Below are 113,021 nucleotides of genomic sequence, written 5' to 3'. Positions count from 1 at the left end.
CACCCCGACCGCGCCTCCCCCGACTTCCATTTATACTTCGCCGTGGCGGAGCCGTAGTGCTGCGCGGTGCTCGCCGCCTCCGAGCCCGCCCGGGCGGGGGGGGGGGGCCGGCCCCCCCCCCCCCCCGCTACCGGAGCACGGTCAGCTCGCCTGGCTGACCGTCGACATGTTGAAGTCCGGCACCCTGACGGCGGGCATCACGGTACGGCTGAAGTAGTCGTTCCACTCGCGCGGCAGCGTCTGCTCGCTGGAACCCACCTCGGACAGCCGCCCCAGCAGGTCGACCGGGCTCTCGTTGAACCGGAAGTTGTTCACCTCGCCCACGACCTCACCGTGCTCGACCAGGTAGACCCCGTCACGGGTGAGCCCGGTCACCAGCAGCGTCTGCGGATCGACCTCGCGGATGTACCACAGGCAGGTGACCAGCAGGCCGCGCTCGGTGCCGGCGATCATCTCGGCCGGCGAACGCCCGTCGCCGGGCGCCCGCATGATCAGGTTGTCGATCGCGGGCGTGACGGGCAGCCCACTGAGCTCGGCCGAGTAGCGGGTCTGCTGCAGTGCGCCGAGCCGCCCGTCCTTCACCCAGTCGGTCGCCGACAGCGGCAGGCCGTTGTCGAACACCGAGCTCTCGCGGCTGGAGGCGTGGGCGATCACGAACGGCGCGCACTCGATGCCGGGGGCGGCCGGATCGCTGGCGAGCGACACCGGCAGCGTGGCCAGCTGCTCGCCCACGCGGGTGCCGCCGCCCGGCTTGGCGAAGACCGAGCGGCCGTCCAGGGCGTCCCTGGCGCCCGCGGACCAGTACGCGTAGATCATCAGGTCGGCCACCGCGCTCGGCGGCAGCACGGTCTCGTAGCGCCCCGCGGGCAGGTCCACCCGGACCTTGGCCCACTCCAGCCGCTGCGCCAGCGACGCGTCCAGCGCCGCCACGTCCACGTCGGAGAAGTCGCGGGTGCCCACGCCCGTCCAGGCCGAGCGCTTCAGGTCGGCCGACTTGGCGTTGAGCTCCAGCCGCCCGGACGGCTGGTCGTGGCGCAGGCGCAGCCCGGTGGACGTGCCGAGGAACGTCGTGGTCAGCGAGTGCTCCGCGAAGCCGTACAGCCGCCTGCCACCGGCCTCGGCGGCGGCGAACGCGTCGCCGAGCGCGGGCGCGAACCGCTCGAACACCCCGATGTCGGTCGGAGTCACCGGCTCCGCCCACGAGGCGCTCGCCGGGACGCCCTCGACCAGCGGCCGCGCGTCCTCGGCGGGCCGCGCCTCGCGCGCCGCCCGGTCGGCCGCGGCCACCACGCCGGCGAGCTGATCCGGACGTACGGCGGCCCGGGAGACCACGCCCACGCCCTGGCCCGCGATCGAGATCACGGTCAGCCGGGCGGAGCGGGCCACGCCGTTGGTCGTCAGCGTGTTGCCCGCGAAGCGCAGGTTGGCCGTGGACCCCTCGTCCACGAGCACGACGCAGCCGTCGGTGGTGGACAGCTCCAGAGCCTTCTCCACCATGTCCTGGGGAGAGATCTGCGCGCCAGGGGATCGCTGCTCGCTCACTTTCCACCCTCCTGCACGGTGTTGAGGATCCGTACGCCCCTGAACAGCCCGGACGGACAGCCGTGGCTGACCGGCGCGACCTGGCCCGGCTGACCCTTGCCGCAGTTGAAGGCGCCGCCCAGCACGTACGTCTGCGGCCCGCCGACGGCCTCCATCGACTGCCAGAAGTCCGTCGTGGTCGCCTGGTAGGCGAAGTCGCGCACCTGCCCGGCCAGCTTGCCGTGCGAGATCCGATAGGCCCGCTGCCCGGTGAACTGGAAGTTGTAGCGCTGCATGTCGATCGACCAGCTCTTGTCACCGACGATGTAGAGCCCCCGCTCGACCCGCGAGATGAGCTCCTCGGTCGAGGGCCCGTCAGGCGCGGCGGCGAGCGAGACGTTGGCCATCCGCTGGATCGGCATGTGCCCCGGCGAGTCGGCGAACGCGCACCCGTTGGACCGCCCGAACCCCTTCATCAGCGCCATCCGCCGGTCGAGCTGGTAGCCGACCAGGATGCCGTCCCTGACGATGTCGAAGCTCTGCCCCTGCACGCCCTCGTCGTCGAAGCCGATCGTGGCCAGGCCGTGCGTGACGGTCCTGTCGCCGGTCACGTTCATCACCGGCGAGCCGTACACGAGCTCGTTGAGCTGGTCGAACGTGGCGAAGCTGGTGCCCGCGTAGGCCGCCTCGTAGCCGAGCGCCCGGTCGAGCTCGGTGGCGTGCCCGATCGACTCGTGGATGGTCAGCCACAGGTTGGACGGGTCGATCACCAGGTCGTGGTCGCCCGCCTCCACCGAGGGCGCCGCCAGCTTCTCCGCCAGCAGACCGGGGAGCCGGGCCAGCTCGTCCGCCCAGTCCCAGCCGGTGCCCGTCAGGTATTCGTAGCCGCGGCCCACCGGAGGCGCGATCGTCGACATGTCGTCGAACCCGCCACCCGCCGCCTTCATCGCGTTGAGCTTCGGATGCACCCGCACCCGCTGCTGCGTGGTCACCGTGCCCGCCGTGTCGGCGTAGAACTTCTGCTCCTTGACCTGGAGCAGCCGGGCCGAGACGTGGTCGGCGCCCTTGAGCAGCCCGGCCGACCAGTCGGCCAGCAGCGCCACCTTCTCCGCCGACGGCACCTCGAACGGGTCGACGTCATAGGCGGAGACCCACACCGTCTCGGAGTGGACCGGCTCGGGGGCCAGCTCGATGGGCTCCCGGTTGATGGGGGCGCTCACCTCGGCCACCCGCACCGCCTGCTCGGCCACCGTCGCCGCCGCCTCGGGCGTGAGCTGGATGCCGGCGGCGAAGCCCCACGTGCCGCCCTTGACAACACGGACCGCGTAGCCGAGGTCGTCGGCGTCCATGGCTCCTTCGAGCCGGGCGTCGTAGAGGCTGAGCGTCTCGGCTCTGACGCGTTCCAACCGGAAGTCGGCATGCTCGGCGCCCAGGTCACGAGCACGTTGCAGGGCGGCGTCCGCCAGCTGCCGCATCGGCAGCTCCAGGAAATCGGAATCGATCTGGCGCATGTCCACGATCCTAACCCCGTGATCTTGTACCTCCCGGACAAGGGGATACCCGCCGGTAGGAGATAGCGTCTGGTGCCATGGCACGCTCAGTACTCGTCACCGGAGGCAATCGCGGCATCGGCCTCGCGATCGCCCGTGAACTAGCCGCGGCCGGCGACGCCGTCGCGGTCACCTACCGATCGGGGGAGCCGCCGGAGGGGCTGTTCGGCGTCAAGTGCGACGTGACCAGCATGTCCGACGTCGAGGCCGCCTTCGACAAGATCGAGGCCGAGCAGGGCCCGGTCGAGGTGCTGGTCGCCAACGCCGGCGTCACCAAGGACACGCTGCTGGCGATGATGAAGGAAGAGACCTTCACCGACGTCATCGACGCCAACCTGACCGGCGCCTACCGCGTGGCCAAGCGGGCCATCCGGCCCATGATGAAGCTCAAGCGCGGCCGCGTCATCCTCATCTCCTCCGTGGTCGGCCTGTCCGGCTCGGCCGGACAGACCAACTACGCCGCCTCCAAGGCGGGCCTCATCGGCTTCGGCCGGTCCATGGCGCGCGAGTACGGCTCGCGCGGCATCACCGTCAACGTGGTCGCGCCCGGCTTCGTCGCCACCGACATGACGGCCGATCTCGACGTGGAGGCCATCATCAAGAACATCCCGCTCGGGCGCCAGGCGGCGCCGGGCGAGATCGCGCGCGTCGTCCGCTTCCTGGCGAGCGACGACGCCTCTTACATCACCGGGGCCGTGATCCCGGTCGACGGCGGACTCGGAATGGGGCACTGACGTGGGAATTCTCCAAGGCAAGCGGATCCTCGTGAGCGGCGTGCTCACCGACGCGTCGATCGCGTTCTCGGTGGCCAAGCTGGCCCAGGAGCAGGGCGCCACCGTGGTGCTCACCGGGTTCGGCCGGATGAGCCTGGTCGAGCGCATCGCCAAGCGGCTGCCCGAGACACCGCCGGTGATCGAGCTCGACGTCCAGAACACCGAGCACCTCGACACGCTGGCCGACCGGGTCGGCGAGCACGTCGACGGCCTCGACGGCGTCGTCCACTCCATCGCCTTCGCCCCGCAGAGCGCCCTCGGCGGCAACTTCCTCAACACCACCTGGGAGGACGTCGCCACGGCCGTGCACATCTCGACCTACTCCTACAAGTCGCTGGCCGTCGCCTGCCTGCCGCTGATGAAGGAGGGCGGCGCGGTCGTCGGCCTCGACTTCGACGCGAGCAAGGCGTGGCCGGTCTACGACTGGATGGGCGTCGCCAAGGCGGGCCTGGAGTCGTGCAACCGCTATCTCGCCCGTGACCTGGCCAAGCAGAACATCCGCGTTAACCTCGTCGCCGCCGGGCCGCTGCGCACGATGGCGGCCAAGTCGATCCCGGGCTTCAAGGAGTTCGAGGACAGCTGGCCGGAGCGTGCCCCGCTGGGCTGGGACCTGTCCGACACGGTCCCCGCCGCCAAGGCGTGTGTCGCGCTGATGTCCGACTGGTTCCCCGCCACCACCGGCGAGATCGTCCACGTGGACGGCGGCGCCCACGCGATCGGCGGCTGACCTGTTCTGATCCGCGGCCGTCGCCGCCGGCCTTCTAAGCCAGGCGGTGGCGGCTGTTGCCCGCTCTGGCCGGTTCGAAGGGGATCGAGTCCGGCTGCTCCATCCGCTGGCGGCGCTGCTGGACGATGCGGGTGGCCAGGATCGCCGACGTCAGCAGGGCGATCGTCAGCGAGGTGCCCAGGACGTCCGAGGCGGGTTTCGACGGGCGGATGATGGGCTGGTCGCGCATGGGATCCGTGAGATCCCTGGCGAAGGGGTTGGGCCACAGGAGGTCTATTCGAGGCTCGTCGGTGTCGGCGGTCTGGATGCTCTTGACCGGATGTTCGGTCGTGTCCAGCTCTTGCGGCTCGGTCTCCGGCGGCGTCGGGCCCCCCGTCGGGAGGGTCGTCGTCGTCGTTGAGTCCTTCCTGTCGCGCTTGTTGGGCTTCGCGGTGGGCGTGGGCTTGGCGGAGTCCGTGGGGTGGGGGTCCTTGTGGTGTGTCTGGATGTCCTGGTTCTCGCAGCCCACCACCGGGAGACAGACCTCGCTGAGGGTGTTGGGCAGCAGGTGGTCGTCCGTGGGTGTCGGCTGGGGCTGCCCCGACGCGGTGGGAATCGTCGTCGGGACCGCGTCGCCCACCGTGCCGAGGACGTCGTCCGCGGTCTTGTCGACCTTCTTCGTCACGGGATCGAGCGTGTCGCCCGTGAGGGTGTCGACCGTGCCGGTGACCGCCTCCACGACATTGCACAGGCCGTTCGTCACCCCGGAGAGCAGTCCGTCGCCGCGCGTGCAGTCGGTGGCCTCGGCCAGCGCGGGCGACGCGACGACCGGGATCGCGACCAGCGCCAATGCGAGAGCTCCAGCCGAGATCGCGGTCCTGCTCCCCATCCGTCCCCTCCTGGGTTGCTTACGGAGGAAATCTTGATGGACTTCGGCGGTGCGACGCAGGTGTTTTCCGGCTAAAGTTGCGATTCGGTATCGACGCGTGACACGCGAGCATGACTCTCGTTCGCTCTCAGTCGAGCGACGACACGTCATCCAGGGCCTCACGTATCTCTCGCGGCAACACCACGTCCTCGGCGGTCAGTGCGCCGGCGAGCTGAGCGTGCGTACGGGCACCGACGATAGCGGAGGCCACGCCCGGCTGGTCGCGTACCCATGAGAGTGCCACAGCCAACGGCGAGACCCCGAGCCCGTCGGCCGCGGTCATCACGGATTCGACCACACTACGGCTGCGCTCGTCGAGATAAGGGCGGACAAAGTCGGCGAAATGCGGCGTAGCGGCCCGTGAATCGGCCGGAATCCCCGTCCGGTACTTCCCCGTCAGCACGCCTCTGCCGAGCGGTGACCAGGCCAGCACGCCCGCGCCCACGTGCTCGGCGGCGGGCAGCAGCTCGCGCTCCGGCTCGCGGGCCAGCAGGGAGTATTCGGCCTGGGCGGAGGTGATCGGGATGCGGCCGGGGATCACCCGCTGCATGACCGCGGCGGCGGCCAGCTGCCAGCCCGCGTAGTCGCAGACGCCCGCGTAGACCGCGCGGCCCGAGGAGACGATCGCGTCGAGCGCCGCCATCGTCTCCTCCAGCGGCACCTCGGCGTCATAGGTGTGCAGCTGCCAGAGATCGATGTAATCGAGGCCCAGCCGGTTGAGGGAGTCGTCGACCGCGGCGATCAGGTGGCGCCTGGAGGCGTCCCGCGGCCGCCGGCCCGACGGCGTCACCACCGCCTTGGTGGAGATCACCAGCTCGGAACGCGGCACCGAGTCGCGCAGCATCCGGCCGAGCAGGCGCTCGGCGTCGCCGCCCGTGTAGACGTCGGCCGTGTCGACCAGGGTGCCGCCCGCGCTCATGAACGTGCGGAGCTGCGCCGCAGCCTCGTCGGCACTGGTGTCACGCCCCCAGGTCATCGTGCCGAGCCCCAGGCGGGACACCGACAGGCCGCTCCGGCCGACATAGCGCTGCTCCATGATCCCGCCAGGTTACCGCCCGGGTGCGTCAAACGCCGTGATCCACGCCTGCGACACTTGGTCGGTGACCACCCTCCTTCTCGTCCGCCATGGGCTCACCGCCCTCACCGGGCCGGTGCTGGCCGGCCGTACTCCTGGAGTGCATCTGAGCGAGGCGGGCCGGGCGCAGGCCGCGGCGCTGGCCGGGCGCATCGCGGGGGTCCGGCTCGACGCCATTGTCTCCAGCCCGCTCGAACGCTGCCAGGAGACCGCCCTGGCCGTCGCCGAAGGGCGCGGCATGGACGTACAGACCGATGAGCGGTTCGTGGAGTGCGGTTACGGAGCGTGGACCGGGCGGCCGCTGGCGGAGCTGGCGAAGGAGCCGTTGTGGCAGGTCGTGCAGGCCCATCCCAGTGCGGTGACATTTCCGGAAGGGGAGTCACTGACCGTTATGCAACACCGGGCCGTGACCGCCGTACGGGAGTGGAACCAACGCCTCGGGGGGAAAGGCGTCTACCTGGCCTGCAGTCACGGAGACGTGATCAAGGCCATCGTCGCCGACGCTCTGGGGCTTCATCTGGATCAGTTTCAACGGATAACAGCAGATCCTGCGGCTCTCACCGTCATTCGCTATGCCCCCCTGCGTCCCTTTGTGCTCAGGCTTAACGATATGGGGGAATTGCAGCTTCCCGAGGATTCGGAGGAGAAAGACGGGGGAGAAAAACTCACCGGGAGCGATGCCGCCGTCGGCGGTGGACCCGGAACCACGTAAGGTCAGGCTATGCCGGTCTTCGACTACGACCCACCAGAGAGGTTCGTGGCCGGTGCCTTGGGGCAACCGGGCGCGCGAGCCTTCTTTCTGCAGGCCAGAGCCGAGGGCAGACTGACCACGGTAGCGCTGGAAAAACTGCAGGTGGCCGCACTCGCGGGCAGGCTGGACGAGCTGCTCGACGAGGTGCTGCGCCGCAGTGGGGGCACCGCGCACGTGCCTGCCATGGCGCCCGCCGACCTGACCGACGACAAGCCCCTCGAGGTGCCTGTCACCGAGGACTTCAGGGTCGGCACCATGGCACTGGCCTGGGATCCCGACACGTCACAGGTGGTGATCGAAGCGCAGGAGATCATCGACGAGGAAGCCGTCGAGGCACCCGAGCCCGCCATGCTGCGGGTGCGGATCAGTGCCGGGGTCGCCCGTGCGTTCACTCAGCGGGCGCTCCAGCTTGTCGCTGCGGGCCGACCGGCGTGTCCCCTTTGCGGACAGCCACTCGACCCCGAGGGACACGTCTGCGTCCGTCTCAACGGCTATCGCGGGGGTGAGGCGACGTCATGAGCGCTCCGGAGAGCGAACCGGCTACCAGGCCGTCGCACCCGTCGCCCCTGGAGGACGAGGGGGCGCTAGAGCTGCTCCGCGACGGCCGCCTGGAGGTCGCGGGCCGCCTCGTCGAGGCGACCAACATGACGCTCTACTGCTCGATCACGCTCGGCGCGCGCACCGCCGCGTGCGTGTACAAGCCGGTACGCGGCGAACGCCCGCTCTGGGACTTCCCGGACGGCACACTGGCCGCCCGTGAGGTCGCGGCGTTCGAGGTCTCGCAGGCGACCGGCTGGCAGATCGTGCCGCCGACCGTCTACCGGGAGGGCCCGTTCGGCCCCGGCATGTGCCAGCTCTGGATCGACACCGAACGCGAGGTCGACCTGATGCGCCTGGTACGCAGCCGCAACCCGGTCGTGCGCCGGATGGCGGTGTTCGACGCGGTGATCAACAACGCCGACCGCAAGGGCGGCCACCTGCTGCCGCTGCCCACCGGCCACGTCTACGGGGTCGACCACGGCGTCTGCTTCTCCGCCGAGGACAAACTGCGCACCGTGCTCTGGCAGTGGCGGGGCAAGCCGCTGGCCCGCGAGGCCGTGGCCACGCTCACCAAGCTGGAGCGCGACATCGAGTCGGGCCAGCTCGGCCGCAGGCTGCGTGACCTGCTCACGCTCGCCGAGGTCGAGGCGACCTGGACCCGGATCAGACGGCTGCTCGAAACCGGTCTGCACCCCTACCCCTCCCGCGACTGGCCGGCCATTCCCTGGCCGCCGATGTAAACGGCCATCCCCTGGCGGTCGTGGTAAATCCGTTTACTACGCTTTGCCTTATGTGCACGGTGATCGTGAAGACGGGCCGGCCCCTGACGCTGATGGGCGTGCGAGACGAGTTCGCCGACCGGCCCTGGGAGGGGCCGGGGGAGCACTGGCCCGAACACCCCGGCGTGGTGGGCGGGCGCGACCTCAAGGCGGGCGGCACCTGGCTGGCCGTCGACCCCGCCAGGCGCCGCGCGGCCGCGCTCCTCAACGGGCACGGCCGGTCCGCGCCCGAGACCACCAAGATCTCCCGCGGCGACCTGCCGCTCCTCGCCGTCGGGGCCGACGACCTGCCCGACGTCGACCTGGCCCGCTACGACCCCTTCCACCTGCTGCTCGCCGACCCGGCGCGGGCGCGGCTGTTCAGCTGGGACGGGGAACGGCTCAGCGCCTCCGAGGTGCCCGACGGCACCAGCATGATCGTCAACACCGGCCTCAACCCGGAACACGAACGGGTGGCCGCCTACCGCTCGCGCTTCGAGAGCTCCGCCGACTGGCGCGAGCTCATCGCCGCAGCCCCCTCGGCCGACCCGTCGGCCCTGATCCTCCGGCACGAGCTGCCCGACGGCCGCGTGTTCGCCTCGCTGTCCGTGACCCTGGTCACGCTGGCGCCGGAGGGTGTGACGTACGAGTTCACTGACCTGACCGCTGATCGGGACGGATAGGCTCAAAGACATGCGATCGTGGTCTGCCCCCACCTTTCCCGCTCTTCCTGGTGAGAGCGTCCCACTGCGGCTCTACGACACGGCGGCCGGGCAGGTCCGGCAGACCGATCCGGGTCCGACCGCCCGCATGTACGTGTGCGGCATCACTCCCTACGACGCCACCCACCTGGGACACGCCAACACCTACCTGGCCTTCGACATGGTCGGCAGGCTCTGGCGCGACGCGGGCCACGAGGTGCACTACACCCAGAACGCCACCGACGTCGACGACCCGCTCCTGGAACGCGCCGAGCAGACCGGCGTCAGCTGGCAGCACCTGGCCGAGCGGGAGATCGAGCTGTTCCGCACCGACATGGAGGCGCTGCGCATCGTGCCGCCGCGCGAGTACGTCGGCGTGACCGAGGTCGTCGGCGGGGTGGCCGAGCTGATCGCCAAGCTGGCGGACAAGGGCGTCACGTACGAGCTCGACGGCGACGTCTACTTCAGCGTGGCCGACGCGCCCAAGTTCGGGCAGGTGTCCGGCTACAGCGAGGAGCGGATGATCGAGCTGTTCGCCGAGCGCGGCGGCGACCCGGGCAGGGCCGGCAAGCGCCACCCGCTCGACTGGCTGCTCTGGCGGGCCGAGCGGCCCGGCGAGCCAGCCTGGGACTCGACGCTCGGCCGCGGCCGGCCCGGCTGGCACATCGAGTGCACCGCGATCGCCCTCGACAACCTGGGCGCCGGCTTCGACGTCGCGGGCGGCGGCACCGACCTGATCTTCCCGCACCACGAGTGCGGCGCCTCCGAGGGGCACGCGGCCACCGGGGAGTGGCCGTTCGCCAAGTTCTACACGCACGCCGGGATGGTGGCGCTCGACGGCGAGAAGATGTCGAAGTCCAAGGGCAACCTGGTCTTCGTCTCCAAGCTGCGGGCCGTGCACGACCCGATGGCGATCCGGCTCGTGCTGCTCGCCCACCACTACCGCGAGGACTGGGAGTACGTCCCGGCCCAGCTCGCCCAGGCCGAGGCCCGGCTGGCCACCTGGCGCTCGGCCGCCGGGCTGGCCGCCGCGCCCGACGCGGGCGGGCTGCTGGCCCAGGTACGCGAACGGCTCGCCGACGACCTGGACACACCGGGCGCACTGGCCGCCGTCGACGCCTGGGCCGAGCGGGCCCTGTCGGGCGACGGCTCGGACCCGACGGCACCGGCCCTGGTCCACGACCTGACCGACGCCCTGCTGGGCGTCGCGCTCTAGCCGGACAGCCCGGCGTGGTCGTCGACCCTCGTGATCACCACCCAAGCGCGGCGAGGCGGCATACCTTGCCGTCGATCACCTGCCCGTACACGGCCTCGGTCTGCTCGGCGACGCGCGCCCAGCCGTATCTCTCCTGAGCGCGGCGTGCTCCGGCCGCGCCGATCGCCTTGCGCCGGTCCTCGTCGGCGAGCAGGTCGCGCAGGGCCCTGGCCAGCGCTCGCGGGCGGCGTGGTGGCACCAGTACGCCGCAGCCCGCGACCGTGTCGAGGTGCCCGCCGACCCCGGAGGCCACGACCGGCACGCCGCACGCCATCGCCTCGATCGCCACCATGCCGAACGGCTCGTACCAGGGCACGCAGACCACCACGTCGGCCGAGCGCATGAGCGCCGGGACGTGGGCGCGGGGGACGCTGCCGATCACGTGCACCCGGTCCCCGACGCCGCACCCGGCGGCCAGCTCGCGCAGCCGCACCGACTCCTCGCCGTCCCGGTGCCCGCCGGCGATGACCAGGTCGGCCTCGGGAAGCCGGCGCATGGCCTGGATCACCGTGTCGACGCCCTTGCGCGGTACCTGGCGGCCGATGCTGAGCACCATCGGACGCCGGACACCCGCTCCGGCGCGCGGCGCGACCGGGCCCTGGGGGCAGAACTCGGTCAGGTCGACGCCACACGGCACCACCGCGATGCGCTGCTCGGGCACGCCCATCGCGCGCAGTTCGTTCACCTCGTCGCCGCAGGTGGCGAGCACCGCGTCGGCGCGGGAGCCGATCTCCCGCTCGGTCGCCAGGCGGTGCGCGGGGCTGGTGTCCGCCTGACCCTGCCAGCGCCGCTTGACCGTGCCCAGCGCGTGGAACGTCTGCACCACCGGCACGTCCTCGGAGGCCTGCAGGGCCGCCTGGCCGCTCATCCAGAAGTGCGCGTGCGCGACGTCGGGCCGGCGCACGGCCCAGCGGTCGGCGAGACGGTCGGTGAACTCCGGCATGTACCGCGGGAGCTCGTCCTTCGGGATCGGCACCGCGGGCCCGGCCGTGACGTACTCGACCGTGACGCCGGGTGCCAGGGGCACCGACTCCGGCTGGGCCGGATCGGAGCGGCGGGTGTGGACGATGACCGTGTGCCCGCGCTCTCCCAGCGCGACGGCCAGCGCGGCGACGTAGACGTTCTGGCCGCCGGAGTCGACGCTGCCGATCGCGGCCAGGGGGTCCGCGTGTTCAGAGATCAGATCGACATTCACTGGTCAGCTCCCTCACTGCTTTGACCACCTGCTCGCTTGTCACCTGCGACGGACATGGGTGCCCGGGGACCGGCACTCGGTAGAGAGCCCATCGGGCAGTCGGGGTGAACAGGCTCACGGCAGGCGTACCGACCACGGCTGCCAGGTGCGCGGCGCCGCTGTCTCCGGCCACGAGCACGCCGGCCCGCTCGATGAGGGCTGCCAGCTGTGAGAGCGTCGTTCTACCGCCGAGGTCGACCGCAACATCGTGGGCGACATAGGCGGTGAGCTCGCGCTCCTTGCCTGTCACGACGACCCGGTGCCCGTCTTCGGCCAGCTCCCGGACCGCTTGCCGATGCCGCTCGGCAGGCGTCCTGGCGGGTGCTGACGTCCCCGGGTGGACCACTACGTACGCGCCTTCACCGGCGCCTGTGCCGGTATCTATAGGGTTCCCGATAACGTTCCCAATATCCGGAAGAGGTGGGCGGAGAGCGAGTTTTCCCTGATCATCGGGCGATAATTCGTGCCCGGACAGTCCTCGCTGATCGCGCAGATCCGCCGTACGCCCGCCGCCGGCGACGTGGCGCGCGGGCTGGGCCGCCCGGTCGCGGGGACCGCCCTGACGTACTGGGGAAACAGGCCGGAGACTCTGCGAACGGTCGCGCTGAGCAGTTGTTTGCAGGGGAGGCCGTCGGGTAGCTGGGCGGCAGCGCGACGGAGGTGAAAGGTGTTCGAACCACGGCGTCCCGGGGCGGTGCTCTTCGACCGGGACGGGTCCCTGATCAAAGACGTCCCCTACAACGGCGACCCGGCGCGGGTCGAGCCGATGCCGGGCGCGATGGAGGCGCTGATGCGCCTGCGCCGGGCCGACGTGCCGGTGGCGGTCGTCACCAACCAGTCGGGCGTGGCCAAGGGCCTGCTCACGCCGGACGAGATGGATCAGGTGAACGCCAGGGTCGAGGAGCTCCTCGGCCCGTTCGACGCGTGGGCGATCTGCGTGCACGACGACACCGACGGCTGCACCTGCCGCAAGCCCGCGCCGGGGCTGCTGATCAGGGCGGCGGCCGTCCTCGACGTCAGCCCGCGCGACTGCGTCGTGGTGGGCGACATCGGCAGGGACATGGAGGCGGCCAGGGCCGCGGGGGCCAGGGGCATCCTGGTGCCGACCGGCCAGACCCGCGCGGAGGAGATCCAGCAGGCCGCCGAGGTGGCCGAGGACCTGTCCGACGTCGTGGACCGCGTGCTGAGCGCCGTCGCCGAGGCCGGCGGAGTGACTTCCGGGAGGATGGGCTCCGCGGTCTGGTCACCGCTGGTGGGCTGGAGCCGCTGGTGAGGAGGGCCGAGCAGGGCCGAGGTCCTGGTCGACGCGCGTAAAAACTTCGTCAAGCCCCCGGAGCTCGCCGCCCGGACCGGCAAGGCCGCCCGCGCTCCCGCACCGGTCCGTTACGTGCTGACCAGGGTTCCTGGCCGATTGGGATCTACTTTTTGCAGAGGTATGACCGGAAAAAGGCGGGGTAGGGGCCTTCAACATGATGATGATGGATTGGTCGCGCAAGGCATCCTGCCTGGTCGTAGACCCGGAACTGTTCTTCCCGATCTCCCCCGAAGGGCCGGGCCACGCGCAAGTGGAGCGCGCCAAGGTCGTCTGCCGGGACTGCCCGGTACGCGAGCCCTGCCTCGACTACGCGCTCAGCACCGGACAGGACTACGGCGTCTGGGGAGGCACCGACCCGGCACAGCGGCGCGAACTCATCCTGACATCACCTCAGCGAGAAAGCGTTGGCGCTCGCCGTCCTCGAGGCGGTCGCTGAACAGCACGCCGTCGAGGTGATCGACCTCGTGCTGCAGCACCCTGGCGAGCACGCCCAGCGCCCGCACGGTGACGGGCTTGCCGAACGCGTCGCGGCCACGAGCCGTGACCATGTAAGAACGTTCCAGCGGCCACCACAGGCCCGGCGCCGACAGGCACGCCTCGTCCGCCGTGATACGCCGCTCGGACAGCTCCAGCCGCGGATTCACCAGGCACCCTGACTTGCCGTCGTAGGAGTAGACGACGACACGCAGCGACACCCCGATCTGGGGCGCGGCCAGCCCGGCGCGGCCGGCTCCGGCGCGCATCGTCGCCGTCAGGGACTTGACCAGCCCCCGGAGCTCCCGGTCGAAGTCGTGAACCGGCGCCGCCACCGAGCGGAGCACCGGATCGCTGAACACGCGGATAGGGCGGACTGTCACCGCAACTCCCCGATTGGTCGCGTCGTCTGGGGGAGAGGCTTCCCGCCCGCCTTCGGGATCAACCGTCAGGGTTCTGGGTTGTAGCACAGCGGTAACAAGGGAGACCCAGGGGCGAAACCGCCTGAAAGCACTATCTATTCTGTGATCTCACTTCCGGCTCATGGGCCTGTGATGCTTGGCCGGGTGCTCGGGGCCCGGCCAAGCCCACCACTACAGGAGGTGTTCGCGTGAGCGCGCTTCCCCTCGACGACCAGGCGCGGGCGCTGGAGACGGCGCCGGACGCGCTGTCCGGCTTCACCGTCGGCGTGACCGCCACCCGGCGGCGCGAGGAGTTCGGCGCGCTGCTCGAACGGCGCGGCGCGCGGGTGGTGAGCGCCCCCGCCATCAGGCTGGTGCCGCTTTCCGAAGACTCCGACCTGCTGGCCGCCACCCGGCTCAGCCTGGCCGGGCCGGTGGACGACGTGGTCATCACCACCGGCGTCGGCTTCCGCGGCTGGATGGCCGCGGCCGAGGGCTGGGGCCTGTCCGCCGACCTGGCCGACCACCTGACCAGGGCCCGCCTGCTCACCCGCGGCCCCAAGGCCAGGGGAGCGGTGCGCGCCGCCGGGCTGAACGACCACTGGACCCCCGCCACCGAGTCCTGCGAGGAGGTCAAGCAGTACCTCCTGGCCCAGGACCTGCACGGACGCCGCATCGCGGTGCAGCAGCACGGCGAGCCGCTGACGGAGTTCGTCGCCGTGCTGCGGGAGGCCGGGGCCGAGGTGATCGAGATCCCGGTCTACCGGTGGTTGCCGTACCGCGACCCTTCGCCGCTGCGCCGCCTCATCACCCAGACGTTGTCCGGCGCCGTGGACGCCGTGGCCTTCACCAGCGCGCCCGCCGTACACGCCATGCTCGGCGCCGCCCGGGCCGAAGGGCTGGAGGAGCAGTTGCTGGCGGCGTTCGGCGACCGCGTCGTGGCCGCCTGTGTCGGTCCGGTCACCGCCGGGCCCCTGGTCACGCGTGGCGTACGGACGCTGCAGCCCGACCGGGCGCGTCTCGGCGCGCTGGCCAGGGCGCTGGCCAGGCACCTGCCGGAACACGGCGTCACCCGGCTGGAGGCGGGCGGGCACCGGCTGGAGATCCGCGGGCACGCGGTGGTCGTCGACGGCGAGCTCAGGCCGCTGCCGCCCGCGCCGATGGCCGTGCTCAAGCGCCTGGCCGACAAGCCCGGCCATGTGGTCTCCCGCACCGACCTGCGTACCGTGCTGCCGGGCAGCCTGTCGCGCGACTCGGCGGAGCACGCGGTGGAGATGGCGATCACGCGACTGCGGCGCGCGCTCGGGCCCAGCGGGATCGTCGAGACGGTGGTCAAACGGGGCTACCGCCTCGCCTGCACCCACGAGGCGGCGTCCCTGTGACGTCGCCCTCGCCCAAGCGGGTCGCTCCCGTTTCTGTGGCGCCGATGCCGGTCGCGTCCGTACGGGCCGGAGCAACCGCGCCGACGCTGGTCCTGGCCGCGCATGGGACGCGGAGCGCGGCGGGGGAGCGATCCCTGGCCGCGCTGGCCGCGGCGGTCCGGCGGACGCGGCCCCGGCATCGCGTCGAGCTGAGCTACCTGGAGATCAGCTCACCCCTGCTGGCCGACGTGCTGTCCACGGTCCCCGGACCCGTGGTCGTGGTGCCGCTGCTGCTCGCGGGCGGCTACCACGTCCACATCGACCTGCCGAACGTCGTCGCCGAGCACCGCCCCGACGCCCTCGTCGCGCCGCCGCTCGGACCGCACCGGCTGCTCACCACCGCGCTCGCCCGCAAGCTGGCCCGCGCGGGACTCCGTCCCGCCGACACGGTCATCCTGGGCGCGGCCGGCTCCTCGGACCCGGCCGGCCTCGCCGACGTGCGCGCCGCAGCCCACCTTCTGTCGGTACGGCTGGGCCGCCCGGTCACGGCCGCGTTCACCTCGGCGGGCAGCCCGTCGCTCGGCGAGGCCGTGGAACGCGTCAGATCGAGCCCGGCGCCACGCCTGGCGGTCGCCTCGTACCTGCTGGCGCCCGGGTTCTTCCACGGCCGCCTGACGGAGGCGGGCGCGGACCTGGTCAGCGAACCCCTGGGAGCCGATCCCGCCGTGGTGGAGCTGATCTGGCACCGCTACGACGAGACGACCGCCCGGACCGCCGTACCGAACACCAGGACCGCCGTACGGACCGCCTAGAGCGTCGGTCATGTCACGCTGATGGCGTTACGACGCCGTCAAGGAGCTCGCGCCGGCGGGGACCACGAACGGAGCGCAGCCGTCCAGAGCGGTCGTTGCCCTGGTCGGCGCGTCGCCACGTGACGCGATCTTCAGGAGGCTAGCCTTCTCACCAAGGGGGATCAAGCATGACTGAAGACTTCGCCCAACTGCCGCAGGCCGCATCCGTACGGCTGATCGACTTCGAGGAGGCGCGGGTCGTCCCGGGCATCGTGCCCAAGACCTTCATCCTGATCGTCAGCGGCACCAAGCCATATCTCAACATGAAGGTCTCGCTCTCCCCGCTGGTCTACATCCAGCAGCCGGAATACTGGGGGATCGAGGTCATCGGTTCGATGAACGGCATCGGGCTCCCGGCCACCGCTCCTTACACGGTGTCGCTGCCGCTCGACGGCATTCTCGGCACCAGGGGGATCGAGGTCATCGGGGCCACCAACCGCAAGACGTTCAACGTTCCGTAGGCGGGAGCCGCGCGTGACGCGGGCTGAGGAGTCGTCAGGCGGGCACGGGTTCCAGGCGGAGCTCGCGGACGATCTCCAGAGCGCTCGCGTCGCGGGACGGTCCCGCGTCGGCGCCGACGAACATCTCGATGTAGGCGTGATGGAAGCACCCGGCCAGCAGCAGCCGGGCGGTGGCCTCCGGGTCGACCGAGGCGGCCACCCGTCCGAGGCGCTGCTCGCCCTCCAGATAGGCGGCCAGCGGGAGGATCTCTCCCATCGGACCGAGCCCGTGATCGCGTACGGCCTGCCGGAAGCGGACCGTGACCGACGGAGAGGTGAACGCGGGCATCGCCGCGCCCTGCACATCCGTGTAGTAGTCGATGCCCGCTCGCACGATGGGCAGCAGGTTGTCGCCGACGCTGCCCCGGCCGATGCGGTGGGAGAGTTCGTGCAGGATGCTGAGCCACAGCGGGAGCCGGTCCTGCAGCAGGGCGAGGAAATGGTCCACGGAGCCGCCGGGGCGGTCCTCCCTGAGGGAGAGGGCCATCTCCAGGATGCGTCGCCGGGTGTCCTGACTCCTCTGGTGCGGGTCTACGTGGGAAGTCGCCATGGTTGGCCTAACGTGCGCGGTCACATGGATAGGTGCAACGTGGCATTCGCGACCGGAGCCTCTCGACCAGCCGGTCCTGGGGTTCCAACTTGATGCAAACTTGTACGGTTACTGATTATTACTCGAAACTTCCAGAAAATTCGGCAAAAAGGCTTCGAGTCAGCTGTCAGTGTCGCGGTCCCGGCGCCGCAGGTAGCGCTCGAACTCGGCGGCGATCGCGTCCCCGCTGGCCTCGGGCAGCTCGGCGGCGTCCTTGCGCTCTTCGAGCTCCTTGACGTATTCGGCCACTTCGCTGTCCTGGGAGGCGAGCTCGTCCACGCCGTTCTCCCAGGCGCGGGCCTCCTCGTCCAGCTCGCCGAGCGGCATCGGGATCTCCAGCAGGTCCTCGAGGCGGCGCAACAGTGCCAGCGTGGCCTTGGGATTGGGCGGCTGGGCCACGTAGTGCGGCACCGACGCCCACAGCGAGACGGCGTCGAGACCGGCCTCACCGAACGACTGCTGCAGCACGCCCACGATGCCCGTGGGGCCCTCGTAGCGGCTCAGCTCCAGGTGGGTCGAGCGGGCGAGGTTTTCATCCGTGGCACTGCCCAGGATCGGCACGGGGCGGGTGTGCGGCGAGTCGTTGAGCAGCGCGCCCAGCATCACGGCCAGCTCGACGCCGAGCTCGCGGCAGACCTCGATGATGTCGGCGCAGAACGAGCGCCACCGCATGTTGGGCTCGATGCCGCGCAGCAGCACCACGTCGCGCTCGACGCCCGGCGGGCGGGCACGCAGCAGCCGCGTCGTCGGCCAGATGATCGATCGGGTCAGCCCATCGCCCATCTCCACGACGGGACGGGTGACCTGGAAGTCGTAGTAGTCGTCAGGATCCAGCTCGACCAGCGGCTCCGCCTTCCAGGCGGACTCGAGGTGGGCGATCACACCGCTGGATGCCTCGCCGGCGTCGTTCCACCCTTCGAACGCGGCTATGAGCACCGGGTCGACGAGCTCGGGGAGCCTTTCGAACTCGATCACGTGTCGCCTCCTCTCTCGCTGTCCAGCTAAGCCTATGCGGTGAGGAGGCGGTCATGTCACGGAGTAACGACGATCAGGCATCGTCACGGATCGACCGGTCAGATGCTGTCAGGCGGTGATGCGCCGAGCACTGTCAGATCGCCTGTTCAGGCCGCCATTGTCCGGCGGGCGCTCTCCTGTCAGACCCTGACGCGGAGTGAGCGCGGGCGGCCGGGTGAAGGGTCAGGCGCGGCCGCCGGAGGTGGTGTGGACGATCAGCACGTCGCAGGAGGCGCGGTGGGCGACGTGCGACGGCACGGAGCCGAGCAACCGCCCCGCCAGGCTGTTGAGCCCGCGGTTGCCGATGACCAGCAGGTCCGCCCGGTGCTTGGCGGCCAGCGTGATGAGCACGTCGACCGCGTCGCCCTCCTCGGCCGCCAGCACGACCTCGCTCGCGCCCGCGGCGACCGCGTGCTCGCGGGCGGCCCGCAGCGCGTCGTCGGCGGGGGTGGAGCCGCTCACCTTGTAGGCGAGGTCGCCGAGCCGGTCCGCGGCGACGGCCCGCTCGCTCGCCCGCATGGGTACGTACGCGCAGGCCAGAACGAGGGTGGCCCCGGTCGCGCCGGCCAGGGACGCCGCCGCGGAGACGGCGCGGAAGGAGGAGGCGGAGCCGTCGGTGCCGGCCAGAACGGTCTGATAGGCCATGGCAAACCCCTATTAGACATAGATTCAATTGTCTCCCCGGCAGGATAGCCGTCGATGAACTCGTCCTGCGGCAGCCGATAAGCTCTACGCCATGAGCAGCTCCCCGTCCTTCCGCGAAGTTTTGTCCCAGCGAGTGATCGTCGCCGACGGGGCGATGGGGACGATGTTGCAGGCCCAGGACCCCACCCTCGACGACTTCGAGGGTCACGAGGGCTGCAACGAGGTGCTGAACGTCACCCGTCCCGACATCGTGCGAGGCGTCCACGACGCCTATTTCGCCGTGGGCGTCGACTGCGTCGAGACCAACACCTTCGGCGCCAACCTGGCGGCCCTGGGCGAGTACGACATCCCCGAGCGGGTCTTCGAATACTCCGAGGCGGGCGCCAGGATCGCGCGCGAGCGGGCCGACCACTGGTCCACGCCCGAGCAGCCGCGCTTCGTGCTCGGCTCGATGGGCCCCGGCACCAAGCTGCCCACGCTGGGCCACCTGCCCTACCACAACCTGCGCGAGTCCTACCGGCAGAACGCGGCGGGTCTGATCGAGGGCGGCGCCGACGCGCTGATCATCGAGACCTGCCAGGACCTGCTCCAGGTCAAGGCCGCCGTCGTCGGCGCCAGGCGGGCCGCGGAGGAGTCGGGCCGCGACGTGCCGATCATCGCCCAGGTGACGATCGAGACCAACGGCGCCATGCTCCTCGGCTCCGAGATCGGCGCCGCGCTGACCGCGATCGAGCCGCTCGGCGTCGACCTGATCGGCCTCAACTGCGCCACCGGCCCGGCCGAGATGAGCGAGCACCTGCGCTACCTGGCCCGGCACTCCCGGCTGAAGCTCTCGTGCATGCCCAACGCGGGGCTGCCGGTGCTGACCTCCGACGGCGCCTACTATCCGCTCAGCGCCGAGGAGCTCGCCGACGCGCACGAGACCTTCACCCGCGACTACGGCCTGTCGCTGGTCGGCGGCTGCTGCGGCACCACTCCCGAGCACCTGCGCCAGGTCGTCGACCGCGTGCGCGGCAGGGAGACGGCCGCGCGCCGCCCGCACCCCGAGCCGGGCGCGTCCTCGCTCTACCAGACCGTCCCGTTCCGCCAGGACACCTCCTACCTGGCCATCGGCGAGCGGTGCAACACCAACGGCTCCAAGGCCTTCCGCGAGGCCATGCTCGAAGGCCGCTGGGACGACTGCGTGGAGATGGCGCGCGAGCAGGCTCGCGGCGGCGCTCACCTGCTCGACCTGTGCGTCGACTACGTGGGCCGCGACGGCGTGGCCGACATGAAGGAGCTGGCGTTCCGCCTGGCCACCGCCTCCACGCTGCCGATCATGCTCGACTCGACCGAGTCCGAGGTGCTGCGGGCCGGGCTGGAGATGCTCGGTGGGCGCGCGGTGGTCAACTCGGTCAACTACGAGGACGGGCGCGGTCCCGACTCACGCTTCCACAAGACGATGACGGCCGTACGCGAGCACGGCGCCGCCGTCGTGGTCATGTGCATCGACGAGAAGGGCCAGGCCCGCACCGCCGCCGAGAAGGTACGCATCGCGAGCGAGACCATCGACGACCTGGTCGCCAACTGGGGCATGCAGGTGTCCGACATCATCGTCGACTGCCTCACCTTCACCATCGCCACCGGCATGGAGGAGAGCCGCCGCGACGGCCTGGAGACCATCGAGGGCATCCGCCAGCTCAAGCGCCGCTACCCCGACGTGCAGACCACGCTGGGCCTGTCCAACATCTCCTTCGGCATCAACCCGGCCTCGCGCATGGTGCTCAACTCGGTGTTCCTCAACGAGTGCGTCAACGCCGGGCTCGACTCGGCCATCGTGCACGCCTCCAAGATCCTGCCGATGTCGCGCATCCCCGATGATCAGCGCCAGGTCGCGCTCGACATGGTCTACGACCGCCGCCGCGAGGGCTACGACCCGTTGCAGCGCTTCATCGACATGTTCGAGGGCGTCGACGCCTCGGCCATGCGCGAGGGCAGGGCCGAGGAGCTGGCCGCGCTGCCGCTGTGGGAGCGGCTCAAGCGGCGCATCATCGACGGCGAGAAGAAGGGGCTGGAGGCCGACCTCGACGCCGGTCTGGCGGAGCGGCCCGCCCTGGAGATCATCAACAACGTGCTGCTCGACGGCATGAAGACGGTCGGCGAGCTGTTCGGCTCGGGGCAGATGCAGCTGCCGTTCGTGCTGCAGTCGGCCGAGGTGATGAAGACCGCCGTCGCCTACCTCGAACCGCACATGGACCGCGTCGAGGGCGAGACCAAGGGCCGCATCGTGCTGGCCACGGTCAAGGGCGACGTGCACGACATCGGCAAGAACCTGGTCGACATCATCCTGTCCAACAACGGCTACCAGGTGGTCAACCTCGGCATCAAGCAGCCGGTCTCCGCGATCCTGGAGGCGGCCGACGAGCAGAAGGCCGACGTCATCGGCATGTCCGGACTTCTGGTGAAATCGACGGTCATCATGAAGGAGAACCTGGAGGAGATGAACTCCCGGGGCATCTCCGACCGCTACCCGGTGCTGCTCGGCGGCGCCGCCCTCACCCGCGCCTACGTCGAGCAGGACCTGGCCGAGCTGTTCGCCGGCGAGGTCCGCTACGCCCGCGACGCCTTCGAGGGGCTGCGGCTCATGGACTCCTTCATGGCCGTCAAACGCGGCGTCGCCGGCGCCACGCTGCCGCCGCTGCGCGAGCGCCGGGTCAAGACCGGCGCCGTCCTGACCCGTACGCCGGTCGAGGAGCTGCCCGCCCGCTCCGACGTGGCCGCCGACAACCGGCTGCCGGTGGCGCCCTTCCAGGGTGACCGCATCGTCAAGGGCATCTCGCTCAGCGACTACTCCGCCTTCCTCGACGAGCGGGCGCTGTTCCTCGGGCAGTGGGGCCTCAAGCCCACGCGCGGCGGCGACGGGCCCGGCTACGACGAGCTCGTCGAGACCGAGGGACGGCCGCGGCTGCGCATGTGGCTCGACCGCATCCAGACCGAGGGGCTGCTGGAGGCGGCCGTCGTCTATGGCTACTTCCCGTGCGTCAGCGACGGCGACTCGCTGATCATCCTCGACGAGGCCGGAGACGAGCGCACCCGCTTCACCTTCCCGCGCCAGCGCCGCGACCGGCACCTGTGCCTGTCCGACTTCTTCCGCTCGCGCGAGTCGGGCGAGGTGGACGTGGTCGGCTTCCAGATCGCCACGATGGGCGGCAAGATCTCCGAGGCGACGGCCGAGCTGTTCGCCAAGGACGCCTACCGCGACTACCTGGAGCTGCACGGGCTGTCGGTGCAGCTCACGGAGGCGCTGGCCGAATACTGGCACGCCCGGGTCCGCGCCGAGTGGGGGATCGGGGGCGAGGAGTCGCTCGACGACATGCTCAAGGTCAACATCCAGGGCTGCCGCTACTCCTTCGGCTACCCGGCCTGCCCCAACCTCGAGGACCAGGTGCAGCTGTTCCAGCTACTGGACCCGGAGCGGATCGGGGTCACGCTGTCGGAGGAGTTCCAGCTCCACCCGGAGCAGGCCACCTCGGCCCTGGTGGCCCATCACCCAGAGGCCAAGTACTTCAACGTCTGACCGGCCCCCGACCCGTTCCACCGGAACGGCCTCCTGGACACTTCTCCTGCTCTCTCGGCCACCTGATCGGGGCCCTGGCCATGCGTGCGCGCTCGTTGGGACGGTGTCCCGGCAAGGGGTCCGTGGGGGGCGGTGTCGCGGGGTGGCGAGGGAGCTTGTTGGGGAGAGGCCCAGCGTGGCGAGGATGCCCGTTTGCAGGCTCCCAGGCCATGTGCGGGCGGCATCGGGGCGTGGAGAGGGAGCCTTCTTGGGAGGGGTCCCGCGTGGCGAGGATGCCCGTTTGCGGGATCCCCAGGCCGTGCGGGGGCGCCCGTTGGGGTGGTGTCCCAAGCGCGGGGGAGCTCGGTGGCGAGAGGGCGCGGCGAGGGCGAGAGGCCGTTGGGGACGGTGCCCCGGGGTCGGCGATCTTCTTGTCGGTGGTGAGAATAGCCTGACGGGGTGCCGTCGCGGTGCCGCACGCGAACCGATCGGGGGAATGCATGGAAGCCGTCTTCTTCGACATGGACGGGTTGCTGGTCGACAGCGAGAAGGTGTGGCTGGAGGTCGAGACCGGGGTGATGGCGCGCCTCGGCGCCGAATGGACGCCCGAACACCAGGTGCACCTCGTCGGCGGCTCCATGGAACGCACCGTCGACTACATGCTCGCCGTCTCGGGCTCGTCCGTCACGCCGGAGGACCTGCGTGAGTGGATGATCGACGGCATGGTGGCCCGCCTGGTGGACGGTGTGCGGATGATGCCCGGCGCCTCCGAACTGCTTGACGCCGTACGCGAGGAAGGCATCCCGGTCGCGCTGGTGACCTCGTCGCTCAGGGAGATCGCCGACGCGGTCCTCAAGGCCGTCGGCCGTGACCGGTTCGACGCCATCGTGACGGCCGACGACGTCACCCGCACCAAGCCCGACCCCGAGCCGTACCTGACGGCCGCCGTGCTGCTGGACGTCGAGCCGGTGCGCTGCGTCGTCCTGGAGGACTCGCCCAACGGCGTCGCCGCCGCCACGGCGGCGGGCTGCGCGGTCGTGGCGGTCCCCAGCCTCCTGCCCATCGACCCGGCTCCCGGTCGCCTGGTGGTCCCCTCGCTGACCGAGGTCACGGTCCCCACCCTGCGCGCGTTGATTCGCTGACCGCCATGGCCGACGACCTGGAGAAACAGAAGAATCGCGCGTAACGGCGCCCGGCCATGTGCGGGTTCAGCGGCCGTATTCCTGGAAACCCTCAGCCCCGTTCGGCGGGTGGCGGGTGACCCATGCTTGCCGTACAAAAAAGTAAAGCCCTGAGCCGCACAGACAACCTGGCCGCACAAGACAACCTGGCCGCACAAGAGAACCTGGCGGCACAAGGAAAGCTCGCCGCACAAGAGAACCCCGACGAACAAGGGAACCTTGTCGCGCAAAAGACGCCTGACGCACGAAAGACCCCTGAGCTGTGCAAATGAACCTGGTCGCACGGGGGAATCCTGAGCCGCACAAGAGGGCCCCTGCCGCACAAGAGGCCCCTCGCCGCACATGAGAAACCAGCGGGACCCCTAAGGGTGGGGCGGTACTTGGGGAGGAGGGCAGGACGGGAAGCGGCGTGCCAGGATGGGAGCCGTAAGCAATGACAGAGGGGCGGCGGAATGACTTTCGATCAGATCGCGTGGTTGCCGCTGTGCGCCGGTGTGACCATCGCGGGATTGGTGCTCAGCTTCCTGACCTTCCGGCGCAGAGGCGCGGCGGCCGGCATGAGGGTGGCCGCGTGGGCGCTGCTCCCGGTGGCCGCTTACCTGACCGGTGCGCTGCAGGCCCTGTGGACCATAGGCACCACCGTCGTGGGCTTCGTCACGAGCCTGATCTTCAATCCGGTCGTCTGGTCGGGCGTCGCGGTGACAGGTCTGGCCGTGGTGCTGTTCGTGGTATCCGGGTTCATGCGCGGCCGGAAGCTGCGGCTGGCGCGGGGCGGTAAGCCGGACAAGGGCGCGGAGGCGCCGACCGCGCCCCAGCAACGTCCCGTGACGGGGCAGAAGGCCGGGCCGGCAGCGGGCCAGCCTGCAGGAAAGCCCGCCGTGACGGCGGCCAAGAAGAACAACGACGACGACTTCTCCGACATCGAGGATATTCTCAAGCGCAGGGGCATCAGTTAGTCCGAGGTGTGTCACAGTTCCGAGACTTAACCGGGACTGCCCGTAGACATTCACTGCAAGATCGATACGAATGAGTTTCGCGTCAATCACAGTTAAGCCACATCGGGCCCTGAGGGACTGGTCATAGCAGCTCAGGCCATAGATTCTGCCTCCTGAGGCCGCGACTCGCGACTTCATCAGCGCGGCGCACTAACCTGATCGGGACCGCGCCCACACGGACGACGTCGTCTGGAATCCAGGGGGCTACTGGCATGACCGCACCGCTCGATGTTCCGGGCTCGGCGATAGAAGCCGGACCGGAAACCGTTCTGGAGGGCGCGGACTCCTCAGTCATCCGAGGGCGTTCCCTTGGTCAGATCGCATGGATGCGGCTGAAGCGTGACAAGATCGCGATGATCGGCGGGATCGTCATCGTCGTGCTGATCCTCGTCGCCATCTTCGCGCCGCTGCTGGTGTCGTGGCTCGGCCACCCACCGGCGGAATGGCATCGGGAGAAGATCGACCCGGCCATCCAGGCGCCGCTCGGCACGTTCGGCGGCATCGACAAGGACTTCCTGTTCGGGGTCGAGCCCACCACGGGCCGCGACCTGTTCAGCCGGATCCTCTACGGCGCGCGCGTCTCGCTGCTCATCGCGTTCTTCGCGACGCTGCTCTGCGTGGTGCTCGGCGCCGTGTTCGGGATGATCGCCGGTTTCTTCGGCGGCTGGGTCGACACGGTCATCAGCCGGCTCATGGACATCTTCCTCGCCTTCCCGCTGCTGGTGTTCGCGCTGGCGCTCGGCGGGGTGATCCCCGACAAGGCGTTCGGGATGTCCGGTGACACGCTGAGGATCAGCCTGCTCGTGTTCATCATCGGCTTCTTCAACTGGCCCTACATAGGGCGTATTATTCGAGGTCAGACGCTGTCTCTGCGTGAGCGGGAGTTCGTCGACGCCTCCAGGAGCCTGGGCGCGCGCAACCATGTGATCTTGTTCAAGGAGATCCTGCCGAACCTGCTGGCCCCGATCCTGGTCTATTCGACGCTGCTCATCCCGTCGAACATCCTGTTCGAGGCCGCGTTGTCCTTCCTCGGCGTGGGTGTGCGGCCGCCGACCCCGACGTGGGGAGGCATGTTGGCCGAGGCGGTCCACAACTACGACGTGGCGCCCAACTTCATGCTCTTTCCCGGTCTCGCGATCTTCGTCACCGTGCTGGCGTTCAACCTGCTCGGTGACGGCCTGAGGGATGCCTTCGATCCCAAGGCTCGATGACCTCGTGAGTTATCCGCAATTTCTCTACTCCTAGATACAAGGGGTGTGTCAGGTCGATGAAGATAAGATCCACGGCGTCGGCGGTCGCGATCACCGCTGCTCTTGCCCTGGTCGTCTCCGCGTGTGGCGGTGGCGGCTCTACCAAGAAGAACGGCGGTGACACCGCCGAGGCGCCCGCCAGCCAGTACAACGCTGGAGTGACGCAGGTCGTCAACCCGTCCACCAAGACGGGTGGCACGCTGCACATGGGCATGCCGGGAGACTTCGACTCGGTTGACCCCGGCGACCAGTACTACGGCTACGCGTGGAACTTCTCCCGGCTCTACACTCGCGCGCTGACCATGTTCAAGCCGGTGCCGGGCGAGGAGGGCCTCCAGCTCGTCGGTGACCTGGCCGAGGACCTTGGCAAGGCCAGCGACGGTGGCAAGACCTGGACGTACAAGCTGCGCGCGGGCCTCAAGTTCGAGGACGGCACCCCGGTGACGTCCAAGGACGTGAAGTACGCCGTGGCCCGCTCGCTGGACAAGGAGATCCTGCCCAGCGGCCCGACCTACTTCAACGACTGGCTCGACAACGGCGACTACACCGGCCCGTACAAGATGAAGGACAAACTCGACTCCTGGAAGGGCGTCGAAACGCCCGATGACCAGACGGTCGTCTTCCATCTGAAGAAGGCCTACGGCGGCTTCGACTACTTCGCCATGCTCCCGTCGACGGCCCCGGTGCCGGCGGCCAAGGACACGGGCACGAAGTACAAGGAGCACCCGGTCTCGACCGGCCCGTACATGTTCAAGGCCCACGAGCTCGGCAAGCGCATCGAGCTGGTCAAGAACCCGAACTGGGACGCGGCGACCGACCCCAACCGCAAGCAGCTCAACGACTCGGTCGAGGTGCTGCTCGGTCAGAACGAGGACGACCTCGACCAGCGCCTGCTCTCGGGCAAGATCGACGTCAAGATCAACAGCACCGGTGTCGGGGCCAACGCCCGTAAGACCCTGCTGACCGACCCCAAGGTCAAGCAGTACGCCGACTCCGCGCCGCTCGACCGCACCTGGTTCACCAACCTCAACGCGGACGTGCCGCCGCTGGACAACATCCACTGCCGCAAGGCCGTGATGTACGCGGCGGACCGCTCCGCGATCCAGGGCGCCTACGGCGGTCCCGACGCCGGCGGTGAGATCGCTCTCAGCCTCATGCCGTCGAAGATGACCGGTTACGAGAAGAACGACCTCTACGGCGTCGAGGCCAACCCCGGCGGCGACGTGAACAAGGCGAAGGAAGAGCTGAAGGCCTGCAACAAGCCTGACGGCTTCAGCACCACCATCTCCTTCCGCGTCGAGCGCGCGGCGGAGAAGCAGACCGCCGAGTCGCTGCAGCAGTCGCTCGGCCGCGTCGGCATCAAGCTGGAGGTCAAGGGCTTCCCGCAGGGTGACTACTTCAAGCTGTACGCCGGCAAGCCCGACTTCGCCAAGAAGAACGGCCTGGGCCTCATGGTCTACGGCTGGGGCGCCGACTACCCCGAGGGCTTCGGCTTCTTCCAGCAGATCGTCGACAGCCGCGTCATCCGTGCCGCGGGCAACACCAACCTCGGCGTGAAGGACCCGGAGATCGACAAGCTGGTCGACCAGGCCGCGGCGGAGCAGGACGCCACCAAGCGCAACGCGATCTGGGCCTCGGTCGACAAGAAGGTCAGCGACGACGCGTTCATCCTGCCCTACGTCTGGGCGCACGGCCTGTTCTACCGGCCGCCGACGCTGAAGAACGCGTTCATCAGCCAGAACTTCGGGATGTACGAGTTCCTGACGCTCAGCACCCAGTAACCCGGTCCGGGAAAACCTCCGGAACGTTCGTCGAAAGCAGGTGAAGGCTTCGGCGGCCGGGCCCACAAGGCCCGGCCGCCATAGCCGAGATCAGTGGCCACATACATCATCAGACGGTTGATAGCGGCCGTCATGCTGCTCTTCGTGGTGAGCATCGCGACGTTCGCCATCTTCTTTCTCGTCCCGCGGCTCGCCGGGATGTCCGCTGACGACCTCGCCTCCCGCTATGTGGGCAAGGCCGCCAACGATCAGATGATCCACGAGGCCGCCGTCAGGCTGGGCTTCAATGACCCGCTGGTCGTGCAGTACGGGCGGTTCGTGAAGGGCATCTTCCTCGGTGTGGACCGCAACTACGGTCCCGGCGTCGAGCACTGCCCCGCTCCGTGCTTCGGCTACTCCTACGTCACCCAGAACCCGGTGCTACCCGACCTGCTCGACCGGTTGCCGATCACGCTGTCGCTCGCGCTCGGCGCGGCCGTGGTGTGGGTGGTGTTCGGTGTCTCGACGGGCGTGCTGTCGGCGCTGCGGCGCGGCAGCTTCTTCGACCGCCTCTCGATGGGCGTGGCCCTGGCGGGCGTGTCGCTGCCCATCTTCTTCACCGGCATCGTGTCGCTGGCCATCTTCCGCGACCAGCTCGGCCTGGTCGGCGACGTCGCCGACTGGGTGCCGTTCTCGGAAGACCCGCTCACCTGGGCGAACAACCTCATCCTGCCGTGGGTGACGCTGGCCTTCCTGTACGCCGCCGGCTATGCCCGGCTCACCAGAGCAGGCATGCTGGAGACCATGTCGGAGGACTACATCCGCACGGCACGGGCCAAAGGACTGCCCGAACGCATGGTGGTCGTCAAACACGGCCTGCGCGCCACGCTCACGCCGGTGATGACCATGTTCGGCCTCGACCTGGGCCTGCTGCTCGGCGGCGCCGTGCTCACCGAGAGCACGTTCTCGCTGCCCGGCATCGGCAAGTACGCGGTCGACGCCATCAACAACAACGACCTTCCCCAGGTGATGGGCGTCACGCTGACCGCGGCGAGCTTCATCATCGTGGCCAATCTGATCGTCGACCTGCTCTACGCGGTGGTTGACCCGAGAGTGAGGCTGACGTGAGCGAGAGCGCCTTTCTCGACGTCAAGGACCTGAAGATCCACTTCTCGACCGACGACGGCGTGGTCAAGTCCGTCGACGGGCTGTCCTTCAGCCTCGAACGCGGCAAGACGCTGGGCATCGTCGGCGAGTCCGGATCGGGCAAGTCGGTCACCAGCCTCGGCATCCTCGGCCTGCATCGCGGCAAGAACGCGCACGTCTCCGGCGAGATCTGGCTCGACGGCGAAGACCTCGTCACCGCCTCACAGGAGCACGTGCGCCGGCTGCGCGGCCGGAAGATGGCGATGATCTTCCAGGATCCGCTGTCGTCGATGCACCCGTTCTACACGGTGGGCGACCAGATCATCGAGGCGTACCGCATCCACCACAAGGTGTCCAAGAGCGTGGCCCGCAAGCACGCCATCGACATGCTGGGCCGGGTCGGCATCCCCGAGCCCAAGAGCCGGGTCGACTCCTACCCGCACGAGTTCTCGGGCGGCATGCGCCAGCGCGCCATGATCGCGATGGCGCTCTCGTGCGACCCCGAGCTGCTCATCGCCGACGAGCCGACCACCGCGCTCGACGTGACCGTGCAGGCGCAGATCCTCGACCTGATGCGTGACCTGCAGCGCGAGTTCAACTCCGCGCTGATCATCATCACCCACGACCTGGGCGTGGTGGCCGAGCTGTCCGACGACATCCTGGTCATGTACGCGGGCAAGTGCATCGAGTACGGCTCGGCCGACGACATCTTCTACCGGCCCGAGCACCCCTACACCTGGGGCCTGCTGGGCTCGATGCCCCGCCTCGACCGGGAGCCCACCGAACGGCTGCTGCCCGTCAAGGGCACCCCGCCGTCACTGATCAACGTGCCGTCGGGCTGCGCCTTCCACCCCCGCTGCCCCTACTCCGACCAGACCGACGGCCAGTCCAAGGCCGAGGTGCCGGCCCTGGCTCCGGCCGACCCGGGCCACCTGGTGCGCTGTCACCTGAGCAGGACGCAGCGGCGGACGCTGTGGGAGAACGAAGTCAAGCCAGTGCTGGAGACGCAGTGACCACCACGAACGAGCCGCTTCTTTCCGTCCAGGACCTGGAGAAGCACTTCCCGGTGACCAAGGGCCTGTTCAAGCGGCAGGTCGGGGCCGTCAAGGCGGTCGACGGGATCAGCTTCGACGTGTTCAAGGGTGAGACGCTCGGCCTGGTGGGGGAGTCGGGCTGCGGCAAGTCCACCACCGGCCGCCTGGTGACCAGGCTGCTGGAGCCGACCGGGGGCAAGGTCGTCTTCGAGGGCCAAGACATCACCCACATGCGCCAGGGCAAGCTCCGGCCGCTCCGTCGCGACATGCAGATGATCTTCCAGGATCCCTTCTCGTCGCTCAACCCCCGCCACACGGTCGGCACCATCGTCGGCGCCCCGTTCCGCATCCAGGGTGTGCAGACGGAGCACGGGATCAAGAAGGCCGTCCAGGACATCCTCGAACTGGTCGGCCTGAACCCGGAGCACTACAACCGCTACCCCCACGAGTTCTCGGGCGGCCAGCGCCAGCGCATCGGCATCGCCCGCACGCTCGCGCTGAAGCCCAAGCTGATCATCGCCGACGAGCCGGTCTCCGCGCTCGACGTCTCGATCCAGGCCCAGGTGGTCAACCTCCTGGAAGACCTGCAGAACGAGCTGGACCTCACCTACGTGGTCATCGCCCACGACCTGTCGGTGGTCCGCCACATCAGCGACAGGGTCGCGGTCATGTACCTCGGCAAGATCGTGGAAATAGCCGACCGCAAGAGCCTGTACAGCGTCCCCATGCACCCCTACACCAACGCGTTGCTGTCGGCGGTGCCGATCCCGGACCCCAAGGCCCGCGCGAAGAGCGAGCGCATCAGGCTTTCGGGCGACGTGCCGAGCCCGCTCAACCCGCCCCCGGCCTGCCGCTTCCACACCAGGTGCTGGAAGGCCCAGGACATCTGCAAGACGGTGGAGCCGCCGCTGGAGCAGCTCGCCAGCGGTCACCAAGTCGCCTGCCACTTCCCGGAGAACGCCCCCGAAACGGCGACGAAGACGGCCGCCGCGACACCCTGACGCCGCACCCCGGGCATGGTCGGCGGCCCCCCGCCGCCGACCGTGCGGATCAGGCGTCCAGATCAGGAAACGCCGCCCGGCGTGGCCAGGCCGGTCTCATAGGCGAGGACGACCGCCTGCACGCGGTCGCGCAGGCCCAGCTTGGTGAGCACATTGCCGACGTGCGTCTTGACGGTCGTCTCGCTGACCACCAGCTTCCTGGCGATCTCCGCGTTGGACATCCCCTTGGCGATCAGCCGCAGCACCTCCAGCTCCCGCTCGGTCAGCCGGTCGAGCCGGGCCGGGGTCGCCTGCTCGTACGCCGACGGCAGCCGTTTCGCGAACCGGTCCAGCAGCCGGCGGGTCACGCTCGGCGCCACGATCGCGTCGCCCGCCGCCACCACCCGGATCGCCTGCACCAGCTCGTCCGGCGGCACGTCCTTCAGCAGGAACCCGGACGCCCCGGCCCGCAGCGCCTCCACGATGTACTCGTCCAGGTCGAACGTCGTCAGGACCAGCACCTTCGGCACGTGCGCCGTCGGCGCCGCCTCGCGCACGATCCTGCGCGTCGCCTCGATGCCGTCGACCCCGGGCATCCGGATGTCCATCAGCACCACGTCGGGCAGCAGCGCCCGCGTCTGCTCCTGCGCGTCCTTGCCGTCACCGGCCTGCCCCACCACCGTGAGGTCGGGCTCGGCCTCGAGTATCAGGCGGAACCCGGTGCGCAGCAGCGGCTGGTCGTCCACCAGCAGCACTCTGATCGTCATGGTGAGTCCTTCAACGGAAACCTCGCGCGCACCTCGAAACCGCCCCCCGGTCGCGGACCGATGCTGAGGATTCCACCATAGAGGGCAACTCGCTCACGAATGCCCACCAAACCATGCCCTGGCTGCCCAGAAAGGCCCGCCGCACCCCGCCCGTCGTCCTCCACCCGCACGTCCAGCTCACGCGGATCATGTCGTACGGTCACCACGGCCTTGGCGCCCGGCCCCGCGTGCCGCAGGCTGTTCGTCAGACCCTCCTGAATCAGCCGGTAGGCAGCCAGATCAACCCCGGCGGGGATCGGCCGGGCATCGCCCTCGACCGACAGCCGCGTGGCCAGCCCCGCCTCCCGCATCTGCTCCACCAGCGCCGGCAGGTCCTGCATCCCCGGCTGCGGCCCCAGCTCGGCACGGGCGTCGGTGCGCAGCACGCCCACGATGTTGCGCATCTCGGTCATCGCCATCCGGCCCGTGTGCTCGATCGCCGACAGCGCCTCGCGCGCCAGATCGGGATCGGAGGCGAGCACCCGGCGCGCGGCCGCCGCCTGCACCGTCATCACGCTCACGTGATGGGCCACGACGTCGTGCAGCTCGCGGGCGATCCTCGACCGCTCCTCGGCCCGCGCGGCCCGCGTGTCGGCCGCGGAGGCGCGCTCCAGACGGGCCGCACGGTCCTTCAGCTCCTCCAGATAGGCGCGGCGCAGCCGCAGGCTCCGCCCGGCCCCCCAGACCGCCAGGAGCACGATGAGCACCACCAGGTGCTCACTCCAGTTGCGGCCGGTGATCGGAGTCACCGTCCCGGCGAGCGCGTAGGCGAGGAACGAGATCAGCAGCGCGCCCAGCGCCATGGCCAGCCCGCGGTAGGACGCCACCGAGTACAGCAGCACCAGCCCCGCCACACCCGCCGCACCGGCGCCATAGCCGAGCGCGGTCAGCAGGGTCTCGGGCACCAGCCCGGCGCACAGACCCGCCAGCGGCCAGCGCCTGCGCACCGCGACCGGCGCGCACGCCAGCGCCACGAGCACGGCGCCGAACGGGTCGGCGCCCCGCATCCCGTCGATCGCCAGCCCGCCCGGCTCCAGCCAGGCCGAGTCGGAATAGAGGAAGAGCCCGACCGAGGCCGCCGCCAGCACCACGGCGAGCACTGTGTCGTGGAACATGGCCCGGTCGATGCGCACGCTTCACTGTAGGCCCAGGTGAAAGCCCGGAACCTCCTCCCAGGGGAGGAGAGCCGGCCTCCTACAACTCGTCCGTGGCCGCCCGCCGGTTGCTCCTGACCGTGTCGCCCGGCTGCCGGTCGGGCACCGGCGGCGGCGTGCCGCCGAACTCCGGGCAGAGCGCCTGATAGTCGCACCAGTCGCACAGCCGGCTGCGCCGCGCCCGCCACTCACCCGACTCCAGCGACCGCTCGATCGCCGTCCACAGCGCCCGCACCTTGCGCTCGGTGGCCAGCAGGTCATCCTCGTCGGGCGCGTAACGCAGCACCTCGCCGCCGCCACCCAGGTAGACCAGCTGCAGCAGCCTGGGCACCGAGCCACGCAGCCGCCACAGCACCAGCGCGTAGAACTTCATCTGGAACAGCGCCTTGGCCTCGAAGTCGGGGCCCGGCGCGCTGCCGGTCTTGTAGTCGACGACCCGCACCTCGCCGGTCGGCGCCACGTCGAGCCGGTCGACGTAGCCGCGCAGCATGAGGCCGCCGTCGAGGACCGCCTCCACATAGAGCTCCCGCTCGGCGGGCTCCAGCCGCGTCGGATCCTCCAGCGTGAAATAACGCTCCAGCATCGACCGCGCCTGAGACAGCCAGGTCGCCTGCTCGGCGTCGTCGGCGAACATCTCCGCGTAGTGGGGGTCGTCGGCCAGCAGCCGCTCCCACTGGGGCGCCAGCAGCTCCAGCGCCGCCTCCACCGACCGGCGCGGCGCGGGCAGGTCGTACAGTCGCTCCAGGACCGCGTGGATCACCGTGCCGCGCACGGCGGCCGGTGAGGGCTTCTCCGGCAACTGGTCGATCACGCGGAAGCGGTAGAGCAGCGGACAGGTCATGAAGTCGCCCGCCCGGGAGGGGGAGAGGGCTCCGATGATCACCGGTTCGGTCAACGTCATGCACCGCACTCTAGGTCAAGAGCCCGACAGAATAGGGGCCGCGAAGCGGGGATCACCCTATCCGGCGCGTAGCATCAAGGCAGCGACAGCACGTATTGGACGGCAAGGAGCGCGGTGAGCGAGCAGAGCCCGCAGCAAGAATTTTCCGGTCTTCGGATGGGAAAGCCGTTCGGCATCCCGGTCTACGTGTCGTGGACGTGGTTCATCGTCGCGGCCTTCATCACCTGGATGTTCGGTGACCGGGTGCGCGCCATGCTGCCCGAGCTCGACGCCACCGCCGCCTACGCCGTCGCCTTCGTCTTCGCCGTCCTCCTCTACGTCTCGGTCCTGCTGCACGAGCTGGCCCACAGCGTGCTGGCCAAGTCGTACGGCCTGCCGGTCCGCCGGATCACCCTCTACCTCCTCGGCGGCGTGTCGGAGATCGAGAAGGAGCCGCCGACCCCCGGCAAGGAGTTCATGGTCGCGGCCGCCGGCCCCGCCCTCTCGCTCGGCCTGGCCGGGATCGGCCTGGCCGCCGACGTCTACCTGGTCAACGGGGGCGGCATCCCCGAGGTGCTGATCTGGCAGCTCTGGGTGGCCAACCTCATCGTCGGCGTGTTCAACCTGCTGCCCGGACTACCGCTCGACGGCGGCCGGATGCTGCGCGCCGGAGTCTGGAAGCTGACCAGCAACGCCGGCTCCGGCACCGTCGCCGCCGCCTGGGGCGGCAGGGTGCTGGCCGTGCTGCTGGTCGTGTCGCCGTTCGCCATGTCGCTGATGAGCGGGCAGGAAGTCGACCCCCGCGACCTGCTCTGGCCGCTGGTGCTGGCCTCCTTCATCTGGCTCGGCGCCACCCAGTCGCTGCGCGTGGCCCGCATCCGCGCCAGGATCCCGCAGGTCAACGCGCGCACCCTGGCCCGCAGGGCGATCCCCGTCGCCGCCGAGACCCCGCTGTCGGAGGCGCTGCGCCAGGCCGCCGAGAAGCGGGCCGGCGCCCTCGTCGTCGTCGACCACGAGGGCCGCCCCGTCGCGATCGTGCACGAGGCGTCCGTCCAGGCCACCCCCGAGCACCGCCGCCCCTGGGTGAACGCCGGCTCCATGGCCAAGTCCCTGGAGCCGTCCATGGTGCTGGCCGCCGACCTGACGGGGGAGGCGCTCATCGACGCCATGCGCGAGGCCCCCGCCGGCGAATACCTGCTCGTGGAGCGCGGCGGCGAGATCTACGGCGTGCTCGCCACGGCCGACGTCAACCGCGTCTTCAGCGGCGTCTGATTTGTCCCACTCGTATATGCGGCAGCCCCCGGCTAGTGTCGTGTCCAGTGATCAGGCGATTCCGGATCGCACCTGGCGGTTCGAGGATGCGACGACTGGCCGATAGTGTTCTGTTTGGCCTACTCGCACACTTGAGAGGTTTGTTGCGGTCCACCGGTTCACCGAATCGAGACGGGGCGGCCGCGACACCGCCTCGCCGTATGGGGTATGCGTATGGCTGGTGGCCGTCACGGCAGTGCGGATGCCGTGATACCGCCGGCTTCCGGGGAGGAGAGTTGAGTGACCGAGCGCAGCGAGGGCACAGATGAGCGCAGCGCGGTCATCATGAAGGAGGAGTCATGACGGGCCAGGGCTTCGGGGCGGTGCGTCCGCTTCCCGGAGATGGGCTGGTCGCCTATCTGGGCGGGCTGTTGCTGGTGTGCGACGCGGCCGAGGCCGCGGCCGACGAACTTCTCAAGGCACTGCGCGAGACGGCCGACGCCGGGGGCGACGGCCGGGCGCTGGCCAGGCGCGCCGCCCAGGTGCTCGCGGCCAACATGACCGGCGACCCCGCTGACTGCGCGGTCGCGGGACCGGTCGGCGACGGCGTGGCCGTCCTGGTCAGCGGCTCCGCGTCGGCCACGGTCACCACCGCGTCCGGTGAGACCCGGCTGGCCGGCAGCGACTCGCTGACCTGGGCCGACCGGCTCATCAACGGGCCGGTCCATCGCGTCCGGCTGAGCCTGCCCGGCGGCGGCGAGCCGCACCCCGCGGTCCAGTTCGACGGCGGCGTGGTGCACGGCGGCGGGCTGGTGGGCGACTTCGGCGACGTCCCCGAGCGGGCCCCGGCGCAGTCCAGGCCATTGACCAGCGAGCTGCCCAACACGGCTCTGCACTTCGAGCCCGAGCTGGTGGTGCCGCCTCCGGTGCAGATGGCACCTTATCCACTGTCGGGCAACGACCAGCCCGCCACGCCCTCGGGACCGCAGCCGTCCTCAGGCCCTCTGTTCAACCCCCAGCCTCCGTCCGGGCCTCAGCCCCAGCCCGTGCTGGAGCAGCCGCCGTTCCTGTCGGCGGTCCCCGACCCACCGCCCCCGGCCGAGCAGCCGAGCGGGTTCCCGACCTACGACGAGCCCGCGCCGGCGCTCTCGGGCAACGGCACGATGCCGGAGCAGTACGAGCAGCCCGCCTCTCCCTACGACCAGCCACGCGATGCGTACGACCAGCCGCGTGAGCAGTTCGACCAGCCCCGCGAGCACTTCGAGCAACCACGCGAGCACTTCGAGCAGCCTCGGGAGCTGTTCGAACAGCCGCCGCCTCCGCCCGCCCAGGAGGAGCACGGCGACCGGCAGCTCGTCTACGGGGTCGACTGCAAGAACGACCACTTCAACGACCCTCGCGTGCCCTACTGCGCGGTCTGCGGCATCGCGCTCGTCCAGCGCACCCTCGTGCCGTACAAGGGGCCACGGCCCCCGCTCGGCGTCCTCATCCTCGACGACGGCACCGCGCTGCCGCTGGAGAGCGACTACCTCCTGGGACGCGACCCCGAGCGCGCGCCGGAGGTGGCGGGCGGCACGGCCAGGCCCGCCAAGGTGACCAGCCCCGACGGCTCGGTGTCCCGCAGGCACCTGCGGGTGGCGCTCGACGGCTGGGACGTCAACCTGGTCGACCTCGGCTCGGTCAACGGCACCCAGATCCAGCCGCCCGGCGACCCGAACTTCTACGACATCCCGCCCAACGAACCCGTCACCATCGTCCCGGGCACCACCGTTCGCGTCGGCGTCTCCCGCACCATGCGTTTCGAGGCCCACCGGGGTTGAGCCCTCTTCCGGAACGCCCGCTCTCCTCTGGGGGTGCGGGCGTTCTTTCGTGAGTCGCTGCTGTGCGGGCGGGCGGTGTTTCTACGCATACGCCGGGCATCGGTCACCCGCCTTCCCGGGGACCCGCCCTCGGTCACCTGCCTCCCCGGGGATCCGGCCCCCGGGTCACCCGCCTCCTTGGGCGCAAGCTCGCTGGGGACCTGCCCTCGGCTACCCACCGACCAGGGCTGAGGGCCTTCAGGGGGCAGCCTTCAACTCTGCCATGCCGGGGTGGCGGCCGGGCGCTGCGGGGCATCCCGCTCACGACGTAGTGGCGCGCTTGCCTGGGTGTCGCATCGCTGAGGGCCGCGCGGGCCCCTGCTTCCGGGAGGCGCCTCGGACATGGCCGGGGCGTTGTGAGCGTGCCGGGGGTGTGGTCAGGATGCCGTGCGGGTGAGGTAGGCGTCCACGAGGTCGTCGACCGGGAGGGACAGGTCGAGCGCGAGGCCGCGTTCGTCGGGGCTGAGCGGTTCGAGCGCCGCGAACTGGGAGGCCACTAGCGATTCGGGCATGAAGTGCCCGGACCGGCCGGCCACCCGTTTCCTGATCATGTCGACGTCGCCGTCGAGGTGCAGGAAGCTCACCTCGGGCGCGGCCTCCCGCAGCAGGTCGCGGTAGCGGCGCTTCAGCGCGGAACAGCCCGTCACGGCCCCGGTGGCGGCGTGCTCGGCGAGCCAGGCGCCCACCGAGCGCAGCCACGGCAGCCGGTCGGTGTCGTCGAGGGGTGTTCCGGCGGACATCTTGGCGACGTTCGCCGGGCTGTGGAAGTCGTCGGCGTCGGCGAACGGCACCCCGAGGCGTTCGGCGAGCGCGGCACCGACCGTGGACTTGCCGGATCCCGTCACCCCCATCACGACGATGAGTGGCGGGCGGCCTGCGTCGTCCATACGGGGGAACCTCTCGAGCTCGGCTGCGCGCCAGACTAGACAATTAACATCATATCAACCAAGCGGGACCGGCGAATAAATCATACTTTTGGCGCCGATTCGTGTGAGGATAAGGCTGTGGGAGTCGCGGACGAGAGCCTGCACGGCGCCGTGCTCGGCAAGCTGGGCGCCCTCGTGGTCGCGGGCGAGTACGCCGCCGGGCAGGTGCTCAGGACCGAGCAGCTGGAGGCCCGGTTCGGGGTGTCGCGCACGGTCGTGCGCGAGGCCGTACGCGTGCTGGAGTCCATGGGCCTGGTCAGCAGCCGCCGGCGCGTCGGCGTCACGGTGTCGGCCCGCGCCTCCTGGAACCTGTTCGACCCGCGCGTCATCCGCTGGCGGCTCGACAGCGGCGAACGCGAATCGCTGCTCCGCTCCCTGTCCGAGCTCCGCCTCGGCGTCGAACCCGTAGCGGCCGCCCTCGCCGCCGCCCACGCCACGCCCGAGCAGTGCGGCCGGTTGACCGAGGCGGTCATGCGGATGGCCGTCCACGGCAGGGCCGGCGACCTGGAGCCCTACCTGGCCGCCGACATCGTCTTCCACCGCACGCTGCTCGAGGCCTCGGGCAACGACATGTTCGCCGGCCTCTCCACGGTGGTGGCGGAGGTGCTGGCGGGCCGTACGCACCACCGGCTGATGCCGGCCTTCCCGGAGCCGGCGGCGATCCGCCGGCACGCGGAGGTCGCCCAGGCGGTCCAGGCCGGTGACCCCGCGGAGGCGCGACGCGCGATGCGCGACATCGTCGAGGAGGCGACGCACGCCATGCTCGGCTCCGACGGCTGAGGCGCCGATTCTCCCGATGCCGGATCAGGCGCTCGATGCGCTATTGATGATGGGCACTCGCCGTTCTGCGGGGCGGCACGATGTCCATTCATCGCCGATTGTGTAAGACGCGCCCATGTACGAACTAGACGGTCCGTATAAGTCGGTTCAGTGCCGATCCGGCTGTTATTAGACCTTCCGGGCGCGGTGTCCAGGTTCTGCAGAGTATTGATCACCGGGGTGGCGCTGAGCAGCGCGGACGGTGAGGATCCGAGGCTCCGACCAAGGTGTGCGAAAGCACGCGTCAGCGCACTTCTAATCATTTTTAGGTAAATATCGCAAAAAGGCGGTCAGGTCTACCACGGCGCCACTCAAACGCGAGGGAAAGCCTGAACGCCGCGTAACAGGCGTACCGCGGCCTCCAGCCCGCTGGCGGCCTCCAGAGCCCGGCCCGCGGCGGTGGCGAAGCGGCTCAGCAGGTGCTCGTCCGGGTCCCCGAACCGGCGCCCCGCCACCCACAGGAACGCGTGGTCCCTCGTGGCGAGCGGCAGCGGCATGGCCAGGAAACCCGGCTCGCCCATCGACGGATCCGGCACGATCAACACCGGGCCGGACGCCGAGACGAGCGTCTTGAGCACCCCCGACTCCTCCAGCCACGGGCGTACCCGCAGCGGATCGACCGGGGGCGCGTGCACGTGGACGGCGTGGGCGACCTCCCGAAGAGCGTCCACCCGGACGAATCCCGCGTAGGCCGTTCCGGTGACCGCGGCGGCGGTCCGGCTCAGCCTGTCGATCAGTCCCGCGGAGTCCAGGCAGGAGAACGAGGCGATGAGTTCACGCATGGCGACGTCGACACGGTTGTAAGGCATCGCTGTATCCCTCGGCGGAGGGGAGAAAGAGATCGCGCGGCCCGATCACGCGTATCTCAGGGGCGGTGACCCTGAGTCTCGCCGTCGGCGTGTCACTTGACCAGCCCCCAACTGGAAATCGGAATTTTCAGTCACCGGGGACGCAGACGGAGCCACTCCAGCTCGTCCGCCCGGGTTCCGTCCTCTCTGGGGAACAGCTCCCGGTGCGTCGACTCCCGGACGAACCCGGCCCGCTCCAGCACCTGCTGCGAGGGCTTGTTGCCCAAGTCGGTCCCGGCCACGATCCGGTGCAGCGCGGTGTTGGCGAACGCCCAGTCCACCAGCAGCCGCACGGCCCGCGTCATGAACCCCCTGCCCCTGAACTCCGGCAGCAGCGAATAGCCGATCATGCCCTGCCCGATCATCGGCTGCACCTGCACCAGTTGCAGGTGCCCCGCGAACTCCCCGGACACGGCGTCCCTGATCGCCAGCTCGACCCGCTGCCCGGACACCCACCAGTAGCCGGTGTAGCGGCAGCGCCGCTCGTTGTCCGCCAACGTCGTGCGCGGTCCGAACGCGTAGGCGGCCACGCTCGGCTCCCCCATCATCCGGTGGAAGTCGGCGGCGTCGGCCACCTCCATCGGCGCCAGTCGCACCACCCCGTCGCTCAGCTCGCCGCCGTCGAAGAACGGCAGGTACGGCTCGGCCGCCACGCCGGGGTCGCGCCGGATCCTGGCGAGCGTGATGATGTCGGTGCGGTGCCCGTCACGCATGACCTTGGCGTCACGCCTGCGCCCCTCCTCCTGGAAACCGGCCTTGAAGGCGACCCGCAGGCTGGCGATGTTCTCCACCGCGGCGCTCAGCTCCACGCGCTCGACGCCATGGTCGAACAGCCAGTCGGTCACCGCCCGCGTCGCCGTGGTCACCACGCCCTTGCCGCGTGCCCACGGCGCGGCCAGATAGCCGATCTCGGCCACGCCCCAGGGATCGGGCGGCCGGACGCCGATGGCGCCGACGTAGTGGCCGTTCTCGGTGATCGTGAACTCGGCGCCGCCCTCCGCCCACTTCGCCTCCGCCGCACGCAGGTAGTCACGCGCGTCCTGCAACGTGTACGGCGACGGCAGCACGTACAGGAACCGGGCCGTCACCGGGTCGTCACACGCGCGCACGATCGCCTCGGCGTCGGAATCGGCGGGGCGTCGCAACACCAGGGAACCTGTAGAGATCACTTCGCGCGGAAACATCCCTCATAGATATCGCGCGTCGAGGCGTGCTCGAAAGCCCTATAACCTTGCGGCCATGGGTTTCCGCAGGCATGGGCCGTTTCAGGCGGGGGATCAGGTGCAGCTCACCGACCCCAAGAACAAGCGCCACACGATCACGCTCAAAGAGGACGGCGTCTTCCACACGCACAAGGGCGCCATCCCTCATAGCGAGCTGATCGGGCAGCCCGAAGGCTCCGTGGTGCGCTCCTCCGGCGGTACCCAATACCTCGCGTTCCGCCATCTGCTCCAGGACTACACTCTGGCCATGCCGCGCGGCGCCGCGGTGATCTACCCCAAGGACGCCGCGCAGATCGTCGGCATGGCCGACATCTTCCCCGGCGCCCGGGTGATCGAGGCCGGCGTCGGCTCCGGCGCGCTGACCTGCTTCCTGCTGCGCGCCGTCGGACCCGAGGGCCACGTCACCTCCTACGAGCGGCGCGAGGAGTTCGCCGACGTCGCGCGCAAGAACGTGGAGAAGTTCTACGGCGGCTCCATGGACGACACCTGGCGGCTCGTCGTCGGCGACCTGGTCGCCTCGATCGACGAGGTGGACGTCGACCGCGTCATCCTCGACATGCTCGCCCCGTGGGAGTGCGTGGACGCCGCCGCCAAGGCCCTCACACCGGGCGGGGTCATCTGCTGTTACGTGGCCACGACCACCCAGATGTCCAAGACCGTCGAGGCGATTCGGGATCACGGGAGTTTCACGGAGCCTCATGCGTGGGAGACCCTGGTTCGCGACTGGCATGTCGAAGGGCTCGCCGTAAGACCGGATCATCGGATGATCGGCCACACCGGGTTCCTCGTCAGCGCCCGCCGCATGGCGGACGGCGTGGCGCCGCCGCCACGCCGTCGACGACCGAAGGGGACCACCGAGGAACTATGACAATTTGGCTACGAGGCCGCGTTGGTGCGTGACACGGGAACAGATCGTCGTGTTCAGATGCTGGCACTGTTAAACGCACTATTAGGGATTATTCGCCGAACACAGATTGTCACACGACGAACACTGCCCGGCCAGGTTACGGAGGGGCCCGAGATAGGTAAGGTCCTAAGTAGTCGCCCTCGACTGGGAAGGAGGTGACGGGGCGTGGCAGCTCGCGATGATGCTGAGGCTCGAGCCGCGCAGCGCGAACGGGAGGTCGCTGATCTTTCAACACAGGTCTCCTTCCTCCAAGAGGAGATCACCGCGCTGAGGCGGAAGCTGGCCGAGTCACCCCGTCAGGCCAGAGTCCTTGAAGAGCGTCTCCACGAGGCGCAGGCGAACCTCGCGGCCGTCACCGGCCAGAACGAGCGCCTGGTCGCCACACTCAAGGAGGCCAGGGACCAGATCGTTGCCCTCAAGGAAGAAGTCGACCGGCTGGCGCAGCCGCCATCCGGGTTCGGCACCTTCCTCGAGGCCAGAGAAGACGGCACGATCGAGGTGTTCACCGGCGGCCGCAAGCTGCGGGTGAACGTCAGCCCCGCCGTCGACGTCGAGTCGCTCAGCCGTGGCCAGGAGGTCATGCTGAACGAGGCGCTCAACGTGGTCGAAGCCCTCGGCTACGAAGAGGTCGGCGAGATCGTGATGCTCAAGGAGCTCCTCGACCAGGGGCAGCGCGCACTGGTCATCTCGCACGCCGACGAGGAGCGCGTGGTGCGGCTCGCCGAGTCACTGGTCGGGCAGCCGATCAGGGCGGGCGACTCGCTGCTGCTCGAACCCCGCTCGGGCTACGTCTACGAGCGGATCCCCAAGTCCGAAGTCGAAGAGCTCGTGCTCGAAGAGGTCCCCGACATCTCCTACGAGGAGATCGGTGGCCTCATGAGGCAGATCGAGCAGATCAGGGACGCCATCGAGCTGCCCTACCTGCACGCCGACCTGTTCCGCGAGCACAAGCTGCGCCCGCCCAAGGGCGTTCTGCTCTACGGCCCGCCCGGCTGTGGCAAGACGCTCATCGCCAAGGCTGTCGCCAACTCCCTGGCCAAGCAGGTCGCGGAGCGCACCGGCCAGGAAGGCAAGAGCTTCTTCCTCAACATCAAGGGCCCCGAGCTGCTCAACAAGTACGTCGGCGAGACCGAGCGGCACATCCGCCTGGTCTTCCAGCGGGCTCGTGAGAAGGCCTCAGAGGGCACCCCGGTGATCGTGTTCTTCGACGAGATGGACTCGATCTTCCGCACCCGAGGCTCCGGTGTCTCCTCGGACGTCGAGAACACCATCGTTCCCCAGCTGCTGTCGGAGATCGACGGCGTCGAGGGACTGGAAAATGTCATCGTCATCGGCGCCTCCAACCGCGAGGACATGATCGACCCGGCGATCCTGCGGCCCGGCCGCCTGGACGTCAAGATCAAGATCGAGCGGCCGGACGCCGAGGCGGCGAAGGACATCTTCTCCAAGTACCTCATCGCCGAGCTCCCGCTGCACCCCGAGGACCTCTCGGAGCACAGCGGCTCCCGCGAGGCCACCATTCACGGCATGATCCAGAGCGTCGTGGAGCGCATGTACACCGAGAGCGAAGAGAACCGCTTCCTCGAGGTGACCTACGCCAACGGCGACAAGGAAGTCCTCTACTTCAAGGACTTCAACTCCGGCGCGATGATCCAGAACATCGTCGACCGGGGCAAGAAGATGGCCATCAAGCAGTTCCTGGAGAGCGGCCAGAAGGGCCTGCGGGTGCAGCACCTGCTCACGGCCTGCGTGGATGAGTTCTCCGAGAACGAGGACCTGCCCAACACCACCAACCCGGACGACTGGGCCCGCATCTCCGGCAAGAAGGGCGAGCGGATCGTCTACATCCGCACGCTCGTGTCGGGCAAGCAGGGCGCGGAGGCGGGTCGGTCCATCGACACCGTCGCCAACACCGGCCAGTACCTGTAAGAGGCTGCTGAGAAGGGCCGCGCGGATCTCCGCGCGGCCCCTTTTCACGTCCGGCTTCGTACGATGATCCCCATGAGCACGAGCTGGCTGAACCCCGCCCGCACGCCGTACACCGAGCGAGACCGTGCCCTCATCGGTGTCGAGCACGCCCGCCAGGCCCGCGCCCACTTCGAGACCCACCGCCGCTACCGGCCCACCCCGCTCCACCTCCTGCCCGCCCTGGCCCGCGCGGCGGGAGCCGGGACCGTCGGCGTCAAGGACGAGAGCGGGCGGCTCGGGCTCGACAGCTTCAAGGCGCTCGGCGGCGCGTACGCCGTGCACCGCCTCGTCCAGCGCGGCCAGGCCGACGCGAGCACCACCTTCGTCTGCGCCAGCGCGGGCAACCACGGCCTGTCCGTCGCCGCCGGGGTGCGCGAGATCGGCGGCACCTTCGTCGTCTACCTCGGCCACGACGTCCCCGAACCCTTCGCCGACCGCCTGCGCGCCCTCGGCGCGGAGGTACGGCGCTGGGGCGGCGACTACGGCCAGAGCATGTTCGCCGCGCTCCAGGCCGCCGACGACAACGGATGGCAGCTCGTCTCCGACAGCTCGTGGGACGGCTACACCGCCATCCCCCTCGACATCATGCGCGGCTACACCGTCCTGTTCGACGAACTGGCCGAGGCGCCCACTCACGTGTTCGTCCAGGCCGGAGTCGGCGGGCTCGCCGCCGCGGCCGCCGCGTACGTCCGCGACCGCTGGGGCGAACGGCCCGCCATCGTCGTCGTCGAACCCGAAGGCGCCCCCTGCCTGCTCGAAAGCGCCCGCGCCGGCGAACCCGTCCACGTCGAAGGCTCGCCCACGACGCTCGGCCGCCTGGACTGCCGTGAACCGTCCCTGATCGCCTACGAGCTCCTGTCCCACCTGGCCGACGCCTTCGTCACCATCACCGACGGCGAGGCCGCCGATGCCGCAGCCCGGCTGGCGGCCGAGGGCGTCTCCGTCTCGCCCTGCGGGGCCGCCGGGGCCGCAGGTCTGCTGGCACTCGACGCCGCCACCCGCCGGGCCCTCCACCTCGATTCGGATGCCCGGATCCTGCTCATCGGCACCGAGGGACCCGTGTGAAAATTGGGACCAACGGAACCAAAGTGATCGATGTGCCGTCCAACAGGGCGTGCAACCACCCAACCGGCCGAGGCACGTGCGAGGGGACGGCCGGCTGGCCGAGCTCGACCTGCTGCGGTTCGTCGCCGCTCTGGCGGTGCTCGCCTTCCACTACCTGATCGCGTTCGCCTCCGTCTGGGGAGACCGGCCCGCCGAGCTCTTCCCCGCTGTCGCCCCGATCGCGGGGCTCGGCATCCTCGGCGTCGAGCTGTTCTTCGTCATCAGCGGCTTCGTCATCCTCATGAGCGCGTGGGGGAGGGGGCTCGGGGCGTTCGCCTGGAGCAGGTTCGTCCGGCTCTACCCCGCCTACTGGATCAGCCTGGCCGCCGTCGCGGCTCTCTACGGCCTCACCGGCGCCAAGGCGCTCGACCCCAAGCTTTCGCCAGGGGAGTATCTGGTGAACGCCAGTATGTTCCAGCGTCTGTTCAAGGTCTTGGACGCCAGCGGTGTGTACTGGTCGCTCTGGGCCGAACTCCGCTTCTATCTGCTCATGGCCGTCCTCGTCATCATCGGCGTCACCTACGGCCGCGTCATGATCTTCGCCGGTCTCTGGCTGGCCGCCGCGCTCGGCGCCGAACTGCTCGGCAACGAGGTGCTCAACGAGATCGTCATGCCCCGCTACGCCCCCTACTTCGTCGCCGGCATGGCCCTCTACCTCGTCCACAAGAACCGCAACGCCGTGCTGCCCTGGCTCTACGTCGCCGGCGGCTATGTGCTGGCGGTCCACTCGGCGCTGGAACGCGTCCACGGCCGGATCAAGCTCGCCGGGATCAGGAGCATGCCCGTCAGCGACCTCAGCGTGATCATCACCATCACGCTCGTCTTCGCCGTCATGTCGCTCGTCGCGCTCGGCGCCTTCCGGCTGCGACCGTCCAGAACGCTCGCTGCGCTCGGCGCGACCACGTACCCGCTCTATCTCTTCCACTCCGTCGTCGGCGTCGCTCTCATCCCGCTCCTGGCCGCCAGAATGGCCCCCTGGGCCGCCGCCCTCACCACCACGCTCGCGGCCGTGCTCCTGTCCTATCTCGTTTACTCCCTTGCCGAACGCCCCATCCAGCGCCTCCTTAAGCCACGCAGACGTCCACAAACCCCACCAGCTTCCGCCGTAAATGTGGAAAAGGCTGCGGTGCCATAACTCTGTGACCCTGGGGCACTGTGAAGGGCATAGGCTCGGGCATATAAACGGCGGATAGACAGATCCGGACGAACAGAGGGTGTTGCATGACGGTGCGTCGGGTGATGGGCATCGAGACCGAGTACGGCATCTCCGTACCAGGTCAGCCAGGCGCCAACGCGATGGTCACGTCCTCGCAGGTGGTGAACGCCTACCTGGCGGCCTCCGCCGCCAGAGCGCGAAGGGCGAGGTGGGACTTCGAAGAGGAGAACCCGCTGCGCGACGCTCGCGGCTTCGACCTGGCCAGAGAGGTCGCCGACCCCAGCCAGCTCACCGATGAGGACCTTGGCCTGGCCAACGTCATCCTCACCAACGGCGCCCGGCTCTACGTCGATCACGCCCACCCCGAATACTCCACCCCCGAGTGCACCAACCCCCGCGCCGCGGTCATCTGGGACAAGGCCGGCGAACGCGTGATGTACGACGCCGCCCAGCGGGCCTCGGCCATCCCGTCGAACGCGCCCATCCAGCTCTACAAGAACAACACCGACGCCAAGGGCGCCAGCTACGGCTGCCACGAGAACTACCTCATGCGGCGCGCCACCCCCTTCGCCGACATCGTCCGCCACCTCACGCCGTTCTTCGTCTCCCGGCAGGTCGTCGTCGGCGCGGGCAAGGTCGGCATCGGGCAGGACTCGCGCGGCGAAGGCTTCCAGATCAGCCAGCGGGCCGACTTCTTCGAGGTCGAGGTCGGCCTGGAGACCACGCTCAAGCGGCCGATCATCAACACCAGGGACGAGCCGCACGCCGACCCGGAGAAGTACCGGCGGCTGCATGTGATCATCGGCGACGCCAACATGTCGGAAATTTCGACATACCTGAAGTTGGGCTCCACCGCCCTCGTCCTCGCCATGATCGAAGACGGCTTCCTCAGCCGCGACCTCGCCGTCGAGAACCCCGTCCAGGCCCTGCGCGCCGTCTCCCACGACCCCACCTGCCGCTACGAGATCCCGATGCGAGACGGGCGCAAGCTCACCGCCATCCAGCTGCAGATGGAATACCTCGAACAGGCTCGCAAGTACGTCGAGGAACGCGGCACCGCCCAGGAAGAGATGAACAAGGACATCCTCGACCGCTGGGAGTCCGTCCTCACCCGCCTGGCCGAAGACCCCATGCAGCTCTCCCGCGAACTCGACTGGGTCGCCAAACTCGAACTCCTCGAGGGCTACCGGACCCGCGACTCGCTCGCCTGGTCCCACCCCCGGCTGCAGCTCGTCGACCTTCAATACTCCGACATCCGCCCCGACCGCGGCCTCTACAACCGCCTCGTGGCCCGTGGTCGCATGCAGCGCCTGGTCACCGAGGACGACGTCCAGCGCGCCGTCGAGAACCCGCCCACGGACACCCGCGCCTACTTCCGCGGCCGCTGCCTGCGCCAGTACAGCGAGTCCGTCGCGGCGGCCTCCTGGGACTCGGTCATCTTCGACATCCCCGGCCGCGAATCCCTGCAGCGCGTACCGACCCTCGAACCGCTCCGGGGCACCAAGGCCCACGTGGGCGAACTCTTCGACCGCTGCCGCACCGCCGCCGACCTGGTCGCCGCCCTCACCGGCGGAGACTAACCGCTCACCGGCGAAGCTTGACCGCTGTACGTCTCCGGCCTCCCGCCGTAGCGGCGCTCACTTCGTACAAGCGGCTTCTTTACGGCACGGCACGGCACGGCACGGGAAGACGCCAACGCGCGCACGTCCGCTCAGAGCAGGCCCACGCCCAGCGTCAGCGTGCCCACGGCCAGCGCCGCGCCGCCCGCCACGGTCAGCCATATGAGCCTGCTCGGCTTGGTGTCGCTGGGGCGGACCACCGACAGGAAGAAGCCGAGCGGCATCAGGATCGGGGCGGCCACGATGAGCGTGCGCACCAGGCCCTTCAGGCCGTCCGAAAGGTCCGCCTGATCCACATAGAGCATCGCTACGAGGCTGAACAGCACCAGCACGCCCGCGTGAGCGTGCCCCGCCCGCCAGAGGCTGCGGCGCACCGGATTGTCGTTGTAGCCGGGCACGTTCCGCATCAGGAACGTCAGCAGCGACACGCCACCGAACGCCACCGCGGGGACTGTGATGAGGAGCACACCTGCCGTGCTCAGGGACGAGGGGGACATCGAAACCTCCTGTAGGGCAGGGGCCTCATTATTGGATAGGGGAACTATCTAGTCAAGTCGGCAAGATCGCGGGACGATCGGCGCGAAATGTCGCCCGGTTCGGGGAAGATATGCCTAGAGAGCAGTCCCCCAAGCGGAGGTAGGTAGGACATGGCAAGCAAGGACACCGGTGGCCAGAAGCAGGCTGGTCGGCGCGACAGCGAGGTCGAGGAGACCGAGGCGTCGGCGGCGCCGGACGTTCAGGAGCGCCAGGAGAAGCTGACCGACGATGTCGACGCGATCCTGGACGAAATTGACGAAGTTCTCGAAGAGAACGCAGAGGAGTTTGTTCGCAGCTACGTCCAAAAGGGCGGAGAGTAGGTCAGATCGGACATAGAAACGGGGGGCGTCGCCGCGCCGGCTTCTATGGGAGAGCGGTCCGAGTCTGATCGAGTGGGGCGTATTCGACGGCCACGCCGAGGAGGCGGACCGGCCGGGAGAGGTCGAAGCGGTCGAGCACGGTGAGGGCGGCGCGTGACAGCTCGACCGCGTCGGTGGTGGGTGTCGGCAGCTTGGATTGACGGCTGCGGGTGAGGAACGGGGTGAAGCGTACTTTCACCGACACCCGGACGATCATCCGTCCGGCGGCGGTCGCGTCTGAGGCGACCTGTCTGGCCAGTGTGGCTACGTGGGTGGAGATTTCGGTGCTGTCGGTGAGATCGTGCGGGAAGGTGGTCTCCCGGCTGTGCCCGCGGGCCACCCATGGGGTGGTGACGACTTCGGCTTCGCCTTTGCCGAGGGCGAGGTAGCGATACCAAGGGCCGTTCGTGGGGCCGAAGCGGCGGGCCAGGTCGGCGGGGTCGGCGGCGGCGAGTTGGGCGACCGTGTGGAGTCCCAGGTCGGCCAGCTTTTTGGCGATCTTGGCGCCGATGCCCCAGAGCGCGTCGGTGGGCCGGTCGTTCATGACCTCGGCCCAGTTGTCGTCGGTGAGGCGGAAGACGCCGGCCGGTTTCGCGAACGCGGAGGCGAGTTTGGCCTGGTGTTTGTTGTCGCCGATGCCGACGGAGCACGACAGCGCGGTCCTGTCCAGGACGGCCTGCCGTAGGGCGGCGGCCAGTGCCTCGGGGTCGTCGGTGCGGGCTCCGATGAACGCCTCGTCCCAGCCCCAGACCTCCACCAGGACGGGGAACTCGCGCAGCGTGGCCATGACCCGCTCGGACGCGGCCTCGTAGGCGGGTGGGTCGCTGGGCAGGAAGACGGCGTCGGGGCAGCGTCTGAGCGCGGTGCGCAGCGGCATGCCGGAGTGGACGCCGTGCTCGCGGGCTTCGTAGGTGGCGGTGGCGGCGACGGTGCGCGGCTGGGTGGGGTCGCCGGTGCCGCCGACCACGACGGGTCTGCCGCGGAGCTCGGGGTGCCGCAGGATCTCGACCGCGGCGATGAACTGGTCGAGGTCGACGTGCAGGATCCAGTCCTTGGCGGACATGTGTCCAGTATGCCGTCAGGGGCGGAGCAGCCGGTCGTCGCGGTAGAGGAGCGAGCGGCGGGGGAGGGCCCAGGCGGGGGCGCCGATGGGGGGTTCGTCGCCTTCGGGGACGACGGCCTGGATGAGGGTGCCGTCGGTTTCGAGGGTGACGAGGGTGCTGGTGCCGAGGTTCTCCAGGACGGAGACGGTGCCGGGGAAGGCGCCCGGGTGGGCTTCGAGCAGGAGTTCCAGGTATTCGGGCCGCGCCCCGTACACGACGTCGCCGTCGGGGACGCCCGCCGGGGCGGGGAGGGCGGCGCCGGCGACGTGGAGGGCGCCGGAGATGATCTCGCCGGGCAGCAGGTTCATGGGGGTGGAGCCGATGAAGGCGGCGACGAAGGTGGTCGCGGGGCGCTGGAACACCTCCGCGGGGGTGCCGACCTGGATCATCCGGCCGTGGGACATGACGGCGACGCGGTCGGCGAGGGCGAGGGCCTCGGCCTGGTCGTGGGTGACGAAGACGGTGGTGACGGCTAGTTCGCGCTGCAGTCGTTTGAGGAACGTACGGGCTTCCAGGCGGAGCCGGGCGTCGAGGTTGGACAGGGGTTCGTCGAAGAGGAAGGCGGTGGGGTGGCAGGCGATGGCGCGGGCGAGGGCGACGCGTTGCTGCTGGCCGCCGGACAACTGGGCGGGGCGGCGGTGAAGGAGGTCGGGCAGGCTGAGGCGCCGGGCGACTTCCGCGGCCTTGGCGGCGCGTTCCAGGCGGGGGACCTTCCTGATGCGCAGGGGGTAGGCGATGTTCTCGGAGACGGTCATGTGAGGGAAGAGGGCGTAGTCCTGGAAGACCATGGCGACGTCGCGGCGGCCGGGCGGCAGGGTGGTGACGTCGGTGTCGTTGATGCGGATGCTGCCCGAGGTGGGGGTCGCAAGGCCCGCGATGGTGCGCAGGAGGGTGGTCTTGCCGCAGCCCGACGGGCCGAGCAGGGCGAAGAACTCGCCGTCGGCGATCGTGAGGTCGAGGTCGTCGAGGGCGCGCACTCCGCCGGCGAACACCTTGGTGAGGCCGTGCAGCGAGATCACCGTTTGATCCCTCCGTGGAAGCGGAAGCCGTACCGCTGCGAGACGAACAGGTACATCGCCACCACCGGCAGCGAGTAGAGCAGGGAGAAGGTGGAGATGAGGTCGAGTCTGGGCGAGCCGCCCTCGGTGTAGAGGGTGTAGAGGATGACGGAGCCGGGGGCTTTGCCGGGGTCGCGCAGCAGGATGAACTGGAACAGGAAGCCGCCCCAGACGCTGGCCAGGGCCCAGACGGCGATGGTGGCCAGGCCGGGCCGCACCAGCGGGATCACGATGTGGCGGAGGATCTGCAGCGACGAGGCGCCGAAGACCCGGGCGGACTCCTCGTAGGTGGTGGGCGTCTCGTCCATGAAGTCCTTGAGGATGAAGATGGCGGCGGGCAGCAGGCCGCCGGAGACGACGAGGATGACGCCGAGGTGGGTGTCGATGAGGTCGAGCCGGGTGGCCAGCTCGAAGATGGGCACCATGGCGGCGGTGCCGGTGACGACGGACGACAGCAGCAGGAGCACGTAGAGCAGCACGTCGCGGCCCGGGATGCGGACCCTGGACAGGGCGTAGGCGGCCAGGGCGGCCAGGACGACGACGAGCGCGGCGGCGCCGCCGCCCTGGATGAGGGAGTTGCGGATGGACCCGAGCGCGTAGGGGTTGTCGAGGATGGCGGCGAAGTTGCGCAGCGTGAACTCGGGGACGGACGTGGTGATCGCCGGAGTGGCGTCGAAGGGGGCGCTGGCCAGCCAGAGCATGGGCAGCGTGAAGAAGGCCAGGACGACGGCGATGAACACGGTGGCGGCGAGCCGTCCGATGGCGTGCCGGATCATGCCGGTGGCCGTCCCGCCGCGCGGCGCCGGCCGCGCAGCAGTCTCAGGTATGCCAGGGCGAAGACGAGGTTGATGAGCAGGATGAGGAAGGACACGGCGGCGCCCGCGCCGAGTTCTCCGCCTTTGAGGGCGATGTTGTAGACGTAGACGGGCAGGATCTCGGAGCGTCCTTCCGGGCCGCCGCCGGTCAGGACGAACGGGGTGAAGTCGTTGAACGTCCACAGGCTGATCAGCAGCAGGTTCGTCAGCACGTGCCGCCGGATGAGCGGGAAGACCACGTCGCGCAGTTGCTGCGGCACGGAGGCGCCGGCCAGGCGGGCGGTTTCGAGCTGTGAGGGCGGCACGTTCTCCAGCGCCGCGGCGTACAACATCATCGAGAAGGCGGTGCCGCGCCAGACGTTGAAGACGACGATGGACAGCAGCGGGTAGTCCAGCAGCCAGCCGAACCCGGGCGTGCCCAGCAGCGCGTTGAGCGTGCCGTCGTCGCGGTCGAGCAGGGCGAACCAGAGGAAGCCGACGACCGTGCTGGGCAGGATCCAGGACAGCAGCACGACGCCTTCGACGGCCCGTCGCAGCGGCCCGCCGCGGGTGCGCAGCAGCCAGGCGAGGGTGAAGCCGAGCCCGGCCTGGCCGAGGATGGCGGAGCCGCCGACGTAGACGACGGTGAGCCAGAGCGAGCTGAGGAAGCGCGGGTCGCTCAGCGCGCGGGTGTAGTTGCCGAGGCCGACGACCTGGGGGTCGGCGGCGGCCAGGCCGGTGAGGCGATAGTCGGTGAGCCCGAGGTAGATCGTCCAGAGGGCGGGGAAGACGAGGAAGACGCCGATGAGGACGAGCGCGGGCAGCACGAACCCGGCCGCTCTCGCCCTGCCCAGCCCGGCCGCGTCACCTGGCGACGTGGTCCGCGCCACCGACCAGTCCCTCCAGCTTGGCCTGGTAGGCGGCGGCCGCCTCGTCGGCGCTCTTGCCGCTGACGATCGCCGCGGTGGCCTCCTGCAGGGCGATGGAGACCTGCGGGTAGACGGCGAGGCCGGGGCGGTAGGCGGTGATGGGCAGCACCTCGTCGGCGACGTACGCCAGCATCGGGTCGGCGTGGAGCACCTCGCCGTTGACGTCGCCGCGGGAGCTGATGCGGGCCTGTCCGGCGAGCTGTGCCTTGGTGGCCGCCGCGGAGTGCATGAACGCGAGCAGTTCCCAGGCCAGCTTGGGGTTCTTGGAGAACGGGTTCAGCACCCGTACGGCGCCGCCCGACATGCTGGCGAAGTCCTGGCCGCGGATGGCGGCGCCGGGGTTCTTGGCCGGGATCTTGGCGAAGCCGACGGCCGAGTCGCGGTCCGCCATGGGGGCGACCCCGGCCTTCGGCTCGATGACGGATCGCCAGAAGTAGTCGCTCTCGGCCAGGATCCCGATCTTGCCGGCCGCGAACTGGGCGAAGGACTTGTCGCGCCCCTTGGCCTCCTGCTGCAGCTTGGGGTCGCTGAGCCCGGAGGCGTAGAGCCGCTGGTAGAAGCCGAGCACGTCCTTCATGGCGGTGGAGGCGCCGGTCCACTTGCCGTCGGTGTAGATCTCGGACCCGGCGGCGGCGAGGAGGGGGAGCACGCCCTGCATGGTGGTGGCCTCGCCCATGGCGGTGCCGGCGTTGATCTGGATGGGGGTGGGCACGCCCGCGGCCTTCAGCCTGCCGCCGGCCGCGAAGATGTCCTCCCAGCTGGTGGGCTGCCACGGCTCGGGCAGGCCGGCCTTTTTGAACAGGGTCTTGTTGTAGAACAGGACCCGGCCGTCGGTGCCCTGGGGCAGGCCGTACTTCTTGCCGTCGAAGATGCCGAGTCCCTGTACGGCCTGCGGGATCTGCGACCAGCCCTCCCAGGAGTCGACGGCCGGCCCGCCCACGTCGGTGAGCGGCTTGATGTAGCCGGCCTGGGCGAATTCGCCGACCCAGATGCCGTCGAGGTCGATGACGTCGGCCCCGGCCTTCGACTTGAGGTCGAGCGCGATCTTGGTCTTGTACTGCTCGTCGTCGACGCCGCTGGGCTGGAAGAGCACCTTGACGTTCTGGTGGGCCTGCTCGAAGTTGGGGATCACCCACCGCTTGATCCAGTCGGCGGACTCGGAGTTCTTGCCGCCGGAGATCGAGTTGGCCGCGATGACGAGGGTGACGTCCTCCCCTCCGGCGGGGGCGCCGGATCCGCAGGCGCTGAGCGCCAGGATGGTGAGAACCGCGATCACCGCAGGTCGGCTGGGGAGTCGCATGTCGGCCTCCTGTTGAGGACGTGCAGACATACCGACAATCGCACGGCCTCTACTGGGCGTAAAGAAACGATCTGGTGACCGGTTCGCCGTGGGCTGATCGTGGGAAGTGCAGACAGCGACGCAACATGAGTAGGGTCCCTTTAGGGACAGTGACGTTTGGGAGGGAGTCGCGTGGCATCGCACATGGATCTGCCCACCGGCTTGATGGACCAGCTTTTCCACAACACCGGGAGTTCCTCGTTCACGGAGTTCGTCGGTTCGCACGCGCCGGGGCTGCTTCCGGTGCGTGGTGAGATTCTGGCCACGCCGATCGGCGACCAGGTTCCGCACGCGACGACGATCGTCGCCGCCACGTTCGCGGGCGGCGTGGTCATGGCGGGCGACCGGCGGGCGACGTCCGGCAACATCATTTCTCAGCGTGACGTGGAGAAGGTGTTCCGGACGGACGACTACTCGTGCATGGGCATCGCGGGCACGGCCAGCACGGGCATCGAGATGGCCCGGCTCTACCGGGTGGAGCTGGAGCACTACGAGAAGCTGGAAGGCCGCACGCTATCGGTCAACGGCAAGGCCAACCGGCTGGCGGCGATGATCCGCGGCAATCTCGGCATGGCGATGCAGGGGCTGGTGGTGGTGCCGCTGTTCGCCGCCTACGACGCGGAGCGGGACGGCGGGCGGATCTTCAGCTACGACGTGGCGGGCGGGCCGTACGAGCGTGACCGGTTCGACGCGATCGGTTCGGGTTCGATCTTCGCGCGGGGGTCGCTGAAGAAGCTCTACCGCGACGGGGCGTCGGCGGACGACATGGCGATGACGCTGATCCAGGCGTTGTACGACGCGGCGGACGACGATTCGGCCACCGGCGGGCCCGATGTGACGCGGAAGATCTGGCCGATCGTCTCGGTGATCGACGCCGACGGCTTCCGACGGCTGGCGGAGGAAGAGGTGACCGGCTACGTCGAGCAGATGCTCGAAGCGCGTCTCATCTCCCCTGACGGCCCCATCGCCCCGCTGCGCTAGAAAGGACCCCATCCGTGTCCATGCCTTTTGGATATGCGTCCCCTGAGCAGATCATGCGGGACAAGGCCGACTACGCGCGCAAAGGCATCGCGCGGGGCCGCAGCGTCGTCGTGCTGCAGTACGAGGACGGCATCCTGTTCGTCGCCCCCAACCCCTCACGGGCCCTGCACAAGATCAGCGAGATCTACGACCGCATCGGGTTCGCGGCGGTGGGCCGCTACAACGAGTTCGAAGAACTGCGGCTGGGCGGCATCCGCTACGCCGACATCAACGGCTACACCTACGACCGCTCCGACGTGACCGGCCGCGGGCTGGCCAACCTGTACGCGTCCAACCTGGGCCGCATCTTCACCGAGTCGATCAAGTCGCTCGAGGTGGAGGTCGTGGTGGCCGAGGTCGGCGACGTGCCGGACGGCGACGCGATCTACCGGCTGACGTTCGACGGCTCCGTCTTCGACGAACATGGCTTCGCGGCCATGGGCGGCCAGGCGGAGGCGGTGGGCACGCGGCTGAAGGAGGGCTACCGGGAGAGCATGCCGCTGGCCGACGCGCTGGAGGTGGCGCTGGCGGCCCTCACGGAGCCCGGTGGGGAGCGCCCGCCGGTGGGGCAGCTGGAGGTGGCGGTGCTGGACCGCAACCGCGAGCACCGCAAGTTCCAGCGGCTGGTGGGGCCACGCCTGGAACGCCTCCTGGCCGCCACGCCGGGCGCCGCCGCCGGCTCGCCGCTCGAAGCCGACGACTCCGGCTCCGACACCCCACCCCCGACCGGCCCCGAGGGTGACGTCGACGACGGCACGTCGCTCTAGCCAACTCTGATGTGGTTCCGCTCGGGCGGGCGTTCGTCGCCCGCCCGGGCGCTGGTTCCGTTATCCGGTCCCGTCCCGCTCAGGTAGGCGGTCTTCCCGCGCCCGGGCGCTGGTCTCGTGGTGTGGTTCCCGTCCCGCTCGGGCGCTGGTTCCCCTTCTGCTCGGGCGAGCGGTCTTCGACCGCCCGGGCCTTTTTTCTTTTTGTACGGCAGGCATGGGGCACCCCCACCCACCGCACAAGGCTGGGCCCTGTCCAGGGAAACGCTCCTCCGGTGATGCGGGGCCGGGCGCCGTGACGAGACGGCGACAAGCCATGGGCCGGTGTGACCTGGTTCACACGTATTTGGGCGAACCGGCGAACGGCATCTCGTATCGAAGAGAGCATGAATAACCCGATGCGCACCCTCCTGGCAGGCGCCGCCGCAGCAGCCGTCGTCCTGACCGCCGGTACGGCCGCGAATGCCGCCACCACGGACATCCCCACGTTCAAGGCGCCCAAGACCTTCGGCACGACCTTCCAGCCCGACCCGAAGCACGACTTCACCAAGCACATCTCCTCCCGGCACGACGGCATCCTGCGCGGCCTGATCACGCACCTCAGCGGCAGCACCGCCGAGTACACGCCGGTCAAGTGGAAGAAGGGCACCGTGACGGAGGGGCAGTTCGTCACTCCGCCCGAGGGTGACGCGATGGCCTACTCCTCGCGGATCGCGAAGAACGTGGTGTTCCTGTCGGCGTTCGGCTGCAAGGTGGCCGAAGGCGACCTCACGGTCGGCAAGAAGGACGCTCTCGGCGCCAAGAGCTGCTCGAGGTCCATCCTGATCAAGCGGCACAAGCGCGCCGCCCACCCGTCGCTGATCACGGTCTACAAGGGCGAGATCGTCAAGGTCCAGGAGATCTACACGCCCTGACGCCCCGGCGGCTCATGGCTTGTCGCCGTCTCGTCACGGCGCCCGGCCACGCATCACCGGAGGAGCGTTTCCCTGGACAGGGCCCAGCCCTGTGCGATGGGTGGGGGTGCCCCATGCTTGCCGTACAAAGAGAAAAGGTTGAGACGCCCGCGCGGGCGGGGCGGGAGCCAGGGCGCGGGACCGGGGAATGAGCGGGCGAAGGCCTACCCGGATGCGACCGGACCAGAAGCACGGACGGGGCGGGGACCGGAAGTGCGGATGGGGCGGGGCCGGAAATAGCACGGGCGGGACGGGGAGCGGAAGCGCGCGGCGCCGACCGGGGGATGGTCATCGGGGGATGGGCATCTGACGAGGGCGCGCGGGAAACACGGGGAAGATCTCTCCCGCTTGTCGATCCGTGGGCATAGTGTGAGGTGATGGATCGTCGCATCTTCGGGCTGGAGAACGAGTACGGCGTGACCTGCACGTTCAGGGGGCAGCGCAGGCTGTCCCCCGACGAGGTCGCGCGCTACCTGTTCCGGCGGGTCGTGTCCTGGGGCCGATCGAGCAACGTCTTCCTCCGCAACGGCGCACGTCTGTACCTCGACGTGGGCAGCCATCCTGAATACGCAACACCCGAGTGTGACAACGTCATCGAACTCGTCACCCACGACAAGGCCGGCGAACGCATCCTCGAGGGACTCCTCGTCGACGCCGAGAAGCGGCTGCGCGAAGAGGGCATCGCCGGTGACATCTATCTCTTCAAGAACAACACCGACTCCGCGGGAAACTCCTACGGCTGTCATGAGAACTACCTGGTCGGCAGGCACGGCGAGTTCGGCCGGCTGGCCGATGTCCTGATCCCGTTCCTGGTCACCCGGCAGATCATCTGCGGCGCGGGCAAGGTGCTGCAGACCCCGCGCGGCGCGGTCTACTGCGTGTCGCAGCGCGCCGAGCACATCTGGGAGGGCGTCTCCTCGGCGACGACCCGGTCCCGGCCGATCATCAACACGCGCGACGAGCCGCACGCCGACGCCGAGCGGTTCCGCCGCCTGCACGTCATCGTCGGCGACTCGAACATGAGCGAGGCCACCATGCTGCTCAAGGTCGGCGCCACCGACCTGGTGCTGCGCATGATCGAGGCGGGCACGGTGATGCGCGACCTGTCGCTGGAGAACCCGATCCGGGCGATCCGCGAGGTGTCCCACGACATGACCGGGCGGCGCCGGGTGCGGCTGGCCAACGGCCGTGAGGCGTCCAGCCTGGAGATCCAGATGGAATACCTGTCGAAGGCCAAGGACTTCGTCGACCGGCGGGGCGGCGACCCGATCGCGCGCCGGGTGCTGGAGCTGTGGGAGCGGACGCTGCACGCGGTCGAGACCGGCAACCTCGACCTGGTGGCGCGCGAGATCGACTGGGTGACCAAATACCAGCTCATCGAGCGTTACCGCAGGAAGTACGACCTGCCGCTGTCCTCGCCGAGGGTGGCGCAGCTCGACCTGGCCTACCACGACGTGCACCGCAAGCGCGGCCTGTTCTACCTGCTGCAGAAGCGCGGCTCGGTGGAGCGGGTGGCGTCCGACCTGAAGATCTTCGAGGCCAAGTCGGTGCCGCCGCAGACGACCAGGGCGCGGTTGCGGGGCGAGTTCATCCGGAAGGCGCAGGAGAAGCGGCGCGACTTCACCGTCGACTGGGTGCATCTCAAGCTGAACGATCAAGCGCAGCGTACGGTGCTGTGCAAGGACCCGTTCCGCAGCGTCGACGAGCGAGTGGACAAGCTCATCGCCGGAATGTAGCGACTGGTTTACCCCGGCCCTACTTGGATGTCGGATAGGGTGACGCGAATCTGACGTCTTTCCGAGGGAAATCCATGCGCCGCGCTCTGGCCGCTCTGGCCGCCGTGCCTTTGATCTTCTTCGCCGCCGCGTGCGGCGGCTCCGACTCGGGCGCCAACGGGGCCGCCGCCACCGCGAGCAGCGTGCCGGGCAAGGTGAAGGTCACCGGCAATGTGGGCGCCAAGCCCACGGTGGCCTTCCCCGCCGGCACGCCCGCCACCAAGTCCTCGTACGAGGTGCTGACCCCTGGCACGGGCCCGCAGGTGAAGAGCGGCGACAAGATCATCGTCAACCTGACCGTCTACAACTGGGACGGCAAGCAGAACGCCTTCCAAGGCTCTTCCTACGACTCCAAGGCGCCGGAGACCATCGCGGTCGACCAGCAACTGCCGCAGGTGCTGCAGGAGGGCTTCACCAAGGTCAAGCACGGCGGCCGGGTGCTGGCCGTGATGGCCGCCGACGCCGCTCAGCAGCAGCAGGGCCAGGCGCCGCAGCCGACGAAGGTGTTCGTCGTCGACGTGGTCGGGGCGCCGCCCGCCGCGCTGAAGGCGGCCACCGGCAAGGAGGTCGGCGAGAGCATCAAGGGTGTCAAGGTCGTCAACCCGGGCGGCGAGAAGGCGCCCACGCTGACCACCAAGACCAAGGACAAGCCGTCCAAGGAGCTCGTGGTCAAGACCGTGATCCAGGGCACCGGCGCGAAGGTGCAGGCGGGCCAGACGGTGGTCGCCCACTACACGGGCAAGATCTGGGGCACCGACAAGGAGTTCGACTCCAGCTGGACCAAGGGCGAGCCGGCCTCGTTCCCGCTCGCGAACGTGATCCAGGGCTGGCAGAAGGGCCTGGTCGGGGTTCCGGTCGGCAGCCGGGTCGTGATGAGCATCCCGCCGGACCTCGGCTACGGCGCCCAGGAGCAGAACGGCATCCCGGGCAACAGCACGCTGGTGTTCGTGGTGGACGTTCTGTCGGCTTACTGATGGGTGGACTGATCAAGCGGTAGCATCTCGGGGCCCGGCGACGACACCGTCGCCGGGCCGCCCGCTTGGGGAGGGGTTCGATGCGCCGCCGTACCGTCGCGCTGCTGTTACCGCTGGCGCTGCTGACGGCCTGCACCGGCACCGAGACGGGCGATCCGGAGCTGAAGGTGGGCGGCAGGTTCGGCGCCAAGCCCACGATCGTCTTCCCGGCCGGCAAGCCGTCGGCCGGGCTGCAGGTGGACCAGCTCGCGGCGGGCAAGGGCGCGCTGCTGGGCAAGGACGACGTGGCGATCGTCCAGTACACCGCGCACGTCTGGGACGGCCGGGAGAACCGGCTCGTCGACTCCAGCTTCAACCGCGGTGCCCCGGCCGCCTTCCCGGTCGGCCGGCTGATCCCCGGCCTGGACCGGGCGCTGCAGGGCCGCCGGGTGGGCAGCAGGGTGATCGCCGCCATCCCGCCCGCCGACGGCTTCGGCGCCAACCCGCCGCAGGGCGTCGCCTCGGGTGACGACCTGTTCTACGTGATCGACATCCTCGGCACGCACCCGAAGAACGCCTCGATCAAGGGGCGGGGCGGGTCGCTCGCGGGCGTGCGGGTCACCGGCGCCGCCCGGCCCGCGCTCGCGGTGCCCGCGACCGCGCCGCCACGCAGGTTCGCCGCCAAGGTGCTGGCCAAGGGGGCGGGCCGCCGGACGCAGGCGGGGCAACTGCTGGTCACCCAGTACGAGGGGGCGATCTGGGGGCAGCGCCGGATCTTCGACGCCACCTGGAGCACTGGGCGGCCGAAGGCGTTCACGATCGGCGACGGCAGCGTGATCAAGGGCTGGGACCGGGCGCTGGTGGGTGTCCCGGTCGGCAGCCGGGTGCTGATGATCGTCCCGCCCGCCTACGGTTACGGGCCCACGGGCCAGCCCGCCTTCGGCATCCGCGCCGCCGACACGCTGGTCTTCGTGGTGGACGTCCTGGCCGCGTACTGATCTGTGTCAGGGCGTCCAGACGTACGGGGTGGTCGTGGTCACCGCGTGGAAGCCCAGGCGGCGCAGGATCGGCCGGCTGTCGTCCGAGGCGTCCACCTGGAGATGGTCGACCCCGGCCGCCACGGCGAGCTGGGCGCGACGGGCGACCAGGGCGCGATAGATGCCGCGGCCCCGCCACTCCGGCAGCGTCGAGCCGCCCCAGAGCCCGGCGAACCCGGTGCCGGGCTTGTGCACCAGCCAGGCGGCCGAGACGACCCGGCCGCCGGCCTCGGCCACCAGTACGGCGATGCCGCCGGGGTCGGTCGTGACCCGCCGGATCAGGTCGTCGCCCAGCCAGCTCCAGTCCTCGCCCCAGACGGTGGACTCCATGGCGGCGATCGCCCGCAGGTCGGCGTCGGCGGTGACCTGGCGGATGGTCACCCCGTCGGCCAGGGGCGGCGCGTCCAGCATCTCCTTGGCGACGCCGACGAGCACCGTCTCCCTCTCCTCCGGCGCGAAGCCGGCGCGTACGAGCCGCTCGGCCAGGTCGGCGGGCCGGTCATGGGCCCGGGTCTTCCACTCCACGGCCTCGCCGCGGGCCGCGAAGTGCTCGCGCTGGCGGGCGATCAGCGCGTCCAGCTCGGCGCCTTCGACGCCGAGCACGGGCGGCCCCTCGACGAAGCCGCGGAACATACCGGTGACGCGCAGCACGGGGCCGTCCATCTCGTAGACGAGCCCTTCGGCGGTGTTCTCGGGGATGTGCAGCCGGGTGCGGTCGTAGGCGGCGAGGAGGGGGGAGGTTTCGCTCACGCGCAGCAGCCTAGAGGGTGCGGCCCGGCGCGGTGACGGACGCCTAGACTCGCGCTGTGAGCGATGACGACCTCGAGGCCCTGGCGCTGCTGCACGACCCGGTGCGGCGCAGCCTGTACGAGGCCGTGGCGGCCAGCGGCGGCGACCTGGGCAGGGGAGAGGCCGCCGAGCTCGCCGGGGTGTCCAGGACGCTCGCCGGGCACCACCTGGACAAGCTCGTCGAAGCCGGGCTGCTGGAGAGCGCCTTCCGGCAGCAGGACAAGAAGGGGCCCGGCAGCGGACGGCCCGCGAAGATCTACCGCCGGGCCGGGAAAGAACGGTCGGTGAGCCTGCCGCCGCGCGACTACGTGGCGCTCGCCTCCGTGCTGGCCGAGGTCGTCGACGCCCTCGGCGCCGACGAACTGGCCGAGAAGGCGGCGCGCGCGGCGGGGGAGCGGCTGGGGCGGGGGCGGCACGAGCCCGTCGAGGCGGTGCTGCGTGAGCGGGGATACGAGCCGTACGCCGAGGGCGGCACGCTGCGCATGCGCAACTGCCCCTTCCACGTGCTGAGCCACGAGCAGCCGCTGCTCGTGTGCTCCATGAACCTGGCCCTCTGCCAGGGGGTGCTCGAAGGACTCGGCGACGATCCCGGGCGGGCCGCGCTGGATCCGCGGCCGGGGGAGTGCTGCGTGACGCTTTCTAAAACAAATGAAGATTGACATAGAGCGGGGAAGGGTGGTGTGCTGAGCGACATGCATCTCGCCGAGCTCAACATCGCCCATCTGCGCGCCCCGATCGACAGCCCCGAACTGGCCGAGTTCGTCGCCGAACTGGAGCCCATCAACACCCTCGCCGACGAGTACCCCGGATTCGTCTGGCGGATGAAGGAGAGCGACGAGGACCCGACCGCGACCCTCACGCACAAGTACGGAGACCACCTGCTGATCAACTTTTCGGTGTGGGAGTCGCTCGAGTCGCTGTGGAACTACGCCTACCGCAGCGCCCATCTGGGCGTGCTGCGCCGCCGCAGGGAGTGGTTCCTGCGGATGGCCGAGCCGTACATGGTGATGTGGTGGATCCCTGAGGGTCACATCCCGAGCCTCGCCGAGGGCATGGAGCGCCTGGAACGCCTCAAGGCCGTGGGACCCAGCCCCGAGGCGTTCACGTTCAAGGACTCCTACGACAGCAGCGAGGCCGCGCACCTGCCCGCCGCGGCCGAGGCCACGAAGTAGGCCAGGTCCTCTTCCAGGGACCGGCCCATCGTCGAGAGCTTGACCGGCGAGGCGCGCAGCGCCTCGTGCAGGCCGTCGACCGGCACCGGCACCAGCTCGTGCCGGACGGCGAGCAGCTCGGCCTGGTCCCTGACCCGCTCCCCGAACTCCCCGGGCAGCAGCGGCACGGCCACCCGCGCCGGAGCCAGCGCGACGCGGCCGTAGGCGGTCAGCGAGTGGTGCGAGACGCCGAGGTGCCGCTCCCGCAGGTCGCCCTCGCTCACCCGCAGCGCCGCCACCGGGCGGCCGCGCAGCACCGAGGCGGCGTTGATCGCCTCACCCGCCGAGACGCCCGAGAATCCCCACCGGGTGCCCGTGCCGAGGTTGCCGGGCCCCTGCGCGACGATCGCCACGTCGGCCTCCAGCACGTGCCTGGCGGCCAGCAGGCCGGTGTGGACGGTCACCGCCTCGACGTCGCCGCCGAACGCCTGGCCCACCGTCACCACCCCGGTCAGCCAGCCGATCTCCCGCAGTTTCGCGGCGGCCATGGAGAACCAGGCCGGCAGCGCGCCGCCGTCCTGCATCACGTAGGCGACCCGTACGCCCGCGCGCGCCTCGTACAGGCCGCACAGGATCGGCGGCAGGGCCGAGTGCAGGTCGGCGACCACCACCGGCATACCGTCGATCGAGTCGGCCTCGCGCAGGACCTCGTGGAACGGCGAGTCCTGCTCGTCGGCGCCGAGCACGGTGGCCTGCAACGGCGTGTAACGGGCCTTCACCAGGTGCCCGGGTCCCCGCGGATCTTCCGGTAAACGGTTCGGGACTGCCACCACCATGGCGTAACCTCCCGTACCGAGACCCATCGCGAGTGCCGTCGTGTTGAGCAGGACCTCGTCGCCGGGTTCCGGACGGCCCACCAGGAGCGGATAGGCCAGAGCCCGGTACAGCCCGCCAGGCTCCGCGCCCGGCTGGTGGTCCCCTCCGGAGACGGCGACATCCAGTTCCATGGCTCCCGGCCACTCGCGCCGGATCCGCACGACCTCGCCCTTGCGCCATCTGATCACTCGGGCAGGGTAGCGTCCGTAGAAGGAGGAGTGAGGCAGATGTCGCGCCGCAAGACCGAGCGATTGCTGAACCTGGTGATCTGCCTGCTCGCCACGCGCCGCCCTTTGTCGGCCGAGCAGATCCGCCAGGCCGTCCCCGGCTACGACCGTGAGGGTGACGAGGCGTTCCAGCGGATGTTCGAGCGCGACAAGAACGAGCTGCGCGAGATCGGCATCCCCATCGACGTGGTGCGCGACCCGTGGGAGGACGAGCCCGGCTACCGCATCGAGCGCCAGTCCTACGAGCTGCCGGAGATCACCCTGGAGGCCGACGAGGCCGCCGTCCTCGGCCTGGCCGCGCAGGTGTGGCAGCGCGCCAGCCTGGCCGAGGCCGCCTCCGGCGCGCTGCTCAAGCTGCGCGCGGGCGGCGTGGCCACCGACGAGACCATCGGCGCCGGAGCGCTGGAGCTGCGCCTCGACACCCGCGACCCGGCCTTCCCCGCGCTGTGGGACGCGGTGCGCGACCGGCGCCTGGTGCGCTTCGACTACCGCGGCGCCGGCAGCGAGAACGTACGCAGCCGCACGGTCGAGCCGTGGGGAGTGGTCAGCCGCCGCGGCCGCTGGTACCTCGCCGGGTTCGACCGTGGCCGGGACGCGCCGCGCGCCTTCCGGCTCAGCCGCATCACCGGTCAGGTCGTCACCATCGGTCGGCCGGGCTCGATCGAGGTGCCGCCCGGCGTCGACCTGCGGGCCATGGTCGGCTTCCCCGAGGAGCCGGTCGAGGAGCGCATGGCCGTCATCCGCGTACGGCAGGGCGCCTGCGAGGGGCTGCGGCAGCTGTCCAGGGTCGTACGCACGGGCTCCGACGGGTGGGACGAGGCCGAGCTGGGCTTCACCGACCCCGAACGGCTGGCCGGCTGGATGGCCAGCCTGGGCGCCGACGTCGAGGTGGTCGACCCGCCGGACGCCCGCGAGGCCGTCATCCGCCGCCTGAAGGGAGCACTGGCGTGAGTGGATCCGCCGACCGGCTGCCGAGGCTGCTCGCGCTCGTGCCGTACCTGATGTCGCACCCGGGCGCGCAGCTCGGCGGGGTGGCCGAGGTGTTCGGGCTGAGCGAGAAGCAGCTCATCGACGACCTGCAACTGGTGTGGATGTGCGGGTTGCCGGGGCACACGCCCGGTGACCTGATCGACGTGTCGTGGGACGGCGGCGAGATCCTCATCGACAACGCCGACACCATCGCCCGGCCGCTGCGGCTCGGCATCGACGAGGCCAGCGCGCTGCTGGTCGCGCTGCGCATGCTCGGCGCCATGCCGGAGCTGGCCGAGGTGCCCGGCGACGCGCTGCCCCGGGTGGTCGCCAAGCTGGAGCGGGCCGCGGGGGAGGGCGCGGCGGCCGTCAGCAGCCAGGTCGCGGTCGACGTCGACGCCACCCCCGACGCGCTGCTGCGCGTGCGTGAGGGGCTGACCAGGCGGCGGCGCCTGTCGCTGCGCTACTACGTGCCGGGCCGCGACGAGGTGACGCCGCGCGAGGTCGACCCGATGCGGCTGGTCGTCGTCGACGGCCGCACCTACCTGGAGTGCTGGTGCTACCGGGCCGAGGCGATGCGGCTGTTCCGGCTCGACCGGATGCTCGGCGTCGAGGTGCTCGACGTGGCCGCCGACCCGCCCGCCGAGGCCGAGCCGATCGACGTCGCGCAGGGCGTGTTCCGGCCTTCGCCCACCGATGAGCTGGTCGAGCTGGAGGTGACCGCCGCCGGCCGCTGGGTGGCCGAGTACTACCCGTGCGAGGAGGTCACCGAGCTGGGCGAGGGGCGGCTGCGGGTGGCGCTGCGGGCCCGCGACGAGGACTGGCTGCTCAAACTGGCACTGCGCCTGGGCGACACCGGCCGGGTGGTCACGCCGCCCGCGCTGGCCGACCGGGTGCGTGAGGAGGCCGAACGGGCTCTGAGCCGCTACGCTCACCGGTCATGACCTGGATCATCGTGGCGGCCGGGCTCGGCGTCGCCGGGCTGGCCGCGCTGGCGGTCGCGGGTACGCGCTTGCTCGCCGCGGCGCGTAATCTGAACAGGGAAGTAGCCGGGGCGCGAGCCCAGCTCGAGCCGCGGCAGGCCAGATTGAGGCACCGGGGGGATGAGAGCGACCCCCAGGCAGCGTACGATCGTGGCTGAAACAGCACTCGCTCAAAAAGGACGTTTCATGGGAAACCTCGGACCTACTGAGCTTCTGATCATTGCCGGCGTGCTCGTCCTGCTGTTCGGTGCCAAGAAGCTGCCGGAGATGGCCAGGGGCCTCGGCAGGTCGATGCGCATCTTCAAGTCGGAGACGGCCAAGCTGCGCGAAGACGACTACGACGACCGTCCGGCCACGGTCGAGACGGTGACGCAGACGCCCGCCCAGCCGCAGCCGGCGCCCGCGCAGCCCATCCAGGCCGCGCCCGCGCTGTCGGTGGAGGAGCAGGCCCGCCAGTTGGAGGAGCAGGCGGCCAAGCTGCGCGCCGGCGCCGACAAGAAAGTCTGACCCTGCCCCTCCTCGCACTCCTGGGACTGCTAGATGGCGCTGCTCAAGAAGTCGAGCGGAGAAGGTTCGGCCCGCGATCCCGAGGGCCGCATGCCGCTCATGGACCACTTGCGGGAGTTGCGTAACCGGCTGCTCATCGCCACGATCGCGGTGGTCGTCGGCATCATCATCGGCTGGATCTTCTTCGACCCGGTGTGGGCGATCCTGAAGGCGCCCTACTGCGACACCTTCCAGTCGAAGCAGCTCACGGGCCATTGCAGCCTGACCTACAACGGCATCTTCCAGTCCTTCTTCATCACGCTGAAGGTGTCGGCGATGATCGGCCTGGTGCTGGCGTCGCCGGTCTGGCTCTACCAGATCTGGGCGTTCGTCACGCCGGCGCTCTACCGCAACGAGAAGCGCCACACGGTGGTGTTCCTGGCCCTGGCGATCCCGCTGTTCGCCCTGGGCGCGGTGCTGGCCTACATCATCATGCACACCAGCCTGGGCTTCCTGCTGGGCTTCTCGCTCGACGACACGGTCGCCACCATCGCGATCGACGACTATCTCGACTACGTCCTGATCATGATCGCCATCTTCGGGATCTCGTTCGAGCTGCCGCTCTTCCTGGTCTTCCTGAACGTGCTCGGGGTGCTGTCGCACGCGACGGTGGCCAAGCACCGGCGCATGGTCATCTTCCTCATGTTCGTGTTCGGCGCCGTCATCACGCCGGGTGGCGATCCGTTCGCGATGATGGCCCTGGCCGCACCGATGATCATCCTGTTCGCGGCGGCCGAGCTGTTCATGTACGTACGCGAGCGGCGAATGCCCGCCGGCGAGGACTTCTCCTATCTGTCCGACGACGAGGCGTCGCCTCTGGCAGCCGAAGCGTCACCCCTGGAACAGGATTCCGATTCGGACCGATAGGCGATAAGTTCCGGGCGTGGCCCCTCAACTCGTCCTGCTCGTCAACCCCGCCGCCCGCGGCGGCCGTGCGGTGCGCCTGCTCGGACCCGTGGCCCGCCGCCTGCGCGCGGGCGGGGCCGACGTGTCGGTGATCGTCGGTGACAGCGCGTCCGACGCGCTGGAGCGGGCCTGCGCCGCCGTCGCCGAGCGCCCCGACGCGCTGGTGGCCTTCGGCGGTGACGGCCTGGTCCACCTGGCCGTGCAGGCGGTCGCCGGGACGGACGTGCCGCTCGGCATCATCCCCGCGGGGACCGGCAATGACATCGCCTCCGCCTTGGGAGTGCCGCGCAAGGACCCGATCGCGGCGGCCCGCGCGGTGCTGCGCGGCAGATCCCGCCTGGTCGACGCCGCCCGCATCCGCGCCGGTCAGGCCGACGAGCTGTTCGCCGGGGTGGTGTGCTGCGGATTCGACTCCCGGGTGAACGAGCGGGCCAACGGGCTCACCTGGCCGCCGGGGATGGCCAAGTACCTGCTGGCCACCTTCCAGGAGTTGCGGCGGTTCCGGCCCATCCCCTTCCGCATCACCTTCGACGACGATGAGCCGATCGAGCGGGAGGCGATGCTGGTCGCGGTGGGCAACACCTCCTCCTACGGTGCCGGGATGCGGGTCTGTCCCGACGCCCGGCCTGACGACGGGCTGCTCGACGTGATGATGCTGGGGGCCGTGTCCAAGGCCGAGTTCGTCCGGGTGTTCCCGAGCGTCTACCGGGGGGTGCACGTCTCTCATGAGGCCGTGTCGGTCAGGCGGGTGCGGCGCGTGCGGCTGGAGGCGCCCGATGTGGTGGCCTACGCCGATGGTGAGCGGATCGGGCCGGTCCCCGTCACGTGCGAGATCCAGCCGGGGGCGCTGCGGGTCATCGCTTGAGATCTACAACGTAAAGGCGCGCGGAGCGGTCAGACTTTGACGCGTTGCGGGGCGGGCGGGTCGGCGGGCAGCGCGGGGCTGGTCCTGAGGAACAGGGCGAGCACCAGGGCGGCGGCCATCACGCCCGCCGCCGACAGGAACACCACCTGCACGCCCGACACCAGCGCGCCGACCGCCTGCTCGCGCACCTCGGGCCGCAGCGCCCCCGCCAGGCTCCCGGCCCTGAAGTTCGGCGGCAGGTGCGACGCTGTGGCCCGGTTCAGCAGGATGCCGAACACGGCCGTGCCCAGGGCCGAGCCGAGCACCTGGGCGAAGCGGATCGACGTGGTGGCCACGCCGAGCTGGGAGGGCGGCGCCGCGTTCTGCACCAGCAGGACGACGACGCCGAGCACCAGGCCGAACCCGATGCCCATCACGAACAGGTCGAAGCGGAGCGTCCAGGCGGACGTGGCCGCCTCCAGGCGGCTCAGCAGCACCATGGCGGCCGTCACGCAGGCCATGCCCGCGACCAGGAACGGCTTGGTGCCATGCCCGCGCCCGATGAGCAGGCCGGAGATCGTGCCTGACGCGACCATGCCGATCGCCATCGGGATGAGGTAGAGCCCCGCGTCCGTGGCTTTGACGCCGACCGCCGCCTGGAGGTAGACGATCGTGTAGAAGATGCCGCCCGCCATGCCGAGGGCGGTCAGGAGCTGCAGCGGCAGGGCGATCCTGAGCGTGGGGTCGCGGAACATGGAGAAGGGCAGGATCGGCTCCGCCGCGGCGAGCTGGCGCCAGGCGAACGCCGCGAACAGCACGACGTCCAGGGCGATGAGCGACAGCATCGTGGTGGAGTCCCAGGCGTAGGTCTTGCCGCCCCACTCGACGACCAGCAGCATCAGGCAGGCCGCCGTCGCGACCAGCCCCGCCCCCAGGTAGTCGATGCGGTGGCGCAGCCCGCCGTCGCCGAGCCTGATCACGGCGGCGGCCGACACCAGCACGAACAGGCCGACCGGCAGGTTGAGGTAGAAGATCCAGCGCCAGGTGACGTGGTCGGTGAACACGCCGCCCAGCAGCGGGCCCGCTACCAGGCCGAGACCGGCGATGAGGCCGCCCGCGCCGCCCGCCGAGGCCCGCTTCTGGGGCGGGAAGAGGTGGGCGGCGACGACCATCGTGACGCTCATCAGGCCGCCGCCGCCGAGCCCCTGCACCGCGCGGAAGGCGACCAGCTGGCCCATGTCCTGGGCCACCCCGCACAGCGCGGACCCGGTCAGGAACAGGCCCACGGCGCCCAGGTAGACGTGCTTGGCGCCGTAGACATCGCAGAGCTTGCCGTACAGGGGCAGGGCGGCGGTGGCCGCCAGGGAATAGGCGGTGATCAGCCACGGCAGCCGCTCCAGGCCGTGGACGGGGTCGAGCTCGCGGACGATCGACCAGGACGCGGTCGAGACGATGTTCTGGTCGAGGACGGCCAGGATCAGCGTGAGCAGCACGCCCACCATGGCGATCCGTTTCTGCGCTTCGGTCATATTTCTAGACTGGGTCAAAAATTCGACCGGGTCAACTCCTATAAGATGGGTCCGTGGAAGAAGGCTTGCGGGAGCGCAAGAAGCGGGAGACCCGGCGGACGATCCACGACACCGCGATGCGGCTGTTCACCGAGCGCGGATTCGCCGAGGTGTCGGTCCTGGAGATCGCCGAACAGGCGGGTGTCTCCAAGATGACCGTCTTCAACTATTTCCCCACCAAGGAGGACATCGTCCTCGACGTGATGGGCGAGAGCTACGGCGCCATCGCGCAGCTCGTGAGCGGCCGGCGGCCGGGTGAGTCGCTGGTCGAAGGGGCACACCGCGAGTTCGTGGAGCGGCTGGCCCGGCACGCCCCGGAGACCGGGCTCGACGACAGCCCGGCCTACCTCGAGCAGTTGCACCTGTTCAGGAAGACCCCCTCGCTGGCGGCCAGGCTGCTGCTGTTCCACGTCGCGGCCGAGGCCAAGATGACCGAGGCCATCGAGCTGGAGCGGCCCGGCGACCCGCGCGCGCCGTTCGCCGCCGGGCAGCTCTACGCCCTGCTGCGCACCCTGCAGGTGCAGAACAGCCGCCGGATCTACCACGGGCAGAGCGCCGACGAGGCATACCCCGACGCGGTCGCCGCCGCCGACACCGGTTTCGACCTGCTCCGCGGGGGCCTCGGCGACTATCTGGCGGGCTAGCCGGGACGGACCGGAATGGCGATTTCGGTAGGGTGACGGTTATGACGAGTCCAGCGGAACGGTACGCGGCTTTCCGCGAGAAGTACGGGGACGACGGAGTCGCCCTCTCATCGTTCCGGAGTCACTACGACTTCGAGCTCGACGACTTCCAGATCGACGGCTGCCGCGCGCTGGAAGCAGGCGACGGGGTGCTGGTGGCGGCACCCACCGGGTCCGGCAAGACGGTCGTCGGCGAATTCGCCGTCCACCTGGCCCTGGAGCAGGGGCGCAAGTGCTTCTACACCACCCCGATCAAGGCGCTGTCCAACCAGAAGTACAACGACCTGGTCAAACGCTACGGCACGGCCAAGGTCGGGCTGCTGACCGGCGACAACAGCGTCAACGGCGAGGCCCCGATCGTCGTCATGACCACCGAGGTGCTGCGCAACATGCTCTACGCCGGCTCGGCCACGCTGGCCGGGCTGGGCTACGTCGTCATGGACGAGGTGCATTACCTGGCCGACCGCTTTCGCGGCGCGGTCTGGGAAGAGGTGATCATCCACCTGCCGGAGTCGGTGCGGCTGGCGGCGCTGTCGGCGACGGTCAGCAACGCCGAGGAGTTCGGCGAATGGCTGGGCGAGGTACGCGGCGACACCACGGTCATCGTCGACGAGCACCGGCCGGTGCCGCTGTGGCAGCACCTGATGATCGGCAATCGCATCTACGACCTGTTCATGACCGACGAGCTGACGCCGCGCCTCAATCCCACGCTGATGCGGGTCACCCGTGAGACCGAGCGGCTGACCGCCGGGCGCGGCAGGCGGGGCTACGGCCGGCCGCAGCGTTCGCGCCCGCCGGACCGCGCCCAGGTGATCGAGAAGCTCGACTCCGAGGCGCTGCTGCCCGCGATCACGTTCATCTTCTCCCGCGCCGGCTGCGACGCGGCCGTCAAGCAGTGCTTGTACGCCGGCATCCGGCTCACCGACGAGCGGGAGCGGCACGAGATCAGGCAGCTCGTCGACGAGCGCACCGCGCACCTGCCCGACGAGGACCTGTCCGTGCTCGGCTACCTGGAGTGGCGCGACTGCCTGGAGCGCGGCCTGGCCGCCCACCACGCGGGCATGCTGCCGGCCTTCAAGGAGGTCGTCGAGGAGCTGTTCACCCGCGGGCTGGTCAAGGCGGTGTTCGCCACCGAGACGCTGGCGCTCGGCATCAACATGCCCGCCCGCAGCGTCGTCATCGAGAAGCTCGACAAGTGGAACGGCGAGACGCACGCCGACCTCACCCCCGGCGAATACACCCAGCTCACCGGCCGGGCCGGGCGGCGCGGCATCGACGTCGAAGGCCACGCCGTGGTGCTCTGGCAGCCCGGCATGGATCCGCTGTCGGTCGCCGGGCTGGCGGGCACCCGCACCTATCCGCTGCGCTCCAGCTTTCAGCCCTCGTACAACATGGCCGTCAACCTGGTCGGCCAGTTCGGCCGCGAGCGCGCCCGCACGCTGCTGGAGGAGTCGTTCGCGCAGTTCCAGGCCGACCGGGCGGTCGTCGGGCTGGCCAAGCAGCTGCGCAAGCACGAGGAGGCGCTGGAGGGCTACAAGGAGGCGATGACCTGTCACCTGGGCGACTTCCCCGAATACGCGGCGCTGCGCCGCCGCCTGTCCGACCGTGAGGCCGAGCTGTCCAAGCAGCGCGGCGCCGCGCGCCGGGCCGCGGCCGTCAAGTCGCTGGAGGCGCTGCAGCCCGGCGACGTCATCCGCGTGCCGGGCGGGCGCCGGGCCGGTCTGGCGATCGTGCTCGACCCGGGCCGCAACCCGCGTGGTCACGGCCCCAGCCCGCTGGTGCTGACGATCGGCAAGCAGGTCAAGAAGCTCGACCCGGCCGACTTCCCCGTCCCGGTCGAGCCGATCGAGAAGCTGCGCATCCCGAAGAACTTCAACGGCCGCTCGCCGAAGGAGCGCGCCAACCTCGTCTCCACGCTGCTCGCCAAGATCGGCGACCGCGACCTGGGCAAGCCCGCCAGGGCCCGCGACCACACCATCGAGGACGAGGAGATCAACGAGCTGCGCCGGAGCATCCGCCAGCACCCGTGCCACGGCTGCGACGAGCGGGAGGACCACGCCCGCTGGGCCGAGCGCTACTACAAGCTGTCGCGTGAGACCGAGGGGCTGCGGCGCCGCGTCGAGGGCCGCTCGCACGTCATCTCCCGTACCTTCGACCGGATCTGCTCGGTGCTGGAGCAGCTCGGCTACCTGCACGAGGAGGCCGTCACCGACGAGGGCCGCCGCCTGGGCCGCCTCTACACCGAGCTCGACCTGCTCACCGCGGAGTGCCTGCGCAGCGGGCTGTGGGAGCAGCTCGACCCGGCGGAGCTGGCGGCGTGCGTGTCGGCGCTGGTCTTCGAGTCGCGCAACGCCGACGACGCCCGCCGCCCCAAGATCCCCGCCGGGCGGGCGCAGGACGCGCTGACGGCCATGATGCGGCTGTGGGGGGAGCTGGAGGGCATCGAGTCCGACCACGGGCTGTCCACGATCCGCGAGCCCGACCTGGGGTTCGCGTGGGCGGCCTTCCGCTGGACCAAGGGGCACAGCCTCGACGCGGTGCTCATGGACGGCATCAACGGCAACGAGCTGGCGGCCGGCGACTTCGTCCGCTGGGTGAAGCAGCTGATGGACCTGCTCGGCCAGCTCGGCAACGCGGCCCCGCAGGGGAGCAAGGTCAAGCAGACCGCCGGCAAGGCCATGGACGCCATGCGCCGGGGGGTAGTCGCTTATTCGTCCCTTTCCTGATTATTTTTTACGGCCGGCATGGGCCAGCCCCATCCGCCATACGTGGCCGGGCCCTGTCCAGGGGCACGCTCCTCCGGTTCACGGGGCTGGGCGCCGTGACGTGCGTCCTCTTGACCAGGGCCTTCCTGGCCGACTGACCGTCCGGTCAAGGGGATGTAGTCGGCTGTATACGTAACGTCACTTTGTGGTCAGTTTCTGTGTGTTTCGGGGCGGACATGCCCAGGTCGAAGCGGTTTTTCCCTGAGCCGGAGGACGCCATGTTCGCTCTCGTCGCCGCACTTCTGTTCCTGCTCGCGCTGATCTTCGAGATCGCCAACGTGGCCGTGGGCGGCGTGCTCACGGCCACCACGCTCACCACCGCCGGCCTGCTCTGCGTCGCGCTGCACCTGATGGGGCTGGGGGCGGGCTGGAAGCCGCTGAAGCGGTAGCCGGGACCTCAAGGAGCCGCGTATGGAATCTCCGTACGCGGCTCCTTCGTGCTCACGCCAGCGTGAAACGTACTTCCCGGGTGGCCGGGTCGGCCTGGGTCAGGCGTACCGAGACCTGCTCGCCCAGGGGGAGCGGGCCGTCGCAGCGGGCGATCACCGCCGGGTCGGCGAGCTGGACCTGGCCGCCCTCGCGGTGCTCGTCGGTGTCGATCACCGTCGCGTCGAACGCCTGGCCGACGCGGTCGCGCAGCAGGAACGCCTCCACCAGGTCGACGCAGGCGCGCTCCACCGCGCCCGCCCGGCGGCCGGTCGCGGACATGATGTCCGGCAGGCCCGCCAGCGCCTCCTCCACGTCCTGCGGCACCGGCTCGCCCGCGGCGACCGCCAGGCAGACCTCCGTCGCGTAACGGTCGACCAGGCGCCGCAGCGGCGCCGTGACGTGCGCGTAGGGCGCGGCCACCGCGACGTGCTCGGCCAGCTTCGGCGGCTCCCCGTTGAACGCCACGTAGCCGGCGCCGCGCAGCAGCACCTTCGACTCGTGCAGGAACGCCGCCTGCTGCGGGTTCTTCGGATCCAGGTCATGGACCACGTCGCCGTAGGAGGCGCCGCCGGGCCACGGGACGCCCAGCGCCTCGGCCACCCGGCGCACCTTGGCCAGGTCGCCGGAGCGCGGTGGCGGCAGCACGCGCAGCACGCCGATCTCCGCGTCGAGCATCATCGAGGCCGCCGCCATGCCGGTGAGCAGGGAGATCTGCGCGTTCCACGCCTCGGCGGGCAGCGGCACCCGGTATTCGAGCCGGTAGCCGCCGCCGTCCGGCACCACCTCCTGCTCGGGGGTGGGCAGGGTGACGCCGCCGCGCTCGCGTTCGAGCTCCAGCCGCAGCCTGCCGACCTCGGCCAGCAGGGCGAGCGTGCCGCCGGCGGTGCCGGTGTCGACCGCCGCCTGCACGTAGTCGTAGTCGAGCCGCTCGCGGCTGCGTACCAGGCCCCGCTGGACGTCGGCGCCAACCGTGCGGCCCTCCGCGTCGAGGTCGATCCGCCACACCGCGGCCGGGCGGGTCACGCCGGGCAGCAGGCTGGCCGCGTCCTCCGAGATCACCTTCGGGTGCAGCGGCACCTTGTCCATGGGCATGTAGACGGTCTCGCCCCGGGTGCGGGCCTCGCCGTCGATCGCGCCGCCCGGCCGCACGAACGCGCCGACGTCGGCGATCGCGTACCAGACGCGGTAGCCGCCGCGCAGCCGCTCCAGGTGGAGGGCCTGGTCGAGGTCCATGGAGCCGAGTGGGTCGATGGTGACGAACGGCAGCTCCGTCAGGTCCCTGCCGCCGAACCTGGGCACCGACGCCACCCAGTCGGCCTCGTCGAGCACGGCCCTCGGGAACTCGCCCGGCAGCCGCTGCTCCCGCCGGATGCGCTCGAACCCGTCGTCGAGGCGGGCGGGGACGTCGCTGGGAACCCGGATGTTCGTCACCGGGCCAACCTATCGCCACAGGCCCGCCGGGCCGATTCCCGGGCGTCGCGGCGCGCTGGCCGGGGTCACCTCTGGCCGAGCGCCTCCAGCAGGCGGTTGAGCGGGCTGTCGAGGCCGTACCGGTCGGCCAGCCGTACGAGGGCCTCGGGGTCGCGGGGCTTGCGCGGCAGCGTCAGGTCGGTGTCGGGCAGTGGCGCGTCCGGGGCCACCTCCACCACGGCGGGGGCGACCCGCAGGTAGTCGCGGGCGGCGGCCAGCTTGGTGCGGCTGCCCGCGGGGAAGCCCTCCGTGGCGCCCGCGTCGAGGGCCTCCAGCAGCGCGCCGAGCGAGCCGAACCGGGTGATGAGCGAGGCCGCCGTCTTCTCCCCGACACCCGCCACGCCCGGCAGGCCGTCGCTGGGGTCGCCGCGCAGGGTGGCGAAGTCGGCGTAGGCGCGGCCGGGAATGCCGTACTTGTCCGCCACGAACGCCTCGTCGACCGTCTGCAGGTTGCGGATGCCCCGCACGGTGTAGAGGACGCGCACCGGGCGGGCGTCGTCGACCAGCTGGAACAGGTCGCGGTCGCCCGTCACGATGTCGACCGCCCCGCCGGCGCGGTGGGTCAGCGTGCCGATCACGTCGTCGGCCTCGTAGCCGGGCGACTCCAGCCGGGCGATGCCGAGCGCGTCGAGGACCTGCTCGATGACCGCGATCTGCGGCACCAGCGCCGCGGGCACCTCCTCGGTGTCGCCGTGGGCGACCCGGTGCGCCTTGTACGTCGGGATCGCGGCCACCCGGAAGGCGGGGCGCCAATCAGCGTCCATCGTGGCGACCAGCTCGGTGGGGGAGTGGTGGCGCACCAGGGTGGCGATCATGTCGATGAGGCCGCGTACCGCGTTCACCGGCGAGCCGTCGGGCGCGGTGATCGACTCCGGGATGCCGTAGAAGGCGCGGAAGTACAGCGACGGGGTGTCGAGAAGCATCAGCACCCGCCTATGGTCGCACTCCCGCAGGTCGGCCGCCCACTCCCAGCCCCACCGCAAGCAGGCAGGCGTCGTCTTCGGGGTTGGGGCCGCCGATGCCGGTCAGCAGCCGGTCCAGCCCGGCGTCGAGGTCGTGGCCCGGCAGCTCGCAGGCGGCCGCCGTGGCCAGCGCCAGGCCCTCGTCGATGTCGCGGGTACGCCGCTCCACCAGCCCGTCGGTGAACAACAGCAGCACGTCCCCGTCACGCAGCGCCGTACTGGCCAGGCCGTATGGCTGGTCGCCGGTGGCGCCGAGCAGGACGCCCTTCGGCTGGCTCAGCGGGCCCGCCACGCCGTCGCGGACCAGGATCGGCGCCAGGTTGCCCGCCTGGCCCCAGGTGAAGTTCCGGTTCGCGGGGTCGAGGTGGCCGATGATCGCGGTCGCCGTGGTCTCCCGCAGCCGGTGCATGACCAGCTCGTTCAGCCAGGCCAGCAGCCGGTTCGGCGGCTCGCCGGTCATCGTCAGGCCGATGAGGGCATGACGGAGCTGCGCCATGTGCGCGATGGCGGGCAGGCCGTGGCCGGAGACGTCGCCGATCGCCAGCAGCATCCGGCCGTCGGGCAGCGCGGCGGCCTCGAACCAGTCACCGCCCAGGTTCGACGTCTTCTCGGCCGGCACGTAGCGGACCGCGATCCGGGTGCACGGCAGGTCGAGGCAGCCGACCGGTTCGGGCAGGATCGCCTCGCGCAGCGCCAGCATCACGTGGCGCTCCTCGGCCGCCTTCTCCCGCGCCTCCAGGAGCTGGCGGCGCGACTCCGACATGATGCGCTCGGCGCGGCGGCGGCCGGTGATGTCCTGGACCACTCCGTGCACGCCCTCCGGCCCGCCGGGCGTCATCAGCGGCTCCAGCACGACACGCAGGTTGCGCAGCTCGGCGCCGCGCCGGATGCGGAACTCGGCCTGGACCGGCTCCTCGCCCTGCACGACGCTCCACAGGAGCCGGTCGAGCGCGTCCAGGTCGCCGGGCTCGACGTGCTTGGGCAGGTCGGGCAGGTGGATCGGCCCGTCGTCCCGGTCCCGCCCGAAGATCAGGTAGACGTGGTCGGACCAGGTGGCCGCACCGGTGTGGAGGTTCCATTCGGCCCAGCCCATGTTGCCGAGCCGCTCGGCGTGCGCCAGCCGTGCGGCGAGCAGTTCGGCGTCGCGCTCGGCCGCGGGCGGCTGCGCGAGGCGCCGGAGCAGGTCGGCGGCACTCATCGGGCGGCGCTGGTGGCTGCCCCAGACGTCGACCATGAGTCTCTCTCTCGAAACGCGGTGGAACCGGACAATTGACACCACACTACGTGATCGTCCATCTGCGGAGTGTAGCCATGGCTTACCGCGTTGTGAGAGCTTTTCGTGGATTTTAGGAGGAGCGGTCCGAGTAGATTGTGCCTGTGACGTCCTCAGACTTGTACCCCGTGTCCCGCCTGGCCTCCGTGCAGGAGGCCACCGCGAAATCCGGCCTTGACGCCCTCCTGCTCACGCCTGGCCCGGACCTGCGTTATGTGAGCGGCTACGACGCCAAGCCGCTCGAACGGCTGACCTGCCTGGTGGTGCCGGCCGCCGGCGAGCCGTTCCTGATGGTGCCCCGGCTGGAGCTGGCCGCCGCGCAGGCGTCGCCCGCCTCGCGGCTCGGCCTGGACTTCGTGGCGTGGGACGAGACCGACGACCCCTACGGCATCGCGGCCGCGCGGCTCGGCCGGGTGGCCAAGGTCGGGCTGGCCGACCGGATGTGGGCGATGTCGTCGCTGCGCTTCCGCGAGGTCCTGCCGGAGACCGAGCAGGTGCTGGCCGGCAGTGTGCTGCGCGAGCTGCGGATGCGCAAGTCGCCGGCCGAGGTGGCGGCGCTGCGCGAGGCGGGGCAGGCCATCGACTCGGTGCACCGGCGGGTGCCGGAGTTCCTGCGGGCCGGGCGGACCGAGCGTGAGGTCGGCCGGGACATCGCCGAGGCGATCCTGGCCGCCGGGCACGAGACGGTCGACTTCGTCATCGTCGCCTCGGGCCCCAACGCCGCCAGCCCGCACCACGACGTGTCGGACCGGGTGATCCAGGCGGGCGAGCCCGTGGTGGTCGACATCGGCGGGCAACTGCACAACGGCTACTGCTCCGACTCCACGCGTACGTACTCCGTCGGCGCCCCGCCGGCCGAGTTCGCCGAGTACTACGAGGTGCTGCGCCGCGCCCAGGACGCCGCCTGCGCCGCCGTACGACCGGGCGTACCGTGCGAGTCGATCGACGCGGCGGCCCGCGACCTGATCGCCGCGGCGGGCTACGGCGACTACTTCATCCACCGCACCGGGCACGGGATCGGCGTGGAGACGCACGAGGAGCCGTACATCGTGTCCGGCAACGCCGAGCCGATGGAGCCGGGCTTCGCCTTCTCCGTGGAGCCGGGCATCTACCTGCCCGAACGGCATGGGGCGCGCATCGAGGACATCGTGGTGTGCACGGAGACCGGCGGCGAGCGGCTGAACGTCACCTCCCGCGAACTCGTGATCGTCTGACGGCTCTGCCGGGGGCGGTTTCGAAAAGGGAAAACGGTTACCGCCCCTTCGCTGCACGTTTGCGGTGAAAGAGGTGTATCAGGACCCTCCGCGCGCGCTCTGGGAAGTCGAGGGGCGACGGAGGGAGAGGGGATGTTCGTCGGGAGAGCAACGGAGCTCGCCCTGGTGCGCGGGGAATTGCGTGCTGCGGGCAACGGCGCCGTGCGGCGGATGGTCATCGAGGGGCCCGAGGGCATCGGGAAGACGGCGCTGATCCGCCAGGTACTCGACGGGGCGGCGAACGTACGGGTGCTGGCGGCCAGCGGGGACGAGGCCGAGCGGCACCTGCGGTACGGGGTCGTCCGCCAGCTCGCCGACCAGGCACGGTTCGTCCTGGACGGCGCCGGACAGGGGAGCGGCGGACCGCTGGGCGCCGGATCCGGGGGGACCGTCCTGGACGGCATCGGACTGGGGGCCGGCGGACCGCTGGGCGCCGGACTCGGGAGGACCGGTCTGGGGAGCGGCGGCCTGGGGAGGACCGGATCGGGGGGCGCTGGAGCGAGGTCGAGAGGCGCCGGTCCGGAGGGCGCGGCCACCAGGAGCGCCGCGGCGCGGGAGCTGTGGTCCGTGGGGGAGGCCCTGTGTGAGGCGGTCGGCCGCCTGCAGGCCGACGGGCCCGTCGTCGTCCTGGTCGACGACGTCCAGTGGGCCGACAGGGCGTCGCTGCGGGCGCTCGGCTACCTGCTGCGCCGCCTGCGCACCGGCCGCGTGCTCGTGGTGGTCATCTGCCGCAGCACCGCCGACCCGTGGCTGCCGGAGGGGCTGCGGCGGCTGCTGACCGGCGAGGGCAGGCTCCGTCTCGTCCTCGGCGGCCTGTCCGCCGCGGAACTGGCCGGCCTGGCCCCGGACCCGTTGAGCGAGCGTGCCGCCAGGCGGCTGCGCGAGCACACGTCGGGCAATCCGCTGTACGCCCGCGAACTGCTCGCCACCCTCGCGCCGACCACGCTGGCCGATCCCGGCGCCCGGCTGCCCGCTCCCGAGGGTTATGCCCGGTCCTTCACCCGCCGCCTCCGCGTGTGCGGCGCGGAGGCGCGCGCGCTCGTCGCCGCCTGCGCCGTGCTCGGCGAGCCCAACCCGCTGCACCTGGTCGCTTCGGTGGCCGCGGTCGCCGGCGAGCCGCTGGCCGCGCTCGAAGAGGCGGTCGGCGCCGGGCTGCTCGACGAGCTCCCCGGACGGTTCGTCGCCTTCCCCGACCCGCTGGCCGCGGCGACCGTCTACGGCTCGCTCGGCGCGGGCGTCCGCGCGCGGCTGCACCTGGCCGCCGCCCGGGTCGTCGAGGCCACCGGCAGGGCGCTGCGCCACCGCGCCGCCGCTTCGGGCGGGCCCGACCAGCCGCTGGCCGAGGAGCTGACCAGGTACGCGGCCAAGGAGGCCCAGCACGGCCTCTGGCTCGACGCCGCCGCCCACCTGGAGCTGGCCGCCGGGCTCTGCGAGTCCACGGGCCGGCGCGACGAGCTGCTTACCGCCGCGTTGAAGCACCTGCTGCTGGGCGGCGACGTCGTCCGCGCGGCCGAGCTGGCCGCCGTCCGCAACACCGACCCGCGGCCCGTGCGCCGCTACATCCTGGGACGGCTCGCGCTGGCCGCCGGGCGGCTCGACGAGGCCGCCGAACTGCTCGCGGGGGCATGGCGGGATCGCTCGCCCTGTTTCGCCGCGGACACGGCCGAGCAGCTCGCCTGGCTGCACCTGGTCAAGGGAGATCCCGCCGCCGCGGCGACCTGGGCCCGCCTGGCGGCCGGGCAGCCGATCAAGAGCACGACCGCCCGTCCGTACGACGCGCTGGCCCTGAGCACGGCCACTCTCAGCGCGGAGGACCGCCGGGACCAGACCGAGCTCGGCGCGGAAGGACACGAGTTAAAGGCCGAGCTCGACGCGCCGCTCGGCGATGGCGGGCGGGCGGCGGTGGGCGCCTTCGGCGGTGAACTCGCGCAAGAGGGCGTCCTGGCGGCCGTCGGGCTCCTGCGGGAGGGTGAGGCCGGTGCGGCGGCCGAGGTGCTGGCCAGGGTCGTGACGGCGCGGGATGAGGCGGGGCTGCCGCACCATCGCCTGGTCGGCAGCGCGCTGCTCGCCGTGGCCGAGCACGGCGACGGGCGCTGGGAGGACGCGCTGACGGGGGCGGAGCGGGCGCTGGCCGAGGCGGAGGGGCTCGGCCAGCGCTGGCTGCTGCCCACTCTGCACGTCGCGTGCGTCGCGCCGCTGGCCGCGCTGGGAGAGCACGAACGGGCCCTCGCCCACGCCACCGCCGCCAGGGCCGTCGCCCGCTGCCAGCGCAACGTGATGGGCGAGACCCAGGCGGACCTGGCGCTGGCACTGCTCGGCGCCGGAGCCGCGCCGGCGGGCGCCGACGACCCGTTCGTACCCGACCACCGGCCGCAGCTCATCGAGACCCTCGTCGCGGAGGGACGCCTGGAGGAGGCCGAGACGGAGCTGGGCGCGCTGCCCGGCGACGGAGCGCGGGCGCGGGCCCGGCGGGCCAGGCTCACCGGGCTGCTCTTGGCGGCCAGGAATGTTCCGGCGCGGGCCGAGGAGAGCTTCACCTCCGCTCTGGGCTTCCTGGACGGCGCCGCCTGCCCGCTGGAGGAGGCCCGCGTCCTGCTGGACCTGGGCCGGTTGCAGCGACGTACCGGAAGACGCAGGGCCGCCGCCGCCCGGCTCCGGGCCGCCGAGGCCATCTTCGCCCGGCTGGGCGCCCGCCCGCTCGTGGCCGCCTGCGCGCAGGAGCTGGAGGCCTGCGGCCTGGAACCGCCGGGCACCGTACGGCTGGGGCTGACGCCTCAGGAGTACAGCACGGCCAGGCTCGTCTCCAGCGGCCTGACCAACCGGCAGATCGCCCGGGAGCTGCTGATCAGCGTCAAGACCGTCGAGTATCACATCGGCAAGATCTACACCAAGCTCGGCATCGGCTCCCGGGTCGCGCTCGCCGCCAAGCTGGCCGCGCTGGAGGAGAGCGCCTGAACCACCCCCACAGACCACGACGCCGCGCCGGAGGAGGGGACCGGCGCGGCGTCGTGCCCTAGAGACGTGTCCACGAGGTGACGATCGGCGCGCCTCCGTCAGGGGTGACGCGGAGCCGTAGCGGGCCGCGGGTCAGGCCATCGGCGGTGAAGCGGCCCAGCTCGTCGGAGCGTACGCGCAGCTCCTCGTCACGCCGCTGGACATCGATCTCCGCGGGCCCCTCCGGCGACAGCCGTCCCACCACCCGGGCCGCGAACACCTCCAGCTCCACCGCCACGCCGCCCGCCTCGAACGTGAGCAGCCGCGGCAGCCCGGCGCCCCTGACCCTGGTCGAGGGCTCCTCGTCCCAGGAGTCGAAGGTGAGCGCGGCCAGCTCGGCGTCCAGGGTTCTCAGTGTGAACGCCTGCATGGCGTCGTCGAGCAGCGCGGGAGGTACGGGGTCGAGCAGGCCGGCGATCTCGCGCAGTTCGTCCTCCAGCTCGTCTTCCAGGTCGAAGCCCTCATCGTCCATATGCCTCACCTGCGTATTCCGGTCACTCCGCGTTCGGCCACCAGCGTGCGCAGCCGCTGGAGGCAGCGCGCCCTGATCGGGCCGATGCTGCCCACCGCGATGCCCAATCCTGACGCGATCTCCTGATAGGTGGGGCGCGGCGAGGCGATCAGCAGCCGCAGCAGGCGGCGGCAGCGGTCCGACAGCTCCTCGAAGGCACCCCACATCACCAGCGCGCGCTCGGCGTCGGCGATGGCCTCCTCCGCCTCCAGGATCAGGTGCTCGGGGGAGCGCTCGTCGATGTCCATCCCCAGCAGCCCCATGTCGCTGACGGGCGTGGCCCGCCCGCTCGCGCGGATCACCCGCAGCGCCTCGTGCCGGGCCGTGCTGGCCAGCCAGGCACCCACCTTGTCCGGGTCCCTGAGCCTGGTGAGGTGCTCCGCCAGCCGGAACCACGTCGTCTGGCAGACGTCCTGCGCGTCGGACCCGTTGACGAGATAGGCACGCGCCACCGCCCACACCAGACCGCTGTGGCGCTGGTAGAGCTCCTTCCAGGCACCGGCGTCCCCGTCCGCGGCTGCTCTGACGAGGGCTGCGGTGTCGTCCACGGCGGTCCTTCCCTGTCCTGGAGCGGAATGCTCATGATATTTCGTGAGACGCTCCAGAACAGGGAGTGGTTGAGTCATCGCAGAAAACCACTGAGATCAGGTATCGCCAGCTGTCCCGAGATGAGGTCCCCGGCCGCCTGCCGTGAGGTCACCCCGGCCTCGGACATGCGCGCCGCGATGAGACCGGCGATGAACGGCGTGGCGAACGACGTGCCGCTCCACTGCGCGATCCCGCTGAACTTGACCACGTCCCCCTCCGACAGCGGTGCGACGCAGGTGCAGCCCGGATACAGCGGGACGACCGGGTGGAAGCGGCAGGTCGTGTTGTGCGGGTAGTCGTACTCATAGTCACCCGAGGTGTAGGCGTTGACCAGCCGCTCTCCCGGCGCGAACACCGTCACCCAGTCACCGTGGTTGCTGAAGCACGCCCGGCCGAGCCCGTCCTCGCGCAGCGCGCCGACCGACAGGATCACATCGCCGGTGGCGTTCACCGCCTCCGCGGCGAACGCGGCCGGCCAGAACGGCACGGTCTCGCCGTCGTTGCCGGCCGCGGCCACCAGGAGCGTCTCGGGGTGGTCGGCCAGTTCGCCGATGAAGTCGGTCAGGCCGAGCAGCGCCTGGGCGTCGTTCGTCCTGGTGCCCGCCGACAGTGACAGCACGTCGGGCCAGCCGTGGGTGTCGAGCGTCTGCAGGAGGAGCAGGCCGAGCTGGTCCTCCTCGACCGCGCCGCCGTACGGGAAGCCGTTGTAGACGCGTACATCCGTGCTGGGAGCCACGCAGCGCAGTACGCCCGCGATGAACGTGCCGTGGCCGACGTACGGCTTGATGAAGCCGTCGGCGTCCACCTCTTCGGCCTGGGTGGTGACGTCGCCGTCGACCATCGGGATGTTCGGCTGGCCGGAGCTCTGCGCCAGCCACTGGTGGTCGAGGTAGTCGTGCACGAGCCCGGTGTCGATCACCGTGACGTGCGCGTCCTCGCCCCGGTCGCGGCCGGCGATCGGCGGCTTGAGCGGCTCGCCACTGGGCACCGGCTCGTCACCCGGGCACAGGTTGACGCCCGAGACCGTGACGAAGTGGACCAGCGTGCTCTGGATCCCGGCCTCCCTGAGCAGGGCGAGGCTGCGGAAGACGTCCCGGGAGCCGATGGACAGCCTGCGTACCGTGACCCGCCGCGCGTCCTGGTCCGGGGGCCAGACCACGCGGACTGGCTGCCCCGACGGAAGGGCGGACTGGAGGCGGTCGATGGCACGTTCCACGTCGGGCGCGCGGACCAGGAGGTGCTCGGCGAGATAGGCGAAGCGCGGGAGGACGTCGGACTCCGGGGTCGCGCCCTGCGGCCCGGCCACGGCCAGCCTGCCCTCCGGCAGCGCCTCGTTGAGGATCTCGAGCTGCTCCCAGAAACGCATGTCGCGTCCGTGGCGTGGTGTGCTCATCTTTCGGGGCCTCCTCGGTGGGTGACTGCGGGCTTGCCATGTATGAGCGGCGTACCGCGTCCCTGATACACGTGCCGCATGGACGCCCGGATGGGCCGCGTTTACCATCGACTCCGTGTCTGGGGAAACGGCGAGGGATTCCCGGATTCCGGCTGATCCGCACGATGTGCTGGCCATGGTCTTCGCGCGTCCGCGACAGGCCATGACGGCCGCCACGGCCATGCTCGCCGACGGGCGGGGGCCGTACGATGCCTCGATCGCGCATCAGGCGATCGGCATCCTGCGCCGCGAGTTCGGCGACCTCGACGCGGCGATCCGCGAACTTCGGCAGGCGGTACGGCTGGCGCGGCGCTCCGGCTCGCCCGACCGCGAGGCCGACGTGCTGGCCACGCTCGGCATCGCCCTCCTTCAGCACGGCCGTACCAGGGCCGGCCTGTCCGCGCTCGACAGGGCGGCCGCCCTCTCCAGCGGCACCACCAGGGCGCGGGTGCTGTTCAGACGCGCGGGTGCCCGATGGATCCTCGGCCGGCACGGTGAGGCGTTCGACGACCTGGAGATCGCCGCCCCGGCGCTGCTCGGCGCGGGCGACACCGTCTGGGCGGCCCGCGCGCTGACCCTGCGCGGGCACGTCCGGCTCGCGCGCGGCTCGGTCGCCCTGGCCGACGAGGACTTCCGGGTGGCCCAGCGGATGTTCGCCACCACCAGCCAGGAACACGACTCGGTGGTCGCCATCCAGAACCGCGGGGTCGTCGCCTTCAGGGCGGGTGACCTGCCGGTCGCGCTGGATCTGCTCGACGAGGCCGAACGGGGTTTCCAGGCGCTCGGCACCCCGATGTTCGACCTGGCCGCCGACCGGTGCGCGGTGCTGCTGGCGGCCGGGCTCGCGCGTGACGCGCTGGAGCAGGCCGACGGTGCGCTGGGGCACCTGGCGCGGCTCCGGGGGCAGGCGACCATGCGGGCCGAGCTGCTGCTCATCGCCGCGCGGGCCGGGCTGCTGGCCGGGGATCCGGGTACGGCCCGGGCGCGGGCGGGGGAGGCGCGGGCCCTGTTCGCCGGCCAGCGCCGCGCCTGGTGGGCGGCACACGCCCAGCTCATCCTGGTCCAGGCCGGGTTCGCCGAGGCCGTGGCATCGACTGGTGGCGCGGCGCCCTCCGGTCCTTGGGCCGGCCGGTTGCTTGGTGGCGGGTCCGGCCCTTCGGTGAGTGGTGCGGCGTCGGTTGGGCGGGCGGCCGGTGGTGTGGCGGCCTCCGGGCCGTTGGTCGGGCAGGCCGCCGGTGGTGTGGGTTCAGGGGATGGGGTGGTGTCTGCCAGGGCGCTGGCCGAGGCCGGGCGGTTGGCCGCCAGGCTGGCGGGGCTCGGCTCGCCTGAGGTGTGGCAGGCTCACCTGCTCGCCGGCCGTACGGCGCTGGTGCTCGGCAGGGGGCGGGAGGCGGATCATCATCTGGCGGAGGCGGCGCGGGCCCGGCACCGTGGTCCCGCGACGGCCAGGGCGGGTGGCTGGCTGGCCGAGGCGCTGCGGGCGGAGGCGGCGGGGCGGCCCCGGCGGCTGCTGCACGCCTGCCGGGCGGGACTGGCGCTGATCGAGGAACACCGGCTCGCGTTCGGCTCGTCGGAGCTGCGGGCCCTGGCGACCGCGCACGGCGCCGAGCTGGTCACGCTCGCCCAGCGGCACTGGCTGCGCGTGGGACGGCCCCGGCGGCTGCTCGCCTGGACCGAACGGTGGCGGGCGACCTCGCTGGACGTGCCTCCCGTACGCCCGCCCGACGACCATTGGCTGCTCGCCCAGCTCGCCGCGCTGCGCGAGACCGACCACCTGCTGGGCCGGGCACGGTCCGAGGGCAGCTCGTCGGCGGCCACGCTGGAACGCGACCGGGACCGGCTGGAGGCGCGGGTGCGGGCCGCCACACTGCGCGTACGCGGCGCCGGGGCCCGCGACGACGACCCGGGCCCGGGCGGCCGGCGGCTGCTGGCGGCGATCGGCGGCGGCCGGCTGGTCGAACTGGTGGTGGTCGACGGGCTGCTGTACGCGCTGCTGTGCGGTGACGGCCGGGTACGCCGGTTCACGGTCGGTCCCGTGGCGGCGGCCGTCACGGAGATCGAGTTCGCCAGATCGCGACTGCGGCGGCTGGCCTACCAGGACCGCGCCGCCCCCCAGGAGCTCGCCCGCCTCGGCGACCGGCTGCAACGCGCCCTCCTGGGACCGGTAGCGACACGTCTCGGCAACGAGCGGCCGGACGGCGCGTCGGCAGGCGATGGGCGGCCAGGCGACGGCTGGCCAAGCGACGGCTGGCCAAGCGACAGGCAGCCGAGCGACGGCCGGCCGTGCGGTGAGCCGCTGGTCGTGGTGCCGGCGAGCACGCTGCACGGGGCGCCCTGGGCGTTGTTGCCCGCGTTGCGCCGCAGGGCCTTCAGCGTGGCGCCGTCGGCGGCGGCGTGGCTGCGCGCCAGGACGGCCGTCCCGCCCGCCGACGGCGGTGTGGTGCTCGTACGCGGGCCCGGCGTGGCGAACGCCGACGGCGAGGTGCGCTCCATCGCCGAGCTGTACCGCGAAGCCGCGGGACCCGCCACCGTGCTGGCCGATGGCTCGGCGACGGCCCAGGGCGTGCTGGCGGCCATCGACGGCTGCCGTCTCGCGCACCTGGCGGCGCACGGGACGTTCCGGGCCGACAGTCCGCTGTTCTCCTCGCTGCTGCTGGACGACGGCCCCCTCACCGTGTACGACCTCGAACGGCTGCGCCGCGCCCCCTACCGGCTCGTGCTGTCGAGCTGCGACTCCGGGCAGGTCGCCGCGGTGGGGGCCGATGAGGTGCTCGGGCCGGCCACCGCGCTGCTCCGCCTCGGCACGGCCGGCATCGTGGCCAGTGTCGTGCCGGTGAACGACGCGGCGGCGGTGCCCGTCATGGTGGCCCTGCACGACGGGCTGCGGCGCGGACTCAGCCTGGCGGAGGCGCTCCGCGCGGCCCGCGGCGACGACGTCTCGTTCATCGCGATCGGGGCGGGCTGAGAACAGTGGCTGACAGGCGGGCCGACTCGGTGGATGCTGGCACATGGACGCTGACACTCTCGATGACATGGAGGTGACAGTGCGGGGTTACAGGGTGGTGTCCCCGCCTTGATCGAATGTGATTGATCATGTGAGAATTCGCCAGTAGAGGCAGCAATGCCGGTTGGGGGGGTCGTCGCCCATGATCCGCATGCCCATGGGATGGCTCTAGGATGGCGGACGACGAGCTGGACGAGGCGTTCGAGCTCGGCATGGCGTGCGCACTGGCCGCGGAGTGCGGCAGGGATCTACGTCGGTGCGCCCAGATGTACCGCGGGCTGTTCCCGCCAGCGGCCTTCGACGCGGACTTCTACGCCGCTCTGGCGCTGACCGGTGCCTTCAGCGCCCCGTGGGCCACGTCCAACGCGCTCAAGATCGTCAATCGGACCGCGCTCTGGGTGTCGGCCGTCGACCGGCTGGTGGACCACACGACGACGACGCGTTCCCAGGTGACCGCCCTGGCCCGCGACTGCCTGGCGGTGGCCGACGGCGCGGTGCCGCGGGCGGCGGTCACCCGGTTCCTGGCCGACCTGCGTGACGAGCTGGCGACGGTCAAGGACTTCGAGGACCATCGCGTGCTCTGGCGGGATCAGCTGGCCGGCATGTTCGAGGCGATGGCCAGGGCGTGGGTGTGGCGCGACACCCAGGTCATCCCCACCTTCGCCCGCTACCTGGACAACGCCGACAGCCGGGGATCCTGCTTCGTGGACCTGTCGCACTGGATCTACGCGGGCGACGAGTGGGCCCGGCATCATCTGGGGGAGTTGCGGGCCGTCAGCGCGCACGTGCAGCGCTACCTGCACCTGCTGGGCGACCTCGCCTCCTACCGCAGGGACGTCAGCTGGGGCGACCTCAACGTGCTCATGCTCGGCGTCAGCCGCACCGAGGTAACGGACGCGATGGCGGAGCTGGCGCGTGAGGCTCTGGAGCTGCTCAAGCCGGTACGCGAGCGCAGCCCGCGCACCGCCGTGTACCTGCGGCGGCAGATCGGGTTCAACGCGGGGCTGCACGGCATTTCCGGCTAGGCCCTCTGAAGCCGTTACGGTCTCGCAACCTGCCATGACAGGGGCCTTTACCGCAGTGGACAGCAGGAGCGAATAACTGGTCTAGATACGACAAACCATGACATATTCATTCCTGAGGATGATTGTGGCTTGAGTGGAATATGTGGCGTTGCTAGGGTGTCTCGATGCCAGGCATGTGATTCGACCTTTTCTCTGCGCCTTGACAGGTTCCACTGACCACGGCTCCTCGGGGCGGATTTGTGCATGCGCGGCACGGCCGCGGAGGGATGTACAGGCGGTGCTGGATGGACTTCGGTCGTACTGATCGATGGAGGTTGCCGACCGCGATCAAGATCCTGATCGCGGGCGGGTTCGGCGCGGGCAAGACGACGATGGTGGGCGCGGTCTCCGAGACCCGTCCGCTGCGTACGGAAGAAGCGCTGACGCACATCGGCACGGACATCGACGACCTCTCGGGTGTCGAGGCCAAGCCGACCACGACCGTGGCCATGGACTTCGGCCGGATCACGATCCGGGACGATTACATGCTGTACCTGTTCGGCACGCCCGGGCAGGAACGGTTCTGGTTCGTCTGGGACGAGCTGGCGATGGGCGCGCTCGGGGCGGTGGTCCTGGCCGACACGCGACGGCTGGCCGACTGCTTCCCGGCCATCGACTACTTCGAGCGGCGCGGGCAGCCGTTCGTGGTGGCGCTCAACTGCTTCGAAGGCGCGCGCCCGTTCACCGTCGGCGAGGTACGGCAGGCGCTCGGCCTCGACCCGGACATCCCGATCGTGCGCTGCGACGCCCGCAGGCGGGATTCCGGCCGGGAAGTGCTCATCACGCTGGTCGAACATGCCATGAACAGAGGTGCCACCCCGGTCGGGACCATGTCGTGACCACGACCGGCTACCTTTGACCGATGGAGGAGATCGACCGCCAGATCATCACGCTGCTGGCCCGCGACGGCCGGATGAGCTTCACCGATCTGGCCAGGGAGACCGGGCTGTCGGTGTCCGCCGTGCACCAGCGGGTCCGCCGCCTGGAAAAGCGCGGGGTCGTTCGCGGTTATGCCGCGATCATCGACTATGACGCGATCGCGCTGCCGATGACGGCGTTCGTGTCCATCAAGCCGATCGACCCGGCCGCGCCCGACGACGCGCCCGAGCGGCTGGCCCACCTGACCGCGATCGAGGCGTGTCACAGCGTGGCGGGTGACGAGAGCTACATCCTCAAGGTGCGTGTCGCCACGCCGCTGGCGCTGGAGGAGTTGCTGCAGCACATCCGCGCGTCGGCGAACGTCTCCACGCGCACCACCGTCGTGCTGAGCACCCCGTACGAGCACCGGCCGCCCGAGGTGGCGGCCGACGGCGCCGACGAGCCGATGTCCAGCCCCGCGCCCCCTTCCTGATGACAGTTCACGCTGCATCTGTTCGGCATTGCCGAACCACGGTACGGTGTGGGGCGTGGGAGAGACCATCCAGTCCGTCGAACGGGCCGCCGGCATCCTGAGGCTGCTCGCCTCCGGCCCGCGCGAGCTGGGCGTGGCCGAGCTGGCCCGGGCGATGGGCCTGCCCAAGGGCACGCTGCACGGCATCCTGCGCACGCTGGTCCATGTCGGCTTCGTCGAGCAGGACGCCGCCACGGGCCGCTACCGGCTCGGCGGCACGCTGCTGCACCTGGGCAGCAGCTACCTCGACGTCAACGAGCTGCGCACCCGCTCGCTCAACTGGGCCGACGCCCTGGCCGGGCGGAGCAGGGAGAGCGTGTGGATCGGCACCGCGCACGAGGGCGGCGTCCTGGTGGTCCACCACGTGTTCAGGCCCGACGACAGCATGCAGGTCCTGCAGGTCGGCACGCTGCTGCCCGCGCACGCGACCGCGCTCGGCAAGGTCCTGCTCGCCTACGACCCGTACGGCGACGCGGGGGCGGCGTTCGACCCGCCGTCCGGCGCCACGCCTCACGCGTCCGCCAACACGCCTCACGCGTCCGGCGGGGCGCCCCATGCGACCGCCGAGACGTCCCACGCGAGCGCCACGGCGACACGCGGCGACGAGCCCGCCGTCGAAGGGCTGCCCGCCTTCACGCCCAGGACCATCACCGGCGCCGACGACCTGGCCAAGGAGCTGGAGCTGGTCCGCGGCCGGGGCTGGGCCTGCGACGTGGAGGAGCTGGTCGAGGGCGAGGTCTCCATCGCCGCCCCGATCAGGGACGGCCGCGGCGTCACCGTCGGCGCCATCGGCGTCAGAGGCGCCGTCGAACGGCTGGCCGACGACGGCGAGCCGCGCATCACGATCGTCTCCTACATCCGCGACGCCGCCCGCGCCATCACCCGCGACCTGAGCCGGTGACGTGTTGAGACGCCAAGCAAACCCGTTCGGCAATGCCGAACACATCGAAGTGAGGAAGCCGTGCCCCGACCGCAGTACGTAGCCGCCATCGACCAGGGCACCACGTCCAGCAGGTGCATGGTGTTCGACCAGGACGGCCGGATCGTCTCGGTGGCGCAGCGGGAGCACCGGCAGATCTTCCCCAGGCCCGGCTGGGTCGAGCACGACGCCGCCGAGATCTGGGACGCCGTCCAGGGCGTGGTGGCCGACGCCGTCACCGGCAGCGGGATCGACTTCGCCCAGCTCGTCGCCCTCGGCATCACCAACCAGCGCGAGACCACCGTCCTGTGGGACCGCCACACCGGGCGGCCCGTGGCCAACGCGATCGTCTGGCAGGACACCCGTACCGACGCCCTGGTCAGGTCCCTGTCGGAGCACGAGGAGCTCTTCCGCGAGCGGGCCGGGCTGCCGCTGGCCACCTACTTCGCCGGGCCGAAGATCCGCTGGCTGCTCGACGAGACCCCCGGGCTGCGGGAGCGGGCCGAGCGCGGCGACGTGCTCTTCGGCACCGTGGACAGCTGGCTGATCTGGCGGCTCACCGGCCGCCACGTCACCGACGTCACCAACGCCAGCCGCACCATGCTGATGAACCTGCGCACGCTGAGCTGGGACGACGAGCTGCTCGCCGCGCTCGGCGTGCCCCGCGCGATGCTGCCGGAGATCCGCCCCTCCGCCGAGGTGTACGGCACGGCCGACGGCGGCGTGCCGGTGGCGGCGGCGCTGGGTGACCAGCAGGCGGCCCTGTTCGGCCAGACCTGCTTCGGCCCGGGCGAGACCAAGAGCACCTACGGCTCCGGCAGCTTCCTGCTGATGAACACCGGCACCGAGCCGGTCGCCTCCAAGCACGGGCTGCTCACCACCGTCGGCTACCAGATCGGCGACGCCCCCGCCACGTACGCGCTGGAGGGCTCGATCGCCGTCACCGGCTCGCTCGTGCAGTGGCTGCGCGACAACCTCGGCCTGATCTCCAGCGCCGCCGAGATCGAGACCCTCGCGGGCACCGTCGAGGACAACGGCGGCTGCTACTTCGTCCCCGCGTTCTCCGGCCTGTTCGCCCCGCACTGGCGCTCCGACGCGCGCGGCGTGATCGCCGGGCTGACCGGGTTCGTCACCAAGGGGCACATCGCGCGGGCCGTGCTGGAGGCGACCGCCTGGCAGACGCGCGAGGTGGTCGACGCGATGAACGCCGACGCCGGGCTCGCGCTCACCTCGCTGCGCGCCGACGGCGGCATGACCGCCAACAACCTGCTCATGCAGATCCTCGCCGACGTGCTCGCCGTGCCGGTGGTGCGGCCGATGGTGTCGGAGACCACCTGCCTGGGCGCCGCCTACGCGGCCGGGCTGGCCACCGGCTACTGGCCCGACACCGACAGCCTGCGCGCCAACTGGCACAAGGCGGCCGAGTGGCGGCCGAAGATCGGCCAGGACGTGCGCGACAGCGAATACCGCAACTGGCGCAAGGCCATCGAACGCAGCCTCGACTGGAGCACCCCATGACCACGATCGCCTCCCGCGCCGAGACCCGCGAGGAGCTGTCCAGGGGCACCTATGACCTGCTGGTCATCGGCGGCGGCATCCTCGGCACCTCGGTCACCTGGATGGCCGCCCAGGCGGGCCTGCGCGTCGCCATGATCGACGGCGGCGACTTCGCCGGCGCCACCTCCAGCGCCTCCTCCAAACTCGTCCACGGCGGCCTGCGCTACCTGCAGACCGGCAACGTCAAGCTGGTCGCCGAGAACCACCGCGAACGCCGGGCGCTGGCCGGCGACATCGCCCCCCACCTGGTCAAGCCGCTCACCTTCGTGGTGCCGGTCTACCGGGGCGGCCCGCACGGCGCCGCCAAGCTGGGCGCGGGCGTGTTCCTCTACTCGGCGCTGTCGGTGTTCGGCGACGGGCTCGGCCGGGTCATCACCGCCAACCAGGCGCTGGCTCGGGTGCCCGCGCTCCGGCCCGAGGGGCTGCGCGCCGCCGCCGTCTACGGCGACCACCAGATGAACGACAGCAGGGTCGCGGTGATGACCGTGCGCGCCGCCGTCGACGCGGGCGCGGTCGTGCTCAACCACGCCGAGGTCGTCGGCCTGCGCGAGAGCGGCGGTACGGTCTCAGGGGCGGAGCTGTGCGACCGGCTCGACGGCACCGAGTTCGGCGTCGACGCCCGCCTCGTGCTGAACGCCACCGGCCCGTGGGTCGACCACCTGCGCCGCATGGAGGACCCCGGCGCCGCGCCGAGCATCCGCCTGTCGAAGGGCGCCCACCTGGTCATGCGCCGCCACGAGCCGTGGAAGGCGGCCCTGACCACGCCGATCGACAAGTACCGCGTGTCCTTCGCCGTCCCGTGGGAGGACCACCTGCTGCTCGGCACCACCGACGAGGCCTACGAGGGCGACCCCGCCGGCGTGCGCGCCACCGACGCCGACGTGGCCCAGATCCTCGACGAGGCCGGGCACGCCGTACGCGACTCGCAACTGCGGCGCGAGGACATCACCTACGCCTTCGCCGGGCTGCGCGTGCTGCCGGGCGGTCCCGGCGGCGTGTCGTCGGCCAAGCGGGAGACGGTGCTCAGCCGGGGCAAGGGCGGCATGCTGTCGGTGGCCGGCGGCAAGTGGACCACCTACCGGCACATCGGCAAGGTCGTCCTCGACACGCTCGCCCACCTGCCTGGCCACCCGCTCGGCGACGACCTCGCGGCCATCCTGCCCGCCATGCCGCTGCCCGGCCTGGCCAGCCCCGACGCGGTCGCGATGCGCCTGTGGACCGACCGCGACCCGGGCGCCCGGATGGACCCGCTGGTGGCCCGCCACCTCGCCTCGCACTACGGCTCGATCGCGTTCGACCTGGCCAGGCTCATCCGGGACACGCCCGCGCTCGGCGAGCGCATCCATCCGGACGGGCCGGACATCTGGGCGCAGGCGGTCTACGCGCGCGACCACGAGTGGGCGGCGACGGTCGACGATGTCGTACGGCGCCGCACCACCCTCACGGTCCGCGGCCTCGACACCCCCGACGTCCGGACCCGAGTCGAGACGCTCCTCACCGGCGGCCCGGTCCCGGCGTCGTGACCGCTGCCGGTCCTGGCGTCGTGACCTCGGCGTCGTGGCCGCTGCCGCGACCGCCGCTGTGACCGCAGCCGGTCCCGGCGCCGTGACCGCCGTCGTGGTCGCTGTTGTGATCGCTTCCAGGGCCTGTCAGGCCCGTTCGTAGCGGGCGCGCAGGCGGGCCTTGGCCAGGTCCGTCGCGCCCAGGTGCTCCAGGCCGTTGAGAGCGGCGCCGACGATGGGCGGGACGTCCACCACCAGGATCTTGGCCCGGGGCGCCCTGGCGGCGAACGAGGCGTCCAGGAGGGCCGTCAGGAGCGGGTCGCGGGCCTGGAGGATGCCGCCGCCCAGCACCACCTCCGTGGGCGTCTCCAGCAGGTCCAGGCGGCGCAGGCAGACCTCCGCCAGCACGGTGATCTCCTCCGCCTGGCGTTCCACCAGCGATCTGGCGATCGGATCGCCCGCCGCGGCCGTCGCGAAGACGCCCGGGGTGAGCTCGTGCAGGCGGGACTCGTCCAGACGGCCGAAGTGGATCTCCAGGATCAGCTCCTCGACCGTGCCCACGGCGAAGTGCCGCGTGCACAGCTCCGCCAGCGCCGTCGCGGGCCCGCGACCGTCCTCGGCGCGGGCGGCGTGCCACAGCGCCTCCTCCGCGATGCCCTGGCCGCCGCCCCAGTCGCCGCTGAGGTGGCCGAGCGCGGGGAAGCGGGTCACCTCGCCGGTGGGGGAGACGCCGACCGCGTTGATGCCCGCGCCGCACACCACGGCCACGCCCCAGGGACCCGACGCGCCCGCCCGGAGTACGGCGAAGGTGTCGTTGCGGACGGAGATGTCCGGGCCGAAGCCCCGACGGGCGAACTCGTGGGCCAGGGCCTCCTCCTCGACCGGCAGGTCGGCCCCCGCCAGATAGGCCGCCACATGATCGAACCGGCCCAGGACGGTGGGCCGGTCGGGGAAGTGGTCCGGGCCTGACGCGTCGTTGGGGGAGTTGTCCGGGCCGGGCGCGTCGGGGGAGCGGTCCGGGCCGGGTGCGCCGCCCAGGGGTACCTGCGCGAGCGCCTGCCGTACCGCCTCCTCCACCACGTCCAGCGCCGCCGCCACGCCCTCGCTCTGCGGCGCGAACGGGCCCGCACGGCCGGTGGCCAGCACCTCGCCGTCCTCCGTGACCAGCGCCACGTCGGTCTTGCTGTTGCCGCCGTCGACCGCGAGGACGAGCCTGCGGTGCTCCACTACCTCACCGTCCACGGGAGGTACGCGCGGTTGGCCTCCAGCAGCAGGCCGGTCAGCTCCTCCGCGGTGGCGTCCTGGCCGATCAGGGGATGGGCCAGCAGGGCGTCACGGACCCGGTCCGCACCGCCGTTCCGAGCCGCCTCCAGGGCGAGCGTCTCGTAGGCGGACACGTGCGCGATCAGCCCCGCGTACAGCGGCTCGACCGGCGGTACCGGCAGCGGCTCGGCGCCCGTGGCGGAGACGGCCGCGGGCACCTCGATCACCGCGTCGTCGGCCAGGAAGGGCAGCGTGCCGCGGTTGCGGACGTTCACCACGTGGGTGCCGGGGCGGTCGCCGAGCAGTGAGGCGATCAGCGCGACCGCCGCCTCGGAGTAGTACGCGCCGCCCCGCTCGCCCAGCAGCGCCGGCTTCTCGACGACCGACGGGTCGGCGTACATCTCCAGCAGCCGGGTCTCCATCGCCGCCACCTCGGCCGCGCGCGACGGCTTGGCCCGCTGCTCCTCCACCACCGCGTCATGATCGTAGAAATAGCGCAAATAGTACGACGGCACCACACCGAGCCGGCGCAGCAGCGCGGGACGCAGCGCCAGGTCGTCGGCCAGCGACTCCGCGTGCGCGGCGAGCAGCGCGGGCAGCACGTCCTCGCCGTCCAGGTACACGGCCCGTTCCCAGGTCAGGTGGTTGAGCCCGACGTGCCCGAGCGAGATCCGCGACGGCGGCACGCCCAGCGCGGCGGCGAAGCGGCGCTGGAAGCCGATCGCCACGTTGCACAGCCCGATCGCCCGGTGCCCGGCGTCCAGGAGCGCGCGGGTGACGATGCCCACCGGGTTGGTGAAGTCGACGATCCACGCCTCCGGCGCGTGCGTACGGACCGTCTCGGCGATGTCCAGCACGATCGGCACCGTGCGCAGCGCCTTGGCCAGCCCGCCCGCGCCGGTCGTCTCCTGCCCCACGCAGCCGCACCGCAGCGGCAGCGTCTCGTCCACGTCGCGCGCCGCCTGCCCGCCCACCCGCAGCTGGAACAGGACGGCCTGCGCCCCCGAGACGCCCTCCTCGACCGAGGAGGTGGCCAGCACCCGGGCCGGATGCCCGGCATGGGCAAGCATGCGGCGCGCCATCCCGGAAACGACCTCAAGTCGCGATAAATCGGGATCTATCAATGAGATTTCCGTGACCGGCAGCTCGTCGCGGAGCCGCGCGAACCCGTCGATCAGCTCGGGCGTGTACGTCGAGCCGCCCCCCACCACGGCCAGTTTCAACCCTTCACTCCTGTCAATGTCACGCCCTCGATGAAGACCTTCTGGGCGAAGAAGAACACGATGATCACCGGTGCCATGACGAGCAGCGTGGCCGCCATGGTCAGGTTCCACTGCACGCTGTGCAGCGCCTTGAACGAGGCCAGCCCCACCGACAGGGTCCAGCTGTCGACGTTGGTGGCGGCGTACAGCAGCGGCCCGTAGTAGTCGTTCCAGCAGTAGAAGAACTGGAACAGCGCCACCGCCGCGATGCCCGGCTTGGCCATCGGCAGGACCACCCGGATGAGTGTCCTGAAGTCGGTGCAGCCGTCCACCCGCGCCGCGTCGGTGTAGTCGCGCGGGATGGAGAGCAGGAACTGCCGCAGCAGGAAGATCGAGAACGCGTCGCCGAGCAGCATCGGCAGGATCAGCGGCAGCAGCGTCCCGGTCAGGTTCAGCCGCGCCCAGATCAGGTAGATCGGCACCGCGACCACCTGGGGCGGCAGCATCATCATCGTGATGACCAGCAGGAACGCCACCCTGCGCCCGCGAAAGCGGAACCGGGCCAGCGCGTAGGCCACCGGGATCGACGACAGCAGCGTGAACAGCGTGCCGAGCCCCGCGTAGATCATCGTGTTGCGCAGCCACAGCAGGATCGGCGACTTGGCGAACACCTCGCCGAAGTTGGCCCAGTTCCAGGTGTGCGGCCACAGCTCGTCGGTCAGCGTCTGATTGTCGGACATGACCGCCGTCAGCAGGACGAAGACCAGCGGCCCGATGAACGCGATCCCCAGCGCGACGGCCGTCGCGTGCGTCGCGATCCAGTACAGCACCTTCTTGGCACGGCCACGCCGGACCCGGACGCGCCGCCCCGCCGCCTGGGAGGACGGCGCCAGCAGTGTGGCGGTCATCAGGCCACCTCCTCGAACCCGCGGAACTGCCGCAGCAGGACCAGTGTGAACACCATCGACGCCGCGAACAGCACCAGCGCCAGCACGCAGGCGTAGCCCATCGTGTAGTCACGGAAGCCCGTCTGGAACAGCCACTGCGGCAGCGTCAGCGTCGACATCTCCGGATACCCGGGCACGAACGAGGTGCCCGGCGCGTCGGTGACGCCCGCCGCGACCCGGGAGGCGATCATCGCCTGGGTGAAGTACTGCAGCGTGTAGATGACCCCGGTCACCGCCGAGAACATCAGCACCGGACGGATCGTCGGCAGCGTGATGCTGCGGAACTGCCGCCACGCCCCGGCCCCGTCGATGGCCGCCGCCTCGTACAGGTGCCGGGGCACGTCCAGCAGCGCCGCCAGGAAGATCACCATGATGTTGCCGACGCCCCACATGGCCAGCAGCGTCAGTCCCGGCTTCGACCAGTCCTTGTCGCCGAACCAGTCGGGCCCGGAGATGCCGACCAGCGCGAGGATCCGGTTGAACGGCCCGGTGGCCGGGTTCAGCAGGAAGACGAAGGCCACCGTCCCCGCCGTCACCGGCACCAGCGACGGCAGGTAGAACAGCGTGCGGAAGAACCCCACGCCGGACTTCAGCTTGGTGATCAGCTGCGCCACGCCCAGGGCGAACAGCACCTGGGCGGGCACCATGACGGCCACCAGCCACGCCGTGTTCCGGATCGAGAGCCAGGCCCGCTCGTCCTGCATGAAGTAGCGGTAGTTGTCCAGGCCGTTGAACTTCAGCGAGAACAGGTCGTAGTTGAAGAAGGAGAAGTAGACGGTCGCCAGCAGCGGGTAGGCGAAGAACACCCCGAAGCCCACCAGCCACGGCGACAGCCACAGCAGGGCCCGGAGCCCCTCCCGGCGCCTGAGAGGTACGGACGCCACGTCAGCCGCCCGACAGCTTGAACTTGGCGTCGATGGTCTTGTCGACGCCCTTCAGCCCCGCGTCCAGGTCCTTGACCGAGCCCTTCTCCCACGAGGTGATGAACCCTTGCAGCGCCTCCTGGTTGAACACGCTGTTGACGTGCGCCGGGATCGTGCTCGTCTTCGGGTTGGCGAAGATGTCGAGGAAGGTCTGGAAGTGCTCGTCCTTCTTCAGCGCGGGCGATTCCAGCGCGGCCCTGGTGGTCGGCACGTTGCGGATCGCGTTGGCCAGCGTGACCAGCGCGTCGGTGTCGGTGGTCAGGTACTTCACCAGTGCCCAGGCGGCCTCGGGGTTCTTGGCGCCCTTCGGCACGCCGATCACGGTGCCCGCGGTGAAGCCGCTGCCGTACAGGTCGGGCTTGCTGTCGTCGACCGGCATGGGGGCGGTGCCGTAGTCGAGCTTCGGCGCCTCATTGGCGATCATGGCCACCCGCCACTCGCCGTCGATGCCCATGGCGACCTTGCCCTGGTAGAAGGGGTGCTTGCCGGAGAACTCGTCGCCCAGGCCCTTGCGGAACTTGTCCAGGTTCGCGTAGCCGTACCAGTCGATGAGGTCCTTCTGCCACTTCAGCAGGGTCTTCCAGGCGGGGTCGGAGCCGATCGCCGAGGTGCCGTCGGGGTTGGTCCACTTGGCGCCGACCATCGCGCTCCAGTGACCCGCGGTGTTCTCGTAGTACTGGCCGCTCGGGATGAACCCGGCGACCTTGATGGTGCCGTCCGGGTTCCTGACCGTGAGCTCCTTGGCCAGCTTGGTCAGCTCCGACAGGGTCTTGGGCGGCTGGTGGCCCTTCATCAGGGCCTTGTTGTAGTAGAGGCCGTACGCGTCGGTCAGCAGCGGCATCACGCACCGCTTGCCCTCGTACTGCGTGTAGTCGTTCACGACCGCCGGCAGGCCCGACAGGTCGACGCCGTCCTGCTTGATCACCGGGTTGAGGTCCTGGAACACGCCACTCTTGCACCAGGTCGCCACCGAGTCGGTGGTGAAGGAGGAGGCCACGTCCGGCGGGCGGCCACCGCGTACGGCCTGCGTGATCTGCTCGTCCTGTACGCCCTTGACCAGCTTGACCTTGATCTGCGGATACTTCTTGTTGAACCCGGCGATGGCGTCGGTGAACGCCTTCACCTCCGAGTCCGCCGAGAACCCGTGCCACAGCTCGATGGAGGCGGCCGGCAGCGCCGTGGGCGCGGCGTTGGCAGGTTTGGACTGGGAACCGAGGGCGGGACCGCCCTCTTTACCCGCGGTACACGCGGCCAGGCTCAGGATGGCGAGCCCTGCGGCCGCCAGGGGAACGAAGCGCACAGGGGTGCCTCCTCATGGTGTGTCTCATGATGTCGGGACCGTTGACCCGAAAACCTCGTCGCGGACGAGGTCCAGGGCCAGGTCGAGGGCGCCGGCGAGGACGGGGTTGCCTTCGACGGACGACAGGCGCAGCCGGGGCCGCGGAATGGTCAGCGCGTGCAGCTCGTGCTCGACCAGCTCGCGCAGGGGTTCGCCGCCCGACAGCACCACGCCGCCGGTCAGCACGATGAGGCCGGGATCGATGACGGAGGTGATGGCGGCCAGGCCCACCGCCAGCCGCGCGGCGATGTCGCGCAGCCCCGCCCGTGCGTCGTCGGCCTTCTGGCCCGTCTGGTGCTCGTCCGCCGCGCGCACCGCGTTCGCGATGGCCTGGCGGAAGTCCGTGCCGCGCACGCCGTACGAGCGCAGCAGTTTCAGTACGGCGGGGCCGCCGGTGAGCGCCTGGTAGCCGTGGTTGGCGTACCGTCCCGCCTCGCGGGCCGTCGGCGCGCCCGGGGTCGGCATGTAGCCGACCTCGCCCGCGCCGCCGGTGGCGCCCCTGTGCATCCGCCCGCCCAGCACGATGGCCGAGCCGATGCCCTCGTCCGCCCACAGCAGCACGAAGTCGGAGTCGCCGCGGGCGGCGCCGTGCGCCATTTCGGCCAGTGCCACCAGGTTGACGTTGTTCTCCACCGACACCGGCACGCCGAGTCCCTCGGCGAGCGTCGGCACCAGGTCGCCGATCTGCCAGCCCGGCATGTCCTTGGCGGTGGCGTAGCCGAGCCGGCCGGTGGACGGGTCGATCGCCGCCTGCACGCCGATCACCACCCGGCGCAGCGGGCCGGGTGAGCCCGCGCCGTCGAGCGCCGCGCGCAGCCGGGCGACCAGCTCGCCGCCCGGCCGGCGCGGCGTGGGCAGCGTGTACGAGCCCACGGTCGTGCCGGCGATGTCGGCGATCCTGGCCTCGATCCGGGCGGGCGTGACGTCCAGCGCGCCCACGTAGGCCGCGGCCGGATTGATCCGGTAGACCTCCGCGGTACGGCCCGGCAGCCCCTCCCTGATGCCGTCGAGCACCACCAGCCCGGCCTCCTGGAGGCGGGACAGCAGTTGCGAGGCCGTCGGCTTCGACAGGCCGGTCAGGGTGCCGATCTCGGGGCGGGTCAGCGGGCCGCGTTCGAGGAGGGCCTGCAAGGCCGCGCGATCGTTGATCGCGCGTAGCAGACTGGGAGTCCCCGGCACCGGACCGCTCACGTTCACCCCTTGGCTCGAAGTTAGGAAACTTTCCTAACTTGATGCGAACCTAAGAGTCTGGACGGTTTCGGTCAAGGGGTGAAACCAAGCCGTGACCGGATGCGGGGAAGGACATCAGGCGAGAGGATGGGAGTGCCTCAACAGGCGTGCTAATGTCGTCGTTTGTCGTAACAACAAGCAGAATGGCCCGGAGTGTCCCATTAACAACAATAATGGTCAGGCGGCAACTCGTCAAACGGAGCTGGCAAGGGAGCAGGAGTACGTCGCCCGCCTCTATGCCCGCCTCGACGCGTTGCGTGAACGCACCCAGAGCCAGCTGAAGGAGGTGCTCGGCGCCGGCGCCGTCGGCACGTTGCAGAACAGGTCGGAGCGCGACACGTTCGCCGGGATGTACGCCTCCCGGCTGGCCCGGCTGTGGGCGGTGGAGCGCGGGCTGGTCTTCGGCCGTCTCGACCACGTCGACGAGGGCAGGCTCTACATCGGCAAGCTCGGCCTCACCGACGACGAGCAGGAGCGGCTGCTCATCGACTGGCGCGCGCCCGTGGCCCAGCCGTTCTACCGCGCCACCCCGGCCGCGCCGATGGGCCTGACCCGGCGGCGGCACCTGCAGACCAAGGGCCGCGTGGTCATCGGCGTCGACGACGACCTGCTCGACTTCGACACGCTGACCGACGAGGACCGCGCCACGCTCAACGGCGAGGCCGCGCTGCTGGCCGCCCTCGACGAGCGGCGCACCGGCCGGATGCGGGACATCGTCGCCACCATCCAGGCCGAGCAGGACCGCGTCATCCGCGCCGACCTCAACGGCGTGCTGGTCGTCCAGGGCGGCCCCGGCACCGGCAAGACCGTCGTGGCCCTGCACCGCGCCGCGTACCTCCTCTACACCCACAGGGAGCGCCTGGAGCGCCGCGGCGTGCTGATCCTCGGCCCCAACCTCACCTTCCTGCGCTACATCGAGCAGGTGCTGCCCTCGCTCGGCGAGACCGACGTGCTGCTGTCGACGGTCGGCGAGCTCTACCCCGGCCTGACGGCCACCGCCAGGGAGCGGCCCGACGTGGCCGCGATCAAGGGTGACATCCGCATGGCCGAGGTGATCGAGCGGGCCGTACGCGACCGGCAGCGGGTGCCCCGCAAGCCCGTCGAGCTGAACCTGGGCCGCTACGCCCTCACCATCGACCGCAACATGCTCGAAGCGGCCAAGAACAAGGCCACCCGCTCGCGCCGCCCGCACAACCAGGCCCGCGCGGTGTTCGTCAGGTCCATACTCAACGCCCTGGCCAGGCAGGCGGCCAGGAAGCTCGGCAAGGGCCTCATCGACGACGACGAGCTGGCCGACCTGCGCGAGGAACTGCGCACCGAGCAGCCGGTCAAGACCGCTCTCAACCGGCTCTGGCCGTACCTGACCCCGCAGCGCCTGCTCCTGGGCCTGTACGCCTCGCCGGAGCGGCTCGACCACGCCGCCTCGGCCCTGACGCCGGAGGAGCGCGCGCTGCTGCGCCGTGACGGAGGGGAGTGGACCGAGTCCGACGTGCCGCTGCTCGACGAGGCGGCCGAGGTGCTCGGCGAGATCGACGAGCAGGTGCTGCGCGCCAGCGCCCTGCAGGCCGAGGAGGACCTGGCCGCGGCCAGGCAGGCGGCCGAGCACGAGCGCGAGGCGGAGCTCGCCTACGCCCGGGAGGTGCTCGAGCTGACGGGCCTGTCCGACGTCATGGAGGCCGAGCGCCTGGCCGAGCGCCAGCGCGGGGAGGGCCCCTACCTCACCACGGCCGAGCGCGCCGCCGCCGACCGCGCCTGGGCCTACGGCCACGTGATCGTGGACGAGGCGCAGGAGCTGTCGTCCATGGCCTGGCGGGTGATCATGCGGCGGGTGCCCACCCGGTCGATGACGATCGTCGGCGACATCGCGCAGACCGGCTCGACGGCCGGGGCCCGATCGTGGAACCAGGTCCTCGACCCCTACGTGGCGGGACGCTGGCGCCAGGAGCGGCTCACCGTCAACTACCGCACGCCGGTGGAGCTCATGGAGGTCGCCGCCCGGGTGCTGGCCACCATCGACCCGGCGCTCGAGGCGCCCACCTCGGTCCGCGACACCGGCGCGGAGCCCTGGTCGGCGCCGCTGTCCGCGCTGCCCGAGCTGGTCAAGTCCGAGGTCGGGGAGGGCGGCAAGGTGGCGGTGGTCGTCCCCGACGCGCTGCTCGGCGAGCTCGGCAAGGCGATCTCCGACACGGTGGAGGGGGCCGCCGTGGTCTCCTCCGGCGCCACCCGGGGGACCGCGGCGCTCGACGCTCCGGTGGCCGTGCTCGGCGTGGCCGATGCCAAGGGGCTGGAGTTCGATTCGGTCATCGTGGCCGAGCCCGACCTGATAGCCTCACAGTCGCCGCGCGGCCTGAGCGACCTTTATGTCGCTCTCACCCGGGCCACCCAGCGGCTCGGCGTCGTCCACGAACGGCCGCTGTCGGCCCTCCTGTCGGAGGCGCTGAGCGGCTTGCCAAGCCGTGCGTCCGGGCCGACAAATGGGCATTAGATCGCTTTAATGCGACAACGCAAGCATGTCCTACCTGCGGAAACTTGATGTTTCTGCTGATCGGGACACGGTTGACATCTGAGGTGGAGTCGGTAGTTTGCTGCGCAGTCCAGCACGGGACTTGGCCGGTTGGCCGTCTCTGACATCGTCGGATCCTGCGTCCGTGACGGAGCGTGACTTCGTCCACACAGCCAGGTGCAGGGCCGTCGGTCCGTCGAGTCGGGGCACCCCAGCCGGGCGGGGGGTTGGACCCGGGACGGGCCCGGGAGCCCAGTAGACAACGGAATTCCGCGCTCGCCGCCGACGAGACGGGTCCGGTCCGAAGGGTTTCCGGGCCCTCTTCCCTCTCGTGCGCAGGATCGCCATCAGCGCCGGGTGGTCCCGTCAGGTCACGGGATCACCCTGCCGCTCCCCGCCCGGCTTCGCTCGCCCGCTTCTGGGCCGTCCAGAGTTTGGTTACTCCTACTTCTGAGGCAACAAGGGGCCGCGACGGCCGATTCGCCGCCCGGGAGCGGTAGCGTTTTCGCAAGCAGGCGTGCGAACGGCGAGGAGAACCCCGCGTGGTGCAGGACAAGACGGGCCCACCGCCCACTGGCGGCGGGACCCCGCACATCCCTGATCCGCCCACGCCCGATTCCGGGCTTCCGGCCGCGGGCACGCCTACGTCGGCCGCGGGCACGCCTACGTCGGCCGCTCCAGGTGTGGACGCGCCCTCTCCGGCCGTGGACACGTCCGCTCCCGTCTCCGATGCGTCCGCGCCCGCGGGGCGGGCTGTGCGGGAGTCAGGGCGGGTGCTCCTGGCCCGGGTGGCCGCCGCTGTGGCCGGTGGGGGGCTGCTGTTCCTCGCCTTCCCGCCCATCGACTGGTGGCTCGCCGCGCCGCTCGGCGTCGGGCTGATCGTCGCCGCCCTCTACGGTGTCCGCCCCCGGCGTGCCGCCTGGCTCGGCTACCTGGCCGCCGCCGTGTTCCTGTTCCCCACGCTGGCCTGGGTACGGACGATCGGTGACGACGTCTGGGTGATGCTGGTAGGGGTCGAGAGCCTGTTCTACGCCGTGATGGCCGCCCTGGCCGCGCTGGTGTTCCGGCTGCCGCTGTGGCCGTTGTGGTTCGGCGGGCTCTGGGTGGCCATGGAGTGGGCGCGCGGGCTGTTCCCCATCGGGGGCTTCCCCTGGGCGCGGCTGGCGTTCAGCCAGGGCGAGTCGCTGTTCACCGAGTACGCCGCGCTGGGCGGGGCGCCGCTCGTGTCGTTCGCCGTCGCCCTGTGCGGGGCCCTGCTGGCGTACGCGGTGCTGCGGCGGCCGGCGGAGGCCCGGCGAGTCGCGGGGCGGCTCGTCCCGGTGGCGATCGCCCTGGCCGTGCCGCTGCTGACGCTGGCCGTGCCGAGGCCGGGGGACGAGGGGCGTTCGGTCAACATCGGCATCGTGCAGGGCAACGTGCCGGGCCGGGGCATGGACATCCTGGGCGACGAACCCGCCGTTGTCCTGAAAAATCATGCCAACGAGACGAAAAAGCTGGCGCAGGCCGTACGGGATGGGAAACTCCCTAAGCCCGACCTCGTCGTCCTGCCGGAGAACTCCACCGACATCGACCCCTACCGGGACGCGGGCGCCCGCCAGATCATCGACGACTCCGTCAAGGACGTCGGGGTGCCCACGCTGGTCGGCGCGGTCGTGGCCATCGGTGACGAGAACCGCGCGACCCGCAGTCTGGTCTGGGACCCGGTGACCGGGCCCGGCGCCTACTACGACAAGCAGGATCTGGTGCCGTTCGGCGAGTACACGCCGTTCAAGGAGATCGTGCTGGCCCTGTGGGATCGAGCCGGCCTGGTGGGCAGGCAGTCGGTCGCGGGCACCAAGCCGGGCGACCTGAAGCTGGGCCCGGTGACGATCGGCGCGGTCAACTGCTACGAGGTCGCCTACGACGGCACTGTGCGCAGGACGGTACAGACCGGGGCCACGCCGCTGGTGGTGCAGACCAACAACGCCACCTACGCCGAGTCCAACCTGCCGCCGCAGCAGCTCGCCATGTCGAAGCTGCGGGCCGTCGAGCACAACCGGGCGGTCGTGACGGCGGCCACCACCGGCATCTCGGCGTACGTCACACCTGAAGGTAAGGTCTCCTGGCGGACCCGCGAGCTCGTCGCGGACATGAACGTGGTGAAGGTGCCCGTGCGCACCCAGGCGACGGTCGCGACGCAGGTCGGCGCGTTGCCGGAGTGGGCGCTGGCGTTGATGGGAGTGGCGGCCGCCGGGGTCGCCGCGTGGCGGGTCAGGGGCAAGGCGACCGCGTGAGGGATAACTGATCATGGAGATTCTTGGCCGGATACTCATCGTCATACCGACGTACAACGAGCGTGACAACGTGCTGATGATCACCGAGCGGGTGCGGGCCGCGATGCCGGACGCGCACGTGCTGGTGGTCGACGACAACAGCCCCGACGGCACCGGGGAGATCGCCGACGAGCTGGCCGCCAAGGACGATCACATCCACGTCCTGCACCGGGCCGGCAAGGAAGGGCTGGGCGCCGCCTACATCGCCGCGTTCCGCTGGGGCCTCGACGAGGGCTACAACGTGCTGGTGGAGATGGACGCCGACGGCTCGCACCAGCCCGAGGAGCTGCACAAGCTGCTGGAGGCGGTCGCCGACGGCGCCGACCTGTCGATCGGGTCGCGCTGGGTGCCCGGCGGCAAGGTGGTCAACTGGCCCGCCTCGCGCGAGCTCCTGTCCAGGTGCGCCAACATCTACACGCGGCTCATGCTCGGCATGCCGGTGCGCGACGCGACCGCCGGGTTCCGCGTCTACCGCGCAGCGACGCTGGACAAGATCGGGCTGGCCGACGTCGAGTCACAGGGCTACTGCTTCCAGGTCGACCTCACCCTGCGGACGGCCAAGCACGGCCTGCGGGTGGTCGAGGTGCCGATCACGTTCGTCGAGCGGACCGTCGGCACGAGCAAGATGAGCAGCCGGGTCATGGCCGAGTCGTTCTGGCGCATCGCCGTCTGGGGCCTGACCGGCCTGCCCGCCCGGTTGCGTGGCAAGCGCACCTGAGAACCTGTGATCGCCCTCAGGCGGCGCCGGAACGGTTCGGGGACGCGGGGCGTTGTCCCTACATAAGCGGTCTTATACGCGTTCTACAGACGTCGCGTGCGCGGAATGGGGAAGACGATGCGGCTCCTGCTTTTCCTGGCCTTCCTGATCGTCCCGGTGCTGGAGATCTGGCTGTTGATCCAGGTGGGCTCGGCGATCGGCGGCTGGACGACCGTGGCCCTGCTCATCGCCGACAGCCTGCTGGGCGCGTGGCTGGTGCGCCGCGAGGGGCGCAGGGCGTGGCGGGCGCTGCAGGACGCGTTGCAGTCCGGCCGGATGCCCGACAAGGAGCTCGCCGACGGCGGCCTGATCCTGGTGGGCGGCGCGCTGCTGCTGACGCCGGGGTTCCTGAGCGACGTCCTCGGGTTCCTGTGCGTGCTGCCGTTCACGCGGCCGGCGATGCGGCGCCTGGTGTCGTGGTTCTTCGACCGCCGGGTCAAGAGGATGGCGGCGGCCTCGCCGTACGCGAACCTCTTCCCACCGTCGTCCGGCGGCCCCGCCGACGGGCACCTGGGCGGGCACATCGGCGGGCGTGGTGGTGTGGTGCACGGCGAGGTGATCAGGGAAGACCGCGAGCCTTCCTGACCGAGCCTCGGCGACTTGGGTCCTCCGCGACGGCGCGTCAGGGCATTGCGAAGCCCCCGGGCATCTCGCCCGGGGGCTTTCACCGTGAGAAGGTGTCAGGCGCTCTTTCGACGCTGGGCCCGAAGTACGGCCAGCCTCTCGTTGAGCACCTCTTCCAGGTCCTCGATGGACCGTCGCTCCAGGAGCATGTCCCAGTGCGTCCGCGGGGGCTTCGTCTTCTTCGACTCCGGCTGCTCGCCGTCGACCCGAACCGCGGTCGCGCCGCACATGCGGCACTCCCACGTCGCGGGAATCTCCGCCTCGGCGGCAAGCGGAACCTCGAAGCGATGGCCCTTGGGACAGGTGTAGGACACCTCCTGGCGCGGGGCCAGATCCGTGTTACGGTCGTTCTCGTAGCTGGTTGCCCCGAGCCGGGTGCCACGAAGCGCGCGCTCGCCCATGTTTAAATGCCTCCTACAGGGCCCCCATCGTGAGGGGTCTGTCTCCCACGGTGTCTAACGCTTGGTACCGTGATGGGATTCCCCCATGTGGGGTGATCCAATCGCTATCACCCCGAGGAGTTGCCCGCAGCCGGGCTTCCGTCGGCGTTCCGGAGCTTCCGGGCCACGTGAAGGCAAGGGTCGTTCCAGGGACGATCCGTGAATCGGCCCGACCGCAAGGCGGCCTCCGCGCGCCCTCTGGAGCGACGTCGAGGCGCACCTACTCCGCCCGGCCGCCGACGAGCACCACGTGGGGCAGCAGACCCACCCTGTTCGTGGGCGTCGACCGGCACCGGCAGCGGAGTGCGTCTGGCTGATCGCCGCCGTCCGCCGCCGAGGGCCGAGTGGCCATCGGCGGGGGAGAAGCCCGGCGAGCGCGCCCAGCGCCCACCGGAGGGAAGCCGGTCGGCTAGCGCACGCCGTACAGGTGCTCGATGGCCAGCTGGTCGAGGTGCTCGAACGCGGCGCCGCGGGCCGCGAGCGTGTCGATGTCGGGGGTGAACGAGCGCACGTCGCGCCAGCTCTCCCCGGCGGCGAGCGTCGGCACGGACAGCTCGTCGAGCCGCGCGGCCCGCAGCGCCTCCTGGACCTCGGGGTCGGCGCGGAAGGCCCGCACCTTCTCGCGCAGGATCAGGTAGTTGCGCATGCACGCGGCCGCCGACACCCACACGCCCTCGTCGTCCTCGGTGCGCGGCGGCTTGAAGTCGAAGTGGATGGGGCCGGAGAAGCCGTTGGACTCCAGGACGTCGACGGTCCAGAAGGCGCCCCGGGCGTTGCCGGCGCCGAAGCGGAAGTCCTGGTCGTAGCGCGGGCCGTTCTGCCCGTTCAGGTCGATGTGGAACAGCTTGCCGTGCCACAGCGCCTGCGCGATGCCGTGCGCGTAGTTGAGCCCGGCCATCTCCTCGTGGCCCACCTCGGGGTTGAGCCCGACCAGCTCGGCGTGCTCCAGTTCGTTGATGAACGCCAGCGCGTGGCCGATGGTGGGCAGCAGGATGTCGCCCCTCGGCTCGTTGGGCTTGGGCTCGATCGCGAACTTGAGGTCGTAGCCGTGGTCCAGCACGTACGCGCCGAGCACGTCGAAGGCTTCCTTGTAGCGGTCGAGGGCGGCCTTGACGTCCTTGGCCGCGCCGGACTCCGCGCCCTCCCTGCCGCCCCAGCACACGTACACCTGCGCGCCCAGCTCGGCGGCCAGGTCGATGTTGTCCATCACCTTGCGCAGCGCGAACCGGCGCACGTCGCGGTCGTTGGAGGTGAAGGCGCCGTCCTTGAAGATGGGGTGCGAGAACAGGTTGGTGGTCGCCGTGGTGACCACCAGGCCGGTCTCCTCCAGCGCCTTGCGGAAGGCGCCGACCCGCTCGTCCCGGTCGTGGCCGTCGAAGTCGAAGACGTCGTTGTCGTGGAAGTTCACCCCGTACGCGCCGATCTCGGCGAGCTTGTGCACGGCCCGCTCGGCGGGCATGGGCGCCCTGGTGGCCGGGCCGAACACGTCGACGCCCTGCCATCCGACGGTCCAGATGCCGAAGGAGAAACGGTCCTCGCGGGTGGGCGTGTACAGGTCTTCGCTCATGGTTGTTCCTCTCGGTGGTGCTGCCAGCCGGCCGTACGATCGCGCAGCTCGGCGTACTGCTCACGGACGTGGGGAGTGGGGGGCCCGTCGTACTCCTGGACCGGCTGGGCCGACCAGACGGGCGGTGCGGGCGTGCCGGCCAGCGCCCAGGCGGCCTGGCGGGCCGCGCCGAGCGCCACGTATTCGGCGGGCGCGGGGACGGCGACCGGCATGCCGAAGATCTGGGGGGCGATGCGGCGCACCGCCTCGGACTTGGCGCCGCCGCCGATGAGCAGCACGCGGCGTGGCCGTACGCCCTGCTCGGCCAGGTGGTCGATGGCGTCGGCCAGGGAGGACAGCAGCGCCTCGACGGCCGCGCGCGCGAGGTTCTCGCGGGTGGCGTTGCGCGTGGTGAGGCCGCTGAGCGTGCCGGAGGCGTCCGGGCGGTTCGGGGTGCGCTCGCCGTCCAGGTAGGGCAGCAGCGTGAGCCCGCCGGCGCCCGGCGGGGCGGCCAGCGCGAGCTCCGACAGCTCCGCCAGCGAGCAACCGATCATCGAGGCCGCCGAGGAGAGGATCCTGGCCGCGTTGAGCGTGGCCAGCAGCGGCATGAACCGGCCGGTCGCGTCCGCGAACCCGGCGACCATCCCCGAGGGGTCGGCGGCGGGCACCTCGCTCACCGCGAACACCGTGCCCGAGGTCCCGACGGACACCGCGACGTCGCCGGGGAGCAGCCCGAGCCCGAGCGCCGCGCCCATGTTGTCGCCGGTGCCGGGCCCGATCGCGGCGCCGCCCGGCAGCTCTCCGACGATCTCGTTCGGCGCGGCCACGCGCGGCAGCTCGATCTCGCGCCCGATCGCGGCCGAGACGAACTCGGGCAGGTACGCCCCCGTCGCCGGGGACCAGTATCCGGTGCCCGAGGCGTCTCCCCGGTCGGTCGTCAGCTCGCGGCGCTCGCCCAGCCGCCAGGTCAGCCAGTCGTGGGGGAGCAGCACGGCCTCGGTGCGGGCGGCCAGCTCCGGCTCCTGCTCGGCCATCCAGCGGAGCTTGGTGACCGTGAACGAGGCCACGGGCACGCTGCCGGTCAGCTCGGCCCACCGGGCGGGACCGCCCAGCTCGCCGGTCAGCCGCGTGGCTTGCGGCGCCGACCGTGTGTCGTTCCACAGCAGGGCGGGCCGTACGACCTCGCCGGCGCCGTCGAGCGCGACCATGCCGTGCTGCTGGGCCGCCACCGCGACCGCGGCGGCCCGCTCCAGCAGGTGCCGCCCCTTGTCGAGCGCGCTCTCCCAATGGCTGGGATGGCACTCCGTGCCGTCGGGATGCGGGGCCGCGAACTCGTCGACCACCGTGCCGTCACCGGCCCGGCACAGCACGATCTTGGTCGACTGAGTCGAGGAGTCGACCCCGGCCACCAGTGCCTCTGTCACCCGGACTCCATATTAGTAAACTGTATGGATTAAATAGCGTAACAGACCGGCGAATCGCCAGGAAGACCCATTAGTCTTAGATCGTGACAAAATCCAGGGAAGGGCCGCTCCGGCACGCGACGATGCGCGAACGCAACCTCGCCGTCATGCTGGAGCAGGTCGTGCGCTGCCAGCCGGTCACCCGTGCCCGGCTCGCCGAGCACACCGGGTTCACCAAGACCACCGTCTCCAATCTGCTCGCGGTGCTCGAAGGCGCCGGGCTGGTCCAGGACGGCGCGCTGGTGCAGGACGGCGAGCGCGGCCGGCCCGGGATCGCCGTCTCGGTCAACGGCGACGGCGCCGCCGCGCTCGGGCTGGAGATCAACGTCGACTACCTCGCCGCGTGCGTGCTGGATCTGGGCCGGCGTACTCGCTACCACCAGCTCGTGACCTTCGACAACCGGGGCCGGTCGCCCGAGGCGGTGATCGCCTCGCTGGGGCGGCTGGCCGCCGAGGCCGTCGCCGCGGCCGCCGGGCAGGGCCTGAACGTGGCGGGCGCGACGGTCGCCGTCCCCGGCCTGCTCGACCGGGAGAACGGCCTGGTCCGCCGCGCCCCGAACCTCGGCTGGACCGACGTCCCGGTCAGCGCCCTGCTCCACGACGCCCTGCCCGACCTCCCGATCCCCGCGGGCCACGACAACGAGGCCAATCTGGCCGCCCTGGCCGAGCTGTGGTTCGGCGACGGCGCGCGGCACGGCGGCTTCATCCATGTCTCGGGTGAGATCGGGATCGGGGCCGGCATCGTCATGGACGGTCAGGTGCTGCGCGGCACGCACGGGTTCGCCGGCGAGCTCGGCCACCTCATCGTGGAGCCGGGTGGCGCGCCGTGCACCTGCGGCGGGCGCGGCTGCCTGGAGCAGAGCGCCGGTCAGGACGCCATCCTGCGCGCCGCCGGGCTGCCCGCCGTCACGGCGACCACGGCCGCCAAGCCGGACGGCCCGATCAAGGCGCTCATCGCCCTGCTGGAACGCTCGGACCCGCGGGCCCTGGCCGCGCTCGACGGAGCGGGCCGGGCGCTCGGCGCCACCCTGGCCTCGGCCGTCAACCTGGTCGACCCCGGCGCGATCGTGCTCGGGGGCATCTTCTCGCCGCTCGCGCCCTGGATCCGCCCGGCCGTGGAAGCCGCTCTGGCGGAGGGGGGCGGCTCGCTGCGCACCGAAGTGCCGCCGGTGGTCGCCTCGGAGCTGGCGGGGAACGCCGCTGTGCTCGGCGCGGCCGGGGTGGTGATCGAACGCGTCATCGGCCACCCGGCCCTGCTGCTGCCCTCGTAGCGCGCGAATGGGTCCCGCCGATCACGCGGCTCACCGATCGGCGGTCGCGGGCCGCCTGGCCGGCGTCGCGGATCGGGCCCGGCCCCCGGCGCGCCACAGCTCGGCGGCCAGCCAGAGGCCGCCGACGGCGATCAGCGCGCCGTGCGCGACCCGCAGCGAGTACGGTCCGAAGAACTGCGGGATGAACAGCGCGAACCCCACCGCGAACGGCACCGCGCTCCACCGGGCCACCGCTCCGGACCGCCACACGGCGACCGCGGCCATGACCGTCCCCACGCCCAGCAGCGCGAGCCCGGCGGCGAACATGGTCACCGCGACCGGCCCGTACCGGAACTCCTGAGCCAGCTCCATCAGCGCCGGCGCGTTGTCGCGCAGCGAGCGGCGGGCGATGACGTTCAGCCCGAAGTCCTCGGCGCCGTAGTAGGGCAGGGTGAGGCCCGCGCCGATCCACGTCACCACCGCCGCCCGCAGCGACAGCCGGTCGCCCAGCACCTGGTGCAGGCCCAGGACGGCCAGCCCGGCGAGGATGAAGCCGATCATGGCCGCCAGATGGCCGGCCACCCACGCGCCCGACGCCATGGCGGCCGCGTCGTCAGTGGACGGCCGCACGGCCGGGTAGATGAGGAAAAGCACGCCACCGGCGGCGAAGGCCGCAGAGGTCAGCCGGGTGTTCATCATGACTCCAAGGAGAAGGGCATTGCTCTTTTCTGTGAGCAATGCTCTCTCTTTGGAGCGACGATGTCAAGAGCGGTGCTCTCGTTTCGTGAGCAGGGGAACCAGGGTGCGGTCCCCGAGGCGGGTCATCGCGACCAGCGGCTTCGTGGCCGCGCTGACCAGCAGCGGCAGGCCCGGCTTGCCCGTCGCTCTGGCCAGGGCGGGGCCGAGGGCGGCCATCATGGCGGTTAGGCCCGGCAACGGCCGGATCCACATGGTGATCTCCTTGATCAAGCCCTGGTCGTCGAGGTGCAGCAGTACCGACTCCTCGATCTCCTGGCGGCCGAGGCGGGCGGTGGCGGCGAGCATGCGCGTCCGCTCGTCGCCCACGTCGGTGTGGTAGCGCAGGTCGCTCAGGGCGCCCATGGCCGCGGTGAACAGCTCACGCACCTGCTCGTACCCGTGGAAGCCCGCTGTGGCGCTGAGCGGGGAGTGGAAGACCACGTCCGGCGCCAGGGTGGACATGATCGCGTCGACGTTCTTCGCCTCACCGGCTTCGCGGTAGGCGCGGGCGGGTGAGTCCTGAATGTGAACTGACATGAGTTCACAATATCAACCCACTATGCTGGGGTCGTGAACAGGTTCGGGGACATGCACTGCTCCATCGCCCAGGCCGTCGGCGTGGTGGCCGAGCCGTGGACGCCGCTGATCTTGCGGGATCTGTTCCTGGGGGTGCGCAGGTTCGACGACCTCGCGGAGGATCTGGGCATCTCGCGCAACCTGCTGACCCGGCGGCTGGAGCACCTGGTGGCGGCGGGAGTGGTGGAGCGGCTGCCCTACCAGGAGCGGCCGGTGCGCTTCGAGTACGTGCTGACCGAGGCGGGCCGCGACGTCGTGCCCGCGCTGTTCACGCTGATGGCCTGGGGGGACCGCTGGGCGACTCCGCCCGGCGGGCCGCCCGCACTGCTGGTGCACTCCTGCGGCGAGCGGTTCACGCCGGTGGTGACGTGCCCGCACTGCGGCGGCGAGGCCGACGCGGAGAGCGTGCGGGCCGTCCGGGGCCCGGGCGCCGCCCAGGGCCCGGGCACGATGGTCCTCGCCGCCGAGGCCTGACGATCCTGGGGGTCAGATGCGCGCCGGAACCTCGTTGCCCGCGTCGCGGATGGCCTTGGGCAGGTTGACCATGGCCAGCAGGACGAACCCCACGATGAAGAAGACGACCATCGAGATGATGGCCATCCGGTAGCTGTTGGTGAGCTGGACCGCGATCGTCACCGTCAGCGCGCCGATGAACGCCGACCCCTTGTCGCTGATCTGCAGCAGGCTGAAGTATTCGGCCTCCCGCCCCTTCGGGATCACCAGCGAGAACAGCGAGCGCGACAGCGCCTGGGTGCCGCCCAGCACGATCGAGATGGCGAAGGCCAGCAGGTAGAACTGCAGGGCGGCCTTCTCCTGCAGGAAGTACGCGATGATCACGATCACCGTCCACACGACCAGGCTGCCCAGCACCGTGTTCTTGGTGCCGAACCGGCGGGCCAGCAGGCCCATCAGCAGCGCCCCGAAGAACGCCACGAACTGCACCATGAGGATGGCGCTGATCTGCGTCTCCTTGCTCAGCTTGAGCGCCTCGGAGGCGAAGGCCGAGCTGTTGCCGATGACGGTCTGCACGCCGTCGTTGTAGACGAGGTAGGCCACCAGGAACAACAGCGTCAGCGGATAGCGCCGCAGCTCGCTGAGCGTCCGGCCGAGTTGTTTGAAGCTGCCGCCGACCGAGCGCAGCGCCGTGCTCTCGTGGGCCGGGACCGGCCGGTTGCGGAGCCGGAGGAGCGGGACGATCGTGAAGATGGCCCACCACAGGCCCGCCGACATCATGCTGATCCGCACCGACATGCCCTCGGCCAGCCCCAGCCCCTCGTGGTTGAGGTAGA

105 protein-coding genes (1 of these 105 running past the window's edge) are annotated in these 113,021 nt (G+C 70.7%); 62 read left to right on the top strand and 43 right to left on the bottom strand.

The features are described from left to right. Window positions 1–141: 141 nt before the first annotated feature. Both ACGFNP_RS45560 and ACGFNP_RS45555 read right to left on the bottom strand, forming a co-directional pair. Window positions 142–1,497, bottom strand: coding sequence for a metallopeptidase TldD-related protein (locus ACGFNP_RS45560; RefSeq protein WP_393329364.1), 1,356 nt, complete (start codon window positions 1,495–1,497; stop codon window positions 142–144). A 41-nt stretch (window positions 1,498–1,538) separates the two neighbouring features. Beyond that, a complete protein-coding gene (locus ACGFNP_RS45555) occupies window positions 1,539–3,032 on the bottom strand; it encodes a TldD/PmbA family protein (RefSeq protein ID WP_358324555.1) in 1,494 nt (497 codons plus the stop codon). 77 nt (window positions 3,033–3,109) lie between these two features. Between ACGFNP_RS45555 and fabG the strand changes: the two genes are divergently transcribed. Then, a complete protein-coding gene (gene fabG / locus ACGFNP_RS45550) occupies window positions 3,110–3,805 on the top strand; it encodes a 3-oxoacyl-ACP reductase FabG (protein ID WP_214636319.1) in 696 nt (231 codons plus the stop codon). 1 nt (window position 3,806) lies between these two features. Continuing rightward, window positions 3,807–4,571: an enoyl-ACP reductase FabI gene (fabI, locus tag ACGFNP_RS45545; protein WP_358324551.1), complete on the top strand. Its 765-nt coding sequence runs from the start codon at window positions 3,807–3,809 to the stop codon at window positions 4,569–4,571. 34 nt (window positions 4,572–4,605) lie between these two features. Here the strand turns inward: fabI and ACGFNP_RS45540 are convergent, their stop codons facing one another. Continuing rightward, window positions 4,606–5,439, bottom strand: coding sequence for a hypothetical protein (locus ACGFNP_RS45540; RefSeq protein WP_393329229.1), 834 nt, complete (start codon window positions 5,437–5,439; stop codon window positions 4,606–4,608). 127 nt (window positions 5,440–5,566) lie between these two features. After that, complete coding sequence (locus ACGFNP_RS45535) at window positions 5,567–6,514, bottom strand: aldo/keto reductase (RefSeq protein WP_219528511.1); 948 nt, start codon at window positions 6,512–6,514, stop codon at window positions 5,567–5,569. Between the two features lie 64 nt (window positions 6,515–6,578). On the opposite strand from ACGFNP_RS45535, the gene ACGFNP_RS45530 reads away from it, so the two are divergent. From ACGFNP_RS45530 to mshC, 5 genes are read left to right on the top strand one after another with little or no spacing between them, the layout of a single operon-like run. Then, the gene (locus ACGFNP_RS45530) at window positions 6,579–7,265 is read left to right on the top strand and encodes an MSMEG_4193 family putative phosphomutase (RefSeq protein ID WP_358324544.1); all 687 of its coding nucleotides are present in this window, start codon (window positions 6,579–6,581) and stop codon (window positions 7,263–7,265) included. Between the two features lie 9 nt (window positions 7,266–7,274). Next, window positions 7,275–7,823, top strand: coding sequence for a DUF3090 domain-containing protein (locus ACGFNP_RS45525; protein ID WP_219528509.1), 549 nt, complete (start codon window positions 7,275–7,277; stop codon window positions 7,821–7,823). After that, a complete protein-coding gene (locus ACGFNP_RS45520) occupies window positions 7,820–8,584 on the top strand; it encodes an SCO1664 family protein (RefSeq protein WP_358324541.1) in 765 nt (254 codons plus the stop codon). Before ACGFNP_RS45525 ends, ACGFNP_RS45520 begins: the two co-directional genes overlap by 4 nt. Before the next feature lie 50 nt (window positions 8,585–8,634). Further along, entirely contained in the window at window positions 8,635–9,285 is a 651-nt protein-coding gene (locus ACGFNP_RS45515; RefSeq protein ID WP_393329226.1) for an NRDE family protein, read from the top strand. A gap of 10 nt (window positions 9,286–9,295) precedes the next feature. Beyond that, complete coding sequence (gene mshC / locus ACGFNP_RS45510) at window positions 9,296–10,519, top strand: cysteine--1-D-myo-inosityl 2-amino-2-deoxy-alpha-D-glucopyranoside ligase (protein ID WP_393329224.1); 1,224 nt, start codon at window positions 9,296–9,298, stop codon at window positions 10,517–10,519. A 34-nt stretch (window positions 10,520–10,553) separates the two neighbouring features. Here the strand turns inward: mshC and ACGFNP_RS45505 are convergent, their stop codons facing one another. Beyond that, window positions 10,554–11,753 (bottom strand): glycosyltransferase, encoded by a 1,200-nt coding sequence (locus ACGFNP_RS45505; RefSeq protein WP_358324532.1) that lies wholly within the window; start codon window positions 11,751–11,753, stop codon window positions 10,554–10,556. Continuing rightward, window positions 11,731–12,138 (bottom strand): glycosyltransferase family 9 protein, encoded by a 408-nt coding sequence (locus ACGFNP_RS45500; protein ID WP_358324529.1) that lies wholly within the window; start codon window positions 12,136–12,138, stop codon window positions 11,731–11,733. The genes ACGFNP_RS45505 and ACGFNP_RS45500 overlap by 23 nt, the downstream gene beginning before the upstream one ends. 321 nt (window positions 12,139–12,459) lie before the next feature. Between ACGFNP_RS45500 and ACGFNP_RS45495 the strand changes: the two genes are divergently transcribed. Both ACGFNP_RS45495 and ACGFNP_RS45490 read left to right on the top strand, forming a co-directional pair. Further along, a complete protein-coding gene (locus tag ACGFNP_RS45495; RefSeq protein WP_393329222.1) occupies window positions 12,460–13,065 on the top strand; it encodes a D-glycero-alpha-D-manno-heptose-1,7-bisphosphate 7-phosphatase in 606 nt (201 codons plus the stop codon). A gap of 205 nt (window positions 13,066–13,270) precedes the next feature. Next, window positions 13,271–13,543 (top strand): WhiB family transcriptional regulator, encoded by a 273-nt coding sequence (locus ACGFNP_RS45490; RefSeq protein ID WP_358324887.1) that lies wholly within the window; start codon window positions 13,271–13,273, stop codon window positions 13,541–13,543. On the opposite strand, the gene def is transcribed toward ACGFNP_RS45490, so the two are convergent. Continuing rightward, window positions 13,482–13,964, bottom strand: coding sequence for a peptide deformylase (gene def, locus ACGFNP_RS45485; RefSeq protein WP_358024930.1), 483 nt, complete (start codon window positions 13,962–13,964; stop codon window positions 13,482–13,484). The two genes, ACGFNP_RS45490 and def, sit on opposite strands and share 62 nt — an antisense overlap. A 227-nt stretch (window positions 13,965–14,191) precedes the next feature. Here def and ACGFNP_RS45480 point away from each other — a divergent pair, with 227 nt between their 5' ends. From ACGFNP_RS45480 to ACGFNP_RS45470, 3 genes are all read left to right on the top strand, one after another. Beyond that, window positions 14,192–15,364: a uroporphyrinogen-III synthase gene (locus tag ACGFNP_RS45480; protein WP_358324523.1), complete on the top strand. Its 1,173-nt coding sequence runs from the start codon at window positions 14,192–14,194 to the stop codon at window positions 15,362–15,364. 44 nt (window positions 15,365–15,408) lie between these two features. Next, window positions 15,409–16,155, top strand: a complete 747-nt coding sequence (locus tag ACGFNP_RS45475; protein WP_393329219.1) for a sirohydrochlorin chelatase — start codon at window positions 15,409–15,411, stop codon at window positions 16,153–16,155. Between the two features lie 167 nt (window positions 16,156–16,322). Then, complete coding sequence (locus ACGFNP_RS45470; protein ID WP_358324517.1) at window positions 16,323–16,655, top strand: hypothetical protein; 333 nt, start codon at window positions 16,323–16,325, stop codon at window positions 16,653–16,655. A gap of 34 nt (window positions 16,656–16,689) precedes the next feature. Here the strand turns inward: ACGFNP_RS45470 and ACGFNP_RS45465 are convergent, their stop codons facing one another. From ACGFNP_RS45465 to ACGFNP_RS45455, 3 genes are all read right to left on the bottom strand, one after another. Next, window positions 16,690–17,181: a hypothetical protein gene (locus ACGFNP_RS45465; protein ID WP_393329217.1), complete on the bottom strand. Its 492-nt coding sequence runs from the start codon at window positions 17,179–17,181 to the stop codon at window positions 16,690–16,692. Window positions 17,182–17,403: 222 nt separating this feature from the next. Further along, the gene (locus ACGFNP_RS45460; protein WP_219528497.1) at window positions 17,404–18,258 is read right to left on the bottom strand and encodes a PAC2 family protein; all 855 of its coding nucleotides are present in this window, start codon (window positions 18,256–18,258) and stop codon (window positions 17,404–17,406) included. A gap of 222 nt (window positions 18,259–18,480) precedes the next feature. Further along, the gene (locus ACGFNP_RS45455; RefSeq protein ID WP_358324509.1) at window positions 18,481–18,942 is read right to left on the bottom strand and encodes a universal stress protein; all 462 of its coding nucleotides are present in this window, start codon (window positions 18,940–18,942) and stop codon (window positions 18,481–18,483) included. A gap of 91 nt (window positions 18,943–19,033) precedes the next feature. On the opposite strand from ACGFNP_RS45455, the gene metH reads away from it, so the two are divergent. The 9 genes from metH to ACGFNP_RS45410 all read left to right on the top strand — a co-directional run bounded on the left by metH (window position 19,034) and on the right by ACGFNP_RS45410 (window position 30,844). Beyond that, window positions 19,034–22,498 (top strand): methionine synthase, encoded by a 3,465-nt coding sequence (gene metH / locus ACGFNP_RS45450; protein ID WP_358324506.1) that lies wholly within the window; start codon window positions 19,034–19,036, stop codon window positions 22,496–22,498. A gap of 479 nt (window positions 22,499–22,977) precedes the next feature. Beyond that, window positions 22,978–23,619 (top strand): HAD family phosphatase, encoded by a 642-nt coding sequence (locus ACGFNP_RS45445; RefSeq protein WP_358324503.1) that lies wholly within the window; start codon window positions 22,978–22,980, stop codon window positions 23,617–23,619. A gap of 122 nt (window positions 23,620–23,741) precedes the next feature. Beyond that, window positions 23,742–23,930: a hypothetical protein gene (locus tag ACGFNP_RS45440; RefSeq protein ID WP_393329215.1), complete on the top strand. Its 189-nt coding sequence runs from the start codon at window positions 23,742–23,744 to the stop codon at window positions 23,928–23,930. A 180-nt stretch (window positions 23,931–24,110) separates the two neighbouring features. Further along, entirely contained in the window at window positions 24,111–24,614 is a 504-nt protein-coding gene (locus ACGFNP_RS45435) for a cellulose synthase (protein ID WP_358324500.1), read from the top strand. Window positions 24,615–24,865: 251 nt separating this feature from the next. Further along, window positions 24,866–25,864 carry an ABC transporter permease gene (locus ACGFNP_RS45430; RefSeq protein WP_393329213.1) on the top strand — a complete coding sequence of 333 codons (999 nt, stop codon included), beginning with the start codon at window positions 24,866–24,868 and terminating at the stop codon, window positions 25,862–25,864. Window positions 25,865–25,920: 56 nt separating this feature from the next. Continuing rightward, the gene (locus tag ACGFNP_RS45425; protein WP_358324494.1) at window positions 25,921–27,684 is read left to right on the top strand and encodes an ABC transporter substrate-binding protein; all 1,764 of its coding nucleotides are present in this window, start codon (window positions 25,921–25,923) and stop codon (window positions 27,682–27,684) included. A 93-nt stretch (window positions 27,685–27,777) separates the two neighbouring features. Next, the gene (locus ACGFNP_RS45420) at window positions 27,778–28,791 is read left to right on the top strand and encodes an ABC transporter permease (RefSeq protein ID WP_214636344.1); all 1,014 of its coding nucleotides are present in this window, start codon (window positions 27,778–27,780) and stop codon (window positions 28,789–28,791) included. Beyond that, the gene (locus ACGFNP_RS45415; RefSeq protein WP_358324491.1) at window positions 28,788–29,822 is read left to right on the top strand and encodes an ABC transporter ATP-binding protein; all 1,035 of its coding nucleotides are present in this window, start codon (window positions 28,788–28,790) and stop codon (window positions 29,820–29,822) included. The genes ACGFNP_RS45420 and ACGFNP_RS45415 overlap by 4 nt, the downstream gene beginning before the upstream one ends. Then, window positions 29,819–30,844 (top strand): dipeptide ABC transporter ATP-binding protein, encoded by a 1,026-nt coding sequence (locus ACGFNP_RS45410; protein WP_358324488.1) that lies wholly within the window; start codon window positions 29,819–29,821, stop codon window positions 30,842–30,844. Before ACGFNP_RS45415 ends, ACGFNP_RS45410 begins: the two co-directional genes overlap by 4 nt. Window positions 30,845–30,906: 62 nt before the next feature. Here ACGFNP_RS45410 and ACGFNP_RS45405 read toward each other — a convergent pair whose 3' ends face one another. The 3 genes from ACGFNP_RS45405 to ACGFNP_RS45395 form a co-directional block, all read right to left on the bottom strand. Then, on the bottom strand, window positions 30,907–31,590 hold the full coding sequence (locus ACGFNP_RS45405; RefSeq protein WP_219528487.1) for a response regulator transcription factor: 684 nt from the start codon (window positions 31,588–31,590) through the stop codon (window positions 30,907–30,909). Further along, window positions 31,587–32,762: a sensor histidine kinase gene (locus tag ACGFNP_RS45400; protein WP_393329210.1), complete on the bottom strand. Its 1,176-nt coding sequence runs from the start codon at window positions 32,760–32,762 to the stop codon at window positions 31,587–31,589. Before ACGFNP_RS45400 ends, ACGFNP_RS45405 begins: the two co-directional genes overlap by 4 nt. Window positions 32,763–32,823: 61 nt before the next feature. Next, window positions 32,824–33,684, bottom strand: a complete 861-nt coding sequence (locus tag ACGFNP_RS45395) for a RecB family exonuclease (protein ID WP_358324481.1) — start codon at window positions 33,682–33,684, stop codon at window positions 32,824–32,826. Window positions 33,685–33,840: 156 nt separating this feature from the next. Between ACGFNP_RS45395 and ACGFNP_RS45390 the strand changes: the two genes are divergently transcribed. Beyond that, window positions 33,841–34,935, top strand: a complete 1,095-nt coding sequence (locus ACGFNP_RS45390) for a site-2 protease family protein (RefSeq protein WP_358324478.1) — start codon at window positions 33,841–33,843, stop codon at window positions 34,933–34,935. Window positions 34,936–35,273: 338 nt separating this feature from the next. Then, a complete protein-coding gene (locus ACGFNP_RS45385; protein ID WP_358324475.1) occupies window positions 35,274–36,734 on the top strand; it encodes an FHA domain-containing protein in 1,461 nt (486 codons plus the stop codon). Between the two features lie 416 nt (window positions 36,735–37,150). On the opposite strand, the gene ACGFNP_RS45380 is transcribed toward ACGFNP_RS45385, so the two are convergent. Beyond that, the gene (locus ACGFNP_RS45380) at window positions 37,151–37,660 is read right to left on the bottom strand and encodes a gluconokinase (protein WP_358324472.1); all 510 of its coding nucleotides are present in this window, start codon (window positions 37,658–37,660) and stop codon (window positions 37,151–37,153) included. Window positions 37,661–37,777: 117 nt separating this feature from the next. Here ACGFNP_RS45380 and ACGFNP_RS45375 point away from each other — a divergent pair, with 117 nt between their 5' ends. Further along, window positions 37,778–38,479 (top strand): FCD domain-containing protein, encoded by a 702-nt coding sequence (locus ACGFNP_RS45375; RefSeq protein WP_358324470.1) that lies wholly within the window; start codon window positions 37,778–37,780, stop codon window positions 38,477–38,479. 350 nt (window positions 38,480–38,829) lie between these two features. On the opposite strand, the gene ACGFNP_RS45370 is transcribed toward ACGFNP_RS45375, so the two are convergent. Both ACGFNP_RS45370 and ACGFNP_RS45365 read right to left on the bottom strand, forming a co-directional pair. Further along, a complete protein-coding gene (locus ACGFNP_RS45370; protein WP_393329208.1) occupies window positions 38,830–39,327 on the bottom strand; it encodes a hypothetical protein in 498 nt (165 codons plus the stop codon). 131 nt (window positions 39,328–39,458) lie between these two features. Continuing rightward, a complete protein-coding gene (locus tag ACGFNP_RS45365) occupies window positions 39,459–40,514 on the bottom strand; it encodes a GNAT family N-acetyltransferase (protein WP_358324464.1) in 1,056 nt (351 codons plus the stop codon). Window positions 40,515–40,605: 91 nt separating this feature from the next. On the opposite strand from ACGFNP_RS45365, the gene ACGFNP_RS45360 reads away from it, so the two are divergent. The 5 genes from ACGFNP_RS45360 (at window position 40,606) to dop (ending at window position 47,304) form a co-directional block, all read left to right on the top strand. Beyond that, on the top strand, window positions 40,606–41,457 hold the full coding sequence (locus ACGFNP_RS45360; RefSeq protein ID WP_214636355.1) for a tRNA (adenine-N1)-methyltransferase: 852 nt from the start codon (window positions 40,606–40,608) through the stop codon (window positions 41,455–41,457). A gap of 204 nt (window positions 41,458–41,661) precedes the next feature. Next, window positions 41,662–43,425, top strand: coding sequence for a proteasome ATPase (gene arc / locus ACGFNP_RS45355; protein ID WP_219528479.1), 1,764 nt, complete (start codon window positions 41,662–41,664; stop codon window positions 43,423–43,425). Window positions 43,426–43,497: 72 nt separating this feature from the next. After that, window positions 43,498–44,529, top strand: a complete 1,032-nt coding sequence (locus ACGFNP_RS45350; protein ID WP_393329205.1) for a pyridoxal-phosphate dependent enzyme — start codon at window positions 43,498–43,500, stop codon at window positions 44,527–44,529. Window positions 44,530–44,605: 76 nt separating this feature from the next. Next, entirely contained in the window at window positions 44,606–45,703 is a 1,098-nt protein-coding gene (locus tag ACGFNP_RS45345; RefSeq protein ID WP_358324458.1) for an acyltransferase, read from the top strand. A gap of 86 nt (window positions 45,704–45,789) precedes the next feature. Then, window positions 45,790–47,304, top strand: coding sequence for a depupylase/deamidase Dop (gene dop, locus ACGFNP_RS45340; RefSeq protein ID WP_358324455.1), 1,515 nt, complete (start codon window positions 45,790–45,792; stop codon window positions 47,302–47,304). Between the two features lie 131 nt (window positions 47,305–47,435). On the opposite strand, the gene ACGFNP_RS45335 is transcribed toward dop, so the two are convergent. After that, window positions 47,436–47,840: a hypothetical protein gene (locus ACGFNP_RS45335; protein WP_358324452.1), complete on the bottom strand. Its 405-nt coding sequence runs from the start codon at window positions 47,838–47,840 to the stop codon at window positions 47,436–47,438. Between the two features lie 150 nt (window positions 47,841–47,990). Here ACGFNP_RS45335 and ACGFNP_RS45330 point away from each other — a divergent pair, with 150 nt between their 5' ends. Next, window positions 47,991–48,200 (top strand): ubiquitin-like protein Pup, encoded by a 210-nt coding sequence (locus ACGFNP_RS45330; RefSeq protein ID WP_214636360.1) that lies wholly within the window; start codon window positions 47,991–47,993, stop codon window positions 48,198–48,200. Window positions 48,201–48,243: 43 nt separating this feature from the next. Here the strand turns inward: ACGFNP_RS45330 and ACGFNP_RS45325 are convergent, their stop codons facing one another. The 5 genes from ACGFNP_RS45325 to ACGFNP_RS45305 are packed head-to-tail and all read right to left on the bottom strand — an operon-like array spanning window position 48,244 to window position 53,423. Then, the gene (locus ACGFNP_RS45325) at window positions 48,244–49,302 is read right to left on the bottom strand and encodes a DNA polymerase IV (RefSeq protein WP_393329202.1); all 1,059 of its coding nucleotides are present in this window, start codon (window positions 49,300–49,302) and stop codon (window positions 48,244–48,246) included. Window positions 49,303–49,317: 15 nt separating this feature from the next. Continuing rightward, window positions 49,318–50,361 carry an ABC transporter ATP-binding protein gene (locus tag ACGFNP_RS45320; RefSeq protein WP_393329200.1) on the bottom strand — a complete coding sequence of 348 codons (1,044 nt, stop codon included), beginning with the start codon at window positions 50,359–50,361 and terminating at the stop codon, window positions 49,318–49,320. After that, window positions 50,358–51,176 (bottom strand): carbohydrate ABC transporter permease, encoded by an 819-nt coding sequence (locus ACGFNP_RS45315; RefSeq protein WP_358324443.1) that lies wholly within the window; start codon window positions 51,174–51,176, stop codon window positions 50,358–50,360. Before ACGFNP_RS45315 ends, ACGFNP_RS45320 begins: the two co-directional genes overlap by 4 nt. Further along, the gene (locus tag ACGFNP_RS45310) at window positions 51,173–52,084 is read right to left on the bottom strand and encodes a sugar ABC transporter permease (RefSeq protein WP_358324440.1); all 912 of its coding nucleotides are present in this window, start codon (window positions 52,082–52,084) and stop codon (window positions 51,173–51,175) included. Before ACGFNP_RS45310 ends, ACGFNP_RS45315 begins: the two co-directional genes overlap by 4 nt. After that, window positions 52,059–53,423, bottom strand: a complete 1,365-nt coding sequence (locus ACGFNP_RS45305; RefSeq protein WP_393329199.1) for an extracellular solute-binding protein — start codon at window positions 53,421–53,423, stop codon at window positions 52,059–52,061. The genes ACGFNP_RS45310 and ACGFNP_RS45305 overlap by 26 nt, the downstream gene beginning before the upstream one ends. Before the next feature lie 171 nt (window positions 53,424–53,594). Between ACGFNP_RS45305 and prcB the strand changes: the two genes are divergently transcribed. The 6 genes from prcB (at window position 53,595) to ACGFNP_RS45275 (ending at window position 59,925) form a co-directional block, all read left to right on the top strand. Then, on the top strand, window positions 53,595–54,443 hold the full coding sequence (gene prcB / locus ACGFNP_RS45300; RefSeq protein ID WP_358324434.1) for a proteasome subunit beta: 849 nt from the start codon (window positions 53,595–53,597) through the stop codon (window positions 54,441–54,443). A 20-nt stretch (window positions 54,444–54,463) separates the two neighbouring features. Further along, window positions 54,464–55,249, top strand: a complete 786-nt coding sequence (prcA, locus tag ACGFNP_RS45295; protein WP_358324884.1) for a proteasome subunit alpha — start codon at window positions 54,464–54,466, stop codon at window positions 55,247–55,249. Window positions 55,250–55,632: 383 nt separating this feature from the next. Further along, window positions 55,633–56,160: a hypothetical protein gene (locus tag ACGFNP_RS45290; protein WP_358324431.1), complete on the top strand. Its 528-nt coding sequence runs from the start codon at window positions 55,633–55,635 to the stop codon at window positions 56,158–56,160. 416 nt (window positions 56,161–56,576) lie between these two features. Then, a complete protein-coding gene (pafA, locus tag ACGFNP_RS45285) occupies window positions 56,577–57,935 on the top strand; it encodes a Pup--protein ligase (RefSeq protein WP_358324428.1) in 1,359 nt (452 codons plus the stop codon). Between the two features lie 74 nt (window positions 57,936–58,009). Then, entirely contained in the window at window positions 58,010–58,948 is a 939-nt protein-coding gene (locus ACGFNP_RS45280) for an FKBP-type peptidyl-prolyl cis-trans isomerase (protein WP_358324425.1), read from the top strand. A gap of 80 nt (window positions 58,949–59,028) precedes the next feature. Continuing rightward, entirely contained in the window at window positions 59,029–59,925 is an 897-nt protein-coding gene (locus tag ACGFNP_RS45275) for an FKBP-type peptidyl-prolyl cis-trans isomerase (protein WP_393329196.1), read from the top strand. Between the two features lie 6 nt (window positions 59,926–59,931). Here the strand turns inward: ACGFNP_RS45275 and ACGFNP_RS45270 are convergent, their stop codons facing one another. After that, window positions 59,932–60,714, bottom strand: a complete 783-nt coding sequence (locus tag ACGFNP_RS45270; protein WP_393329194.1) for a GNAT family N-acetyltransferase — start codon at window positions 60,712–60,714, stop codon at window positions 59,932–59,934. Between the two features lie 56 nt (window positions 60,715–60,770). Here ACGFNP_RS45270 and ACGFNP_RS45265 point away from each other — a divergent pair, with 56 nt between their 5' ends. Further along, entirely contained in the window at window positions 60,771–61,412 is a 642-nt protein-coding gene (locus tag ACGFNP_RS45265; RefSeq protein WP_358324416.1) for a helix-turn-helix domain-containing protein, read from the top strand. A gap of 21 nt (window positions 61,413–61,433) precedes the next feature. Further along, complete coding sequence (locus ACGFNP_RS45260) at window positions 61,434–61,925, top strand: DUF3291 domain-containing protein (RefSeq protein ID WP_393329192.1); 492 nt, start codon at window positions 61,434–61,436, stop codon at window positions 61,923–61,925. On the opposite strand, the gene ACGFNP_RS45255 is transcribed toward ACGFNP_RS45260, so the two are convergent. Then, window positions 61,871–62,911, bottom strand: a complete 1,041-nt coding sequence (locus ACGFNP_RS45255) for a DUF3866 family protein (RefSeq protein WP_393329362.1) — start codon at window positions 62,909–62,911, stop codon at window positions 61,871–61,873. The two genes, ACGFNP_RS45260 and ACGFNP_RS45255, sit on opposite strands and share 55 nt — an antisense overlap. A 96-nt stretch (window positions 62,912–63,007) precedes the next feature. Between ACGFNP_RS45255 and ACGFNP_RS45250 the strand changes: the two genes are divergently transcribed. Genes ACGFNP_RS45250 through ACGFNP_RS45225 form a run of 6 tightly spaced genes read left to right on the top strand, consistent with a single transcriptional unit; the run spans window position 63,008 to window position 67,276 of the window. Continuing rightward, window positions 63,008–63,958 (top strand): WYL domain-containing protein, encoded by a 951-nt coding sequence (locus ACGFNP_RS45250; RefSeq protein WP_358324410.1) that lies wholly within the window; start codon window positions 63,008–63,010, stop codon window positions 63,956–63,958. Then, complete coding sequence (locus ACGFNP_RS45245) at window positions 63,955–64,920, top strand: helix-turn-helix transcriptional regulator (protein WP_393329190.1); 966 nt, start codon at window positions 63,955–63,957, stop codon at window positions 64,918–64,920. Before ACGFNP_RS45250 ends, ACGFNP_RS45245 begins: the two co-directional genes overlap by 4 nt. Beyond that, window positions 64,917–65,117 (top strand): hypothetical protein, encoded by a 201-nt coding sequence (locus ACGFNP_RS45240; protein WP_358324404.1) that lies wholly within the window; start codon window positions 64,917–64,919, stop codon window positions 65,115–65,117. The genes ACGFNP_RS45245 and ACGFNP_RS45240 overlap by 4 nt, the downstream gene beginning before the upstream one ends. Window positions 65,118–65,145: 28 nt before the next feature. Then, window positions 65,146–65,466, top strand: a complete 321-nt coding sequence (gene tatA, locus ACGFNP_RS45235) for a Sec-independent protein translocase subunit TatA (RefSeq protein WP_358324401.1) — start codon at window positions 65,146–65,148, stop codon at window positions 65,464–65,466. Between the two features lie 33 nt (window positions 65,467–65,499). Further along, the gene (gene tatC, locus ACGFNP_RS45230) at window positions 65,500–66,372 is read left to right on the top strand and encodes a twin-arginine translocase subunit TatC (protein WP_358324398.1); all 873 of its coding nucleotides are present in this window, start codon (window positions 65,500–65,502) and stop codon (window positions 66,370–66,372) included. Window positions 66,373–66,388: 16 nt separating this feature from the next. Beyond that, entirely contained in the window at window positions 66,389–67,276 is an 888-nt protein-coding gene (locus ACGFNP_RS45225) for a YegS/Rv2252/BmrU family lipid kinase (protein WP_393329188.1), read from the top strand. A 29-nt stretch (window positions 67,277–67,305) separates the two neighbouring features. On the opposite strand, the gene ACGFNP_RS45220 is transcribed toward ACGFNP_RS45225, so the two are convergent. Then, window positions 67,306–68,784, bottom strand: coding sequence for an MFS transporter (locus ACGFNP_RS45220; protein ID WP_393329186.1), 1,479 nt, complete (start codon window positions 68,782–68,784; stop codon window positions 67,306–67,308). A gap of 53 nt (window positions 68,785–68,837) precedes the next feature. Here ACGFNP_RS45220 and ACGFNP_RS45215 point away from each other — a divergent pair, with 53 nt between their 5' ends. The 3 genes from ACGFNP_RS45215 (at window position 68,838) to ACGFNP_RS45205 (ending at window position 72,660) form a co-directional block, all read left to right on the top strand. After that, window positions 68,838–69,467, top strand: coding sequence for a TetR/AcrR family transcriptional regulator (locus ACGFNP_RS45215; RefSeq protein WP_393329184.1), 630 nt, complete (start codon window positions 68,838–68,840; stop codon window positions 69,465–69,467). A gap of 41 nt (window positions 69,468–69,508) precedes the next feature. Beyond that, window positions 69,509–72,232, top strand: coding sequence for a DEAD/DEAH box helicase (locus tag ACGFNP_RS45210; protein WP_358324383.1), 2,724 nt, complete (start codon window positions 69,509–69,511; stop codon window positions 72,230–72,232). Between the two features lie 257 nt (window positions 72,233–72,489). Next, window positions 72,490–72,660, top strand: a complete 171-nt coding sequence (locus ACGFNP_RS45205; RefSeq protein WP_358324380.1) for a hypothetical protein — start codon at window positions 72,490–72,492, stop codon at window positions 72,658–72,660. Between the two features lie 52 nt (window positions 72,661–72,712). Here the strand turns inward: ACGFNP_RS45205 and ACGFNP_RS45200 are convergent, their stop codons facing one another. From ACGFNP_RS45200 to ACGFNP_RS45190, 3 genes are all read right to left on the bottom strand, one after another. Continuing rightward, on the bottom strand, window positions 72,713–74,131 hold the full coding sequence (locus ACGFNP_RS45200) for an RNB domain-containing ribonuclease (RefSeq protein ID WP_393329182.1): 1,419 nt from the start codon (window positions 74,129–74,131) through the stop codon (window positions 72,713–72,715). Window positions 74,132–74,196: 65 nt separating this feature from the next. Next, a complete protein-coding gene (locus ACGFNP_RS45195) occupies window positions 74,197–75,093 on the bottom strand; it encodes a 5'-3' exonuclease H3TH domain-containing protein (RefSeq protein WP_393329361.1) in 897 nt (298 codons plus the stop codon). 10 nt (window positions 75,094–75,103) lie between these two features. Further along, complete coding sequence (locus tag ACGFNP_RS45190) at window positions 75,104–76,366, bottom strand: PP2C family protein-serine/threonine phosphatase (protein ID WP_393329180.1); 1,263 nt, start codon at window positions 76,364–76,366, stop codon at window positions 75,104–75,106. A 143-nt stretch (window positions 76,367–76,509) separates the two neighbouring features. Here ACGFNP_RS45190 and ACGFNP_RS45185 point away from each other — a divergent pair, with 143 nt between their 5' ends. After that, entirely contained in the window at window positions 76,510–77,619 is a 1,110-nt protein-coding gene (locus tag ACGFNP_RS45185; protein WP_393329178.1) for a M24 family metallopeptidase, read from the top strand. A gap of 132 nt (window positions 77,620–77,751) precedes the next feature. Beyond that, window positions 77,752–80,613: an AAA family ATPase gene (locus tag ACGFNP_RS45180; RefSeq protein WP_393329176.1), complete on the top strand. Its 2,862-nt coding sequence runs from the start codon at window positions 77,752–77,754 to the stop codon at window positions 80,611–80,613. Window positions 80,614–80,671: 58 nt separating this feature from the next. Here the strand turns inward: ACGFNP_RS45180 and ACGFNP_RS45175 are convergent, their stop codons facing one another. The 3 genes from ACGFNP_RS45175 to ACGFNP_RS45165 all read right to left on the bottom strand — a co-directional run bounded on the left by ACGFNP_RS45175 (window position 80,672) and on the right by ACGFNP_RS45165 (window position 83,144). Continuing rightward, complete coding sequence (locus tag ACGFNP_RS45175) at window positions 80,672–81,124, bottom strand: hypothetical protein (RefSeq protein ID WP_393329174.1); 453 nt, start codon at window positions 81,122–81,124, stop codon at window positions 80,672–80,674. Window positions 81,125–81,129: 5 nt separating this feature from the next. After that, window positions 81,130–81,711, bottom strand: coding sequence for a sigma-70 family RNA polymerase sigma factor (locus ACGFNP_RS45170; protein WP_358324365.1), 582 nt, complete (start codon window positions 81,709–81,711; stop codon window positions 81,130–81,132). 74 nt (window positions 81,712–81,785) lie between these two features. After that, a complete protein-coding gene (locus tag ACGFNP_RS45165; RefSeq protein WP_393329172.1) occupies window positions 81,786–83,144 on the bottom strand; it encodes a S8/S53 family peptidase in 1,359 nt (452 codons plus the stop codon). A gap of 115 nt (window positions 83,145–83,259) precedes the next feature. On the opposite strand from ACGFNP_RS45165, the gene ACGFNP_RS45160 reads away from it, so the two are divergent. The 7 genes from ACGFNP_RS45160 (at window position 83,260) to ACGFNP_RS45130 (ending at window position 92,640) form a co-directional block, all read left to right on the top strand. Continuing rightward, window positions 83,260–86,148 (top strand): CHAT domain-containing protein, encoded by a 2,889-nt coding sequence (locus tag ACGFNP_RS45160; RefSeq protein ID WP_393329170.1) that lies wholly within the window; start codon window positions 83,260–83,262, stop codon window positions 86,146–86,148. A gap of 212 nt (window positions 86,149–86,360) precedes the next feature. Beyond that, window positions 86,361–87,212, top strand: a complete 852-nt coding sequence (locus ACGFNP_RS45155; RefSeq protein WP_358324357.1) for a terpene synthase family protein — start codon at window positions 86,361–86,363, stop codon at window positions 87,210–87,212. 284 nt (window positions 87,213–87,496) lie between these two features. Continuing rightward, the gene (locus tag ACGFNP_RS45150) at window positions 87,497–88,090 is read left to right on the top strand and encodes an ATP/GTP-binding protein (protein WP_358324354.1); all 594 of its coding nucleotides are present in this window, start codon (window positions 87,497–87,499) and stop codon (window positions 88,088–88,090) included. Between the two features lie 23 nt (window positions 88,091–88,113). After that, window positions 88,114–88,602: an Lrp/AsnC family transcriptional regulator gene (locus ACGFNP_RS45145; RefSeq protein WP_358324351.1), complete on the top strand. Its 489-nt coding sequence runs from the start codon at window positions 88,114–88,116 to the stop codon at window positions 88,600–88,602. Between the two features lie 55 nt (window positions 88,603–88,657). Next, window positions 88,658–89,542 carry an IclR family transcriptional regulator gene (locus tag ACGFNP_RS45140; RefSeq protein ID WP_393329167.1) on the top strand — a complete coding sequence of 295 codons (885 nt, stop codon included), beginning with the start codon at window positions 88,658–88,660 and terminating at the stop codon, window positions 89,540–89,542. 60 nt (window positions 89,543–89,602) lie between these two features. Beyond that, window positions 89,603–91,078: a glycerol kinase GlpK gene (glpK, locus tag ACGFNP_RS45135; RefSeq protein WP_358324344.1), complete on the top strand. Its 1,476-nt coding sequence runs from the start codon at window positions 89,603–89,605 to the stop codon at window positions 91,076–91,078. Next, window positions 91,075–92,640 (top strand): FAD-dependent oxidoreductase, encoded by a 1,566-nt coding sequence (locus ACGFNP_RS45130; RefSeq protein ID WP_393329165.1) that lies wholly within the window; start codon window positions 91,075–91,077, stop codon window positions 92,638–92,640. Before glpK ends, ACGFNP_RS45130 begins: the two co-directional genes overlap by 4 nt. Window positions 92,641–92,766: 126 nt before the next feature. Here ACGFNP_RS45130 and ACGFNP_RS45125 read toward each other — a convergent pair whose 3' ends face one another. The 6 genes from ACGFNP_RS45125 to ACGFNP_RS45100 are packed head-to-tail and all read right to left on the bottom strand — an operon-like array spanning window position 92,767 to window position 99,484. After that, the gene (locus ACGFNP_RS45125) at window positions 92,767–93,861 is read right to left on the bottom strand and encodes an N-acetylglucosamine kinase (RefSeq protein ID WP_393329163.1); all 1,095 of its coding nucleotides are present in this window, start codon (window positions 93,859–93,861) and stop codon (window positions 92,767–92,769) included. Next, a complete protein-coding gene (locus ACGFNP_RS45120) occupies window positions 93,846–95,105 on the bottom strand; it encodes a 6-phospho-beta-glucosidase (RefSeq protein ID WP_393329161.1) in 1,260 nt (419 codons plus the stop codon). Before ACGFNP_RS45120 ends, ACGFNP_RS45125 begins: the two co-directional genes overlap by 16 nt. Beyond that, entirely contained in the window at window positions 95,102–95,992 is an 891-nt protein-coding gene (locus ACGFNP_RS45115) for a carbohydrate ABC transporter permease (RefSeq protein ID WP_358324331.1), read from the bottom strand. The genes ACGFNP_RS45120 and ACGFNP_RS45115 overlap by 4 nt, the downstream gene beginning before the upstream one ends. Further along, window positions 95,992–96,915: a carbohydrate ABC transporter permease gene (locus tag ACGFNP_RS45110; protein WP_393329159.1), complete on the bottom strand. Its 924-nt coding sequence runs from the start codon at window positions 96,913–96,915 to the stop codon at window positions 95,992–95,994. Before ACGFNP_RS45110 ends, ACGFNP_RS45115 begins: the two co-directional genes overlap by 1 nt. 1 nt (window position 96,916) lies before the next feature. Continuing rightward, complete coding sequence (locus tag ACGFNP_RS45105; RefSeq protein ID WP_393329157.1) at window positions 96,917–98,254, bottom strand: ABC transporter substrate-binding protein; 1,338 nt, start codon at window positions 98,252–98,254, stop codon at window positions 96,917–96,919. Window positions 98,255–98,278: 24 nt separating this feature from the next. Continuing rightward, window positions 98,279–99,484, bottom strand: coding sequence for an ROK family transcriptional regulator (locus tag ACGFNP_RS45100; protein ID WP_358324322.1), 1,206 nt, complete (start codon window positions 99,482–99,484; stop codon window positions 98,279–98,281). Window positions 99,485–99,776: 292 nt separating this feature from the next. On the opposite strand from ACGFNP_RS45100, the gene ACGFNP_RS45095 reads away from it, so the two are divergent. The 4 genes from ACGFNP_RS45095 to ACGFNP_RS45080 all read left to right on the top strand — a co-directional run bounded on the left by ACGFNP_RS45095 (window position 99,777) and on the right by ACGFNP_RS45080 (window position 105,680). Beyond that, entirely contained in the window at window positions 99,777–102,008 is a 2,232-nt protein-coding gene (locus tag ACGFNP_RS45095; RefSeq protein ID WP_393329155.1) for a HelD family protein, read from the top strand. 560 nt (window positions 102,009–102,568) lie between these two features. Then, a complete protein-coding gene (gene lnt, locus ACGFNP_RS45090) occupies window positions 102,569–104,299 on the top strand; it encodes an apolipoprotein N-acyltransferase (protein ID WP_393329153.1) in 1,731 nt (576 codons plus the stop codon). Between the two features lie 13 nt (window positions 104,300–104,312). Further along, on the top strand, window positions 104,313–105,056 hold the full coding sequence (locus tag ACGFNP_RS45085; RefSeq protein WP_358324314.1) for a polyprenol monophosphomannose synthase: 744 nt from the start codon (window positions 104,313–104,315) through the stop codon (window positions 105,054–105,056). A gap of 117 nt (window positions 105,057–105,173) precedes the next feature. Then, window positions 105,174–105,680 carry an FxsA family protein gene (locus tag ACGFNP_RS45080; RefSeq protein WP_358324311.1) on the top strand — a complete coding sequence of 169 codons (507 nt, stop codon included), beginning with the start codon at window positions 105,174–105,176 and terminating at the stop codon, window positions 105,678–105,680. Between the two features lie 95 nt (window positions 105,681–105,775). Here ACGFNP_RS45080 and ACGFNP_RS45075 read toward each other — a convergent pair whose 3' ends face one another. The 3 genes from ACGFNP_RS45075 to xylB all read right to left on the bottom strand — a co-directional run bounded on the left by ACGFNP_RS45075 (window position 105,776) and on the right by xylB (window position 109,129). Continuing rightward, on the bottom strand, window positions 105,776–106,120 hold the full coding sequence (locus tag ACGFNP_RS45075) for an RNA polymerase-binding protein RbpA (protein WP_043625492.1): 345 nt from the start codon (window positions 106,118–106,120) through the stop codon (window positions 105,776–105,778). Between the two features lie 448 nt (window positions 106,121–106,568). Then, the gene (xylA, locus tag ACGFNP_RS45070) at window positions 106,569–107,726 is read right to left on the bottom strand and encodes a xylose isomerase (RefSeq protein WP_358324309.1); all 1,158 of its coding nucleotides are present in this window, start codon (window positions 107,724–107,726) and stop codon (window positions 106,569–106,571) included. Next, a complete protein-coding gene (gene xylB / locus ACGFNP_RS45065; RefSeq protein WP_393329149.1) occupies window positions 107,723–109,129 on the bottom strand; it encodes a xylulokinase in 1,407 nt (468 codons plus the stop codon). Before xylB ends, xylA begins: the two co-directional genes overlap by 4 nt. Window positions 109,130–109,212: 83 nt before the next feature. On the opposite strand from xylB, the gene ACGFNP_RS45060 reads away from it, so the two are divergent. Beyond that, on the top strand, window positions 109,213–110,439 hold the full coding sequence (locus ACGFNP_RS45060; RefSeq protein WP_358324303.1) for an ROK family transcriptional regulator: 1,227 nt from the start codon (window positions 109,213–109,215) through the stop codon (window positions 110,437–110,439). A gap of 30 nt (window positions 110,440–110,469) precedes the next feature. Here ACGFNP_RS45060 and ACGFNP_RS45055 read toward each other — a convergent pair whose 3' ends face one another. Both ACGFNP_RS45055 and ACGFNP_RS45050 read right to left on the bottom strand, forming a co-directional pair. Continuing rightward, a complete protein-coding gene (locus ACGFNP_RS45055) occupies window positions 110,470–111,117 on the bottom strand; it encodes a hypothetical protein (protein WP_358324300.1) in 648 nt (215 codons plus the stop codon). 63 nt (window positions 111,118–111,180) lie between these two features. Next, window positions 111,181–111,693 (bottom strand): nuclear transport factor 2 family protein, encoded by a 513-nt coding sequence (locus ACGFNP_RS45050; protein WP_393329147.1) that lies wholly within the window; start codon window positions 111,691–111,693, stop codon window positions 111,181–111,183. A 33-nt stretch (window positions 111,694–111,726) separates the two neighbouring features. Here ACGFNP_RS45050 and ACGFNP_RS45045 point away from each other — a divergent pair, with 33 nt between their 5' ends. Beyond that, a complete protein-coding gene (locus tag ACGFNP_RS45045) occupies window positions 111,727–112,206 on the top strand; it encodes a helix-turn-helix domain-containing protein (RefSeq protein WP_358324294.1) in 480 nt (159 codons plus the stop codon). A gap of 12 nt (window positions 112,207–112,218) precedes the next feature. Here the strand turns inward: ACGFNP_RS45045 and ACGFNP_RS45040 are convergent, their stop codons facing one another. Next, window positions 112,219–113,021 carry the 3' portion of an MFS transporter gene (locus ACGFNP_RS45040; protein WP_358324291.1) on the bottom strand. It continues 640 nt past the right edge of the window, so the window shows 803 of its 1,443 coding nt (coding positions 641–1,443); the start codon falls outside the window, past its right edge; the stop codon is at window positions 112,219–112,221.

The organism is Nonomuraea sp. NPDC049269 (assembly GCF_043197155.1).
In the GTDB taxonomy this organism is placed as follows: Bacteria; Actinomycetota; Actinomycetes; order Streptosporangiales; family Streptosporangiaceae; genus Nonomuraea.
The sequence above is the reverse complement of the archived record's forward strand: the minus strand, read 5'-3'. Positions and strand labels throughout refer to the sequence as shown.

Excerpts from the sequence above, each read along its gene's own strand:
- ACGFNP_RS45560 (WP_393329364.1), bottom strand. The coding sequence starts at position 1,497 with ATGGTGGAGAAGGCTCTGGAGCTGTCCACCACCGACGGCTGCGTCGTG.
- ACGFNP_RS45555 (WP_358324555.1), bottom strand. The coding sequence starts at position 3,032 with ATGCGCCAGATCGATTCCGATTTCCTGGAGCTGCCGATGCGGCAGCTG.
- fabG (WP_214636319.1), top strand. The coding sequence starts at position 3,110 with ATGGCACGCTCAGTACTCGTCACCGGAGGCAATCGCGGCATCGGCCTC.
- ACGFNP_RS45540 (WP_393329229.1), bottom strand. The coding sequence starts at position 5,439 with ATGGGGAGCAGGACCGCGATCTCGGCTGGAGCTCTCGCATTGGCGCTG.
- ACGFNP_RS45535 (WP_219528511.1), bottom strand. The coding sequence starts at position 6,514 with ATGGAGCAGCGCTATGTCGGCCGGAGCGGCCTGTCGGTGTCCCGCCTG.
- ACGFNP_RS45525 (WP_219528509.1), top strand. The coding sequence starts at position 7,275 with ATGCCGGTCTTCGACTACGACCCACCAGAGAGGTTCGTGGCCGGTGCC.
- ACGFNP_RS45520 (WP_358324541.1), top strand. The coding sequence starts at position 7,820 with ATGAGCGCTCCGGAGAGCGAACCGGCTACCAGGCCGTCGCACCCGTCG.
- ACGFNP_RS45515 (WP_393329226.1), top strand. The coding sequence starts at position 8,635 with ATGTGCACGGTGATCGTGAAGACGGGCCGGCCCCTGACGCTGATGGGC.
- mshC (WP_393329224.1), top strand. The coding sequence starts at position 9,296 with ATGCGATCGTGGTCTGCCCCCACCTTTCCCGCTCTTCCTGGTGAGAGC.
- ACGFNP_RS45490 (WP_358324887.1), top strand. The coding sequence starts at position 13,271 with ATGGATTGGTCGCGCAAGGCATCCTGCCTGGTCGTAGACCCGGAACTG.
- ACGFNP_RS45475 (WP_393329219.1), top strand. The coding sequence starts at position 15,409 with ATGCCGGTCGCGTCCGTACGGGCCGGAGCAACCGCGCCGACGCTGGTC.
- ACGFNP_RS45470 (WP_358324517.1), top strand. The coding sequence starts at position 16,323 with ATGACTGAAGACTTCGCCCAACTGCCGCAGGCCGCATCCGTACGGCTG.
- ACGFNP_RS45465 (WP_393329217.1), bottom strand. The coding sequence starts at position 17,181 with ATGGCCCTCTCCCTCAGGGAGGACCGCCCCGGCGGCTCCGTGGACCAT.
- ACGFNP_RS45455 (WP_358324509.1), bottom strand. The coding sequence starts at position 18,942 with ATGGCCTATCAGACCGTTCTGGCCGGCACCGACGGCTCCGCCTCCTCC.
- metH (WP_358324506.1), top strand. The coding sequence starts at position 19,034 with ATGAGCAGCTCCCCGTCCTTCCGCGAAGTTTTGTCCCAGCGAGTGATC.
- ACGFNP_RS45445 (WP_358324503.1), top strand. The coding sequence starts at position 22,978 with ATGGAAGCCGTCTTCTTCGACATGGACGGGTTGCTGGTCGACAGCGAG.
- ACGFNP_RS45440 (WP_393329215.1), top strand. The coding sequence starts at position 23,742 with ATGCTTGCCGTACAAAAAAGTAAAGCCCTGAGCCGCACAGACAACCTG.
- ACGFNP_RS45435 (WP_358324500.1), top strand. The coding sequence starts at position 24,111 with ATGACTTTCGATCAGATCGCGTGGTTGCCGCTGTGCGCCGGTGTGACC.
- ACGFNP_RS45430 (WP_393329213.1), top strand. The coding sequence starts at position 24,866 with ATGACCGCACCGCTCGATGTTCCGGGCTCGGCGATAGAAGCCGGACCG.
- ACGFNP_RS45425 (WP_358324494.1), top strand. The coding sequence starts at position 25,921 with ATGAAGATAAGATCCACGGCGTCGGCGGTCGCGATCACCGCTGCTCTT.
- ACGFNP_RS45405 (WP_219528487.1), bottom strand. The coding sequence starts at position 31,590 with ATGACGATCAGAGTGCTGCTGGTGGACGACCAGCCGCTGCTGCGCACC.
- ACGFNP_RS45395 (WP_358324481.1), bottom strand. The coding sequence starts at position 33,684 with ATGACGTTGACCGAACCGGTGATCATCGGAGCCCTCTCCCCCTCCCGG.
- ACGFNP_RS45390 (WP_358324478.1), top strand. The coding sequence starts at position 33,841 with ATGGGAAAGCCGTTCGGCATCCCGGTCTACGTGTCGTGGACGTGGTTC.
- ACGFNP_RS45385 (WP_358324475.1), top strand. The coding sequence starts at position 35,274 with ATGACGGGCCAGGGCTTCGGGGCGGTGCGTCCGCTTCCCGGAGATGGG.
- ACGFNP_RS45380 (WP_358324472.1), bottom strand. The coding sequence starts at position 37,660 with ATGGACGACGCAGGCCGCCCGCCACTCATCGTCGTGATGGGGGTGACG.
- ACGFNP_RS45370 (WP_393329208.1), bottom strand. The coding sequence starts at position 39,327 with ATGCCTTACAACCGTGTCGACGTCGCCATGCGTGAACTCATCGCCTCG.
- ACGFNP_RS45360 (WP_214636355.1), top strand. The coding sequence starts at position 40,606 with ATGGGTTTCCGCAGGCATGGGCCGTTTCAGGCGGGGGATCAGGTGCAG.
- ACGFNP_RS45350 (WP_393329205.1), top strand. The coding sequence starts at position 43,498 with ATGAGCACGAGCTGGCTGAACCCCGCCCGCACGCCGTACACCGAGCGA.
- dop (WP_358324455.1), top strand. The coding sequence starts at position 45,790 with ATGACGGTGCGTCGGGTGATGGGCATCGAGACCGAGTACGGCATCTCC.
- ACGFNP_RS45335 (WP_358324452.1), bottom strand. The coding sequence starts at position 47,840 with ATGTCCCCCTCGTCCCTGAGCACGGCAGGTGTGCTCCTCATCACAGTC.
- ACGFNP_RS45330 (WP_214636360.1), top strand. The coding sequence starts at position 47,991 with ATGGCAAGCAAGGACACCGGTGGCCAGAAGCAGGCTGGTCGGCGCGAC.
- ACGFNP_RS45325 (WP_393329202.1), bottom strand. The coding sequence starts at position 49,302 with ATGTCCGCCAAGGACTGGATCCTGCACGTCGACCTCGACCAGTTCATC.
- ACGFNP_RS45315 (WP_358324443.1), bottom strand. The coding sequence starts at position 51,176 with ATGATCCGGCACGCCATCGGACGGCTCGCCGCCACCGTGTTCATCGCC.
- ACGFNP_RS45305 (WP_393329199.1), bottom strand. The coding sequence starts at position 53,423 with ATGCGACTCCCCAGCCGACCTGCGGTGATCGCGGTTCTCACCATCCTG.
- prcA (WP_358324884.1), top strand. The coding sequence starts at position 54,464 with ATGCCTTTTGGATATGCGTCCCCTGAGCAGATCATGCGGGACAAGGCC.
- ACGFNP_RS45290 (WP_358324431.1), top strand. The coding sequence starts at position 55,633 with ATGAATAACCCGATGCGCACCCTCCTGGCAGGCGCCGCCGCAGCAGCC.
- pafA (WP_358324428.1), top strand. The coding sequence starts at position 56,577 with ATGGATCGTCGCATCTTCGGGCTGGAGAACGAGTACGGCGTGACCTGC.
- ACGFNP_RS45280 (WP_358324425.1), top strand. The coding sequence starts at position 58,010 with ATGCGCCGCGCTCTGGCCGCTCTGGCCGCCGTGCCTTTGATCTTCTTC.
- ACGFNP_RS45275 (WP_393329196.1), top strand. The coding sequence starts at position 59,029 with ATGCGCCGCCGTACCGTCGCGCTGCTGTTACCGCTGGCGCTGCTGACG.
- ACGFNP_RS45255 (WP_393329362.1), bottom strand. The coding sequence starts at position 62,911 with ATGGAACTGGATGTCGCCGTCTCCGGAGGGGACCACCAGCCGGGCGCG.
- ACGFNP_RS45250 (WP_358324410.1), top strand. The coding sequence starts at position 63,008 with ATGTCGCGCCGCAAGACCGAGCGATTGCTGAACCTGGTGATCTGCCTG.
- ACGFNP_RS45240 (WP_358324404.1), top strand. The coding sequence starts at position 64,917 with ATGACCTGGATCATCGTGGCGGCCGGGCTCGGCGTCGCCGGGCTGGCC.
- tatA (WP_358324401.1), top strand. The coding sequence starts at position 65,146 with ATGGGAAACCTCGGACCTACTGAGCTTCTGATCATTGCCGGCGTGCTC.
- tatC (WP_358324398.1), top strand. The coding sequence starts at position 65,500 with ATGGCGCTGCTCAAGAAGTCGAGCGGAGAAGGTTCGGCCCGCGATCCC.
- ACGFNP_RS45220 (WP_393329186.1), bottom strand. The coding sequence starts at position 68,784 with ATGACCGAAGCGCAGAAACGGATCGCCATGGTGGGCGTGCTGCTCACG.
- ACGFNP_RS45210 (WP_358324383.1), top strand. The coding sequence starts at position 69,509 with ATGACGAGTCCAGCGGAACGGTACGCGGCTTTCCGCGAGAAGTACGGG.
- ACGFNP_RS45205 (WP_358324380.1), top strand. The coding sequence starts at position 72,490 with ATGTTCGCTCTCGTCGCCGCACTTCTGTTCCTGCTCGCGCTGATCTTC.
- ACGFNP_RS45195 (WP_393329361.1), bottom strand. The coding sequence starts at position 75,093 with ATGCTTCTCGACACCCCGTCGCTGTACTTCCGCGCCTTCTACGGCATC.
- ACGFNP_RS45190 (WP_393329180.1), bottom strand. The coding sequence starts at position 76,366 with ATGGTCGACGTCTGGGGCAGCCACCAGCGCCGCCCGATGAGTGCCGCC.
- ACGFNP_RS45180 (WP_393329176.1), top strand. The coding sequence starts at position 77,752 with ATGTTCGTCGGGAGAGCAACGGAGCTCGCCCTGGTGCGCGGGGAATTG.
- ACGFNP_RS45175 (WP_393329174.1), bottom strand. The coding sequence starts at position 81,124 with ATGGACGATGAGGGCTTCGACCTGGAAGACGAGCTGGAGGACGAACTG.
- ACGFNP_RS45165 (WP_393329172.1), bottom strand. The coding sequence starts at position 83,144 with ATGAGCACACCACGCCACGGACGCGACATGCGTTTCTGGGAGCAGCTC.
- ACGFNP_RS45155 (WP_358324357.1), top strand. The coding sequence starts at position 86,361 with ATGGCGGACGACGAGCTGGACGAGGCGTTCGAGCTCGGCATGGCGTGC.
- ACGFNP_RS45150 (WP_358324354.1), top strand. The coding sequence starts at position 87,497 with ATGGACTTCGGTCGTACTGATCGATGGAGGTTGCCGACCGCGATCAAG.
- ACGFNP_RS45145 (WP_358324351.1), top strand. The coding sequence starts at position 88,114 with ATGGAGGAGATCGACCGCCAGATCATCACGCTGCTGGCCCGCGACGGC.
- ACGFNP_RS45130 (WP_393329165.1), top strand. The coding sequence starts at position 91,075 with ATGACCACGATCGCCTCCCGCGCCGAGACCCGCGAGGAGCTGTCCAGG.
- ACGFNP_RS45115 (WP_358324331.1), bottom strand. The coding sequence starts at position 95,992 with ATGACCGCCACACTGCTGGCGCCGTCCTCCCAGGCGGCGGGGCGGCGC.
- ACGFNP_RS45085 (WP_358324314.1), top strand. The coding sequence starts at position 104,313 with ATGGAGATTCTTGGCCGGATACTCATCGTCATACCGACGTACAACGAG.
- ACGFNP_RS45080 (WP_358324311.1), top strand. The coding sequence starts at position 105,174 with ATGCGGCTCCTGCTTTTCCTGGCCTTCCTGATCGTCCCGGTGCTGGAG.
- ACGFNP_RS45075 (WP_043625492.1), bottom strand. The coding sequence starts at position 106,120 with ATGGGCGAGCGCGCGCTTCGTGGCACCCGGCTCGGGGCAACCAGCTAC.
- xylA (WP_358324309.1), bottom strand. The coding sequence starts at position 107,726 with ATGAGCGAAGACCTGTACACGCCCACCCGCGAGGACCGTTTCTCCTTC.
- ACGFNP_RS45055 (WP_358324300.1), bottom strand. The coding sequence starts at position 111,117 with ATGATGAACACCCGGCTGACCTCTGCGGCCTTCGCCGCCGGTGGCGTG.
- ACGFNP_RS45050 (WP_393329147.1), bottom strand. The coding sequence starts at position 111,693 with ATGTCAGTTCACATTCAGGACTCACCCGCCCGCGCCTACCGCGAAGCC.